Raw genomic sequence first — 114,197 nt, forward strand, 5'->3', positions numbered from 1 at the left:
GAAGTGCAGCTCGCGGCGCTCGAGGCACTGAGCAGGCACATCGCGATCCGCAAGACTGAGAAGAGCTTCATCGTCGACGTCGAGGTCTGGTCGACAGACCCCGCGAAAGCCGCGATGCTGGCCAACACGCTGACCAATGCTTACCTCGCCGAATCCCGCAACTCGCAGGCTTCGGCCGCGCGGCGCGCCACCAACGATCTATCCAGCCGCCTGAAGGAGCTGCGCGATCGGCTGCGCAACGCCGAGACCGCGCTCGCCACCTACAAGGCCCAGAATAATTTCGTCGGCACCCAGGATGCGCTGATCAGCGACCAACAGCTTTCCGCCAGCAACCAGCGGCTTTCCGCGGCCCGGGCGGCCACGATGGATGCGCAGGCGCGGCTCGACCAGATCGAGGCGAGTCGCCGTACCGCTGCCGATGCCGGCGCTATTCCGGAGGCGCTGCAATCGCCGACGATCGCGAATCTGCGCGCGCAATATGCCGATGCCCGCAAGAAATATGCGGAGCAAGCCGGCGAGCTCGGGCCGCGCCATCCGGCACTGCGTCAGACCGAGAAGCAGGTCGAGGACCTCAAGCGCACCATCAACGAAGAGATCGACCGCTTCGCGCAGTCCGCCAAGAACGATTTGACGCGCGCCCGCGATTTCGAGGCTTCGCTCAACCGGGCGCTGGAAGCGCAGAAGCGACAGAGCGTCCAGCTCAGCCAGGCCGCCGTGCGCCTGCGCGAGCTCGAACGCGAAGCCGATGCCAGCCGCGACGTCTATCAATCCTTTCTCAAGCGCTCCCGCGAGACCGAGGAGCAGGAGAGTCTGAACACTTCGGCGGCCCGTGTCATAGGTGAAGCGACAGTGCCGCAGCGGCGCTCGTTCCCGCCAGCTATGAGCCTGTTCGCCATGATCGGCTTCGTGTTCGGCGCCATCGCTGCATCGGGCTGGTTCGTCGCGGCTGAGTTGCTGTTCGCCGGCGCGATCGCAACGGCGCCCACGTCAGCCCGCCCACAGCGCACATCGGCGCCGGATACAACACGGGTTCCGCAGCGCGCGCGCCCTTCGGAGGCTTCGCCGCCTCAGCCGGCCTCTCCGGATGTTGAACGGATTCCGCTGGAGCTTGCCGCTCCCCCGCTCCAGCCCGCGATGGTCGAAAAGCCCCTGATCGAAAAGCCGCTGATCGCACGCTTCCAGGAGGCCGACGTCATCCACACGCTCGGCGCCATCCTCGCTACCGGCGGAGGCGTCGATCTCACACGGCTGGGCTGGCCGACGCTCCGTCCCGGTTTTCCCCTGACGACGCTGCTCAACGCCTGGCGCGACATGCGCGCCGCAGTGGCGCGGCGCTCCGGCGGCAGGGCGATGCCGGTCGTCGCGCTCGTCGGGGCCGGCAAGACGAGCGGGCGTAGCGTAACCGCGCTGAATTTCGCACTGGCGGCTGCACGCGACGGCGCCCGCGTGCTGATGATCGATGCCGACCATCAGGCCCGCGTGCTCTCGAACAAGGTGATCCGTCCCGGCAAGAGCGAGCCGAGCCGGCTCGGCTGGCTCTCGATCGGCAGCAAGGACGCACGCGAGATCAAGACGGTCAACGGCATCTCGGTGCTGCCGGCCGCGGAGGGCGACGCCGGGAAGGCTGCCGACGCCATCCGCAAGGCCATTGCGCAGGCGCGCGCCGCGAGCGGCTATGACCTCGTGATCCTCGACGGCCCGGCGATGCCGCTCGCGGCCGGCGGCCGCAAGCTGCTCGACGACATCGATTCGCTGGTGGCCGTGCTGCCGACCTGCCTCGACGTCAACGACAGCCTGGAAGAGATCCTGACTGCGCTCGGCCCCGCCGAGCGCAAGCTCGTCGGCGTCGTGCTCGACGAGCTCACCCCTGCAATCCAAACGCGCCAGCGAGGCAAACAATATGCTTGAGCGTCGCGTCAACCTCGAGGGACGGGCGGCGACTGCCGACGTGCCGCGGATCACCGTCGGCGGGCTTCGCATGGCCGCGCTCGATCTGGAAGCCACCGCCGATTTCATGATCGAGGCGACCGATCCTGACAATCGCATCGGCCGCCCGCTGTTCCTGACCTCGGCCAATGGCGAGGTGCTGGCGCGCTGCTCGACCGAGCCGCAGACCGAGCGCCTGTTCCGCGCCGCCGACCTGATCAACGCCGATGGTCAGCCGCTGGTCGCGGCCTCGAAGCTGCAATCCTGGTTCCCGCTGCCGGAGCGCGTTGCGACCACGGACCTGTTCCACGTCGTCGCGCGCAAGGCGGAAGCAGTCGGCCGCACTTTCTACATGTTTGGGGCAAGCGAGGCCGAGAACGCCGCTGCGGTCGCAAACGTCCTGAAGATGTATCCACGCCTCAAGATCGTCGGGCGCAGCCATGGCTATCTGCGCGGCGAGGCGCTACGTGCCAAAATCGAGGAGATCAACGCGCTGGCGCCGGACTATCTGTGGGTCGCGCTCGGCGTGCCCAACGAGCAGGCATTCGTGAAGGAATTCACGCCGCATCTGACCAATGTTGGCGTTATCAAGACGTCCGGCGGCCTGTTCAACTTTTTGTCGGGGAGCCGTTCCCGCGCGCCGCAATGGATGCAAAAAATCGGCCTCGAATGGGCCTGGCGCACCTTGCTGGAGCCACGCCGTCTGTTCTGGCGCTATTTGACCACCAACCCCCGCGCGCTTTATCTTCTCTTCAGCCGCAACCGCCCCCTCCGCTAAGAGAAGAGCAGAAGACGACATGACCGACCGACCGACCGTCCTCGTCACCGGGGGCGCGGGCTATATTGGCTCGCATGCCTGCCGCGCACTGACCGCCGCCGGCTATCAGCCCGTCGTTTATGACAATCTCTCGACAGGTCATCGCAGCTTCGTCGCCGGCCCCCTGGTGACGGGCGATCTGCTCGATGGCGCATCGCTGGCGCGCGCCTTCGCCGAGCACAAGATCACGGCGGTCATGCATTTCGCGGCGGCGAGCCTCGTCGGGGAGTCCATGGCCGACCCGCAGAAATACTACATCAACAACGTCCAGGGCACGCTGTCGCTGTTGCAGGCGATGCGCAACGCGGGCTGCCATCGCATCGTGTTCTCCTCGACCGGCGCCGTCTATGGCAACGCCGATTCCAAGGCGCTGCCGGAAGACTTTCCCTGTGCGCCGATCAATCCCTACGGCGCATCGAAGTTGATGATCGAGCGCATGCTCGCCGATTACCGCACGGCCTATGGCTTCGGTGCGTTCTGCCTGCGCTATTTCAACGCCAGCGGCGCGGACCCCGCTGGTGGCATCGGCGAGCTGCGCGACAACGAAACTCACCTCATTCCGCGCGCGATGATGGCGCTTCAGGGGCATGTCGACTTCGCGGTGTTCGGCGACGACTACGACACGCCCGACGGCACCGCGATCCGCGACTACATCCACGTCACCGACCTCGCGGCCGCCCATGTCGCGGCCTTGAGGCTTCTGGAACAAGGGCATGCCGGCGGCAGCTTCAACCTCGGCACAGGCTCCGGCTTTTCCGTGCGCGAGATCCTCGACGCCATCAGGCAGGAGACCGGACGCGAGGTACCGCATACCATCAAGCCGCGCCGCGCCGGCGATCCCACCTATCTGGTCGCGGACCCCTCTGCTGCGAGAAAGGTGCTGAACTTCGTGCCGCGTCACTCCGACCTGCCGACGGTCATCCGCACGGCCTGGGCCTGGCACCAGAAGGCGCATCCGTTCAGGTCGCGTTAGGCACCCGTAACTCCGATAGCTTGCCTGCCGTGCCCTTGAGCGGCTAGTATGCATATGCGCAGCTGCTCAGGCGCATCGCCGACAGCTGCGTATTTCCGCATTGCCGACGACGATGTCGACTTGCATGGTTCGGCCCATATGCGCGAGCCGATTTTCCGAGCGAAGTGACGATCACATCGGCGTGTCGTCGGGCACGGATTCTGGGAGCATCGACCACATGCATCAGGCTGCGCGCCTGGAATTCGAGCGCGTAATGGAGGAGTTCGTCGGCTGGCATGTCGTGCCAGAGGGCGAGCGCTCGCCTGCACCTGCCTGGTGGTGGGGCCCCGCCATGGCCATGGTCGACGACCAGGAGCCGATGAGCAAAACCTGTTGCTGCGCGTTGAATGTGAGCGAAGGGACGAGTTTCGCCGAAGGCGCGCGCAGCATTCTCGCGCTGTTCATCGAGCAGACGTCACTGACGGGGCCTCAGGACTTTCCGAGCAAGGCCGAAGGGCGAGAACACGAGGTCCGCGAGCTGCACCCGCAGCCCTCAGACGACGGCGCGTTTCAGCCGTGACGCTGTGCCTTCGTCGGCCGGTTCCGGCTGGAGCGGCGGCGCGACAGGCAGCGCAATCGGCCGCAGCAACTCGATCATCTGCCGCGCCGCCAGCGGCTTGGAGATGAGGAAGCCCTGCATCTCGTCGCAGCCATGGGTCCGCAGGAACGCCTCCTGTTCGGCATTCTCGACTCCTTCGGCGACGACAGTCATGCCGAGTGCCTTGCCCATGCTGATGATCGCCTGTGCGATCGCCTGGTCTTCCGAGTCCTGGGGCAGGTCGCGCACGAAGGAGCGGTCGATCTTGATGGTGTCGATCGGGAAGTGCTTCATCAGCGACATCGACGAATAGCCGGTGCCGAAATCGTCAATGGCGAGACGGATGCCGCGGCTCTGGATGGAGTCGAGCACCTTGAGCGCGCGGCCGACATTGCGCATCATCATGCTCTCGGTGACCTCGAGCTGGAGCAGCACCGGAGACATGCCGGAGGCCGCGAGCGCCTCGTCGATGTCCTGCAACAGATGTTCGTCTGCGAACTGCCGCGGCGACAGGTTGACCGCCATCGATAGCGGCAGCAGGCCGCGGCGCTGCCAGGCCATGGCCTGCGCGCAGGCCTCATTCAGCACCCAGCGGCCGATCGGCACGATCAACCCGGTTTCCTCCGCAAGTGGAATGAACTGTGCCGGCGAGACGCTGCCGAGATCGGGATGCGTCCAGCGCAGCAGCGCTTCGACGCCCGTGATCTGACCGGTCTCCATATCCACCTTGGGCTGATAGTTCAGCGAGAACTGCTCGCGCTCCAGCGCTCGGCGCAGCGCGCTCTCGAGCGACAGCCGCTCGATCGACTGCGTCTTCACCTCCTTGGAGAAGAAGCGATAGCCGTTCTTGCCGTCCTCCTTGGCGAGGTACATCGCCATGTCGGCGTTCTTTGTCAGCGTCTGCGCGTCGGAGCCGTTGGCCGGATACATCGCGATGCCGATCGAAGCCGTGGTATGGCACTCGTGGCCGGCCAGCTCCATGGGCTCGGCAAGCGCCGCGAGCAGCTCGGTCGCGATCCGCTGGACGTCCTCGATCTCGCCGCACTGGTCGAGGATCACCACGAACTCGTCGCCGCCGAGGCGCGCGACCACGTCGCTCGCTCGCAATGCGCCGCGCAAACGATTGGCCACTTCGAGCAGGAGCAGGTCGCCGGCCTCGTGCCCCAGTGAATCGTTGATGACCTTGAAGCGGTCGAGATCGATGAAGAGTACCGCAAAACGGTGATCGCGGCGCTGCGCCGTGTCGATCGCCGCGCGCAGCAGCCCGTTGAAAGTCTCGCGGTTCGGCAGGTCGGTCAGGCTGTCATGCGAGGCGAGGTATTCGATCCGCTCGTCGGCCTTGCTCTTCTCGTCGGCGCGATCGAAATTCTCCATGGCGAAGGAGACGTTGTCGGCCAGACGTTGCAACAACTCGACGAATTCGGGCGTGAAGGTGTCCTTTTCGGTCGACATGTAGATCATGACGCCGACAGGTTGATCGTGCACGATCAGCGGCAACGCCGCCCCGGACCGCGCGCCGTCGCCGCGAACGATGGCATGGAAGGCGCTCACGCGCCGGTCGTTGAGATAGTCATTGCTGATGCAAGGCTGCCGGGTTCGGAACGCCGTGCCGGCCATCCCCCGGCCCTCGGGGCGCTCGGGGTCGACCGAGAGGCGGACATTACGCGTGGTGCCGGACGACGGTCCGGCGCTGGCGACGATCTCGATCTGATCGCTGTCGGCCTTCGCGAGCGCGATGGTGGTCGAGGTGAACTTGGCGCCGTTCGATGCGGCAAGACAGACGAGGTCGAACAGTTCGGCGCGCGACTTCGCCCGCATGATTGCCTCGTTGGTGGCGCTCAGTGCCGCGAACATGCGCGTCAAGCGCTCCTTTTGCGCCTCGGTGCGGACCTTCTCCTCGGCGCGATCGAAATTATCGAGCGCGAAGGAGACGTTCTCGGCGAGGCGCCCGAGCAATTCGACCAGATCGGACGTGAACGTGTTCTCTTCGGGCGCGAGAAAAAGCAGGATGCCGACCGGCTCCTGGCCTGCTTTCAGAAGCGGGAAGCTGGCCGCCGCCCGCGTTCCGTCCTCGATCGCCTTCGTCCGCCAGTAGGCCGAACGCGGCTCGTGCAGATAGTCGTTCATGACGCTGGGCCGGCGGGTCAGGAGCGAGGTGCCGATGATGCCCTGGCCCTCGGGATGGCCGGCGGAAATATTGCAGCTCCGTCCGACCATCTGCTCCTGCAGGCGTCCCTTCACCGCGACGACACGAACGAGCTCCTTTTCCTTGTCGATGATGCCGATCGTCGCCGAGGCGAACACATCGCCGAGGACGGCCGCCTGGCATGCAGCCTCGAACAATTCCTCGCGGGTCTTGGCGCGCATGATGGCTTCATTGGTTGCGCTTAGCGCCTCGAACATTCCGCTGAGGCGATTGCGCTGCTTGTCCGCTAGTGCTTTCTCCTCGGCCCGATCGAAGCTTTCCAGCGCAAAGGAGACGTTGGCCTGGAGCTTGCACAGCAGCTCGACGAGTTCGGGCGTGAAGGTGCCGCGCTCCGGGGAGTTGAACAGGAAAACGCCCTCGAGCCGGTCGCCGTTGAACAGCGGCAGCGCCGCGGAGGACGCGATGCCGCTGCGGCGGGCGCTGGCCAGCCAGGGCGCAATGCGGTCGTCGGCGAGCACGTCGTTACTGACGGCAGGCCGGCGCGTGCGGAACGCGGTGCCGGTCAGGCCGTGTCCTTCCGCCACCTCATCGGAGATCGAAAACTTGAAGTTGCGAACTTGGTCGGCATTCGGTCCGTAGCTGGCGACCACGCGCAGCAGCTCGCCGCGCTGGTCGAGCAACGCAATGCTGGCCGAGGTGAACTTGGCGCCTTTGGCCGTCGCCTCGCAGACGAGGTCGAACAGCTCCGAGCGTGACCGTGCGCGCAGGATCGCCTCGTTGGTGGCGCTGAGCGCCGCATACATGCGCGCCAGACGTTCCTCTTCCGCCGCGATCCTGGCCTTCTCGGCCTCGCGGCGGAAATTTTCGATCGCGAACGAGACGTTCTCCGCCATGCGCAGCAGCAGCGCGACGATCTCCTCGTCCTTGGCCCAGGAACGGCTGATGAAGAACAGGAGCACGCCGACGCTTTCGCCGCGCTTGATCAGCGGAGCGACCACGCAGGCGGCAACGCCCGTGTCGATGTTGGCCTGCCCCCAAGGCGAGCCCTTGGTGCGGCTGGCGAGATCATCCTCGACGATCGCCTTTTGCGTCCGGAACACCTCGCCGGAGATGCCCTTGCCGCACGGATTCTCCGGGTCGACCGAATAGCGCGCCTGGGTGACGAGCTCGAGATTCTGCCCAGTGGCGGCGACAGGCTTCATCCAGTGCGAATCCGGCTCGCGGAGCAGCACGATGGTCGCCAGCGACTTGCCGCTGTGGACGGAGGCATCGCAGACGAGCTGGTACAGTTCCTGCTCGGTCTTGGCGCGCAGGATCGCCTCGTTGGTGGCGCTGATGGCGCCGAACATGCGGTTGAGCCGCCGTGTCGCCCGTTCGCTGGTCTGCCGCGCGGTCTCGCGGGCGAAATTGTCCAGCGCGTAGGAAATGTTCGCAGACATGCGCTCGAACAGCGACACCATCTGCTCGTTCAACGAGTTGGCCTCTCTGCGCGTCACGTACAATACGCCGACGCTCTTGCCGTTGCAGAGCAGCGGCAACGCCGCCGCCGCACCGATGTGCGCCTTGGCGGCGCCCTCTCGCCACGCCAGCGAGCGCGGATCGTTCAGATAGTCGTTGCTGACACACAGCTTCTGATCGCGGAATGCCTCGCCGCCGACGCCAGATCCTTCAGGCGTACCGGCGTCCGTCGTGATCAGAATCGAGCGCAGCCGCGGAATGTCATCGCCGCAGCCGGCGGCGAATCGCAGGCGCCGGCCGTCCGGCTCGACCAGGAAGACGGCAACGGCCAGAAAGTCCCCGCTCGAGAATCCGGCGTCGCAGACCTTCTGGTACAGCTCGTCCGACGATCTCGCGTAGAGGATCGCTTCATTGATTGCGCTCAGCGCCGCAAAGGTGCGCGCGAGTGTGGTCGGCACGATCTCAGCTCCCGCGGCAATTCTGCCTATTTCTCCCGGTGCCTTTATGAACGGCGATCGCCTAAGTGGTCGTTATTGCGCACTGCAAACCGTCGATCAAAGTGAACGAGCAGCGAACGAGCAGCACAAAATTGCCGGAAATGCCGCTGCGCGGGACGTCCCTTCGACCAAAGGCGCGTCCTCTTTACGAATTTGCAGCCCTGTGTTGGTTTATGCGAGATTGATATCGCTGCTGCGCTTTGAGACGATGGCACCCAACAAGCAGCCTGTGATGGGCACCAAGCCGAGGGAACGCCATGCCGATCGTCAAGGCCGATCGCCTCACGCGCGTCAGCGCCTTCCTGCTGCGCGCCGCCGGGGCGTCCGAGGAGGAGGCCGATGCTGTCGCAATCGGATGCGTCAACGCCAATCTCGCCGGCCATGATTCCCACGGCGTGATCGCCGTTCCCACCTACATCGACCGCATCAAGGCCGGTCATATCGTTCCCGGCGCCAAGTGGACGATCGTCCAGGAATCGCCGACCACGACCGTGATCGACGGTCATTGGGGCTTTGGCTTTCACGTCAACGCAAAGGCCATGGCGCTGACGATCGAGAAGGCGAAGACCGCGAACGTTGCCGCCTGCACCGTGTTCCGGCAGAGCCATGTCGGCCGCCTCGCCGCCTATCCCTTGATGGCGATGCGCGAAGGCATGATCGGGATTGCAACGGCGGACTCCGGCCGCTCGCCGAAACACGTCGCTCCGTTCGGCGGCAAGGAGGCGCGGCTCGGCACCAACCCGATCTCGATCGCGGTACCGTCCGATCTCGATGCACCCTTCTGTCTGGACATGGCGACTTCGGCGGTGGCGGCCGGCAAGATCCAGCTCGCGGTCGCGCGTGGCGAGGAGATCCCGACGGGATGGATCATCGATGCCGAGGGGCGTCACACCACCGACCCCACCCAATATCGCAAGGGCGGCGCGCTGCTGCCGCTCGGCGGCCGCGAAGGCTACAAGGGCAGCGGCCTCGCCGCCATGGTCGAGGTGCTTTGCGGCCTGCTCACCGGTCTCGGTTTTGGCGTCGAGCCCACGGGGCGTCATAATGACGGCTGCTTCATGGCGGTCTTCAATGTCGCTGCGTTCCGCCCGCTGCAGGAGTTCAAGCGCGAGGTCGCGGAATTCGCGCGCTATCTGAAATCGACGCCGCCGTCCGAGGGCAGCGCGGGCGTCTGCTATCCCGGCGAGATCGAGGGTTTGCGCGAGCAGCAGCGCCTGCGCGACGGCATCGAGATCGAGGATGCCACGTGGGAGAAGCTGCGCACGCTGGCCCGTGAGTACAGGCTCGACACGGTGCTCGATCTGGCCTGACGGCATCAGGAGAACAGCGGCATGAATCGGCAGATGGTACTGGTCGGCTTCCTTCAGGCACAGAACTGCACGAACTTGCCGAGCTCCTGGCGGCATCCGGACTCGCGCGCCGATTCGATGTCGGCAGACTATTATCAGGAGATCGCCAGAATCCTCGAAGCCGGCAAGTTCCACATGGCCTTCTTCGACGACCGCCTGGCGATGCCGGACCGCTATGGCAACGACCACGCCCACACCGTCGAATACGGCATCCGCTGCGTGAAGATGGATCCGCTGATCGTGCTGACCACGATGGGCGTCGTCACCGAGAAGCTCGGCCTTGGCGCGACCTGCTCGACCACCTATTACGAACCGTTCGACGTCGCCCGCCGCTTCGCAACGCTCGACCTGATGTCCGGCGGCCGCGCCGGCTGGAACGTCGTCACCTCGTTGAACGACGGCGAAGCGCTTAACATGGGCCGCGACTCCCATCCCGAACACGATTCCCGCTACGACCGCGCCGATGAGTTCATGGAGGTCGTGCTCGGCCACTGGGACACCTGGGAAGACGGCGCGCTCATCATGGACAAGACCAGCGGCCGCTTTGCCGACCCGACCAAGGTGAAGCGGCTCGACCACCAGGGGCCGGCCTTCAAGTCTCGAGGTCCGTTCACCGTGCCGCGCTCGCAACAAGGCCATCCCGTCATCATCCAGGCCGGTGCATCCGGCCGCGGTCAGCGCTTTGCCGGCCGCTGGGGCGAGGTGATCTTCACCGCCGCGCGCAACCTCGCTGCCGCCAAGGAAGGCTATGCTTCCGTGCGCAACGAGGCCGCAAAAGCCGGCCGCGGTCCCGACCAGATGTTCCTCTGCAACCTGACGACGCCGGTCTGCGCCGCGACCAAGGCGGAGGCCGAGGACAAGATGGCGTTGATCAACAAACTGCCGCTCGAAATCGACGCGCTCTCGCTGCTCGCCGAAGCGCTCAATTATGACTTCGCCTCCAAGGATATCGACGAGCCGTTGACCACGGAAGAGCTGAAGAGCATGCAAGGCATCCTGGGCATCCGCGACGGCGTACTGAAGACGTCAGGCAAGAGCAACCCGAGCGCACGCGACTTCGTCACTTTCTCCGGCCGCGGCCAGGTGCAGGACGCGATGGTCGGCGGTCCCAGGGAGATCGCCGACAGACTTGAAGAGATGTTCGTGGAGCGCGGCTGCGACGGCTTTGTCGTTGCGGCGACTTACGTGCCCGGCTCCTACGCCGATTTCGTGCAACACGTGGTACCGGAATTGCAGCGGCGCGGCCTGTTCCAGAAAGACTATCGCGGCAAGACGTTGCGCGAAAATCTCGGACTGAAACGGCCGGCCGCCGGTGCCTGGAAGATGCAACCGCGCGATGCCGCGGAATAACAACGAGGACGCATCATGCGCTGGTTGAAATTCACCGCCTCGGGCGTGACCTCCTGGGGTCTCGTCGAGAACGACGAAGTCGTCGCGATCGACGGCGATCCGCTCTGTGAATGGCAACGCACCTCGCGCACGTATCCGCTTGGCGACGTCAAGATCGAGCTGCCGCTGATCCCGCGCACCTTCTATTGCGTCGGCCTGAACTATCTGAAGCACCTGAAGGAGGCCGCCGACAAGCGCGGCGAGATTCCGGCGGTCCCCGACCGGCCCGAGATCGGCTACCGCGCGCAGAACGCGCTGATCGCCCACGACGAAGACGTCGTGATCCCTTCCTTTGCAACGGACAAGATCCACTACGAGGGCGAGCTCGTCGTGGTCATCGGCAAGAAGGTGAAGCATCTCACCGAAGCGAACGCGATGGATTGCGTGTTCGGCTACACCATCGGCAACGACGTCAGCGAACGCAGCTGGCAGAAGGCCGACCGCAGCCTGTGGCGCTCGAAGAACGCCGATACGTTCAAGCCGATGGGCCCGTGGATCGAGACCGAAGCCGATCTCGACAAGATGGAGACGATCGTCCGGGTCAACGGCACGGAGACCAATCGCTTCTTGACCGGCGACATGATCTTCGGCGTGGTGCCGTTCCTGGTCGAACTGACGAAGTATTTCACGCTATGGCCCGGTGATGTGATCTGGATGGGCACGGACGGCGCCTCGCCTGACATCAAGCACGGCGATGTCGTCGAGATCGAGATCACCGGCATCGGCACGCTGCGGAACAGGTTCGTGCGGGAGGGGCAATAGCGCAGCGCTCAGCGCGCGGCCCGGGATCGGCCCTTCACGTGATCGATGAAGGCTCTGAGCTTCGGCATGATCTGTCGATGGCTGGGATAGTAGAGAAACACCCCCGGCGTCATCGGCGCGAACTTCTCCAGCACGGCGACGAGTTTTCCCGTTCTGACGGCGTCGGTCGCCAGCGGCCCTGGCACTTGCGCAAGGCCGACGCCTTCGACGGCGGCACCTAGCATCGTCGGGAAGTCATTGGCGATGAAGGGACCTGCAACCGCAATCTCGATCGAACGACCGCCGTCGTTGAGCGACCACGGCGCGAGAGCACCGTTTGATCGCCGCAATCTCAGGCATGCGTGCTCGCGCAGATCGTCCGGCCGCCGCGGCCGGCCGCGGCGTTCAAGGTAGCCCGGGCTGCCCACGATCAGGAAAGGCAACGGTTTCGTCAGGCGGACCGCAACCATGTCCGGGGAGATGAACTGCCCCATCCTGATGCCGGCATCGAAACCACCGGCGGCGAGGTCGACCAGTTCTTCGCTTGCAGCGAGCTCCACCTCGATCTCCGGAAATGCCTGACAGAACGAGGCGACCAGGGGCTCCAGCAGAATCGGCACGACCGACCGCGGGACAGTGAGGCGCAGGAGCCCAGCCGGCCGCTGTCCAAGGTCGCGCGCGGCCCCGCTTGCCGCGACGAGCTCCTCGAAGGCGGGCCTCGCGCGCGCAAAGAACCGCTCGCCGGCCTCGGTCAGACTGACGCTGCGAGTCGTGCGCAGGAACAGCACGGCGCCGACGCGGGCTTCGAGTGCGCGCACCGCCTGGCTGATCGCCGACGGCGTCACCCCGAGCTCGGCAGCCGCCCGGCGGAAACTGCGGTGCTGGGCGACGCTCAGGAACGCCTCCACACCGTCGAGCGCACCCTGCCTGACTGTGAAGTTCTGCTTCATGGCCTATCAATATTATCGCGAATAGTCGCTCTCGCAAAGACGGCCTTACATCAGGATCGCAAATGCGCCGCTGGGTGCGTCCGACATTTGCGACATCGCGGCCATGGCCGCGATCGGAGAGATGAAACCGATGAAGGCAATCCGCAACATCGTCCTGGCACTCACCCTCACACTGACAGGTGTTACCTCCATGGCAGAGCCATCCCTTGCCCAAGCGCAAACCACCTCACCGACAACCGGCGTGATGGTCATTGTGACTGTCAGGCCCGGCATCACACGCGAACAGGTCATGGCGGTGATGCCCGATGAAATCAGGCAAACCACCCAGCTCTATCTCAACGGGATGGTTCGCGAATGGTATTCGCGGTCCGATGGGCGCGGAGCCGTCTTCCTGCTGAGCGTCAAGGATGTCGCCGAAGGGCACGCGATCATGGAAGGCCTGCCGCTGGCCAAGCAGAATCTCATCGACCACGAGTACATCGCGGTCGGTCCGCTCATGCCGCTCCGCCTGCTCATGGCCAAACCCTGAGCGTCGCCACGTCGAGCCGGATCGATAGGCATCGTCCGGGCTCGACAGCAGGGTCAAACATAGGGACTCAGAACGTGCCGCCGAACTTCAATCTTCCATTCGTTCTCAGCGTCGCCGGCGCTTTCCTGACCAGCTCGGTGGTCGCCGCCATCTACGTTTGGCCGGCGATCCGCGTGATGCCGCGCTATGACGCCCTGAGACTCATCGCAGCTTTCCATGCGTTCAGGTTCTTGGGAATGAACTTCATGGTGACCGGATTCGTCTCTGCGGAGTTGAGTTCGCGCTTTGCCGCCGAGGTGGGATGGGGCGATCTTATCGCCGCCGTCCTCGCGCTTCTGTCGATGGCGGCTCTCTCATGGCGATGGTCTATCGCTATCCCTGTGGTCTGGATCTTCAACGTTTGGGGGACGCTCGACCTCCTGAACGCGTACTACATGGGCGCGACGAAGATCCCGGATCCCGGCCTGTTCGGCGCGGGCATTTATATTCCGACCCTCTACGTACCACTGCTGCTCGTCAGCCACGTCCTGGCCTTCATGATTCTGCTCAGGGCCGGAGGAGAGGCAAAAAGTTCGTGAGCTCAGAGAGGATCGCGATCGGTCACATGCCGGCCGCGAGCCTGACATGCGTCCGCAACCACGACGTTCCAGGTATGGTGAGCACATCAGCACCGATGCTGGTTCCGCCAGACGGCGTGAGCCGCGGATCCCTGACCTTGCCTCAAAACGGCAGCGCCACACTCGTCTTGATCTCCTTCAGCACCACATTGCTGCGGACGTAGCGGATGCCGGGAATACGGAACATGAACTCGTCGAGGAAGCGGTTGTAGGCCGCCATATCCTGCACGACGACGCGCAAGTGATAGTCGGCATCGCCCGTGGTCGCGAAGCATTCCAGCACCTCGCGGCGCTTCGTCACCCGCGTAACGAACTCGTCCACGAACTTCGCATCGTGCCGCTCCAGCGAGACGTGAAGGATGGCGGACATCGCAAAGCCCGCCTGCTCGCGCGCGACCAGCGCCGCATAGCCCTGGATGACGCCGCTCTCTTCGAGCGCCCGCACCCGCCGCCAGCAGGCCGAGGTGGACATGCCGACTTCATCCGCGAGCTGCTGGTTGGTCGCACGGCCATCCTTCTGGAGGTGGGCGAGAATGCGCGTGTCCTGCTCTTCGATCATGAACGCCTCACCAATTCGATCAAACCTACCAAATTCGCCATCACAATGCAAAATTCTACCGAATGCGGCCTTGGTACCGGATAAATAGGTAGGACCTACCAACGACCAAGGCATAACCTTCCATCGTTGGGCAGGATGCCCCGCGAGGTCCGCCATGGACGCCATTCCGTCACTCGATACTTACGAACTCGCTGATCGCTACGATCGCGAGGAGGGCCGCGTCTTCCTCACGGGCACGCAGGCCATCGTCCGCATCGCACTCGATCAGGCGCGTCGCGACCGGGCGAGCGGTCTCAACACCGCGGGCTTAATCTCGGGCTATCGCGGCTCACCACTCGGCGGCATCGATCTCGAGCTGTGGCGCATTCAGGAACGGCTGAAACGGGATCGCATCGAATTCCTGCCGGCCGTCAACGAAGACCTCGCGGCGACCGCGGTGCTTGGCTCGCAGCAGGTCGAGACGCAAGGGGACCGCGAGGTCGATGGCGTGTTCGGGCTCTGGTACGGCAAGGGCCCCGGCGTCGATCGCTCCGGCGATGCGCTCAAGCACGGCAACGCCTATGGCTCCTCGCCGCATGGCGGCGTGCTGGTGGTCGCCGGTGACGATCATGGCTGCGTCTCCTCCTCGATGCCGCACCAGTCAGATGTCGCCTTCATGAGCTGGTTCATGCCGACGCTGCACCCGGCCGATGTCGGCGAATATTTGGCTTTCGGCGAGTATGGCTATGCACTGAGCCGCTTCTCCGGCATGTGGGTCGGCTTCAAGGCGATTTCGGAGATCGTGGAATCAGGCGCATCCGTCGCGCTGCGCCCGCCGCGCGCCTTCCGAATGCCCGACTTCACGCCACCGCCGGGCGGCCTGCACTATCGCTGGCCCGACTTGCCGGGTCCGCAGATCGAGGAACGGCTGGAGGCGAAGAAGCACGCGGTCTATGCCTTCGCCAAGGCCAACCCGATCGATCGCCACATCTACGACATTCCGGACGCGACATACGGCATCGTGACCACAGGCAAGGCGCATCTCGACTTGATGGAGGCGCTGCGGTTGATGGGCCTGGATGAAGCTGCCTGCCGCAGCATCGGCATCGACGTCTACAAGGTCGGCATGGTTTGGCCGCTGGCGCTGCATGACGCCATGGACTTCGTGAAAGGCAAGCGCGAGATCCTCGTGGTCGAGGAGAAGCGCGGCATCATCGAGAGCCAATTCAAGGAATACTTTTACGACTATCCCGGCAGCAAGCCGGAGCGCATGGTGGGCAAGCATGACGAAACCGGCGCAAGGCTGATTTCCTGGATTGGCGAATTGTCGCCGCGGGCCCTCGCTTCCGTGCTGGCGCGCCGGCTCGATCCGATGTTTCCCGGCCTCAATCTCGCGGCCCGCGCAGCCGCCTTAATGCCGGAAGCGGCGCGCACGATCAACGTCAGCGGCGCAACACGCACGCCGTATTTCTGCTCCGGTTGCCCGCACAACACTTCGACAAAAGTGCCTCAGGGATCGAAGGCACTCGCCGGCATCGGCTGCCATTTCATGGCGAGCTGGATGGACCGCGAGACCTCCTCGCTGATCCAGATGGGCGGCGAGGGCGTGAACTGGGCAGCATCGTCGCGATTCACCGGCCACAAGCACATCTTCCAGAACCTCGGCGAAGGCACCTATTATCACTCCGGCTCGATGGCGATCCGGCAGGCGATCGCGGCTGGCGCCAACATCACCTACAAGATCCTGTTCAACGATGCCGTCGCGATGACCGGCGGCCAGCCGGTCGACGGCCCCGTCAGCGTGCATGCCATCGCACACAGCGTCCGCGCCGAAGGCGTGGCACGCATCGCATTGGTGTCGGACGATCCCGCGCAGTTCAGCCCGGCGGACCTGCCCAGCGGCGTGACCATTCACCCCCGCGAGGACATGGACGCCGTGCAGCGCGAACTGCGCGAGATCCCCGGCGTCTCGGTGCTGATCTATCAGCAGACCTGCGCTACCGAGAAGCGGCGCCGGCGCAAGCGCGGACAGATGGTCGATCCCAAGCGCTTCGCCTACATCAACGATCTCGTCTGCGAGGGCTGCGGCGACTGCTCGGTCGAATCCAACTGTCTCAGCGTCGAGCCGAAGGAGACGCCGTTCGGCCGCAAACGCCAGATCAACCTGTCGGCCTGCAACAAGGATTTTTCTTGCCTGAACGGCTTCTGCCCCAGCTTTGTTACCATCGAGGGGGCGACGCGTCGGAAGAAGAGCGCGAGCCAGATCGACGTAGCCGGCCGCGCAGCCACGCTACCCCTACCCGCGCCCGCAACACTCGACCGCCCCTATGACTTGCTTGTCACCGGCGTCGGTGGCACCGGCGTGATCACGGTCGGCGCGCTGATCGGCATGGCCGCGCATCTCGAGCGTCGCGGCGTCTCGGTGCTGGACTTTACCGGTTTTGCGCAAAAATTCGGGCCCGTACTGAGTTACATCCGCATTGCGTCAAGTCCCGACGCGCTGCACCAGGTGCGCATCGACCAGGGTGCGGCCGATGCGCTGATCGGCTGCGACCTCGTCGTCAGCTCTTCGCCGAAGGCGTCCGGCACCTATCGTCGCGGCACGCGCGCCGCGGTCAACACGGCGGAAATGCCGACCGGCGACGTTGTCCGCTTCCGCGATGCCGATCTCGCTTCGCCAGCTCGCCTGCGCGCAATCCGTCAGGTCGTCGGCAATGACAATCTCGACACGATCAATGCCAATGCGCTGGCCGAGCGCCTGCTCGGCGATGCTGTCTATTCCAACATCATCATGCTGGGCTTTGCCTGGCAACGCGGTCTGGTTCCGGTCTCGCTGCAGGCGTTGCTTCGTGCGATCGAGCTCAACGGCGTCGCCGTCGAGCGTAACAAGCAGGCCTTGGCCTGGGGTCGGATCGCCGCGGCCGATCCGGACTTTGTGCCGAAAGCAAACGGTGCGCCCGAAGCCGAGACGCTCGAGCAGCTCATCGCCCGGCGTGCTGAGTTCCTCACGGCCTACCAGAATGCGGCCTATGCGACGCGCTACCAGACGATCGTCGCAAAAGTGCGTAATGCCGAAGCGAACCTGAACAGCGAGGCGCTGACCGAGGCGGTCGCTCGCGCGCTGTTCAAGCTGATGGCCTACAAGGACGAGTACGAGGTGGCGCGACTGCACATGCGAATCGGCTTCCTCGACGAGTTGAAGGGCGAATTCGAGGACGGCTTCACAATCCAGTATCACCTCGCCCCGCCGTTCCTGCCGTCGCGGCGCGATGCACGTGGACGTCCGCGCAAACGTGTCTTCGGCCAATGGATCCAGATGCCTCTGGCCATGCTCGCGCGCTTGAAAGGGTTGCGCGGCACGCCGTTCGATCCGTTCGGCTATACCGCAGAACGGCGCGCTGAGCGCGAACTGATCGCCTGGTATGAGGGCCTGATCGAGCGGATGCTGGGCGAGCTCGACACGGCGCGTCTTCCGGATCTCGTTGCCGTAGCGAAGGCCCCCATGGACATTCGCGGCTATGGGCCCGTGAAAGAGGCTGCGATCGTGTCGGTCAAGACCGAGGTCGAATCCCTGCTCGCGCGGCCGAGAGCGGCGCGAGCGGCCTGAGCGCAGCGTCGCTCATGAATACGGGTTGATCAGCTTCTGCTGCTCGGCGCTGTGGTGCACGAGCAGGTCGATGAAGGTCCTGACTTTCGCCGACAGATGATGACGATGCGGATAGACCGCATTCATGGAGAGCTCGACCGTTCGATATTCCGGCAAGAGGCGGACGAGACGGCCGGCTTCGAGATCGTCCTGAATGAGAAACCCTGCCATCAGGCAGACGGCCGCACCCTCCAGGGCGACCTTGCGCAGTGCTTCGCCGCTATTGGTGACGAAGCTGCCCGAGATACGCACGGCGGCTGGTGTGCCTTTGCGATCAAGGAAACGCCATTCGTCGCCGAACGGATAGTTCAAATGCCGACCACAATTATGCCCGGTGAGCTCGTCGAGCTTCTGCACCCGGCCGTGCTTTTCGATGTAATCGTGGGAGCAGCACAGCACGTGACGCCAGGTGGCTAGGCTCCGCACGATCAGGCTCGAATCGGGCGGCGGGATCATGCGCAGCGCAACGTCGTAGCCTTCCTCGATGAGATCGACATCGGCCTCGCCCATGCGCAGATCGATCTTGAGCTCCGGATAGGTCGACAGCAGTTTCGCCACGACCGGGGCGACGAACGGCACCATATGGGTGGCGACGTGAATGCGCAGCGTGCCGCGAGGCACCGACTGCAATTCGCTCGCGATGTCGTCGGCCTGTTCGATGTCGGCGAGGATCTGGACGCAGCGGTCGTAATAGGCCTTGCCGATCTCGGTCAGATTGACCTTGCGCGTGGTGCGGTGAAGCAGCCTCACCCCGAGCCGGTCTTCCAATGCCTGAATGTGATTGCTCACCATGGTGGTCGACATGTTGAGCTTGCGGGCTGCTGCGGAGAAGCCACCGGTCTCGACCACCCGGCTGAATACTTCGAGGCTGGTCAATCGATCCATGCTTCCCTGCACCAGGATGTACGCATCAGCAGCAATCGCGCGACAGAGGCAGCAATCACTCTGGCGCAGTCGCGAGCCTGACCCGCTAGACATTGCGAACCAAGCCGATGGCTCCGATTATCCACTTGCAACGGATAATCCTTTCAGAATTTTGCCAATTATCATCCGGGCCGGCAAGACCGATAGTCTCAGCGAGCCGACAGGAGACCGCAATGTCCGAGATGCCCCGCACCGAGATCTTCCAGCAAGCGACTGAAATCACTCGCGATTGCTCCAAGGTGCCGCCAGCTATCCCGGCCCGGAACATGGTCCGGCGCGCGGCCTTGGTGCTCGCGCTCCTCGCGGGGACGACAGCCGTGGCCTACTACGGACACGATTACTGGACCAGCGGCCGCTACCTCGAGACCACCGACGACGCCTACGTGAAGGCGGACTCCACGATCATCGCGCCGAAGGTCTCCGGGTACATCGCAAAGGTGCTGGTCGGCGACAACGAGAAGGTCAAGGCAGGCCAGCTGCTGGCCAAGATCGACGACCGCGATTTCAAGGCGGCACTCGACCAAGCCCGCGCCGATGTCGCGGCTGCCGAAGCATCCGTACGCAACATCGATGCCCAGCTCGAACTGCAACAGCCGATCATCGAGCAAAGCACGGCTGATGTCGCTGCTGCGGATGCCAATCTGAAATTCGCGCAGGAGGAGCGCGCCCGCTACGACGACCTGATGAAGTCGGGCTCCGGCACGATCCAGCGTGCGCAGCAGACCGATGCGGCGCTACGCGCCAGCAATGCGCAATTGCAGCACGCCAAATCCGGCCTTCTGGCTGCACAGCGCAAGATCGACGTGCTCACCACGCAGCGCGCCCAGGCCGCGGCCCAGCTCGAGCGTGCCCGTGCGGTCGCGCAGCAGGCGGCGTTGAACCTGTCCTATACCGAGATTACCGCGCCGGTGGACGGCACGATCGGCGCCCGCAGCTTGCGCGTCGGCCAATACGTGCAAGCCGGCACGCAATTGATGGCGGTGGTGCCGCTCGATGCGGTCTATGTCGTTGCCAACTTCAAGGAGACCCAGCTCACGCATGTGCGGCCCGGCCAGCCGGTCGAGCTGCACGTCGACAGTTTCCGCAGTCGGACCCTGCACGGCCGTGTCGATAGCTTGTCGCCGGCGAGCGGGCTCGAATTCGCGCTGCTGCCGCCCGACAACGCGACCGGCAACTTCACCAAGATCGTGCAGCGCGTTCCGGTGAAGATCGTGCTCGACGACCACAGTCTCACCGGCCTGCTGCGCCCCGGCATGTCCGCGGTGCCGACCATCGACACCAAGGCGACGGTGCTGGCCGATCGCGAGACGGCCAAACGTCTCGCCAACAACGACTCCCGCCCCGACGGGAGCTGACGCCGGAAGGCTCCGGCAGGATTGTCAAATCCTGCCGGATGATCCTTCCAGGACTTCCTCGATTATCGAAATCGTCCGCCTATCGCATCCTGTCTCCGTACCCGAGACGAGGCTTCCATGAGCACGCTCCAACCCGCCCTCAACGTCGCATCCGCCGCCACCATTCCCACCCCCGCCGCTCGGGCGGTGCCCGCGAAAACCTGGATCGCTGTGATCGGCGCGACGCTCGGCGCCTTCATGGCGGTGCTGAACATCCAGATCGTCAACGCCTCGCTCGCCGACATCCAGGGCGCGATCGGCGCCGGCATCGACGACGGCGGCTGGATCTCGACCTCGTATCTGATCGCCGAGATCGTGGTGATCCCGCTGTCGGGCTGGCTCGCGCAGGTGTTCTCGATCCGAATCTATCTGCTCACCAATGCGATCCTGTTCCTGGCTCTGTCCGCAGCCTGCGCGCTGGCGCAGGATCTGTCTCAGATGATCGTGCTGCGTGCGATCCAGGGCTTCACCGGCGGCGTGCTGATCCCGATGGCTTTCACGCTGATCATCATGCTGTTACCGCGCGGCAAGCAGCCGGTCGGCCTCGCGCTGTTCGCACTGTCGGCGACGTTCGCACCGGCGATCGGGCCGACCATCGGCGGCTATCTCACCGAGAATTTCGGCTGGCAGTACATCTTCTACGTCAATTTGGTGCCCGGCGCGATCATGGTTGGCATGCTCTGGTACGCGCTCGAGGCCAAGCCGATGAAGCTGTCCCTCCTGCGCGAGGGCGACTGGGCCGGCATCATCACCATGGCGATCGGCCTTTCCGCGCTCCAGACCGTGCTGGAGGAGGGCAACAAGGACGACTGGTTCGGCTCGCCCTTCATCGTCAAGCTGTCGATCATCGCCGCCGTGGCGCTGACCGCCTTCCTCATCATCGAGCTCACGGTGAAGAAGCCACTGTTGAACGTGCGCCTGCTGGTGCGACGCAATTTCGGCTTCGGCATGCTCGCGAACTTCCTGCTCGGCATCGCGCTCTACGGCTCTGTGTTCATCCTGCCGCAATATCTGTCGCGCATCCAGGGCTACAATGCCGAGCAGATCGGCATGGTGCTGGCCTGGACCGGACTGCCGCAGTTGGTGCTGATCCCGCTGGTGCCGCGCCTGATGCAGCGCTTCGATGCGCGGATCATCATCGGCATCGGCTTCGCGCTGTTTGCGGCATCCAATTTCATGAACATCTACATGAGCAACGACTACGCCGCCGACCAGCTGCTGTGGCCCAATGTCGTTCGCGCGGTCGGACAGGCCCTGGTCATGGCGCCGCTGTCGGCGGTGGCGACCGCCGGCATGGAGGCCGAGAATGCCGGTTCGGCTTCCGGCCTGTTCAACATGATGCGCAATCTCGGCGGCGCGGTCGGCATCGCGCTGCTCCAGACCGTGCTGACCAAGCGCGAGCAGTATCACTCCAACGTGCTGATGCAGTCGGTCTCGGTATTCGGGCAGGCGACGCGCACGCGGCTGGAGCAACTCACCCAGTATTTCATCAACCACGGTGTCCTCGACCATGCGGACGCTGCGCATCGCGCCTATGTCGCGGTCGGCCGTATCGTGCAGAAGCAGGCCTATGTCCTCGCCTTCAGCGACACCTTCTATCTGCTCGGCATGGCGCTGATCGTGGCGCTGCTCGCCGTCCTCTTCCTGAAGAAGCCCCGGCAGACCTCGGCCGGTGGTGCCCACTGATTTCACCCCAGCAAGCAAGGAGAACGACCATGAAGCCCCGTATGAACTTCTACCAGGCCGCACCCGACACGATGAAGGCGCTGATGGCGCTGGAAGAGCAGATCCAGTCGACAGGCCTGGAGAAATCGCTGATCGAGCTGGTCAAGATCCGGGCATCGCAGATCAACGGCTGCGCCTTCTGCATCAACATGCATACTGAGGACGCCCGCAAGCGCGGCGAGACGGAGCAGCGCATCTACCTGCTGAATGCCTGGCGCGAATCCCCGCTCTATTCCGACCGCGAGCGCGCCGCGCTGGCCTGGACGGAGGCGGTGACGCTGATCTCAGAGACGCACGCGCCGGACGACGTCTACGAACAGGTTCGCGCGCAATTCTCCGACGCGGAGACAGTGAACCTGACCATGCTGATCGGGGCGATCAACGCCTGGAACAGGATCGCGATCGCGTTCCGTGCGGTACATCCGGTAAAGGTGAAGGCGTCGGTGGCGTAGGGGCGTGCGCCTCAGCGCAGGTTTCGTACGGTGGGCAAAGGCGCACTTGCGCCGTGCCCACCATTTCTCCATGAATCCAACAGAAGACGTGGGCACGCCTCGCTTTGCCCACCGATAGCGGAGTGCGGCTCAGACCGCCGTCGCCTTGGCGAACTCCACGTAGATCTCGCGCAGCCGCGTTGCCATCGGGCCGGGCTCACCATTACCGATCTTCTTGCCGTCGATCGCGACCACCGGCTGCACGAAGGAGGATGCGCTGGTGATGAAGGCTTCCTTGGCGGCGAGCGCCTCGGCGACGGTGAAGGACCGCTCCTCGACACGGAGCTGGCGCTCCTCGGCAAGCGCGATCACGGCTTTGCGGGTGCAGCCCGGCAGGATCGCGTTGGAGTTCTTGCGGGTGACGATGACATCGTCCTTGGTGAGAATGAACGCCGAGGACGAGCCGCCTTCGGTGACATAGCCGTCTTGCAGCATCCAGGCTTCGCCGGCGCCGGCTTCGGCCGCAGCCTGCTTCGCCAGCACCTGCGCCAGCAGCGCGACGCTCTTGATGTCGCGGCGCTCCCAGCGGATGTCGGGCACCGTGATCACATTGATGCCGGTCTTTGCCACCGGAGCGTTGATGATGTCCTTCTCGGAGGTGAACATCACCAGGCTCGACTTGACGTCGCCCTTGGGGAACGGGAAGTCGCGGCCCTTGTCGGCGCCACGCGTGACCTGGAGGTAGACGAGGCCGCTTTCGAGCTTGTTGCGCGCGATCAGCTCCTTCTGCAGCTCGGTGATGCGCTCGACCGTCTCGGGCAGCTTCAGCTTGATCTCGCCGACAGACCGCTCCAGCCGCGCGAGATGCGAGGCATTGTCGACCAGCTTGCCATCCAGCACCGCCGAGACCTCGTAGATGCCGTCGGCGAACAGGAAGCCGCGATCAAGGATCGAGATTTTGGCTTCCGAGAGCGGGACGAATGAGCCGTTGACATAGGCGAGCGGGTCCAAGGCAAGTCTCCTGGCGGGAAAGGGAATTTAGCCATCGGTATAGGAGATTTGCCGGGCCCGATAAACCCTCGATCCGTCATTCCGGGGCATTCGCAAAGCGAATGAGCCCGGAATCCATCTCACATCGCGTACGGCCGCCAAATGGATTCCGGGCTCGCGACTGCGTCGCGCCCCGGACTGGCAACGTCTAATGCGACAGAATCTTCGACAAGAACTTCTGCGCGCGGTCACTGCGGGGCTTGCCGAAGAAGTCTTCCTTCGGAGCGTCCTCGACGATTTCACCGCGGTCCATGAAGATGACGCGGTTGGCGACCTTGCGGGCGAAGCCCATCTCATGGGTCACGACCATCATGGTCATGCCTTCGCGGGCAAGATCGACCATGACGTCGAGCACTTCGCTGACCATTTCGGGGTCGAGCGCCGAGGTCGGCTCGTCGAACAGCATCACGATCGGATCCATCGCGAGCGCGCGGGCAATCGCAACACGCTGCTGCTGGCCGCCGGAGAGTTGCGCGGGAAACTTCTGCGCCTGCTCTTTAAGCCCGACGCGCTCCAGCAGTTGCATGCCCTTGGTGACCGACTTGTCGTGGCCACGGCCAAGCACCTTCTCCTGGGCGAGGCAGAGATTGTCGATGATCTTGAGGTGCGGAAACAGCTCGAAATGCTGAAACACCATTCCGACGCGCGAGCGCAGTTTCGGCAGATTGGTCTTGGGATCATTGACCTTGGTGCCATCGACCAGGATGTCGCCGCTCTGGAACGGCTCCAGCGCATTGACGCATTTGATCAGGGTCGACTTGCCCGAGCCGGAGGGACCGCAGACCACGACCACCTCGCCCTTGGTGACGCTGGTGGTGCAGTCGGTCAGCACCTGGAAACTCGGGCTGTACCATTTGTTGACGTGGCTGATTTCGATCATGTGTTTCTCAAGCGCCTCAGCAGTCTCGATTCACCTCTCCCACGGGGAGAGGTCGGCGCGAAGCGCCGGGTGAGGGGTACAGGTCCATCGTCGGGGCGAAACCCCTCACGCGGATCGCTCGCGCGATCCGACCTCTCCCTGTGGGAGAAGTGAAGGGCACCTCATTTCGGAATCTGGAGTTCACGATCCACCTAGCGAATGATGGCGATGCGCGCCTGGAGACGGCGGACTCCAAAGGACGCGATACAGGAAATGGTGAAGTAGACGACTGCTGCGAACAGGTACATTTCGACGAGGCGCCCGTCGCGCTGGGCGACCTTGCTCGCCGCGCCGAGGAAGTCGGTGATCGACAGCACGTAGACCAGCGAGGTGTCCTGGAACAGCACGATGGTCTGCGTGATCAGCACCGGCAGCATGTTGCGGAAGGCCTGCGGCAGCACGACGTAGCGCATGGTCTGGGCGTAGGTCAGGCCCAGCGCACTCGCCGCGGCCGGCTGGCCGCGCGAGATCGACTGGATGCCGGCGCGCATGATCTCGGAGAAGTACGCCGCCTCGAACATGATGAAGGTGATGAGCGAGGAGGCGAACGCGCCGACGCTGATCGGGCGCGAGGCGCCGGTCAGCCATTGCCCGATATAGGGCACCAGGAAGTAGAACCAGAAGATGACCAGCACCAGCGGAAGCGAGCGCATGAAGTCGACATAGATGCCGGCGATCCGGCCGAGCAGCTTGAGGCCGGAGAGGCGCATCAGGGCAAGCGCCGTGCCGAAGATCAGGCCGCCGAGAGCTGCGAGCCCCGTCAGCGTCAGCGTGAACGTCATGCCCTCATAAAACAGGTAGGGCAGCGCGCGGCGGATGACGTCGAAATCGAAGTTGCCGAGCATGGCGCTATTTCCCCGTGATGTAGCCGGGGATCGCGACCCAGCGCTCGAGGAAGCGCATCGCGGTCACGACGACGGCGTTGACGAGGAGATAGAGGATGGTCGCGGCGGTGAAGGCCTCGAACACCTGGAACGAGAATTCCTGCATCGAGCGCGCCTGTCCGGTCAGCTCGAGCAGGCCGATGGTGATTGCGACCGCGGTGTTCTTGATGGTGTTGAGGAACTCGGAGGTCAACGGCGGCAAGATAATGCGGAAGGCCATCGGCAGCAGCACGTAGCGATAGCCCTGCACCGTGGTGAGGCCGAGCGCGGTCGCCGCCATCCTCTGCCCACGCGGCAGCGAGGAGATGCCCGCCTGCAACTGCACGGCCACGCGTGCCGACATGAAGAAACCGACGCCGATCGCAGCCGTCCAGAACGGCGCGTTCGGCAGCTGCTTCAGCCAAGTGCCCGCACCTTTTGGCAGCAGTTCCGGCAGCACGAAGAACCACAGGAACAGCTGCACGAGCAGCGGCATGTTGCGGAAGAACTCGACATAAAGGAAGCCGAACCAGTTGGCGCCCTTCGACGGCATCGTGCGCATGACGCCGACGATCGAGCCGGTGATCAACGCGATGATCCAGGCCAGCGCCGCCGTCTTGAGAGTCAGCGCCAAACCCGACAACAGCATGTCGAGATAGGTGCCGGTCCCCATCGGGTTCGGCTGGAAAAAGATTCCCCAGTTCCAGTTGTAGTTCACGTGTCCCCCGCGCGAACGCGCCAGCCATGGATGTCCTGAGCGCCTATGCAAATGTCCGGCCACCCTGGTGTCAAGAGTGGCCGGACATGATCCCGATCGAAAGATCGAGGCTTTATCTTACTTGTAGTCGTCCGGGTTCGGCGAGTCCGTCGGCTTGGCGAACTCGTTCTTCAGCTCGGCCGAGATCGGGGTGTTGAGGTTCAGGCCCTTCGGCGGGATCTTCTGGGTGAACCACTTGTCGTAGATCTTCTGAGCCTCGCCCGAGGTGTAGAGCGCGGCGGTCGCAGCATCCACCACCTTCTTGAAGGCGGGATCGTCCTTGCGCAGCATGATGCCGTAGGGCTCGGGCTTGGAGAACGCGTCCTTGGAGACGGCGTAGTCGTCCGGGTTCTTCGAGCCGGCGACGAGGCTCGCGAGCAGGATGTCGTCCATCACGAAGGCGACCGCACGGTCGGTCTCGACCATCAGGAAGGCCTCGGCGTGATCCTTGGCCGGGATGATGTTTGCGCCGAGTCCCTTCGCGACGTTGGCTTCGGTGAGCTGCTTGATGTTGGTGGTGCCGGCGGTCGAGACCACGGTCTTGCCCTTGAGGTCGTCGATCGACTTCAAGCCGCTCGACTTCTTGAAGACGTAGCGGCTGGCGGTCAGGAAGTGGGTATTGGTGAAGGCGACCTGCTTCTGGCGCTCGGCATTGTTGGTGGTCGAGCCGCATTCGAGGTCGATGGTGCCGTTGGCCATCAGCGGGATGCGCGTCGCCGAGGTCACCGGGTTGAGCTTGACCTCGAGCTTGTCGAGCTTGAGCTCCTTCTTCACGGCCTCGACGATCTTGTAGCAGATGTCCATCGCGAACCCGACGGGCTTCTGGTTGTCGTCCAGATAGGAGAACGGGATCGAGGAATCGCGGAAGCCGAGCGTGATCGCGCCGGTGTCCTTGATGTTCTTCAGCGTGCCGGTCAGCTCCTGCGCCCCGGCCTGGCTGACGACGAAGGTTGCGGCGAGCGCGAGCCCGATGTGACGGAAATGTTTCACGTTTTTCTTCCCCTTTCGGATGATGCGGCCCGGATGCAAGCACAAATCGAGCCGGATTAGAATGTAACTTTCGGCTGGATTATCGGCTCAGGTTAACGGCGCCGGCAACTCGCCGAGATCCCAGAACAGCCCGGCCATCACCGTCAAGGCCTCTTCGGTCAACGGCAGCAGGATGTGCTCATTGGGCGCATGCTGGGAGCAGCCGGGATAGGAGTGCGGGACCCAGATCGTCGGCAGGCCCAGGACCTCGGAGAACACGTCATTGGGCAGCGAGCCGCCAAAGTTCGGCAGCACGGCCGGCGCCTTGCCGGTGGTCTCCTGCACCGAATCCGCCGCCCATTTTATCCACGGGCTGTCGAAATCGGTGCGCGATGCAGCAAAACTCTGCGCCGCGCGCACCTCGACCATTGGAAACCCCTTCTGGACCAGATGCGCGCGGATCGCCTCGATCAGCCCGTCAATTTTGGTGCCGACGACGAAACGCAGTTGCAGCACGGCACTGGCGCGGCCGGGAATGGCGTTCGCCGGCTTCTCGATATTGCCCGACGACATCGCCAGCACCTCGAGCGTATTCCAGGCATAGAGCCGTTCGGCCGCCGACAACCCCTCCTCGCCCCAGTTCTCGGCCAGCGCCGGCTCGTCCGCTGTCGGCACCACCTCAACGTCGGCGAGATAGCTGCGGATTTGGTTGGTGAGCCGCGGCGGCTTCAGGGCCTCGAGCTGGAGGCGGCCATGACCGTCGACCAGGGTCGAGATCGCGTTGACCAGGATGGTCGCGGGGTTGGCGAGCACGCCGCCCCAATTGCCGGAATGATGCCCGCCATCGCGCAAATTCACGTCGAGATGAATGCGGATGCCGCCGCGGCAGCCTAGAAACAGCGTCGGCCGATCGGCCGACAGGCGTGGGCCGTCGGAGGCCATGAACAGGTCGGCCTTGAGCGCATCGCGATTGAGATCGCAGACCTTGCCGAGATCGGGCGAGCCGATCTCCTCGCCCATCTCGATGATGAACTTGGCGTTGAACCCGAGCTTGCCGCCGCGCGCGTCGCGCACCGCACGGAGCGCGGCCATGTTGATGCTGTGCTGGCCCTTGTTGTCGGCGGTGCCGCGGCCATAGAGGCGCGTACCCGCAATTGTCGTGCGCCAGGGATCGCGCCCCTCGCGCCACTCGCCTTCCATGCCGTCGACGACATCGCCATGGCCGTAGACCAGCACGGTCGGCGCGGACGCACTCTCGTGATGCTCGGCGAACAGGAACGGCGCCTTGCCGCTTGGGGATTCGACGATGCGGCTGGTGAAGTCGAGCGCGGCGAAGGCCGGCTGCATCTCCTGCTCCAGATAGGCTCGCAGCTCGGGGCCGCGCGACGGATTCTGGCTTTCGGTCCGATACGCGACGCGGCGGTCGAGTTCAGCGAGGAACGCACCGGATTTGAAATCGTCGCGGGCGCGGGCGATGGCGTCGGCTCTGGTCATTGCTTTCGTTTTCAAGGTTTCGATGCCGGCGAACGTAGCGAGGTACATAGGCCGTCGAAAGTGGCGGGGCGTTGGATCGTTCTTGGGCGGTTCTTGGGCGGTTCTTGGGATTTCGTTCTTGCTCGCTTGAGATTGGCTCGCCAAGCGCGGCGCACCGCTGATTTTGACCTTGCCAATCCCCAAACATATGCAAGAACTTCGCCAAGTTGGGGCGCACAAATCTATCATTCGAAGAGCGCTCAGTACAGGGCGCCGAGGGGACCAGCATGGCCAAAGAGATCAGGCTCAACGCCTTTGCGATGAATTGCGTCGCACACCAGTCACCGGGCCTTTGGACCCATCCGCGCGACCGCACCGCCGAGTATAACCGCCTGCCCTACTGGATCGATCTCGCCAAGACGCTGGAGCGCGGCCGTTTCGACGGGCTGTTCCTGGCGGACGTGCTCGGGGTCTACGATGTCTATGGCAACAGCCCTGACGCAGCCTTGCGCAATGCAGCACAGACGCCGTCGAACGAGCCGCTGCTGCTGCTCTCGGCGATGGCCGCGGTGACGCAAAATCTCGGTTTCGGCGTCACCAGCAATCTGTCGTTCGAGCCGCCCTACCCGTTCGCGCGGCGGATGTCGACGCTGGATCATCTCACCGAGGGACGCATCGGCTGGAACGTCGTCACCGGCTATCTCGACAGCGCCGCGCGCGGTGCCGGCAAGGACAAGCAGACCGGACATGACGACCGCTACGACATCGCCGACGAATATATGGAGGTGGTGTACAAGCTCTGGGAAGGAAGCTGGGAGGACGATGCCGTGCTGCGCGACCGGACGCGCGGCATCTTTACCGATCCCGCAAAAGTTCATCGCGTCAATCACGAGGGCGCGAACTACCGCATCAACAACACCATTCACCTCAGCGAGCCATCGCCGCAGCGCACGCCCGTGCTGTACCAGGCCGGCACCTCGCCGCGCGGCCGCCAGTTCGCCGCACGCCATGCCGAGTGCGTCTTCATGTCGGGACCGTCGGCCAAGGTGATCGCGCCGCGCGTCTCAGCGATCCGGCAAGAGGCCGCTGCGCTCGGCCGCAACCCGGCGGAGATCCTGATGTTCTCGATGATGACGATCATCCTTGGACGGACGGAAGCCGAAGCCAGGGAGAAATACGCCGACTACCGCCGTCACATCAGCCCCGAGGGAGCGCTGGCGCTGATGTCGGGATGGACCGGCGTCGACTTCTCCGGCTACGACCTCGACCAGCAGGTGCGCCATGTCCAGAACGACGCCGGCCGCAGCGCGATGGACAACGTCACCCGCGCTGATCCTGATCGCATCTGGACGGTGCGCGATGTGATCGAGCATGTCGGCATCGGCGGCGCCGGTCCGGTCGTGGTCGGCACGCCCGAGATGGTCGCTGATAAAATCGAGGACTGGTTCGAGAAGACCGACGTTGACGGTCTCAACGTCGCGTTCGCGATCTCACCCGGCGATTTCGAGGACATCGCCGATATGCTGGTGCCGGAGCTGACCCGGCGCGGGCGGTACAAGAGCGATTATGCCAAGGGTACGCTGCGGGAGAAGCTGTTCGGTGAGGGGCGCGCGAGGCTCGACGGGCCGCATCCGGCCGCAGGGTATCGGGTGGGGAGGAAAAGATAGCCACCACGTGCCCCCGGGCTGAACATCAAGTCGGGCGCTGAGAACGTGGCGCCAGGCCGCCCTACACCTTCCCGTCCACCATCACCTCGATCAGCTTCGTCCCCGGCCGGCCGAACGCCGACGCCAGCGTCGCCCTCAGCTCGCAGGGGTCGCTGATCTTGATCGCCTCGCAGCCGAGCGCCTTCGCGATGCCGGCAAAATCCACGGGCGGATCGACGAAGTCCATGCCGACGTAATTGTCATCGCCATGGAAGGCGAGCAGCCGCTGCTTGATGATGCGATAGCCACCATTGTTGACGATGACGATGTTGAGCGGCAGCTTGTGATGCGCGGCCGTCCACAGCGACTGGATCGAATACATCGCGCTGCCATCGCCCGAGAAGCACACCACGGGGCGATCCGGATTGGCGATGCTGGCGCCGACTGACGCCGGCAGGCCCCAGCCGATGCCGCCGGAGGCAAGTCCGTGGTAGCCATAGCGATCGCGATGCGGCCGCAGCGCCGTGATCTGGCGGCTGGAGGTGAGCCCTTCATCGACGAGAATGGCATTATCAGGCATCGCCTCGACCATCTGCAGCACCAGAAAATCCGGATCGATTGGCGTGCGGGCGGCGCTCCTGCCGATCTGCTCGACGAGCGCGGCGCGGCGTGCGGTCCAGTTCTTCGGCGCGAGTTCGGCGAGACGTTGCTTCGCGCGGCCCGCGAGTGTCGCGCCGCCCATCTCCTTCAGCACGGGAATCAGCGCGCGCAGCGTTTCCTTCAAATCCGCCTTCAGCGCGATCTCGGCACCGTAGTTCTTGGCGATCTCCCAATCGACGAGACCGACCTGCACGATGCCAAGGCCATCCGGCAGCGCGTCCACTTCGCTGTAAACCGACATCCGCAGGGGATCGCCGCCCAGCGCGATCAGGAGATCGTACGGCGCAAGCGTATCGCGTGCGGCCTTCTGCACGCGCGCCAACGTGCCGATGAAGCTCGGACTCTCCGAGAGAAAGTGCGAGCCATAGGGCGTCGAGGATTGGTAGGCGGCCGCGCCGAGCAGCTCGGCCAACTCAGCCGCCTCGTTCAGAGCATCGCTCTTGACCACCTCGTCCATGGTGACGATCACAGGCCGTTCGGCTTTCAGCAGCCGTGCGGCAAAGGTCTTCAACGCTTCATCCGACGGCCTTGCACGCGCGTCGATGCGGGTGGAGCGGCCGAGATCGATGCCGGCTTCGCTGTTGAGGATGTCGCCGGGCAGCGAAATGAACACCGGCCCGGTCGGCGGCGTCATCGCCACCTTGGCGGCACGGCGCACGATGCGCGGCAGATCCTCCAGCCGCGTCACCTCGACCGCCCATTTCACCAGCGGCTCGGCCATACGCACCAGAGGACCATAGAGCACCGGCTCCATCAGGCCGTGGCCCTGCTCCTGCTGGCCTGCAGTCAAAATCATCGGCGTGCCCGTGAACTGGGCGTTGTAGAGCGAGCCCATGGCGTTGCCGAGGCCGGGCGCGACGTGAACGTTGCAGGCGACGAGCTTGCCGGAGGCGCGGCTGTAGCCGTCGGCGATCGCCACCACCAGGCTCTCCTGCATCGCCATCACATAGGTGAGATCGGGATGGTCCTTCAGCGCATGCATGATCGGCAGCTCCGTGGTGCCGGGATTGCCGAACAGATGCGAGACGCCCTCGTCCTTGAGCAGCGCGAGAAAGGCGGAGCGGCCGGTGATCTTGTTCTTCATGTTTCCTCCAGGAGCGGACGTTGCCGCAAGGACGGAGGCATGATGGCCGAAGTTTTGGGATGCGCGCAAGGAAGCGCGCTCATGGCTGCGTTGCGTGGAAGCCCCACTCTCGTGTCCCGGACGCGACGCAACGTGCAACGTTGCGGCGCAGGGCCGGGACACAGATATTCGCGCCGAGTTCGCTGAGGCATGGGCACCGGCTCAGCAGCCACCGCCGCACCGGACCATGCTTCGCATCGCAGGGGAGGCGCTGCGCCGCGTCCTGGGCACGAGAGCGGAGGTGCGGCTCGCACTATATCTCCTCGCGGCCCAGCTCGAACGGATCCTCGCCGCCCGCGCGCTTCTTCTTTTTCGAGCGCTGCCAGACCACGCCCGGAAAGCCCTTCAGCGGCACCAGCGGCTCGCCAGTATAGGCCCATTCCTGCAGCTCCTCGATCGCGATGTGATAGAGCGGTTGGCGGCCGGTGCGTTCGTTGAACAGGGCACGGGGAATGTTGACCATGTGCGGTCCGCGCGGACGTTCGTACATGATCGGCGTCCCGCAATGTGAGCAGAAGCTGCGCGCGGTCTTGGTTACCTTGTCCTCGTAGCGGGTGAGCACGGTCTTGCCGGACGTGATGCGAAAGCGCTTCTTCCAGCTACCGATATAGGTCGCGTAAGCTGCGCCGTGGGCGCGGCGACTGGCGGCGGAGTGATCATGCCATGCCCAGCGCGCGGGAACGTCGATCTCGAAGGTGACCTTGCCGCAGAGGCATTGGCCGGTGGCTATTCCTGCGGCGGCTGCGGCTTTGGCCATGGAAGTCTCCCCGTCGTCATTGCGAGCGCAGCGAAACAATCCAGGCTGCCTCAACGGAGAGATGCTGGATTTGCTTCGCTGCGCTCGCAATGACGGAATTTGTGGTGGTGGTCGGAGCAACACAAAAGTCCCGTACCCCGGATGGAGCGAAGCGCAATCCGGGGATCTTGACGCGGGGACGATCCCGGATTGCGCTGCGCTCCATCCAGGCTACGGCAGCGTCAGGCGGGCGTCAGCTCGTCATACACCGGATAATCCGTATACCCCTTCTCCTCGCCGCCATAGAACGTCGCGCGGTTGTACGGCGTGATCGGATAGTCGTGCTCCAGCCGCCGCGGCAGATCCGGATTGGAGATGAAGATGCGGCCGAAGGCAATGATATCGGCGTGTCCCTCGGCGATCGCCGCGTTTGCGGTCTCGCCGGTAAAGCCGCCGGCGGTCATCAGCACGCCACTGTAGAGTGGGCGGAACAGCACCATCGCCGACGGCACATTCTCCCAGTGCACGTCGGCGCGGCCGGCGCCGCTCGAGCGCGGCTCGATGAAGTGCAGGTAGGCCAGGCCGAGCTTGTCGAGCGCCTTCACGACATGGGTGTAAAGCGGCATCGGATCGGGCTCGCCGGAATCATTGGCGATGCCATGTGGCGACAGCCGGACGGCGACGCGGTTCGCGCCCCAGACGTCGATCGCGGCCTGCGTGACTTCGAGCAGAAGGCGCGCGCGGTTCTCGATCGAGCCGCCATATTGATCGGTGCGCTGGTTGCTGCGCGACTGCAGGAACTGCTCGAGCAGATAGCCGTTGGCACCGTGGATCTCGACGCCGTCGAAGCCCGCGGCAAGCGCGTTCTTGGCACCCTGCCGGAACGCCTCGATGATGTCCTTGACCTCCTCGGTCTCCAGCGCGCGCGGCGTCTCGTAGTCGGCGATCTTGCCGTCGGCCGTCATCGCCTTCATGCCTTCGGCCTTGATCGGGATGGCCGAGGCCGAAACCGGCAGCGCACCGCCGTGGAAAGAAGAGTGAGAGACGCGGCCGACATGCCAGAGCTGGAGGAAGATGATGCCGCCCTTGGCATGCACGGCATCGACCACCTTGCGCCAGCCCGCCACTTGCGCCTGCGAATAGATGCCGGGTGTCGCCGGGTTGCCGCGGCCATGCGAGAGCACCGGCGAGGCTTCGGCAATGATCAGGCCGCCTTTCGTCGCGCGCTGGCGGTAATATTCAGCATTGAGCGGACGCGGGGAAAAGCTGTCGCGCTCGGCGCGCATCCGGGTGAGCGGTGCCATCGCCACGCGGTGTGCAAGTTTGTACGGACCAACCTGCAACGGTTGAAACAACGCTTCGAATTTCATGTGGGCCCCGAACGACTAGGAAAGGACGCGGATCATATAGCGAGGGGCAGCGACCGGAAAAGGTGCTGCCCCGCGAAGGCAGATATTCCCTTCCGCGGAACACGGGAGGGATATGGATCTTACGCCGTCTTGATCCAGACAGCCTTCACGTTGAGATATTCCTCGACATGCTGCTTGCCGGACTCGCGGCCGTAGCCACTCATCTTGTAGCCTCCGAACGGCACGGCTGGATCCATCGCCTGGTAGCAGTTCACCCACACCGAGCCAGCACGCAGGCGCTTCGCCACTGCATGGGCCTTGCTGACGTCGCGCGTCCACAGACCGGAGCCGAGGCCGAAGGTGGTGTTGTTGGCGCGCTTGACCAGCTCGTCCATGTCCTTGAACGCGATCGCGGAGATGACCGGACCAAAAATCTCCTCCTGCGCGATGCGCATGTCGTCCTCAACGCCCGCGAACACCGTCGGTGAGACGAAGAAGCCCTTCGACAATGCGCCCTCGGTGACGCGACCCCCGCCGGCGAGCGCCTTGGCGCCTTCCTTCTGACCGATGTCGAGATAGCCGGTGACGCGCTCGAGCTGCTGCTCGGAGACGAGCGGACCGATCTGCACGTTGGGATCGAGGCCGTTGCCGACCTGCAGCTTCTTGCCGAACTCGGCGACGCGACCGACGAATTCGTCATAGATCGATTGCTCGACGAACAGGCGCGTGCCGGCGCTGCAGATCTGACCCGAATTGGCGAATACCGCCATCGCCGCGCCCGGCACCGCCGCGTCGAGATCGGCATCCGCGAACACGATGTCCGGCGACTTGCCGCCGAGCTCGAGCGAGACGCGCTTCAAGTTGCCGGCCGAGGCGCGGATGATCGACTGGCCTGTCACATGCGAGCCCGTGAAGGCGACCTTGTCGACATCATGATGCGAGGCCAGCGCCGCGCCCGCGGTCTCGCCGTAGCCGGGAACGACGTTGACAACGCCCGGCGGAATGCCCGCTTCCATCGCGAGCTCGGCGATGCGCAGCGAGGTCAGCGGCGCCTCTTCGGCGGGCTTGAGCACCACGGTGCAGCCGGTCGCGATCGCCGGGCCGATCTTCCAGATCGTCGCGGTCAGCGGGCCGTTCCACGGGATGATGGCGCCGACGACACCGACCGGCTCCTTCAGAGTGTAGGAGAAGATCTCGCCGGGCAGCGAGTTCTCGATGGTCTCGCCGTGGATTGCCGTGGTCTGGCCGGCGTAATAGCGCAGCATGCCGATGGCGCGCAGGCGATAGGCGCGGGTGCGGCTGAGAGGCGCGCCCATGTCGAGCGTGTCGAGCTGCGACAATTCGTCGAAGTTCTTCTCGACGAGGTCGGCGAGCCTCAAGAGCAGGTTCTGCCGCTCGAACGGCTTGACGTTGCTCCACGGACCTTCGAACGCGCGGCGAGCGGCGGCAACGGCACGATCGATGTCTTCCTTGTCGCCTTCGGCGACCGTTGCAAGCAGCTCGCCGGTTGCGGGATTGCGGGTCTCGAAGCGCTTGCCTGAGGCGGCGTCGACCCACCTGCCGTCGATCAGCATCTGCTTGTAGGACCCATTTGCGAACGGATGGCGCGTGATCGGAATAGCCTGCGACACAGCCATGGCTGCACTCCCTGTCAGGTTATTGATTGGCTCGATCTGGGCGGGATCGTTCGATCGAGGATACAGCCGTGGCAGATAGGCGTAAAGGCAGCACGGACCGAAGACCTCCCATGCCGACTTGTGCAGGGTCGCACTGCTGTCATGTTATAGCTCGACGAGAGCGTTCCACGGAGACCATCCATGCCACATCCCGCCATCACCAAAGACAATGTTGCCGTGATCACGGGTGGCGCATCCGGCATCGGATTTGCCGCTGCCATCGCCTTTGCGCGCGCTGGAATGAAGGTGTGTATCGCCGATGTCGACGAGACACGGTTGGCAGAAGCTGCAACAAGACTGTCATCCGTCACGGCTGCCACGAACGTGATGACTCTCGCCGTCGATGTCAGCGAGATCGAAAGCGTGACGGAACTGGAGCGCGCAGTACGCGAGCGGTTTGGCGGGACCGACATCCTCATGAACAATGCCGGAATCCAGCCGGGCAGCACGCTGTTCGGCGAGCCCGATCATTGGCAGCGCATCATCGGCGTCAACATGTGGGGCATCATCAACGGCTCGCGGATCTTCGCGCCGAGCATGATCGCACGCGGCAGGTGTGGCCTCATCATCAATACCGGCTCCAAGCAGGGCATCACCACGCCGCCGGGCGATCCCGCCTACAATGTCTCGAAGGCCGGCGTGAAAGCGTTCACCGAGGCGCTCCAACACGAGCTGCGCAACAGCAAGGACTGCCACATCACGGCTCATCTGTTGATCCCGGGCTTCGTCTTCACCGGCCTCACCGCCAAGGGACGCACCGAGAAACCGGCCGGCGCCTGGACGCCGGAGCAGACGGTCGATTTCATGCTGGCGCGGCTGGAGGCCGGCGATTTCTACATTCTTTGTCCGGACAACGACGTGCCGCGCGCTCTCGATGAGAAGCGTATGCTCTGGGCCGCCGGCGACATCATCGAGAACCGCCCGCCATTGTCGCGCTGGCACCCGGATTACGCGGATGCGTTCAAGAAGTTCGTGGAGGCGGAATAGCAATCAGACCCTCATGGTGAGGAGCGCGCCCTTGCGCGCGTCTCGAACCATGCAGGCCCGGCTGGGGCCTCTATCCTTCGAGACGCCCGCTTTCAGCGGGCTCATCAGGATGAGGGTCGGAGTGTTCGCGCCCGGCAAGTTTCGCGCAAACGCCCTACAGCGTCTCCTGCTTGTGCCCGCAATTCTTGCAGGCGAACTTGACGCGGGTCTGCCCCTTCTCCGCCTGCACCCGGTTCGGCGCGCCGCACTTGCCGCAGACGGCCTCGATTCGGGTGGTGCCCTGCTTGACGACGATGGTCTTCTTTTCCATCGATTCGCGGATCAGGCGTTCGGCCTCCTCGCGCAGGGATTGTTTCGACAAAGCTCGTCTCCGCCTCTGGAAAGCGCGAGAGCCATATCGCACCCGCGGTCGAAGCACAATGCGTGATGGAGATCGCAGCCGGTCAAGACGTCATTCGGATAGTTGCCGAGCGCAGGCGAAGACGCGGTAGAACTGCGCGCCGTCGTAGGCGACCAGCAGCAGATCGACGCCGGCGTTGATCGCTTCCGCCACGGCCTTGCAGACACTAACGCAAGGCAGTCTCCTGATCGATCCCGACCAGCACGTGGCGTCCTTCGCTGGCGCACCGCTCAAACTGACGGCGATCGAGCTCGGCATTTTGTGCGCGTTCCTGACCCGTCCGACCTCGGTGTTCAACCGCGAGCAGCTGATGCGGGCGGCCTATCAGCTCAACATCCAGGTCTCCGACCGCACCATCGACAGCCGCATCCGCAACATCCGCGCCAAGCTCGCGGCACTTTCCTGCGACAACGTGATCGAGAAGGCGCTGATCGTGCTGTCGCATCTCGCCGACAATGCGATGCGGCACAAGGCGCAGACGATCAGGCTCGAGGCGGCGGACGAGCGTACGACCTTGCGGCTGACCGTGAGCAATGACGGCGAACCGATCTCGGCCCCGAACCGCGACCGGATCTTTGACGCGTTCTTCACCACCCGCCGGGACCAGGGCAGCACCGGGATGGGGCTGGCGATCGCGCGTGCGGTGATGGCGAGCCATGGCGGCTCGATCAGGCTGAAGCCGACCGACGGGGGCGCGGCCTTCGAGCTCCAACTCCCTCTGGCCTAGATCGCGAACACCCAGGCGGCAACAATGGCGCCGATGGTGACGAGACCGGCGATGGTCCAGCCGGCGGCGTATTCCAGCTCAGGATGACCGGTCGCGCGCATGATCTCAACCGGATCGGCGGTATGCTTCTCTGCCATGACAGCCTCGCACGTTTCTTCCCGCGTCTTATGTAAGTCGCACCAGCCGTCTTTAGGTTCCATCACGGAAATGCGAGAAATGACGCAGCTTGGTTTGTTCGCCGATGCGCAGGCAGGCCCAACCGGTCTTCGCTATACGAACAATTTTATCGGTGCCGCCGCCGAGCAGGATCTGATTGGCCGCATCGCAGCATTGCCGCTCCGGCGCTTCCAGTTCGGCGCCTTCGAGGGCAACCGCCGCGTGGCATCGTTCGGCTATCGCTACGACTACGCGCTGCAGCGGCTCATCGAGGCCGAGCCGATCCCGGACTGGGTGCGGCCGGTCGCGCGCCAGGTCGAGGCATGGGCGGGGCTCACAGAGGGCAGCGTCCGGCAGGTGCTGTGCACCGAATATGAAGTTGGCGTCGGCATCGGCTGGCATCGCGACAAGCCGCATTTCGACAAGGTCCTCGGCCTATCGCTGGGCGCTCGTTGCAAATTCCGCTTCCGCCGCCGCAACGGCGACAAGTGGGAGCGCCACGCGCTCGAAGCCCTGCCGCGTTCGCTCTACATGATGGACGGTGAGGCGCGGTCGCAATGGGAGCACAGCATCCCGCCGGTCGAGGCGCGTCGCTACTCCATCACTTTCCGGACGATGAAGCCGCGATAAGCAGGCGGTCCAAAACAAAAACTGCGAAAACAACCCCATGCACAGTAGAAAGCCGTTGCCGGCTCGAGACCGGGCGACGCCGGACAACGGCCTGATGAATCGAGACAAAACGGCTGCTCCGCGCAATCCTCCCGGGCCCCGCGAAGCTGCCTTCCAAATGCGGCGACATGCCAAGCGCCTGGTCCGTGCTGGCCGAAGGTGCCGCGAATTCGCCTCAAGCCCAGCCGACTAATGAGGCGAATTGAAAAGACAGGCCAGATCAGCGAGCCAATATGAGCCCCGCAAGGCCGGCATCATCATGAAGAATTGTCTGACATTTTTCCTGCTTCTGACCATGACCACGGCCTCCGCGCACGGACCTGTGCCGGGCCGGCTGCCGCCGCCCTCCGGTCTCGTGCAAGTGGGCCTGACCGATTCCGACACCACCGCCGGCGGCACCGCGCGGCTATGCGAGCAGGTCACCTTCTCGCGCGGTCTGCGCTATGGCGAGACCGAGGCCAATGCGCTGGATGTCGCGACCAGCGCCACCAAGGCGGACACACCGCGGCCGGTGCTGCTGTTCGTGGCGGGGGATACCTTCACCGGCGACCGCGCCGCGCCGGAGCTGTCGCGCCAGATCCAGGACCAAGCCATGTGCTTTGCGGCGCGCAACGACATGATCGGGGTCCGCGTCAACTATCGCCTGGCGCCCTCGGCGACCTGGCCGGCCGGCGCGTCCGATGTGGCGGCGGCGCTGTCCTGGGTCCACGGCAATATCGATCTCTTCAACGGCGATGCTCGCGAAATCGTCGCGGTCGGCTACGGCGCCGGCGCCTTCCATGTCGCCACCCTGCTGGCGCATCCCGAGCTGCAGACCGACGGCGCCGACGTCGCCGGCGTCGTGCTGGTGTCCGGGATCTACCGCGTCGGCAAGGACGCGAGCGACAGCGAGAAGGCCTATCTCGGCCCAGATGCCACCCAATACGACAAGCGATCGGTCTTCCCCGGCATCCTCAATGTCGACGTGCCGATCGTGCTGGCCTGGGCCGCGGACGATTCCGCCGGCCTCGTCGCGCAAGGCGAGACCCTGAAGAAGACGCTGTGCGGCGCGGGCCATTGCCCGCGCAGCGCATTGCTGCGCAGCCGCGACGGCATCGCGGCCGCGTTTGGCCTCGATGGCTCGGGCGATAGTCTTGCGGAGCCGACGCTGCTGCTGGTGCACCAGCTCGAGGCGCGGGGTTTGCCGTAGCAGGCGTGTCAACACGCCTGCCATTTCGTTCGGCCCTGCGCCGGGTTGAAGCGGACTCGCCCAGCCATACGATCGCCAAACGCTCGACCTACACCAACCCGCCTTGCTGCGGATTGAGCCGACCTCGTTGGGGGCCAACGACAAGGTGTCGAGCATGCGCGTCACCGGCAGACTGCTGTTCGTTCTGATCGTTGCTTCGGCCTCGCTTGGGGCGATGTCGCTGCAACACACCGAGCAACCCGCAACCGACAAGGAAATCCGAATCGGCAATGTCATGCCTTATTCGGGACCGCTGTCGGAGTTCGGCGCGATCGGCCAGGCTGAGGCCGCCTATTTCGACATGGTCAACGCGCGTGGCGGGATCAACGGCCGCAAGATCCGCTTCATCACCCGCGACGACAATTCCGATCCGGGAAGCGCGCTGGAGCTGACGCGCAGTCTGGTCGAGAGCGAGGACGTCCATCTGATGTTCGGCTCGTTCGGCACGCCCGGAAACCTCGCGACTCGCCGGTATCTGAACGAGAAGAAGATCCCGCAGCTGTTCGTCGCCTCCGGCGATGAGGAGCTGAGCCAGCCAAGCGCGTTTCCCTGGACCATGGGCTGGCAGCCGTCGTTCAGGTCGGAGGGGCGGATCTATGCCAACTACATCCAGGCCTACTACCCCCAAAAGAAGATCGTGGTGCTCTGGCAGAACGACCAGTTCGGGCGCATGCTCTACAAGGGCATCCAGGAAGGCCTTGGCGATCTCAACCGTCACGTCCTCGTCGACATCGCCTTCGACATTGGCGATGAGCATCTCGACGGGCACGTCTCGATTCTCAAACGCGCCGGCGCCGACATCTTCGTCTTTCTCGGCGTGCCGTCGACGGCGTCCAAGGTGATCAAGCTGGCGGCGTCGCTCAACTGGCATCCGGTCTTCATCGTCAACGATGCCTCCGCCTCGATCGCCAACGCGATGGCGCCCGCGGGCCTCGAGAACTCCGCCGGCGTGATCTCGGCGGCCTTTCTGAAGGACCCGAGCGATCCCGCCTGGAAAAACGATTCCGCCATGAAGGACTGGTTCGCCTTCATGGACAAATACCATCAGGTCGAAAGCACCAACAACAGCGCCGCACTCTATGGCTACGCCGCGGCCGAGGCGCTGACGCAGGTGCTGACGCAATGCGGCGATGATTTCTCGCGCGACAATATCATGCGTCAGGCGGCTTCGCTCAGGGACTACCAGCCCTCGGTCGCCTTGCCCAACATCAGGATGAACACCTCGCCGGACCGCTATCTGCCGATCAGGCAGATGCGGCTGGTCCAGTTCGACGGACGCTCGTGGCAGCCCTTTGGTGAGGTGATCGAGACGGCGTTCACGGAAGGCGCGGCGCGGTGAATCACAAACCCGCGCAACCCCCATTTTGTGGTGGCCGGGCCAGGCGCCTTTTCGTTTCCTCACGGATGTTTAAGATCGGTCGCAACCTGCATCTGCTCCGCCGGGAGACTCCATGACCGAGACCATCCGCATCAAACGCTTCCACGCGCGGCCCGTGATCGTGCCGATGAATCTGCCGCTCCAGACCTCGACCGGCGCAGTCGCCAAGGCGCCGCTGGTGCTGATCGACTGCGAGACCGATCAGGGCGAGACCGGCCATGCCTATCTGTTCTCGATCACGCCCTCGGCCTTGAAGCCGCTGACGGCGATGGTCACCGAAATGTCGGACTTGCTCGCCGGCGACGAGCTGCTGCCGTTCGAGATCGAACGCAAGCTGACCCAGCGCTTCACCCTGCTGGGCCTCGCCGGTCTGCAACGGCTGGCCCAATCCGGCATCGACATGGCCGCCTGGGACGCGCTGGCGCGCAGCAACGCCCTGCCGCTGGTGCGCCTGCTTGGCGGCACGCCGAAGCCGGTGAGGGCCTACAATTCGAAAGGCCTCGGCATCATGCCGGCCGGCGCCGCGGTCGAGGAAGCCCACAAGCTGCTCGCTGAAGGATTTCAGGCCGCCAAAATCCGCGTCGGCCGGCATGATGCGCGGGAGGACCTCGCCGTGGTGCGCGCGGTACGCAAGGCCGTCGGCGACCACGTGACGCTGATGTGCGACTACAACCAGGCGCTGACGGTGACCGAGGCCATCCGCCGCGGTGAGATGCTCGACGACGAGGGCCTCACCTGGATCGAGGAGCCGATCCGCCACGACGACTATGCCGGCTGCGCCCGCGTCGCGGACGCGCTGCATACGCCGCTGCAGATCGGTGAGAATTTTGACAGCGCGTTTTCGATGCAGTCCGCGCTCGCGGCGGAAGCCTGCGATTACGTGATGCCGGACGTGCAGCGCATCGGTGGCGTCACCGGCTGGCTTCGCGCCGCCGCGCTGGCGCATGCCGCCGGCATCGAGATGTCGACGCATCTGTTCTCGGAGGTGAGCGCGCATTTGCTCTGCGTGACGCCGACCGCACATTGGCTGGAATATGTCGACTGGGCCGATGCGGTGCTGGCAACGCGGCTGCAGATCAAGGACGGCTTTGCACTGCCGAGCGAAGAGCCCGGCAACGGGATCGCATGGGATGAGGCGGCGGTCGCCAAATATCTCGTTACATGAGGCCGCCTGTCGGCGCGTCGATCACCGATCGTCGGGTCTACGACCGAACGGCGGCAATCATGCTCAGCTCGACGGGAGCCCGACGAGGCTCGCCTGAGCGTATTGCGCAGCGGCGGTGCGCGCGATAACGCTTCCCCATGAGCACATGGCGGCACATCCCCGCATCCGCGTCGTCGCAATCGGCCTGCACTGGCGCGACGGGCGGCTGCTGGCCGCCGAGGTGCGCGACGATGCGGGCCGGATCAAGGCCGTGCGCCCGCTCGGCGGCGAGATCGAGTTCGGCGAGAGCTGGCACGCGGCGCTCGTGCGGGAATTCAACGAAGAACTCGGCATCGACGTCACCATCGCCAGCGAGCCCTTGCTGCTGGAGAACATTTTTGTGCATGAGGGATCGACCGGCCACGAGGTGATGTTCGTCGCGGAGGTCGCGTTTCCAGAGGGCGCCTTCGCCGGCCAGGACCGCATCGACTTCCGCGAGGACAACGGAGAAGAGATCGTCGCCCGCTGGTTCGACCTTGCCGATCTCGACCTGGATGGCGGACCGAGCCTCTATCCGACGGGCCTGAAGGACGTGCTGCGCGGCAACAGGTACAAGACGAATTGAACACGATGCTGCCTCGCATGAGCGCGCTGGCGAGGATTGGCTAATTCTCAGCCGGGTAGGCCAGGCGGCCGTCAGCCACGAGCCGCGCCGCCGGATTCATTTCTGCCTGTTCGACCTGCCCGGGTCCGAGAATGTGAAACACGGTCTCGCCGGCTGCGAGCAAGTAGTCCGTGATGATCCGCCGGTGGCATCGCCACCACAATGTTTCCGCGCACATGATGGCGCAGCGCCGGGTACGCCCGAGCTCGCGCAAATGAGCGAGGCCGTCGCGAAAGGCCGCGCTCATGGCGTGGTCAGCGTAATTGTGAAAGCTGCCGTTCTGCCAGAACGCATTGGTCTCGCGCGGCACCTCGCGCGTGCGGCTGCGCAGGCCGCCGAGAGCGGCGATGTGCTCATAGCCGATCGAAACAGCCGCCAACGATTGCGGCAGCGTCTCGCGATTATACTGCGGGTTGGTCCGCGAGCGGGGCACGGTGCGAACGTCGGCGACGAAGCTGATCGAGGTGCCCTGCAACAATTCGACGAATTCCTCGATCGAGCGTCTGGCATGGCCGATGGTGAAGAAGGGATGGGCCATGGGCAGCTCGTCGACTCCCGCTGTGCCGCTCAGCTTCGCAGCAACCGCAACGCCCGGCCCTTGTGCAGGGCGACGTGGTCGGTCGTGTCGCTCTTGATCTCGTATTGCGGATCGTCCGGGCTCGCATGGTGAGTGTGTCCCTTGTAGTCGACATCCCCGGTGTGGACGCGCAGGATATGGCCGCGTACCCGGCCGGCCTCGGAATTCCAGCTGACGTGATCCCCGCGCTTGAAGGATTTTGTGGAGGGCTTCGGCATGGCGGTACAATGCCGGGGGTCTCGGGGCGTTCCAGGAAACCAAGCTGGCGGCACCAGTCCGTCTTCGCTCTGCGAGCGACGCCGGACACGCTTACGTCGAGATTTGGGTGGCTTGCCGAGCCGAAGCTCGCGGCGGCAGCCCGCCTGCGCCCTTTGGGCTTCGGCGTGGCATCCTTCTCTCGCTTCGCGAGCGAAGGATGGTGGGCACGACAGGGATCGAACCTGTGACCCCTACCATGTCAAGGTAGTGCTCTCCCGCTGAGCTACGTGCCCTAGAAGTCATTTCATCGGTGGGGTCCCTATAACGGCTCAGGGGACCCGGCGCAAGGACGGAAGGGGGCCGGTTTAGGCCGCCAGCATCTTGTTCACTTCACTGACCAATTCGCGCAGGTGCACGGGCTTGGACAGCACCTTGGCGTTCTTGGGGGCGTCCGAATCCGAGTTCAGGGCGACCGCCGCGAAGCCGGTGATGAACATGATCTTGATGTCGGGGTCGAGTTCCGAGGCGCGGCGGGCGAGCTCGATCCCGTCCATCTCCGGCATCACGATGTCGGTGAGCAGCATCTCGAACGGCTCTTCCCGCAACCGCTGATAGGCGGCCATGCCGTTGTCGTGGGACGAGACCTGAAAACCGGCGTTTTCCAGCGCCTTGACCAGGAAACGGCGCATGTCGTTGTCGTCTTCGGCGAGCAGGATCTTTGGCATGGCAGGAAACGTCGAATCCCCAGAGGATATCAGCAGAGGTCACTAAGCCCGACAGAGGGTAAATTTGGGGTGAAAATCTTTACCTTGGGCCGGCTGCGCTGCCGGCTCTTTGTGAACCGGAATGGGCTCCGAATCAATCGAGCCGAATCGACTGATCGCCGCCGCGATAGCTGCACGGTTAAGACGTGTTCCAGCGCTCTTCGCATCTTTTCGCTTGGCAGAATGGTTGCGATTCCGGACAATGACGACACATAAGAGCCGCTCGACCGGCCGAATCGATGCGATCTGGTCCCTGCCAGATCCCGGCGCGAAGGGACGAAGCCTGAGAAGATGACCCGGTTTGACGGCGACATGTGTCCAGCCTTCGAGATCTTCGAGCCCGCCGAATGGCGCGCGCCTATCATCTTCAACTCGCCCCATTCCGGCTCGACCTATCCGGACGAATTCCTGGCGGCGTCACGGATCGACCTGCCGACGCTGCGGCGCTCGGAAGACTCGTTCATGGACGAGCTGATCGGCCATTTGAGCGAGCGCGGCTTTCCGACGGTGCGGGTCAACTTTCCGCGCTCCTATGTCGACGTCAACCGCGAGCCCTATGAGCTCGATCCCCGCATGTTCGCCGGACGGCTGCCGAGCTTCGCCAACACCCGGTCGATGCGGGTCGCGGGCGGCCTCGGCACCATTCCGCGCGTGGTCGGCGATGGCCAGGAGATCTATCGCGACCGCATCCTGGTCGACGACGCGCTGGGGCGGATCGAGATGCTCTACAAGCCCTATCATCGTGCGCTGCGCCGGCTCATCAACAAGGTGCACCAGATGTTCGGCACCGTGGTGCTGGTCGACTGCCACTCGATGCCTTCGGTCGGCGTCAGCAGGGACGAGCCGCGCCGGCCCGACATCGTGATCGGCGATCGCTACGGCACGAGCTGTACGCCGCTGCTTCCCGATCGCGTCGAGGAGACCTTGTCAGGGCTCGGCTATTCGATCGGCCGCAACAAGCCCTATGCCGGCGGTTTCATCACCGAACATTACGGCAATCCCGCAAGCGGCCTGCACGCCGTACAGCTCGAGCTCAATCGCGCGATCTACATGGACGAGCGGCGGCGCGAGCGGAGCGCGCGCTTTGCACAAGTGGCCTCCGACTTCGGCGTTCTCGCCGACGTACTGGCAACCACGATTCCGTTCGCCGATCTCGGCCCGTTCCAGGCCGCGGCGGAATAGGTCCCGGCTCTTCTCCGTCCAATGATATTGTCTGCGAATGGCGCGATGGCGTCTTCGCTTTGCAAGCTTGCGCGCCTTGAAATGAAAGCAGAGGCGCCAAGAAAAAAGGGCCGCTTCTGATGAAGAAGCGGCCCAAGTCTAGGGAGGAAACGCCCAAGGAGGGCAGCGGTAACGCCAAGCGCTACCGCACCGCAACAATATGCGACCGCGCCGCACAAAGTGCAAGGGCTTTTGAGCGGTTTCCCATGCAATTCTCACATGGCTCAGTTGCTTCCAGAGAAACCCAGATTCAGTTTCTTTGATAAGGAAATTCAATGGGTTGATAGTCATTTGCATACAAACAAGGCAAGTGCGGAACTAAGTTTTCAACTCTGTGATCGATATTTGGCCAGGAGATGACTGGGATGAGGCAGCGTGCTCGGCATCCAAAATACCAGGGAGCAAAATCAAGACAGCGCTGCACGCGGCAGGCGAATTGAGCTAGGCAGGAGGCGCGTTCATCCAACCTTCGCTTCGAGGATTCGGCCTGTGACGGTGATCGACTTCTCCGCCTTCATCGGACGGCTCGCCACCGTCTCCGGCGAAACCATCCTGCCGTTCTTCCGCACCTCGCTGTCGATCGACGACAAGAGCAAGACCAAGGATTTCGACCCGGTGACGGAGGCCGACCGCGCCGCCGAGGCCGTGATGCGGCGGCTGATCAAGGCCGACTTTCCCCAGCACGGCATCGTCGGCGAGGAATTCGGCAACGAGCGCGAGGACGCCGACTACGTCTGGGTGCTCGACCCCATCGACGGCACCAAATCCTTCATCGGCGGTTTTCCGATCTGGGGCACGCTGATCGCGCTCTTGCACAAGGGCACGCCGGTATTCGGCATGATGCACCAGCCCTTCATCGGCGAGCGTTTTTCCGGCGACAATGGCTCGGCCCATTACAAAGGGCCCTCCGGCGAGCGCCGGCTCCAGGTCCGCCGCTGCGCTTCGCTGTCGGAAGCCACGACCTACACCACCAGCCCGCTGCTCATGAACGAGAGCGACCGCGCCATCTTCGGCCGCATCGAGCGCGGCGCGCGGCTGTCGCGCTATGGCGGCGATTGCTACTCCTATTGCATGCTCGCGGCCGGGCACGTCGACCTCGTGGTCGAGACCGAGCTGAAGTCCTATGACATCGCAGCGCTGATTCCGATCGTGACCGGCGCCGGCGGCGTCGTCACCACCTGGGAAGGCAAGCCGGCCCAGGCCGGCGGCCGCATCATCGCGGCCGGCGACGCGCGGGTTCACGAAGAAGCCTTGAGGCTTTTGAACCAATAACAAGCGCGCGGAGGGCTTGCATGACCGTCTCACGCAGGCTGCTCGTTGAATGGCTTCTATTGTTCTTGGGATTGTTCCTGCTGCCGCCGTCATTGGCATCGGCACAGAATTTTCCGGCCAAACCGATCAAGCTGATCGTGCCCTTCCCGGCCGGCGGCCCCAACGACATCATCGCGCGGGTGATCGGGCAGCGCATGTCGGAACTCTCAGGACAGCCGGTACTGATCGACAATCGCGGCGGCCAGGGCGGCGTGCTCGGCACCGATGCGGTTTCGAAGGCCCCGCCTGACGGCTACACCATCGCGATCTCCTCAGCCGGCGCACTCGCAATCAGCCCGAGCATGGAGAAGGTCGCCTATGACACGCAGGCGGATCTCACACCGGTGACGCTGGTTGCGACCGTGCCGGAAATGCTTGTGGTGGCCACCAACGTGCCCGCAAAGGACATCGGCGAATTGATCGCGCTCGCCAAGGCGCAGCCGGGCAAGCTCAACTTCGCCTCCTCCGGCCCCGGCAGCCTGCCGCACCTCGCCGGCGAATTGTTCAAACTGACGGCAAAGATCGACGTCGTGCACGTGCCCTATCGCGGCGCCGCTCCGGCCGTGAACGATCTCCTGGGCCAGCAGGTGCAGATGACCTTCCTCGACCTGCCGGTGCTGCTGCCACAGGTCAAGGCCGGCGCGCTGAAGCCGATCGCGGTCGGCTCCGCCGAACGCGCACCGACCGCGCCTGACGTGCCGACTCTTTCGGAAGCCGGTTTTCCCGATCTGCGCGTCGAGAACTGGTATGGCATGGTGGCGCCCAAGGGCACGCCGAGGGAGATCGTCGCGGCGCTGCATGCTCTCGCGACCAAGGCCATGGCGGATCCCGCGGTGAAGGAGAAGCTTGCCGCACAGGGCGCGACGCTGATCGGCGACGAGCCGGAGCATTTTCGCGGCTTCATCGCCGACGAGACCAGCAAGTGGGCAAAAGTGATCAAGGACGCGGGCGTGGAGACGGCGAAGTAGTCGTGCTTACCCTCCCCTGGAGTGGCCTGGAGGGGGTAAGCGAAGAGCTCACATCGCCTCCGCCCGCAAATGCTCCACCAGCATCTTGGCCGGCCTTGCCAGCGCCTTGAAGTTTCGCGCGCAGATCACGAGGCGACGGTTGGCCCAATTGTCACGCAGGCGGACCATGGCGAGCGGCATGGTCTTGGCGCAGCGGCGTGCGGCGGCTTCAGGCACGAGGGCTACGCCGACATCGGCGGCGACCATCTGGCAGATCGCGTCGAAATCGCGCAGGCGCGCGCGGAAATGCGGGCGCATGCCGAGCCGCGCGGCGTGCTTCGAAATGTGCATCTGCAGCGCGGTGGCGCTGGTGAGCCCGACGAACTCGCAAGCCCCCGCCTCCTGGAAATCGATCTGGCGGCGGCCGGCGAACGGGCCACGGCGCGAGGTCACCAGCGTCAGGCGATCCTCGCTGAAGGGGAAGCGTTCGATATGCTCCGGCAGCGCGTGCTCGGCGGCAAAGCCGAGATCGGCGGCACCGGCGGTGATCGCCGCCGCGATATCGGTGCTCTCGCGCTCCTCGATGTCGATGGCGACATCGCGATGCTCACGCAGAAAACCGGCGAGCGCCTTCGGCAGATGCTCCGACAGGCCCGACGTGTTGGCGAGGAAATGCACGCTGGCGCGCACGCCGCTCGCATAGCTGGCGAGATCGCCGCGCATGGCGTCGATCTGGTGGATGACCAGCCGCGCATGATCGAGCAGGCTCTCACCGGCCGCGGTCAACTCCACGCCGCGGCGCCCGCGCTTGAGCAGCGCGACGCCGAGCGCGTCCTCGAGCCCCTTGATGCGCGCGCTGGCCGAGGCCAGCGCCAGGTGCGAGCGCTCCGCGCCGCGGGTGATGCTGCGCTGGTCGGCGACCGCGATGAAGAGCTGGAGGTCGACGAGGTCGAAGCGCATGGCGGTTCTCCTAAGCCTTCGTCTAAAGCGAAGGCTCTCTCCGTAACCTCCAGATTGTGCCTGATCGCGGCTTCGGTCAATGTGCAGATATGACCGACCCGCTGCTCATCCTCATCGCCGCCGTCTTCCTGCTCGCCGGATTCGTCAAGGGCGTGGTCGGACTCGGCCTGCCGACGGTGTCCATGGGCCTGCTCGCCGTGAGCATGGCCCCGAGCCGCGCCATCGCCATCGTGATCGTGCCGGCCATCATCACCAACATCTGGCAGACCTTCGTCGGCCCGTATTTGCGCGACATCCTGCGGCGGCTGTGGCCGCTGATGATCGGCACCGTGGTCGGCTGCTGGCTCAATGCCGGCGCGCTGACCGGCCCCCATGCGCGCTACGGCACGATCGTGCTCGGCATCCTGCTCGTTGTTTACGCCATCATCGGTCTGAGCAAATTCCACTTCCGCGTCGCGCCGCAGAACGAGAAATGGGTGGGCGGCGTAGTCGGCCTCGTCACCGGGGTGATCTCGGCCTCGACCGGCGTGCAGGTCATCCCCTCGATGCCATTCATGCAGGCGATCGGCATGGAGAAGGACGAATTGGTGCAGGCACTAGGCGTGTTCTTCACCACCGCGACGCTCGCGCTCGCGTTCAACCTGACCGCCGGCGGATTGCTGACCCCCGCCAATGCCGTGCCTGGAGCCATCGCCATGGCGATGGCCTTCGCCGGCATGTATATCGGCCAGTCAGTGCGTGCACGGATGCCGGCCGAAGCGTTTCGGCGCTGGTTCCTGATCGCGATGATCCTGCTCGGCCTGTATCTCGCCGGCAGCGCGCTGGCGAAGGAGTTCGCTTGAAGGAAGTTACCGCGTCTCCAGCATGGCAACGCGGATGCCGAGATAGATGAAGAGACCGCCGAGCGCGCGGTTGATCCAGGCGATCGCGCCCTCGGACCGACGCAGCCGGTTGGCGGCCTTGGCCGCGAACGCGGCGAGCACGAGGCACCACAGCGTGCCCGTAAAGATGAAGATCAGGCCGAGCGTCAGGAAGGCGAGCGGCTTGTGCGGCGCATCGGCTGCGACGAATTGCGGCAGGAAGGCCAGGAAGAACAGCGCGACCTTGGGGTTGAGCGCGTTGGTGAAGACGCCCTGGAGGAAGACGCGCCGCAATGAACTCCGCACCGGCTCGTCGACGCTTGAGGCCAGTATCGGGCGCGACCACAGCATCTGAAGCCCGGTCACGACGAGATAGGCCGCGCCGACCAGCTTCAGGATCGAGAACGCGGTGGACGATGCCATCAGCAGGGCCGAAAGCCCGATCGCCGCGCCCGCGACATGGACAAAGCAGCCGCAACTGATGCCGAAGGCGGCAGCGGCGCCGCCCCGCCAGCCCATCTGCATGCTGCGGCCGATCACATAGACCGAATCCGGCCCCGGCGTGATGTTGAGCAGCACGCCAGACAGGATGAAAAGCCCGATTTCGTGAATACCCAGCATGCAAGCTGCCTCCCGCCGCCCCGTCCAGGTTCCGCTTAGTCGGTTCTCCCGTCCCCGTCCATCGCCGGGATTGCCGAGGATTTACCTCGAATTTGCAATGCGGATCATACTTCCGCTCGGCCACATCTGCTTTATAAGGGCAGGGTTCTTGAAATGCGGGATTCGAGGCGACTGCCACGTCGTGGCCGGTCCCCTATCCCCTGGAGCTTTGCGGATATGGAAAGACGTCTGGCTGCCATCGTCTGCGCCGATGTCGCCGGCTATTCGCGCATGATGGGCAGCGACGAGGCCGGCACCCATGCCGCCTTCAAGGCCCATCGCGCCGCGATTCACCCCATCATCCTCAATCACGGCGGCCGCGTCGTGAAGAACACCGGCGATGGCTTCCTGCTGGAGTTCGCCTCCATCGTCGGCGCGACTGAAGCTGCGATCGCGATGCAGACGCTGATGGCGGAGCGCAACCACCATCTCCCTGCCGACCGCGCCATGCAATTCCGGCTCGGCATCCATATGGGCGACGTCATCGCCGACGAGGACGAGGTCTTCGGCGACGATGTCAATATTGCCGTCCGCCTCGAATCCGTGGCGAGCCCCGGCGGCTTCGCGATCTCGGCCAAGGCCTATCGGGAGGCGAGCAAGCATCTCGCCGTGCCGTTGACTGACGCCGGCGACCACCGCTTCAAGAACATCAAGGATGCGGTCGGGGTCTTTACCTGGATGCCCGAGGGCGCGCCGGCGCTCGCGCCCGAGCTGCGGGAAGCATCCGCCCTTTCGCAGCAGTACCGCACCGCGATCGTCGGCGTGCTTCCCTTCACCAATCTCAGCGACGCTCAGGATGAATATTTCTCCGACGGTCTCACCGAGGATCTGATCCACGCGCTGTCGCTGCAATCCTTCTATCGCGTGCTGAGCCGCAACTCGACCTTCGCCTTCAAGGGCAAGAATGTGAGCACGCGCCTGATCGCGCGCGAGATCGACGCCTCCTATCTGATCCAGGGCTCGGTGCGGCGCGCCGGCGCCAAGATCCGCGTCACCGCCGAGCTGATCGCACCGGAAACCGGCGAGCAGCTCTGGACCGGCCGCTACGACCGCGACATCGGCGACCTCTTCGCGATGCAGGACGAGATCACGACCAACCTGTCCGCCGCCATCGCCACCGAGATCGTTCGTGCCGAAGCCTCGGCGCCTGCGCGGCTCTCGACCGACGTGAGCGCCTGGGATCGCTTCCTCAAGGGACTGTCCCATTACTACCGGCAGACCAAGGAAGATCTCGCCGCCGCCATCGACCTGTTCCGGGAGGCCATCCGGCTCGATCCCAAGCTGTCGATCGCGCATGCCTATCTCGCCACGATCCAGATCCAGAGCATCCAGTTCGGCTGGGTCAAGGGCACGCGGGAGATGTGGGCCGAGGCGATGCATCTCGCCGAAACCAGCGTCCGGCTCGACCCGCGGTCCTCGTTCGCGTTCTCGATCCTGTCCTGGGCCCACGGCATGGAAGGCCATTATGAGGCCGCGATGGACGCCGCCAAGCGCGCGGTCGCCCTCAACCCCTACGACAACGGCGCGCGCGGGGTGCTCGGCATCTGCCATTTCATCATCGGCGAGCACCGCGAAGCGATCGAGCTGTTCTCGATGGCCTCGCAGCGCGACAACAGCGATCCGCGCTACCAATGGGCCGCGCTGAACGCCTTCAGTCATTACCTTCTGCGCCAATATGATGCGACGCTGTCATGGGCCCGCGAGCAGCTCTACATCAACCCGAACCACATGCAGGCGCTGGCGATCCGCGCCGCGGCGCTGGCGCAACTGGGCCGGAGCAGCGAGGCGGCCGAGGCTACCTCCGTGCTCATGGGCAACTACCCAACCCTGAACGTCGATCGTCACCTGCGCAATTTCCACTGGAAGCGGCCCGAGGACATCGCCCATTACCGCGAGGGGCTGCTGAAGGCGGGCGTGCCGCTCGGCAAGCTGACCCTGGTCCAGGGCCAGCTCAAACGCGCCGCCGAATCCTGACGGGCGGGTCGCGATCCCGCACTTCGCGGCAAGCTGCGCGCACCCGCGGTGTTGACACGACAGTGAAATCAGCCACACTTCATTGCACGCTGAAGTAGAATAGCTTGCTGTCGGTTTGTTAGGACTTTCCGCGCTTGATCGGCGCGTCTTTTTTGCGATTCGCCGTTTTCAGGATTTGGGCCATGCATGACCGCGCTTCGAAGCCGCCCTTCGATCCCTCGATCCAGGTCTCCCCGAACAATCCCTGTCCGTTCCTGCGCGGCCTCGTCGGCGAAGGCTTCGTCGATGGCGGCACCGTCCCGCTCCGGACGCTGTCACGGACCATCGCCAATGCAAGCGGCGAGGCGGGGCTGAAGAAGGTTTCGGCCCGCATCCAGGTGCGGGGCGTCGCGCTGATCGCCAACGGCGCCTGTCACATCCTGCAGAGCATCTTCTGGGGCGCGCAGCTCGATATGCTGCGCGGCGGTCCGCTCGATAAGCTCGGTGCCGGCTCGCGCATCCTCGGCGTCGACGGGCGCGTCAACGAGGACGAGATTGCGCGTCTCGCCAGCTTCGGCGGCACCTATACCGATCCCGATGGCGGCGGCACCGAGACCGGCCTCAACGCCTCGCAAATCCAGACCTTCATGAAGGACAATCTCAAGCGCGCCGGCAAGCAAGCGCGCTGGTACTACCCGATCCTGATGAAGTTCGAATGGCCGATCCTGCTCAAGATCATGGGCAAGGGTCAGGGTGATGACCGCTATCTCTGCGTGGCCGACGTGAGGACATTGTTCAACGAGCGCAAATTCCCTGACAGGATCACCCAGCGAGTCGTCAGCCAGCCGGTCACCCCGCCCTCGCTGATCTTGCGCGCTGCCGGCGGACTCGTTGCTGCTCTTCTCCTCTTTGGTGTCGTGGCGCTGCGCTTTCCGGATCAATTCCAGCCGATGCTGCCAGGCATCTTCGGCGACCTGGTGGCGCCGCCATTGCCAGAGCACGTCGAGCCCCGGGCCGCATACTGGCTCGAGCAGAACTGGGCGCTGGAGGACCGGCACTGGTTTCATCACGCCAGCCAGGGCACCGCGACCTTCCCGGTGCCCTACCGCTGGTTCATGGCGCTCGAGCAGCCGCGGCTTCATTTCTTCGCAAAGCCCGGCATGCTGCACGACAGCGACCATCTGCAGCGCTTCGGCTTCATCCCGAGCCCGCAGACGATCGACACCGACGATGCCACGCTGCGCCGGTTCGGCTATGCCAACGTCTATGACAAGACCAAGCCGGCGCCGGCGCGGCTCTGGGATCCGCCGGTGAACTGGGGTCGCCAGGCCGAAAACGTCGACGGCCTGCCCGTCGGCTTCGCGCGGATGACGGGCGTCCCCGATCCTGCGACCGGCCAGATCGGCGAGGACCGGATCGGCCTGACCTGCGCCGCCTGCCACACCGGCCAGATCCACTACAAGGGCATCGACATCCGCTTCGACGGCGGCCCGGCAATGACCGACCTCAGGAAGCTCGAGGTCACGACCGGCCTGTCGATCGCCTACACGCTCTACGTCCCGGGTCGGTTCACGCGCTTCGCCGATTGCGTGCTCGGCGCCTCGGCCAGCGATGCGGACCGCGATGCGCTGAAGCAGAAGCTGCGTGCGATCAGCACGTTCCTGATCGACTGGGAGAAGACCTACGCGAAAACCATCGAGGGCAAGACGAGGTTCAACGAGAAGACGAAGCGGCAAGAGCCACAGCAGGACACGGAGGAAGGATACGGCCGTCTCGACGCGCTCAACCGCATCGGCAATCAGGTGTTCGCCCAGGACATGGCGCTCAGCGGCCTCAGCGGCTTCGAGAAGAATCTGCACGCCAAGGACGCGCCGGTCAGTTTCCCGCCGATCTGGACCGTACCCTGGCTCAAATACGCGCAATATGACGCGTCCATCGAGCAACCGCTGATCCGCAATGCCGGCGAAGCGCTGGGCGTGACCGCGCTGCTCAATCTGTCCGACACTACGCCCAAGGACAGGCTGTTCCGCTCGTCGATGGATGTCAAGAATCTGAACTGGATCGAGGATCTGCTGAAGGGGTCGCCGCCCTATCCGAAAAAGCAGCTCTCCGGGCTGACATCGCCGAAATGGCCGTCGGACATCTTCGGTGATGACGCCTGGAAGATCGATGGTGAGCGCGTCAAGAACGGCCGCAAGCTGTACGCGCAACTCTGTGCCGAATGCCATCTCGGGCCGGTCAACGATCCCGTGTTCGACGCCGAGTTTCCGGATCAAAGCATCTGGTCCTCGTCGCGCTGGGAGACCATCGGCGCCGACAAATTCCTGAACGAGGTCCAGAAAAGCGTCAAAGGCATGGGGACCGATCCCGCTCAGGCCAGCGTGCTGGAGACGCGGACGATTCAGGTACCGGGCTTTCTCAAGCTCGATCCCTCGCAGAAGCTCAATGCCTGGTGGAACTGTAATCTGCCGGATGTTTCTTCGACCGACATGCCGTACTCGCTTGGGCTGATGGTGCTCGTCGACATCGTCGCCCGCAAGGCGATGGACGATGCGAAGATCGACCCGAAGGTTCAGCAGGCCTGGTGGGGTGAGCGCAAGAACTGCCCCAATCCCGGTCCGCAACCGCCCGACAAGAAGGAGCCGCGGCCCTGGTATCGTGCGCGCCCGCTCAACGGCGTCTGGGCCACCGCGCCTTATCTGCACAACGGATCGGTGCCCTCGCTCTACTGGATGCTGAGCCCTGCGGCCGAGCGTCCCAAATCGTTCTGCATGGGCGGTGATCGCGACTATGATCCGAAGCAGGTCGGCTTCGCGGTCTCTGACGGTGAGAGCTGCAAGACCGGGCAGTCGCGTTTCTCGACGCGGGCGTCTGATGGCACCGAGTTGTTCGGCAACAGCAATGCCGGCCACTCGTTCGACGGCACACCGGGCCCCGGAAAGGACGGCACCATCGGCCGCGTGCTCAAGGAGCAGGAGCGCTACGACCTGATCGAGTATCTGAAGACGCTGTGAATGACCTCGTCGTCATGGCCGGGCTTGTCCCGGCGATCCACGATCTTTGCTGCGGCACCAGGAACGTGGATGCCCGGGACAAGCCCGGCATGACGAAGATCCTCACTTGAACAGCGGCGTGCCCGGCACGAAGGCGTCGAAGGCGGCCCAGAACTGGGAGCGGTAGCGGTCTTGCTCCTGGAGGATCTCGTGCTTGGAGCCGGCGATCACGAGATGAGAGCCGGCGCGCAAGTGATAGGCGAACTCCTCGATCGCCGCGGTCGAAACCACGGTGTCGTTGGACGCCGCCAGCATCAGGATCGGTTGGCGGATCTGAGAAGGGTAGTTCACGCGCTTGAAAATGTGCATCGCGCGGAAGGCGGTATCGGCCCAGGCGACCGTCGGTGACGCCAGTCCGAGCGTCGGGTCTTCCTCCAGGATCGCGGCATTGCGCGCATAGCGCACCGGGTCGCTGGTCAGGGGATTGTTGATGAAGGGATCGAGCCCGGTGAGGCGGTCGCTGCCGCCGGGAACGTAACGGCCGCCCTGCCCGAGCAGGCGCATCGTCTTGAGCAGCGCACGCACCGGAAACGAGGTGGTGCGCCCGGGCAGGTCGATCATCGGCGCCGACAGCACCATGCGGTCGAACCAGCGCTTGCCGGCATGCGCCACCCGCAGCAGCACAGTGCCGCCCATGGAGTGGGCCAGCGCGAAGAAGGGCGGCGGGCAATCCGGCAGCACCACCTGCTGCACGAAGGTCTCGACGTCGATCTCGAAATCGGAGAAGTCGCGCACATAGCCCTTGCGCGGATCGCGCAGACGGCGCGACGAGTGGCCCTGCCCGCGCCAGTCGATCATCGCCACCGCAAAGCCGCGATCGCGCAAGTCACGCACCGTCTCGAAATATTTCTCGATCTGCTCGCTGCGCCCGGTGAAGACGCAGACGGTGCCCTTGCGGTTCGCCGGCGGCGCCCACCGGGCAAAGCGCAGCTCGGCGCCATCGGGTGTCTTGATGGTGCCGCTGACGACGTTTTCGGGGACGGGATTGGACGGGATCGAGACCAGCGTCATGATTGGAAGTGCTAGAAATCAAGGGGCGGGAGCGCCGAAAAGGCGCCTATCCCGCCCTCTTGAACGCCGTCTCGTTCCACCCATATCACCTTCGTGCAGGCCGCTACCAGTGTTTCGGAACCGGAACATCAGGCTGCACACAGACGAAAGCCCGGCCCGATGGCGGGCGGGTCACCTAAACAGTCGCTCAATGGAGGACTTGACCATGCGTACCTACGATCTCACCCCGTTTTATCGTTCCACCGTCGGCTTCGACCGTCTCTTCAACCTGCTCGACCAGGCCAGCTCGGACGGCAGCCCCGGCTACCCCCCTTACAACATCGAGCGTACCGGCGAGAACGCCTACCGCATCACCGTTGCGGTCTCGGGCTTTGCCAAGGATGAGCTCTCCATCGTCGCGAAGGAAAACACGCTGACGATCAAGGGCGAGAAAGTCGCAGGCGAGAACTCGAAATCCGAAGTGCTTTACCGCGGCATCGCCGCGCGTGCGTTCGAGCGCGCCTTCCAGCTTGCCGACTTCGTGCAGGTGAAGGACGCCTCGCTCGAGAATGGGCTGCTTCACGTCGACCTCGTCCGCGAGATTCCCGAGGCCAAGAAGCCGCGCCAGATCGCGATCAATGCCGGCGCGAAGGCGCAGGTGATCGAGAACTCGGCCGCGCAAGCCGCCTAAGCCAGGCGACCAATCCAAACGACTTCCAGGTTGCGAAAACGCCCCGGTGCCCCGGGGCGTTTTTTGCACTGCATCACAGAACGGTGAAGGTGTAACGCTGCGGCCTCGCGCGCCGTCCTTTGGGCATCGACCCCAAACAAGACGGAGAAACATCATGTCACTCTGGCGCAGCCTTTTCGTCGCCGCGAGCCTCTTGGCGGCTCCCCTCAACCTTGCTCATGCCCAGACACCGCAGACGGTGAAGGCGAAGAACGTCGTGCTGGTGCACGGCGCCTGGGCCGACGGCTCGAGCTGGTCTGAGGTGATCCCGATCCTGCAGGCTGCAGGCCTGCATGTCACGGCCGTGCAGAATCCGCTGTCCTCGCTTGCCGATTCCGTCGAGGCGACCAAGCGGGCGCTGTCCGCGCAGGACGGCCCGACCGTGCTGGTCGCGCATTCCTGGGGCGGCACCGTGATCAGCCAGGTCGGCACCGACCCGAAGGTCACCGGCCTCGTCTATGTCGCCGCACGCGCGCCCGACGCGAACGAGGATTTCGTCGCGCTGTCGAAGCAGTTTCCGACCGGGCCGGCGCGTGCCGGCATCGTCGAGCGCGACGGCGCCACCAAGCTCTCGGAAGAGGCCTTCCTGAAGTACTTCGCCAATGGCGTGAAGCCGGAGCAGGCCAAGGAGCTCTATGCCGTGCAATGGCCAACCGCGGCCTCGATCTTCGCCGGCCGCACCACGGAAGCGGCGTGGCGCTCCAAGCCGAGTTGGTACGCGGTGTCGAAGAACGACTACACCATCAACCCCGATTTCGAGCGCTTCCTCGCCAAGCGCATGAACGCCACCACGATCGAGCTCGATGCCGGCCACCTCTCGCTGGTGTCACATCCGAAGGAGGTGGCGAACTTGATCCTGGACGCGGCGGGGTATCCGCGGAGCTAAGGTGATTGCGTGAATGCAAAAGGCGCCTGAGTTATTCGGGCGCCTTTTGTTTTGCTCCAATGTCGTCCTGGCCTAGTGCGCCATTGCGCACGGGAGCCAGGACCCATTACCCCAACGCACCACCTCGTTAATCCAGCCCTTGCGCAGCCGGCATCTCCTGTGTCGGCAGGATCGTCGGACCCGGCTTGGCCTGAGCGACTGTCGGCGCTGCGGCCTCGGCGGCCTTTGCCTGTACGGCCGCGGTCTGCTGGGCAGATTGCGCCTGAGCGGGTTGAGCCTCCGGCGCCCGCGCCTGCTGTGCCGTGGGCTCGACCGGCTTCGCCGCCGCGACCGGCGCCTCGCCACGCGGCGCAGCCGCCTTGGGCAGCGGCACGGCGCGCTTGGCAACATGCGGGATCGAGGCCGGCGGGCGCGGCGGGCCGCTGCGGATCATGGTCGGCGGCGGCAGCGCGGTTTGCGGGCCGTAAGAGCCGACCGCCCGCTCCTCATAGGGCGGCGCCATGCCGTAAGCATCGGAAGCCGGCATGAAGCGGATGATCCGGCCGTCGCGGGCGTCGATCACCAGCCGGCCGTCGTCGCCGCGGCGGTCGATCACCGCGATGGTATAGACGCTGCCGTGCAGGCGCGGAATGCCGAGCGGCGAGAAGCCGTTTTCACGCAGCACCGCGTAAACCTCCGTTGACGGCAACAATACCGGCGCCGGACCGCGTTCCTCGTAATCGTAGCCGTAACCGTAACGCGGCGGCGGGGTGGCCTCCGGCGATGCCAAGGGTCCATCGAAATCCGACACCGCGATCACCGCCCCTCCAACCGTACCGCTCGCGGGAACCTGGGCGTGTCCCGCACTTGCAGCCAGCACCAGCGCGGCGGCCGCCACACATCCTGTGAAAAACTTCATGATCGAGACGCTCCTGTCAGACCCTCCGGTAGCCGCCCTCTTTCGCTTCTTGCGGCGGGGCGCGCCTTCCGAAGGGTTGATCCGAAGCTTCATTCGGGATTCCGGCGTCCACAGGGCCGGATCAGGGCGCGTTTGCTCCAAAACCGGGGCTGCGCAACTTTCGGAAAGCGATTGATTGACATATCGGGAATCGCGACTTCCGCACGCTTGTGTGCTAGACAAAAATTTGGCAAGGTGATGGTTAGGACAGGAAGACTGTCTCAATTTTGCTGGCGGTTCCGGCACAGGGATTGCAGCGAAAACCGGTGCTCTCGAGCGTCGGCAAGCTACCAGGCAAAGCCGTTCTCGGGGACGAAGAGCGCCTAGGCCTGAATTTAAGAAAATGCGGCTCGCAGCGGACGAGCGGTGACCCAGAGGCGGGTGCCGCGGAACGCCCAAGGTGCGCCGAAGATGGCGGTGAGGCAGCTTGCCGCATGGAGAGGACAGAACAATGAACGGGTCGCAATTCGAGCGCGCAAACATCGTGGCAGAAGAGCTGTCGGCGACGGTCGCCTCGAAAACGACCGACCCGATTCAGGAGCACAATTCGCGCCCAAAAGCCGAGGGTCTCTACGATCCCGCCCTCGAGAAGGATTCCTGCGGCGTCGGCTTCATCGCCAACATCAAGGGCAAGAAGTCGCACGAGATCGTCTCGGATGCGCTGAGCATCCTCTGCAACCTCGAGCACCGTGGTGCGGTCGGCGCCGACCCCCGCGCCGGTGACGGCGCGGGCATCCTGGTGCAGATCCCGCACGCCTTCTTCAGCCGCAAGGCCAAGGAACTCGGCTTTACGCTGCCGGCGCCCGGCGAATACGCCATCGGTGCGCTGTTCATGCCGCGCGACACCGCCTGGCGCAACGTCATCAAGAGCATCATCGCGGACCAGATCAAGGAAGAGGGCCTGACCCTGCTCGGCTGGCGCGACGTGCCGACCGACAATTCCTCGCTCGGCGTCACCGTGAAGCCGACCGAGCCCGCCTGCATGCAGGTGTTCATCGGCCGCAACGGCACGGCCAAGACGGAGGACGAGTTCGAGCGTCGGCTCTACATCCTGCGCAAGTCGATCTCGCAGGCGATCTACCAGCGCCGCGACCGCGGCCTCGCCGGCTATTACCCTTGCTCGATGTCCTGCCGCACCGTGATCTACAAGGGCATGTTCCTCGCCGACCAGCTCGGCAAGTACTACCCCGATCTGCACGAGAAGGACTTCGAGAGCGCGCTCGCGCTGGTGCATCAGCGCTTCTCGACCAATACCTTCCCGGCGTGGTCGCTGGCGCATCCCTACCGCATGATCGCGCATAATGGCGAGATCAACACGCTGCGCGGCAACACCAACTGGATGGCGGCACGCCAGGCCTCCGTGAGCTCCGAGCTGTACGGCAAGGACATCAACCGGCTGTGGCCGATCTCCTATGAAGGCCAGTCGGACACCGCCTGCTTCGATAACGCGCTCGAGTTCCTGGTGCAGGGCGGCTACTCGCTGCCGCACGCCGTCATGATGATGATTCCGGAGGCGTGGGCCGGTAATCCCTTGATGGATGAGAAGCGCCGCGCCTTCTACGAATATCATGCCGCGCTGATGGAGCCGTGGGACGGCCCCGCCGCGATCGCCTTCACCGACGGCCGCCAGATCGGCGCCACGCTCGACCGCAACGGGTTGCGGCCGGCGCGCTATCTCGTGACCAAGGACGACCGCATCGTGATGGCGTCCGAGATGGGCGTGCTGACGATCCCCGAGGACCAGATCATCACCAAGTGGCGCCTGCAGCCCGGCAAGATGCTGCTGGTCGATCTCGAGCAGGGCCGCCTGATCCCCGACGACGAGATCAAAGCCACGCTAGCCGCGAGCCATCCCTACAAGGAGTGGCTGGAGCGGACCCAGATCGTGCTCGAAGACCTGCCGAAGGTACCGACCACCGGCGTGCGCTCCAACCTGTCGCTGCTCGATCGTCAGCAGGCGTTCGGCTACAGCCAGGAAGACATCGCCATCCTGATGACGCCGATGGCCGCCACCGGCGAGGAAGCCGCGGGCTCGATGGGCAACGACACGCCGATCTCGGCGCTGTCGGACAAGGCCAAGCCGCTGTTCACCTATTTCAAGCAGAACTTCGCGCAGGTCACCAATCCGCCGATCGACCCGATCCGCGAGGAGCTGGTGATGAGCCTCGTCTCCATCATCGGACCGCGGCCGAACCTGTTCGACCTGCAGGGCATGGCCACGACCAAGCGCCTCGAAGCGCGGCAGCCGATCCTGACCGACGCGGACCTGGAAAAGATCCGCTCGATCTCGGAGGTCGCCGACACGCATTTCAAGTCGCGCACGCTGGACACGACCTTCCACGCCGGTCTCGGCGCAGCCGGCATGGACCAGGTGCTGGACGAGCTCTGCGCGCGCGCTGAAAGCGCGGTGCGCGAGGGCGTCAACATCATCATCCTGTCGGACCGCATGGTCGGCACCGACCGCGTGCCGATCCCGGCGCTGCTGGCCTGCGCCGCCGTGCATCATCATCTGATCCGCGTCGGACTGCGCACCTCGGTCGGTCTCGTCGTCGAATCCGGCGAGCCGCGCGAAGTGCATCACTTCGCATGCCTCGCCGGCTACGGCGCCGAAGCGATCAATCCATATCTCGCGTTCGAAACCATCATCGCGATGAAGGACCGCCTGCCCGGCTCGCTCGACGACTACGAGATCGTCAAGCGCTACATCAAGTCGATCGGCAAGGGCCTGCTCAAGGTGATGTCCAAGATGGGCATCTCGACCTACCAGTCCTATTGCGGCGCGCAGATTTTTGACGCCGTCGGTCTGAAGGCCGATTTCGTCGCCAAGTTCTTCGCCGGCACGCACACCCGCGTCGAAGGCGTCGGCCTTGCCGAGATCGCGGAAGAAGCCGTGCGCCGCCATGCCGACGCGTTCGGCGACGCACAGGTCTACAAGAGCGCGCTCGATGTCGGCGGCGAATATGCCTATCGGAGCCGCGGCGAGGACCATGCCTGGACCGCCGAGTCGGTGTCCCTGCTCCAGCACGCGGCGCGCGGCAATTCGCAGGAGCGCTACCGCGCCTTCGCAAAAATCCTCAACGAGCAGTCGGAGCGTCTTTTGACGCTGCGCGGCCTGTTCCGGATCAAGAACGCCGAGGAAGAGAAGCGCAAGCCGATCCCGCTCGACCAGGTCGAGCCGGCCAAGGACATCGTCAAGCGTTTCGCCACCGGCGCGATGAGCTTCGGTTCGATCTCGCGCGAGGCGCACACCACGCTCGCGATCGCCATGAACCGGATCGGCGGCAAGTCGAACACCGGCGAAGGCGGCGAGGAGGCCGACCGCTTCAAGCCGATGCCGAACGGCGATTCGATGCGCTCGGCGATCAAGCAGGTCGCCTCGGGCCGCTTCGGCGTCACCACGGAGTATCTCGTCAACTCCGACATGATGCAGATCAAGATGGCGCAGGGCGCCAAGCCCGGCGAAGGCGGCCAGCTGCCCGGCCACAAGGTCGACGCGACCATCGCCAGGGTCCGGCACTCGACGCCGGGCGTCGGCCTGATCTCGCCGCCGCCGCACCACGACATCTACTCGATCGAGGACCTGGCGCAGCTCATCTACGACCTCAAGAACGTCAACCCGACGGGCGACGTCTCGGTCAAGCTCGTCTCCGAGATCGGCGTCGGCACGGTCGCCGCGGGCGTCGCCAAGGCGCGCGCCGACCACGTCACCATCGCGGGCTTCGAGGGCGGCACTGGCGCCTCGCCGCTGACCTCGATCAAGCATGCCGGTTCGCCGTGGGAGATCGGCCTTGCCGAAACCCACCAGACCCTGGTGCGCGAGCGGCTGCGCAGCCGTATCGTGGTCCAGGTCGACGGCGGCTTCCGCACCGGCCGTGACGTCGTGATCGGCGCGCTGCTCGGGGCCGACGAATTCGGCTTCGCCACTGCGCCGCTGATCGCGGCCGGCTGCATCATGATGCGCAAGTGCCATCTCAACACCTGCCCCGTCGGCGTCGCGACGCAGGATCCGGTGCTGCGCAAGCGCTTCACGGGCCAGCCCGAGCACGTGATCAACTACTTCTTCTTCGTCGCCGAGGAAGTCCGCGAGATCATGGCCTCGCTCGGCTTCCGCACCTTCAACGAGATGATCGGCCAGGTTCAGCTGCTCGATCAGACCAAGCTGGTCGCGCACTGGAAGGCCAAGGGCCTCGATTTCTCAAAACTGTTCGTCAAGCAGAAGGAAGAGAAGGGCCAGAAGATCTATCACTCCGAGCGCCAGAACCATCATCTGGAGGCGGTGCTCGACCGCACGCTGATCGAGCAGGCGACGCCTGCGCTCGACCGCGGCGCGCCGGTGAAGATCGAGGCCACGATCAACAGCACCAACCGCTCCGCCGGTGCGATGCTGTCGGGCGCGGTCGCCAAGATCTACGGCCATGCCGGCCTGCCGCATGACACGATCCATGTCAGCCTGAAGGGTACCGCGGGCCAGGCCTTCGGTGCGTGGCTCGCCCATGGCGTCACCTTCGAGCTCGAGGGTGAAGGCAACGACTATGTCGGCAAGGGCCTCTCGGGCGGCAAGATCATCGTGAAGCCGCCGCGGAACTCGGCGATCGTGCCGGAAGAGAGCATCATCGTCGGCAACACCGTGATGTACGGGGCGATCGATGGCGAATGCTACTTCCGCGGCATCGCCGGCGAACGCTTTGCCGTTCGTAACTCGGGCGCGGTCGCTGTCGTCGAGGGCGCGGGCGATCATTGCTGCGAATACATGACCGGCGGCATCGTGGTCGTGCTCGGCAAGACCGGGCGCAACTTCGCGGCCGGCATGTCCGGCGGCATCGCCTATGTGCTGGACGAGGCCGGCGACTTCGACAAGCTGTGCAACCTCAGCATGGTCGAGCTCGAACCGGTGCTGTCGGAGGAGATGATCAACGCCGACACCTATCACGCCTGCGGCGATCTCGAGGCGCACGGCCGGGTCGACGTGTTCAAGAACCTGCTCGCCTCCGACGTCGAGCGGCTGCACGTGCTGATCACGCGCCATGCCAAGGCAACCGGCTCCAAGCGTGCCGCCGAGATCCTCGCCAATTGGAAGGAATGGCTGCCCAAGTTCCGCAAGGTGATGCCGGTCGAGTACCGGCGCGCGCTGCGCGAACTGGCCGCCAATGCGGACGCCGAGCCGAAAATCGCGATCGGGGCGTAACTCTCAACTGGCGTCATTCCGGGGCGCAAAGCGCGAACCCGGAATCTCGCAAAGATAACCTCCAGGTTCCGGGTGTGCGCGCAGCGCGCGCATCCCGGAACGACGGAAAAGAAAACTTAGCGGCAGGGACTTCGGGTTTAATGGGCAAGATCACGGGTTTTCTGGAAATCGAACGGCACGATCGCAAGTACACCCCGGTCGCCGAGCGCTTGAAGCATTTCAAGGAATTCGTCGTTCCGCTCTCCGAGAAGGAGGTGCGCGAGCAGGCGGCGCGCTGCATGAACTGCGGCATTCCCTATTGCCACGGGACCGGCTCGGTTGCGCCCGGCACGCCCGGCTGCCCAGTCAACAACCAGATCCCCGACTGGAACGACCTCGTCTACCAGGGCAACTGGGAAGAGGCCTCGCGCAACCTGCATTCGACCAACAACTTTCCTGAGTTCACGGGCCGCATCTGTCCGGCGCCGTGCGAAGCGTCCTGCACGCTCAACATCGACGACAACCCCGTCACCATCAAGACCATCGAATGCGCGATCGTCGACCGCGCCTGGGACAATGGCTGGCTGAAGCCGGAAGTGGCAGCGGTCAAGACCGGCAAGAAGGTCGCGGTGATCGGCTCGGGTCCGGCGGGCATGGCCTGCGCGCAGCAGCTCGCGCGCGCCGGCCACGACGTGCATGTCTATGAGAAGTACGCCAAGGCCGGCGGCCTGCTGCGTTACGGCATCCCCGACTTCAAGATGGAGAAGCGCATCATCGACCGCCGTGTGGCGCAGATGGAAGCCGAAGGCGTCACCTTCCACTACAACAGCCATGTCGGCGCAGCCGGCAATGTCGATCCGCGCGAGCTGCTCAACCAGTACGACGCGGTCGCGCTGACCGGCGGCGCGGAAGCCCCGCGCGACCTGTCGATCCCCGGCCGCGATCTCGAAGGCATCCACTACGCCATGGACTTCCTGCCGCAGCAGAACCGCCGCGTCTCCGGGGAGCCGCTCGGCGGAGTCCAGGAGATCCTGGCCGGCGGCAAGCACGTCGTCGTCATCGGCGGCGGCGACACCGGCTCGGACTGCATAGGCACCTCGCTGCGTCAGGGCGCGCTGTCGGTGACCCAGCTCGAGATCATGCCCGCTCCCCCCGAGCGCGAGAACAAGGGCCTGACCTGGCCGAACTGGCCGCTGAAGATGCGCACCTCCTCCAGCCAGGCCGAAGGCGCGATCCGCGAATATGCCGTGCTGACCCAGAAGTTCTCCGGCGAGAACGGCAAGGTCAGGAAGCTGCACTGCGTGCGCGTCGACGACAAGTTCAAGCCGATTGCCGACACCGAGTTCGAGATCGACGCCGAGCTCGTCCTGCTCGCCATGGGCTTCGTCCATCCCGTGCACGAGGGCCTGCTCAAGCTGCTCGCGGTCGAGTTCGACCCGCGCGGCAACGTCAAGGCCAACACGCTGGACTACCAGACCTCGCGCCCCAACGTGTTCTCCGCCGGCGACATGCGCCGCGGGCAATCGCTGGTGGTGTGGGCGATCCGTGAAGGGCGGCTGTGCGCCCGGTCGATCGATACGTTCCTGATGGGGAAGACGGATCTGCCGCGCTGAGTGAGGCTCGCTCCGCTGCCAATTCAACAAACGGTGTCATCGCCCGGCTTGACCGGGCGATTCAGTATTCCAGAGACAGTTGTAATCGAATCGATAAGCCGCGGCGTACTGGATGCCCCGGTCCCGGCTCCGCCAAGCTACGCCGGGCCTACACGCGCTCGGCCGGCGAAGCTTCAGCGAAGAGGGCAAGCCGGGGCATGACAGTGGGTGGCGGGCGCGGAGCCAACTATTCCGCATTCGCTCAAGCGCCTCGCCGCCCCTCTAGTTCTGCAGCCTCACGCCCAACATCACCACCGTCCCCTGCGAGCTCGAGCCCGCCTGGTTCGAATCCAGGATGTCGTGCCGCAGCGTGCCCTTGATCCAGACGTTGCGGTTGAGCTTGTAGATCAGGTTGCTTTCGAGCGAGTAGGTCTTGTCGTTGCGGTTCTGGCCCTGGTAGTCGAGCGTGCCGTAGGTGAACTTGCCGACCGCGGTGAGCCAGCGGCGGAAGTCGTGATCGACTTCGGCAGAGTAAGTGCGCACCAGCACGCCGGAGGAGCCGGCGACCGTGGTCTCCGCGATCTGCGTGTCGGTGAAGAATTTCACCGTGGTGAGGCCGCTGGCGTTCCAGATCAAGGAGCCCGTGGTGAGGAAGCCGGAGAGCTGGCTGAGGCGCGGATCGGTGTAGCTGCGCGCGGAATAGCCGACCGAGATCTCGCCGGTGAGAATGCGCGAGAACTCGAAGGACGAGCCGACCTTGGCATAGCCGCCGTTCGAATCGCGGAAGTAGCCGTTGCGGTCGGCGGCCTGATCGTGGACGCGGGTGTCGCCCTGGATCTCGACGAAGGGCTTCAAACCCGGCTTCAGATCGTAGGAGAAGCGTCCGACGCCGCCGTATTGGTTGAAGTCGCGATCACCGTTGCTGAACACAGAGCCATCGGTGAGTCTCGAATCCGTGTAGGCGGTGCGATCGACCGTGGCGCCCGCGGCGACCTGGAAGCGATTGAAGGTCTGGTCGAAGCCGACGGTCGTCCCATAGGCGGCGTAGACAGGATATTTCTGCAGGCCGGCCTGCACGTTCGGGCTGCCGGGATTGTCGGTGGCGAGCCGCAGGCGAAGCTGCGATGTCAGCTTGAGATCGCGGTCGACGTCGATGCGGCCGTCGATGTGGCCGGTGAAGTCGGGGCGGTCGATCTCGACCGGCGAGGGCGACGCGAAGCCGTTGATCGTCGCCGGCATGTTGTTGGTGTAGCCCGAGAACGAGCCGCGCAGATCGGCGACCAGCGCGTGGCGCTCCCAGTCGGACATCACGAGAAGGTCGGGCGCGACGACATAGACGGGCGAGCCGACCGGCTTGTTCAGGCGCGCCGGGTTGGTGTCATAGCCGGTGGAGAGCTCGAGGCCGCCCTTGATCAGGAAGCTGCCGGCATAATCGCCGACCGCACCGAACGGATCCTCATCGAGCTTGAGGCGGCGGCGCAGCGGCTGGCCGGGCACACTGCCCGCCATCGCCGGAGCTACCGGCGTCTTGTGCGCGGTCTCGGACGGCGGCGGCGCGATGCGCGGCGCGCCCAGCGTCGTGACTGGCGTTGTGGGCGGCGGCGGTGAACCGGGGCCGGCGGGACGCTTCGGCTTCGGCTGGCCCGGATAGAGCTTTGGCTGCTGCCGTTTGCGGTTAAGCGAGTCGTAGCCCGAGCTGCTCGCCCCGTTGGCGGCAGGCAGGCCGTAGGTCGGGACCTGACCGACGCGCGAGGTCGCCGGCGTCTGCTGACGCTTGCGCAGATCTGCGTTGGGATCGGGCAGCGCCGGCAATGCATCCGACGGCGCCTGCGGCACGCCCGCCGTGCGGCGGGTCGGCAGCGTGTCGGTCGAGACAAAGCCGCCGCGGTTGGGATTGAACAGGTCGGGCGTGAGACCCTGGGCGGCCGCGGGGCCGCTTCCGAGGGCCGTCAGCGCCAGACATGGCAAAGCCGCGCGCAGGAAATGCGCGCGTTTGCTCCGGCCCCTGCCTGGAGACGACCCCACGATGGAATAACCTCAACGAAATCAAATACTTTCACGATCGCCCTGCCGGCTGGCGGGAACCATCGTTAATGGAGTTAAAACAATTATGGTTAATGACCCGTTGAGGGTGTCCGGGCGCTCGTCGCCTCGCTGGCCGGGGCGTGCTAAGCAGGCGCCAACGGGCGAACGCCCCTCCTCCCTGGACCAGACCATGCCGAGCTCGAAACCGCTGATGACCGCATCATCCGGCCCCATTCCGACAAGCGTCGAATCCGCGCTCCGCACCCTGGAGACGGAGAGCGGCGGCATCAACGCGCTCGCCGCTGCCCTACGCGGCCCGCTGGGTGCGACCTTCGCCAAGGCCGTCGAGCTGATCCGGCAGGCCAAGGGCCGCGTCATCGTCACCGGGCTCGGCAAATCCGGCCATATGGGGCGCAAGATCGCGGCGACGCTGGCCTCGACCGGCACGCCCGCTTTCTTCGTGCACGCCGCCGAAGCCGGCCATGGCGACCTCGGCATGATCACCACCGACGACGTCATCATGGCGCTGTCCTGGTCCGGCGAGCAGCCGGAGATGAAGAACCTCGTGAACTATTCGGCGCGCTTTGCGATCCCCATGATCGCGGTGACGTCGAACGCTTCGTCCTCGCTGGGACAAGCCGCCGACCTCGTGATCGAGCTGCCGAAGGCGCGCGAGGCCTGCCCGCACAATCTGGCACCGACCACCTCGACCCTGATGCAGGCCGCGATCGGCGACGCGCTCGCGATCGCGCTGCTGGAAGGGCGCGGGTTCACTGCGCTGGAGTTCGCGCATTTCCATCCCGGCGGCAAGCTGGGCGCAATGCTGAAATTCGTCCGCGACTACATGCGCACCGGCGCGGAGATTCCGGTCAAGCCCGAAGGCACAAAGATGTCGGAGGCCGTGGTCGAGATGTCGGCCAAAGGGCTCGGCTGCGTCTGCATCGTCAACGATGCAGGCGAGGCCATCGGCATCATCACGGACGGCGACCTGCGCCGTCACATGCGGCCCGACCTTTTGACGGTGACCGTCGATGAGATCATGACGAAGCAGCCCAAGACCGTACCGCCCTCGATGCTCGCGAGCGAGATGATCGAGGTGCTGAACACCCGCAAGATCACGACACTGCTGGTGACCGATGCGGGCAAGGTGGTCGGGATCGTGCACCTGCACGATCTGCTGCGCGCGGGCGTGGCGTAAGGCACGCTCTCTCCACTCGTCATTGCGAGCGCAGCGAAGCAATCCAGGCTGCCTCTGCGGAGACAGCCTGGATTGGTTCGTCGCAAGGGCTCCTCGCAAATGACGGTGGAGAGACCTACGCCGGAAACCGCTCCGCGTTCTCCTCCAGCGGCAGCCGCAGCCCGTTCGCCAGGCAGGACACCGTGCGGTAGTAGCCGCACAGCAGCATGATCTCCAGGATTTGCGCCTCGTCGTAATGCGCCGACAGCGCTGCGAACTCCTCGTCCGTGAATGTCGCGCGATGATGCAACGCGTCGACGGCTGCGATCAGCGCCTGCTCGGCCGGCGACCAGCATGTTGATGCTGCATCGCCCTGCACCGTCGCCCGCACTTCGTCCTGGGTGAGCTTTGCCGGCCCGGCAAAGATCGCGACGTGCACGCCCCATTCATATTCGCATCTGTTCAGCGCGCAGGTGCGGTCGATGACGATCTCGCGGTCGCGGAGCGACAGCGGCCCGGGGTCGAGCAGGCCGCCGGCGCGGAACTTGTCCCAGGCGCGGCCGTGCCCCGCCATCACCCGGAACAGCACCAGCGGCGGCGCGCCGCGCATGATGCGGTCGAACTGCGCCTGGATCTCCGGGGGATAAGGCGGAGTGAGCGGTGCGATGCGCGGCGAGGCCCCGGACATGGGCGGTCTCCGTTGCTACAATTATCGTAGCGATACGCTACATTATCTGTAGCACAGCGCAAGAGGTGACGATGGCTAAACAGGCTGGCACGACGACACGCAGCGTCCGCGGCTCGCGCACGGGCCGGCCGATCATGGTGCTGCTCGACCTGCTCGGCCGACGCTGGAGCCTGCGGATTCTCTGGGAGCTGCGCGGAGAGCCCCTCACCTCGCGCGCCCTGCGCACGGCCTGTGATGAAGCCTCGCCCACGGTGCTGCAAGCGAGGCTGACCGAACTGCGCGAGGCAGGATTCGTGGAGTTGGGCGACGGCGGAGGTTACGGACTGACGACGCTGGGGCGCGAGCTGTGCGAGACGTTCATGCCGCTGCATAGGTTTGCGGAGAGGTGGAAGAGGTAGAATCTGAAGGCGTGCCGCATGCTCCTTTCTTCCTTCTCCCGTTGTGGGAGAGGGAAAGAATCACGCCGCGGCGACCGTGAGGTTCGCACCGTCCACCTGCACCACCTTCACCCGCGTCCCCGCCGGTGTATCAGGGCCCGCAACACGCCATACCGTGTCGCCGATGCGCATTGTGCCTGAACCGTCGATGATCGGCTTCTCCAGCGTGAACTCACGGCCGAGCAAGGCCTCGGCGCGCTTGTTGAGAAATGAGCTCGTGCTCGCGTCCGGCTTCGGCTTGGCGAGGCGGCGCCACACCGGCACAGCTGCGGCGGCGAAGATCGCGAACATGACGAGCTGGATCTGCCAGGACATGGCAACAGCGAACGAGATCAGGCCCACCAGCAATGCCGCAAGCCCGAGCCAGAACAGGAAGATGCCGGGCGCCAGCACTTCCAGCGCCATCAGGATGAAGCCGAAGATCAGCCAGTTCCAGTTGCCCAGCGATGCGAATATGTCGGTCATGACACGACCTCTGTAAAATAGCCCCGTTTACTGCGGCGGCACCGCGGGCGGCGTCGGGCCCGACGACGGGACCGATCCGCTTCGGCGCGCCGCAGCGGCTGCGGATGCGGCACTTTCGCCGAACGTTGCCTTGGCGATCTCGCCGATGCCGGCGAGCGAGCCAAGCATGCTCACGGCTTCCACCGGCAACATGATGATCTTCTGGTTCGGCGCATCCGCGAACTGGCCGAAAGCCTTGATATATTTATCGGCGATGAAATAGTTCAACGCGGCGACGTCGCCCTTGGAAATGGCCTCCGATACCGCCTGGGTCGCTTTCGCCTCGGCCTCGGCCAGACGCTCGCGCGCCTCGGCGTCGCGGAAGGCGGCTTCGCGCCGGCCCTCCGCCTGGAGGATCTGACCCTGCTTGGCGCCCTCGGCGCGCAGGATCTCGGACTGGCGCTGGCCTTCGGCGGCGAGGATGTCGGCGCGCTTGACGCGCTCGGCCTTCATCTGCCGGCCCATGGCTTCGACGAGGTCGGCGGGCGGCACGATGTCCTTGATCTCGATGCGATTGACCTTGACGCCCCAGGGCGAGACCGCAGCGTCGACCACGCGCAAGAGGCGCTCGTTGATCTCGTCGCGGTGCGACAGCACCTGGTCGAGATCCATGGAGCCCATCACCGAGCGGATGTTGGTCATGGTGAGAACCGTGATGGCCTGGTTCAGGTTGGCGACCTCGTAGCTCGCCTTCGCCGCATCGAACACCTGATAAAAAGCAACGCCGTCCACCGTGACGGTCGCGTTGTCCTTGGTGATCACCTCCTGCTCGGGGATGTCGATCACCTGCTCCATCATGTTGATCTTGCGTCCGACGCGATCGAAATAGGGCACGATCAGATTGAGCCCGGGGCTGAGCGTCTGGGTGTATTTGCCGAACCGCTCGATGGTCCAGTCATAGCCCTGCGGGACCGTCTTCACGCCGGCCACCAGCGTGACGATGACGAGCAACACCAGAACAATCGCGAAAATGTCGAAGCCGCTCATATCTCCTCCAAGCCGGGAAAAATCGGGAAAAAGCCCTTTCCGGCGCTGTCATTGGTCGGGATCGATACCCTACCGGTTCAGCGGTCGCGAGTAACGTCGGCATGGGCGCAATGCCGCACAAGGCGTACCGAGAGGGAATGGCAACGATTATGTATTTGGGAGGAAGCTCTTGAAAGGATGCCGGAGCAGACCTAGCGCCAAAGGTTAACGTCAGATCCAGCCCTGAAGCTCGCGCAGCACCAGAGTGCGGATCACGTCCATGCCTGGTTCGCTGTCGTTGAGGCACGGGATCGCGGAAAACTGCTCGCCGCCATTGTGCTTGAAGATCTCGGCATTCTCCTGCGCGATCTCCTCCAGCGTCTCCAGGCAGTCGGCGGAGAAGCCCGGCGTCACCACCGCGATGCGGCGCACGGCTTCGCTGGCGAGCCGCTCCATGGTCTTGTCGGTATAGGGCTGGAGCCATTCGTCATTGCCGAAGCGCGACTGGAAGGTCAGCAGCAGCTTCGTCTCGTCCATGCCGAGCCGGCGGCGCAGTGCCTCGGTCGTGGCGATGCAGTGGGTCTGATAGGGATCGCCCTTGTCGACATAGGATTTCGGCATGCCGTGGAAGGACGCCACGATCAGCTCCGGCGCGAACGGCAGACTCGCCAGATGCGTCTCGATCGAGGTCGCGAGCGCCTCGATATAGGCCGCATCCTCATAATAGGGCGGCGTCACCCGCAGCGTCGGCTGGTTGCGCAGACGGGCGAGCACGCGGAACACTTCGTCGCAGACGGTTGCCGAGGTCGAGGCGGAGTATTGCGGATAGAGCGGGACGGCGAGAATGCGCTCGCAGCCTTTCGCGATCAGCGTATCGATGCCCGACTTGATCGAGGGATTGCCGTAGCGCATCGCCCAGTCCACCACGACATGGGCGTAGTCCGACAGTCCGGCGGCGAGCTTGCCGGCTTGCGACCGCGTGATGGTCTTCAGCGGCGACTCGTTCTGCTCATTGTTCCAGATCTTGCCGTAGTCGAGCGCCTTGGTGCGGGGACGGCTGCGCAGAATGATGCCGTTCAGCACCAGCTTCCAGATCAGGCCCTGGTTCTCGATGACGCGGACGTCACTGAGGAACTCCTTGAGATAGACCCGCACGCCCGGCGCATCGGCGGTGTCAGGCGTTCCGAGATTGATCAGGAGCACGCCGACGCGCGGCAGGACGGATCGGCCGGCCGGTTTCACAGTCTCGAGGGGGACGACGCTGTTCATGGCTGGTTGGGTCGCGCGTTGGTCCGAACTTGTCAAGACGAGGGCGGTTTCGCTAGGGTCGCACCCAAGCGGGGAAGGGAAGATGACGCTCGCGGAATGGTGCGTATTGGGAGCGCTGTTGCTGTATCTGTCCACGATCGGCTCGATCAAATGGATCAGGTTTCGCAGCTTCGACAATTCCCGGCCGCGCGATCCTGCCTTCTATGAGGACCCCATCGCGCAGCGCGCGCTGGGCGCTCACCAGAACGGCATCGAAACCTTCCCATTCTTCGCCTTCGCGGTGCTGCTCGCCGAATACAGGGACTCGCCGCAGCGGCTGATCGACGAGCTCGCCGCGCTGTTCCTGATCGTGCGGATCGCCTATGTGCTGACCTATCTCGGCAACCGCCCGACGCTGCGCTCGATCCTCTGGAGCATCGGCTTTGCGATCAATCTCGGGATCTTCTTCATGCCGGCCTTGAAGCGGTTTCTGCCGGTGTGAGTTTCTCGCTGCCGTGTCCCGGACGCGGTGCAGCGCTCTTGCGCTGCTCCGCAGATCCGGGCCCCAGAACGCCAGACACTACCACACGGAGAGATGGGCCCCGGCTCTGCAGCGCGTCGTCGAAGGGGACGCTGCGCTGCGTCCGGGACACGAGAGCTTGGGATCAGAAACACGTCGTCCGTTCGGCCGCGATATAGCCGAACAAGAGGCCGACGCCGAACAGCAGCACCACGCCCGCGGCACCGAATTCGATGCCGCGCATGAACAGCGCGCCGCCGCCGTCGCGGCCTGCGCTGAAGCGGGCGGCGATGTCCTTGGCGGAGACGGCGACGACCGCGATGGCCGCAACGGTGATCGCGGTGCCCAATCCCATCAGGAAGGTCGCGGCGATGCCGGCCCAGAACAGGCCCTGGGCCAGCGCGAACACCAGTACCAGGATCGCGCCCGAGCAGGGGCGGATGCCGACGGTCAGAATCGCTGCAAAGCCGCGCCGCCAGCCGCCGGGCCCCGCGAGCTCGCTCGGTGTGGGGCCGTGGGAATGGCCGCAATGCTCATCATGGACGTGGTCGTGCCCGTGGTGGTGATGGGCGTGCGCATGGTCGTGACCGTGATGATCGTGGTGATGATGATCATGGTCGTGATGATCATGAATTTCATGATGATGATGAACGTGCGGCACGCCCGCAATCGCCGGCACCGGCTGGGTCGTCTGGAGTGCGCGGATGAAGGCGCCGCCCTTGACCCAGACCAGGCGCAGGCCGAACGCTGCAATCAGGGCGTAGCTCGCGATCTCGACCGCGCCCTCCGCCCTGCACATGGTTTTCGCCGTCGCATTCAGCACCCAGGCCGAGATGCCGACGATGAGGATCGCGACCAGCGACTGCATTAGCGCCGAGGCAAAGGACAGCGCGATGCCGCGCCGGGCGGTCTCGCGGTTGGCGACGAGATAGGAGGCGATCACCGCCTTGCCATGGCCGGGGCCGGCGGCGTGGAAGATGCCGTAGGCGAACGAGATGAACAGCAGCGTCCACACCGCCGAGCCGTCGGACTTCGCGGCGCGGATGGTCGACGACATTTGCCGATAGAATTCCGACTGCTTTGCCAGCAGCCAGCCGACGATGCCACTGGCCTCGGGTTCGGCCGCCTGGGTCGGCCGCGGCGCGCCGAACGGATTTTGTGCGAGCAGATCATGAAGCGCGGCATCGGCCACGATCGCGACCAGCACAACTGTGGCGCAGGCGATCAGCCCGCGCGCAAGCGGGGAGAGGTGCTGCTTCAAGGGCAATCCACCGTGATCTTGTTGGCGAACATCATGCCGAAATTGCTGTTCTCGCCATTCAGGAAAGTCTGTTCGTTGAGCTTCTGGGCGGTGGCCGAGCCGTCGCTCGGACGGTCGAGCTTCATCTGGCAGCCCCCGGGCGCGCCGACCAGCTTGACCGGGTTGTCCTTGGCCATCTGGAAGTCGATGAAGAAGGAGCGGTCGAACACTTCGAGCACGAGCTGCCTCGGCTTGACCGGATTCTTCAGCGGCAGCGTGAAGTGCAGGGTCAGCACCGTATCCTTGTAGTCGAGGAAATAGTCGATCGGCTCCTGGAACCGCTCCTTCTTGCCGTCGGCCTTAGCGAAGGTGAAATAGGCATATTCCTTCAGCGACTCGACATTGGTCTGCGCCAGCGGCCCGAGCTCCTCGCGCGTATAGGCGCCCTTGGTCTTGCTCTCGAGCCCCTGCACCGCATAGGCCGAGAACATGTCGTCGAATGTCCAGGCGTGGCGCACACCGGTGACCGAACCGTCCGCCGCGTAGAGCAGCTCGCTGGTCGCGGTGATCCACACATGCGGATGCGCCTGCGCCGCGCCCGAGGCGAGCGTGAGGCCAACGGCGAGCAGCCATCCGAACAGAGCGCGCATGCCCATCAGGCGGCCTTTGCCGTTTCGAGCAGGCCGCGGCGGCGCAGCAGCGCCTCGGGCTCCGGCGGCCGGCCGCGGAAGGCCTCATAGGCAGCTTCCGGATCGACTGAGCCGCCCGAGGAATAGATGTCGTCGTGCAGGCGCTTGGCCACGGCCGGATCGAAAATGTCGCCGGCCTCCTCGAACGCGCCGAAGGCATCGGCGTCCATCACCTCCGACCACATGTAGCTGTAATAACCGGCGGCATAGTGGTCGCCGGTGAAGATGTGACCGAACTGCGTGGGCCGGTGACGCAGCGCGATCTCCTCGGGCATGCCGATCTTCTCCAGCTCGCGCCTCTCGAAGGCACGGACATCCTGCGCGGCGGCAGCCGGCTGGGTGTGGAATTCGAGATCGATCAGCGCGGAGGAGACGAACTCCACCGTGGCAAAGCCCTGGTTGAACTTTCGGGCGGCGAGGAAGCGTTGGAGCAGCTCGTCCGGCAGTGGTTCGCCGGTCTGGTAGTGGCGAGCGAACTTCTGCAGCACCTCGGGCCGCTCCTGCCAGTGCTCGTAGAGCTGCGACGGCAGCTCGACGAAGTCGGTGAACACTGACGTGCCCGACAGCGACGGATAGGTCACGTTGGAGAGCATGCCGTGCAGCCCATGGCCGAACTCGTGGAACAGGGTGCGGGCATCGTCGGGGGACAGCAGCGAAGGCTCGCCGCCGGCACCTTTGGCGAAATTGCAGATGTTGAGAACGAGCGGTGCGACGTCGCCGTCGAGCTTCTGCTGGTCGCGCAGCGAGGTCATCCAGGCGCCGGAGCGCTTCGACGGCCGGGCGAAGTAGTCGCCATAGAACAGCGCCTTGTGCTTGCCGTCCGGCCCCTTCACCTCCCAGACCCGGACGTCGGGGTGCCAGACCGGCACGTCGTTGCGCTCCTCGAAGGTGATCCCGAACAGGCGCGTGGCGCAGTCGAACGCGGCGGCGATCATATTGTCGAGCGAAAGATAGGGCTTGATCGCGGCGTCGTCGAAATTGGCGCGCTGAAGGCGCAGCTTCTCGGCGTAGAAGCGCCAGTCCCAGGGTGCGAGCTTGAAATTGCCGCCCTCGGCCGTGATCAGCGCCTGCATCTCGTCGCGGTCGGCGAGCGCGCGCGCCCTCGCCGGCTTCCAGACCCGCTCCAAGAGGCCCCGCACCGCCTCCGGCGTCTTGGCCATGGAGTCTTCGAGCCGGTAGGCGGCGAACGTCGGGTAGCCCAGGAGCTTGGCGCTCTCTTCGCGCAGCTTCAGGATCTCGACAATGGTTCCATTGTTGTCGTTGGCATTGCCGTTGTCGCCGCGGGCGACGAAGGCTTTATAGACCTTCTCGCGGAGGTCACGCCGGGCAGAGCTCTTCAGGAATTGTTCGACCGAGGAGCGCGACAACGTGACGATGGCCTTGCCTTCCATGCCGCGCTCTTCTGCCGCAGCCTTGGCGCCGGCGACAAAGCTCTCCGGCAGGCCCTGGCGGTCGGCCTCCCCGAGCTCCATGATCCAGTCCTGCTCGTCGCCGAGCAGATGGTGGCTGAAGCCGGTGCCGAGCTGGGCGAGCCGCTCGTTGATCTCGGCCATCCGTGCCTTGGCCTCCTCGGAGAGACCGGCGCCGGAACGGTGGAAGCGGGTATAGGTGCGCTCCAGCAGGCGGAGCTGCTCGGGCGTGAGCCCAAGATTGGCGCGCTTCTCGTGCAGCTGGGCGATGCGGCCGAACAGCACCGCGTTCATCATGATGGGATTCCAGTGCCGCGCCATCCGCAAGGAGACCTCCTTGTCGATCTCCAGAATGGCCGGGTTCGAATGCGCCGAGACGAGGTCATAGAAGACCGCCGCAACCTTGTTCAACAGCTTGCCCGAACGCTCCAGCGCCGTGATGGTGTTGGCGAAGTCGGGCGCGGCCGGATCATTGGTGATCGCCGCGATCTCGGCGGCATGGTCCGCAAAGGCCTGCTCGAACGCCGGCAGGAAGTGCTCCGGCTTGATCTCGTCGAAGGGTGGGGTCGCAAACGGCGTCACCCAGGCCTTCAGCAGCGGGTTGGTCTCGGCTTCCGTAATTTGGCGAGATTCTGACATCACAAGTCCGGTTTCGTGGCTCGATTGTTGCAGCCAGCTATAGCACGCGATGGGGCTTTTTTGGGCCATTTGCCCTTGCTCCCGGCCGCCTTTTCGGGGAGATTGCGGCCCTCGAAGTCAGGACCCCTGAGCCCCATGAACGCGCCTTCTTCCTCTTCCCGCCAGATCGTCTGGCCCAGCGTCATCACCGTCATCAGCGCCGCCATCCTGATCGGCGCTGAGGTGTTCGGCGCAGCCTTCGCCGGCGGCTGGGCGCTCGCGATCCTGCTCGGGCTCGGCGACCAAGGCGCGCACATCCTCCAGGCCGTGCTGTTCACACTCGGCGTGCTCGTGATGACCGCGTTCATCCGCGGCGCTCAACGCGTCGAGCCCTTCACGAAGCGCGGCTGACGCTTCTCGCGCGTGAGCAGCACACGCGCGCCGCAAAAAACTTAACGCCTGTTCATCTTCCGCGTCGCTCGCGCAACACTGCGCAAGCAGATGTTAGGCAATTCTGTTCTCAGCCTAAAAAAATTCTTGCGAAGCAGAGTCAAAACGCTTATGTGCGCTCTTGCCCAATTTCGCACGTGCCTGTGGTCGTGTGTCAGTCGGTAGGTATCCGGACAAGAGGCCGGACAGCCGCCAAGGGGTGAAGAAGCCGAGGGGCTCTTCGGAAGTGCAGAAGTCGAAGACCTGATGTCGCAAGACCGACGGTCATAGGACGAAGCAAACCCGGAGCGCCCAGCATCTCTCTCAAAGAGATGCCATGTCGAAGGTGACTTCGCTCTTTGCAACCGTGACTGGCAGCCGGAGGCGAACCGGCGCACCCCGCTCTCAACGGGGGACGCGACTTAAAGCAACGACGGATCGGGCTTTTTTGGTCTCTACCGGCAGTCCAACGCCGGCGCGGGCTACTGAAAAGGCTTGTCCTTCATTGCCAGGTGAGCGGGCGGGAATCTCTCCCAACCAATCCACGGCAGCACAGTCTGGTTTGAGTTTTTTGTCCTCAGCGCGCCTCCATCGCGCGGTGTGGCCGAAGCACTCTCATCAGACGTCACGTTGATACGGCTCCCGTCGCTGGGACCGTTGGAGAGTGCCATGACCGAACGTATCCAGGAATTCCTGCGCAACCGCCGCAAAGAAGGCCTCGACACCGAGCCGTGCCTCGTCGTCGACCTCGAGGTCGTGCGCGACAACTACCAGAGCTTCGCCAAGGCGCTGCCCGACAGCCGCGTGTTCTATGCCGTCAAGGCGAACCCGGCGCCGGAAGTGCTGGCCCTGCTCGCCTCCATGGGCTCCTGCTTCGACACCGCCACCGTCGCCGAGATCGAGATGGCGCTGGCCGCGGGTGCGACGCCCGACCGCATCTCCTTCGGCAACACGATCAAGAAGGAACGCGACATCGCGCGCGCCTTCGCGCTCGGCATCCGGCTCTTCGCGGTCGACTGCGCCGCCGAGGTCGAGAAGGTCGCCCGTGCCGCGCCGGCTGCGAAGGTGTTCTGCCGCATCCTCTATGACTGCGCCGGCGCCGAGTGGCCGCTGTCGCGCAAGTTCGGCTGCGACCCGGAGATGGCGGTCGAGGTGCTCGACCTCGCCAAGCGCCTGGGCCTGGAGCCGTGCGGCATCTCCTTCCATGTCGGCTCGCAGCAGCGTAAGGTGAAGGCGTGGGACCGTGCGCTGGCGATGGCCTCGCAGGTGTTCCGCGACTGCGCCGAGCGCGGCATCAACCTGTCCATGGTCAACATGGGCGGCGGCTTCCCGACCAAGTACCTGAAGGACGTGCCGCCGGTCGTGACCTACGGCCGCTCGATCTTCCGCGCGCTGCGCAAGCACTTCGGCAACCAGATCCCGGAGACCATCATCGAGCCGGGCCGCGGCATGGTGGGCAACGCCGGCATCATCGAATCCGAGGTCGTGCTCATCTCGAAGAAGAGCGACGAGGACGAGGTGCGCTGGGTGTACCTGGACATCGGCAAGTTCGGCGGTCTCGCCGAGACGATGGACGAGTCGATCCGCTACGCCATCCGCACCCGTCACGACGGCGCGGACATGACGCCGTGCGTGCTCGCAGGTCCGACCTGCGACAGCGCCGACGTGCTGTACGAGAAGAACCCGTATCCGCTCCCCGTCACGCTGGAGATCGGCGACAAGGTGCTGATCGAAGGGACCGGGGCCTATACGTCGACCTACTCGTCGGTGGCGTTCAACGGCATCCCGCCGCTGAAGACGTATCACATCTGATCCGCCTCTTGGTCTGAGGCCTGACGAACCCGGGAGCCGGTCCGCCGGCTCCTCCCCGACATTGCCATTCTGATGACGCTCGAATCCGCGTGCCGCCGGCGCACGGATTCGAGCGGGGACGACGTGCCATGACTGCTCCTCGGAAGCCACAGATCGCCCTCACCTCGAAAGCCGCTCCGTTCGCGATCCGCGGCGAGCGTGCTGGAGACGTCGCGATGCGTGAAGCGCTGCTCGATGCCTGCTTTGGCGAGAACCGCCACGGCCGCACCTGCCAGCGCCTGCGCGACGGACGCGCGCCTGCCGCCGGCCTCGCGCTGGCGGCCGTGCGCGAGGGAAAACTCGTGGGAACCGTGAGGCTCTGGCACGTCAGCGCCGGAGGCAGGCCCGCTCTGGTCCTCGGACCGCTGGCGGTCGACCCAGCCTGCCGCGAGCTCGGGATCGGCGCCGCGCTGATGCATCAAGCGCTGGCCGCCGCCCGGGCGCGCGGGCATGCCGCCGTGATCCTGCTCGGCGATGCCCCCTATTACGCCCGTTTCGGCTTCTCGGCCGAGAAGACCGGCGAACTGTCGCTGCCCGGCCCCTTCGAGCGCGATCGTCTGCTGGCGATCGAGTTCGCCGAAGGTGCGCTTGACGGTGTCGAAGGGATGATCGTCCCGACCGGTGCGGCCTTGCCCAAACGGAGGTCGGTTCGCGCCCTCCAGGCGCACGCGGCCTAACGGATCGCTCCGATAGCGAGGACCGAGAGCCGCATCGAGCGGCAACGCCCCGCTGCGCCTGCGCTAAGCTCTTTCCTTGGGGGTTGCGCAGGTGCGAGAAACGCCCTTTAACCCCGCAAAACACCCTTCAGTCGAGGCCCATGACCATGTCCCGTCGCCTGATCTCAACCGGCTCTCCCCTCGAGAAGACCGTCGGCTATAGCCGCGCCGTGATCGACGGCGAGTTCGCCTTCGTCGCGGGGACCACCGGATATGACTACACGACGATGACGATGCCGGCCGATGTCACGAGCCAGTCACGCAACTGCTTCAAGACCATCGAAGCCGCCCTGAAGGAGGGTGGATTCGAGATGGCCGATATCGTCCGTGCGACCTACTACGTCACCGACGCCAGCTACATCGATGCCCACTTTGCCGTCTGCGGCGAGGTTCTCGGTGACATCCGGCCGGCCGCGACGCTGCTGGTCGTCTCGGCCCTCGCCAAGCCCGAGATGAAGATCGAGATCGAAGTCACCGCCAAGCGCCGCAGCATCTGACAAGCGCCGCAGCGCCTGATCCACCCCTCACTGTTTATCCGCCAGCACTTTCTGGAGAAACCATCCCATGAGCCCCGCCTCGCAGATCTACGCGAAGATCACCGGCCCCATCGTCATGGTCGGCTTCGGCTCCATTGGCAAAGGCACGCTGCCGTTGATCGAGCGGCACCTCGACTACGACAAGTCGCGCATCACCGTGCTCGACCCCAAGGACGAGGGCCGCAAGGCGCTTTGCGAGAAGCACAACGTCCGCTTCATCCAGAAGGGCCTGACCAAGGACAATTATCGCGAGGTGCTGACCCCGCTGCTCACCGAGGGCGGCGGCCAGGGCTTTTGCGTCAATCTCTCGGTCGATACCGGCTCGACCGACATCATGGAGCTCTGCAACGAGCTCGGCGCTCTCTACATCGACACCGTCAACGAGCCCTGGCTCGGCTTCTATTTCGATCCCTCGAAGGGCCCGGAAGCGCGCTCCAACTACGCCCTGCGCGAAGTGACGCTCGCCGCCAAGAAAGCCCGCCCCGCCGGCTCGACGACGGCGGTCTCGTGCTGTGGCGCCAATCCCGGCATGGTCTCCTTTTTCGTCAAGCAGGCGCTGCTCAATGTCGCCGCCGATCTGAAGCTCAATGCGCCCAGGCCGAAGACCAAGGCCGAATGGGCGGATCTGATGCGGCAGGCCGGCATCAAGGGCATTCATATCGCCGAACGAGACACCCAGCGCTCCAAGAAGCCGAAGGAGCCCGATGTCTTCGTCAACACCTGGTCGGTCGAAGGTTTCCTGTCCGAGGGCATGCAGCCATCCGAACTCGGCTGGGGCACCCATGAGAAATGGATGCCCGAGAATGCACACACCCACGAAGCCGGCTGCGGCGCCGCCATCTATCTGATGCAGCCCGGGGCCAACACGCGCGTGCGCACCTGGTGCCCGACCCGCGGCGCGCAATATGGCTTCCTCGTCACGCACAACGAGTCGATCTCGATCGCCGATTACTTCACGGTGCGCGACGCGTCGGGCAAGGTGATCTATCGGCCGACCTGCCACTATGCCTACCATCCGGCTGACGATGCGGTGCTGTCGCTACATGAAATGTTCGGCCGCGCCGGAAAGATGCAGGAGAAGCATCACATCCTCGACGAGAACGAGATCGTCGACGGCATCGACGAGCTCGGCGTGCTGCTGTTCGGCCATGACAAGAATGCCTATTGGTACGGCTCGCAGCTCTCCATCGAAGAGACCCGCCAGCTCGCGCCCTATCAGAACGCCACCGGCCTGCAGGTGACCTCTGCCGTGCTCGGCGGCATGGTGTGGGCGCTGGAGAACCCGAACGAAGGCATCGTCGAAGCCGACGAGATGGACTTCGATCGCCTCTTGGAAATCCAGCTGCCCTATCTCGGCCCGGTGAAGGGTTTCTACACCGACTGGACGCCGCTGACCGATCGTCCGGGACTGTTTCCGGAAGATATCGATACGAGCGATCCCTGGCAGTTCCGGAATGTTCTGGTGCGGTAAGGCGGGCGAGGCGTTCCGCCTCACACACTCCTGTCATGCCCTGGCTTGACCTGGGCTCCAGTGGCTTCTCGGCTCCAGCACTGCAGCCTCTGGAATACTGGATTGCCCGCCTTCGCGGGCAATGACACCGAGTGTGGAGAGGGACGCTACTTCTTCTCAATCGGCGGCGCGACCTTCTCCGCGGGAGCCGGCGGCAGCACCGGCTTGGCGGCACCCGCCGCGCCCTGCGTCTCGGAGCCCGGCCGCGCCGGTTCGGGCGCCGGCGTGGTTGGCCGGTCGCCGCCGGGCTTGGACTCCGCAGGTGTCTTGCCTTGATCGTCGGACGGGGTGCCCTGGAGCGGTGGCGTCGCCTGTGCCAGTTCCGTCCGGCTTTCGGCCCGGATTTGCGCGAGCGATATCACCGACACCACGACGCCTGCTGCGAACAGCGCAGCGGCGATTGCCAGATCGAGCTTCAGTCTGCGCTTGTCATCGTGGCCGGGCATATCGATCACCGCCTTTGTCCACGGGATCAACGAAACTGGGGCGCGCCGGTTCCGGGACCGAACAAGGGGGAACCCAACCCGCCGCCCCTCACTCCGTCGTGCTGACCTCCCAGGTCGCATGCCGCACGCCCGGCAGATGCTGCAGATCGGTGGCCACCGCATTCAGCTCGTTCGGGTCGACCGCGCTCGCGACCAGCTTTGCCGCGATCTCCAGAATGTCGTCGCCGATTTCGACCACATCGATATCGGCCACCGAATATTTCGCCGCCTCGAGCTTCTCGACGAGCCGGTCGCGCATATCCGGAAGAGCGTCGGTCGCAACCGCGAGCTTGAAATAGTAGGTTGCCTCCAGCGCCTTCTCGTTCAGCGGGATGCGGTTGATGGCATTGACCAGCGGGCGCAGCATGGTGTTGCCGGCGATGACGAACACCGTCAGAGCGGCGGCCTGCGCGACCATGTCGGCGCCGGCGCAGGAGCCGACCGCGGCCGAGGCCCACAGTGTCGCCGCGGTGTTGAGCCCGCGCACGTCCATGCCCTGCTTCATGATGACACCGGCGCCGAGAAAGCCGATGCCGGAGACGACATAGGAAATCACGCGCACCGCGCCATCGGCGTCATCCAGATGCATGGCGAGATCGACGAACGCAGCGGCACCGACTGCAACGAGCACGTTGGTGCGCAGGCCCGCCGTGCGCTGGCGGTATTGGCGCTCGGCACCGATCAGCGTGCCCAGCACGAAAGCCGTGGTCAGGCTGATCAGCGTGTCGGCAAAATCGGCAAGCTGGAAGGTGGTCAGAAACCGCATGGTTCCCTATATGGCGGGAACCATGACAGATTAAAGCTCCAGCAGGCCGCCGTCCCCATTTTCATCGGCAAAAGCCAGCAGCGTGCCTTTGGCGTTCCAGGCAAGCGCGGCGACCGGCGGCGTGCCGTTGCGGCGCACCAGGATTTCCGCGCCATCCTCCAGCCGCACCATCAGCACGGTGCCGTCGCTGTAGCCGGCGGCGAGGATGTCGTTCTTCGGATGGCAGGCGACCACGGACACGCGCGCCTGTAGCGGGGCGAGCATCGCCGGCTCCTTGCCCATCGGACCGTCCTTGCTGCCGAACGGCCATATGATGACGGTGTCGGCGCCCGAAGTCGCGAGCCCCTTGCCACCCACGCTCCAGGACATCGAGCGGACACGACCGGGATAGCCGGTCATGCGCATGTGCCTGCTATCGGCGAGCCGCCAGCCGTGCAGCGCCGGTTCGTGCATCGCCGTGACGAGAAACTTGTTGTCGGGGCTGAAGGTGACGCCGTGATGCGAGCCGGCCCAGGGCAGGAATTCGGCCGATCCCGCCATGTTCGGAAACCACAGCGTCACGCCGTTGTAATGCGCGATCGCGAGCCGCAGGCCCTTCGGCGCGAAGGCAAGTCCGCCGACGGTCGATGGCACTTCGATCGACTTCTCCTCGGCCTTGCCGCTCTTGACCGTGGCCGTCTTGCCGGCCGACCAGGCGAAGGCGCCATCGGCGTGCAGCGCCACCGCGTCGATCCAGCGCCGCTTGGGATCGGTGGCGAGCAGCATCACCTCGCCCTCGGCATCGAGCGACACGACCTTGCCGTCGTCACCGCCCATTACGAGGCGCTTGCCGTCGGAGGCAGTCGAGAGAATGCCGCCGCTGTGCACTGCGACCCTGGTGATCTCACCCTTGGCGTCGACGAACGCGACGTTCTCCTCGCCGCCGACGAAGGCGGCACGAGGACCAAGGAAATGCGCCGAGGTCACGGCCATGCCGAGCGCAACAGGCTTGACGCGGTCGGTGACGGAGACGATCGAGGTGGAATCCGGGAGTGGCGCGAACTCTTTCATCACGAGACGATGCAGCTCTCGAAACCCTTGCGGATCGCCTCCTCAGGCAATTCGCGGCCGATGAAGACGAGGCGGCTCTCGCGCGGCTCGCCCTCCTTCCACTTCCGCTGGTGGTTGCCCTCCAGCATCATGTGGACGCCCTGGAAGACGTAGCGGTCGTCATCGTCGTGGAAGGCGAGGATACCCTTGGAGCGCAGGATCTTGCCGCCCTCGACCTGCACCAGGTTCTGCAGCCAGGGCATGAACACGTTGGGATCGAGCGGCTTGTCGGTCTTGAGCGAGAGCGACTGCATGTCCTCGTCGTGATAGTGCTTCAGGCCGTGACCGTGATCATGGTGGTGATGATGGTCGTGGCCGTCATGATGGTGATGATCATGGTCGTGATCGTCGGCCTCCAGGAAATCCGGCTCGATGTCGAGGATGCGGTCGAGATCGAAGGCGCCGCGGTCGAGCACGTCGTCCAGCGCCACCGAGCAGCGCTCGGTGCGGTGGAGTTTCGCATAGGGGTTGATGCCGCGGATGCGGGCCTCGACCTCGGCGAGCTCGCCCTTGTTGACGAGGTCGGTCTTGTTCAGCACGATCACGTCGGCAAAGGCGATCTGGTTCTTGGCCTCTGGCGCGTCCTTCAACCGGTCTGACAGCCACTTGGCGTCGGCCACCGTGACCACCGCATCGAGCCGCGCGTTCTTCTGCACATCCTCGTCGACGAAGAAGGTCTGGGCGACGGGCGCCGGATCGGCAAGACCGGTGGTCTCGACGATGATGGCGTCGAACTTGCCCTTGCGTTTCATCAGGCCGTCCATGATGCGGACGAGGTCGCCGCGCACGGTGCAGCAGATGCAACCATTGTTCATCTCGAACACTTCCTCATCGGCGCCGATGATGAGGTCGTTGTCGATGCCGATCTCGCCGAATTCGTTGACGATGACGGCGTATTTCTTGCCGTGGTTCTCGGACAGGATGCGGTTCAGGAGCGTGGTCTTGCCGGCACCGAGATAGCCGGTCAGGACGGTCACGGGAATCTTTTGGGACGTCGCTTCAGACATAACAACTCCGGACTTCAAGGCTTTTCGCGCGACGCGAGGCGGGGTGGCCCCTGCCCTAGTGGTCAAGCGCGCTGGTCAGGGCCTTTATATTGTGCCTGACCATGTCAATGTAAGTGGGTGCAGGCCCCTTTTCGCCGGTCAAACCGTCCGAAATCAGGGTCCCGCCGACCTTTGCCCCGGTCTCGGCCGCGATCCGCCGGATCAAGCGGTCATCGCTGATATTTTCCAGGAACACGGCCGGGATCCTCGCGGCCTTGATCTGGCCAACGATGGCCGCAATGTCGCGCGCGCTCGGTTCGGTCTCCGTTGAGACGCCGAGGGGGGCGATGAACTGGATACCGTATTCGGCGGAAAAATAGCCGAACGCATCGTGGGTGGAGATCACCTTGCGTCGTTCGGGTGAGATTTTTGCCACGGCCTCGCGGACCTCACGGTCGAGGACCTCGAGCCTTTCCAAATAGGTCTTGGCCTGGGCGCGGAAGAATTCCGCGTCATCCGGAGCAGCCGCGGCCAGCGCATTGGCGATGTCGGCGACGTAGATCTTGGCGTTGGGGATGGATTGCCAGGCGTGGGGATCTGCGGCCGAGCCTAATTTAAGCGGCGCGATGCCGGCGCTTGCCGTGACTACCTGAGCCTTGCTGCCCGCGGATTGAACGAGGCGCGGCAGCCAACCTTCCAGCCCAAGCCCGTTGACGATGACGAGCTTTGCATCCGCGACTCGCTTGGCATCGCTTGGTGCAGGCGTGTAGACGTGGACATCGCTGTCGGCGCCGACCAGCGTCGTCAGATTGATGCGGTCACCACCGACGTTGCGGACGAAATCACCGAGAATCGAGAAGCTCGCAACGACATTGAGCCGCTCCGCGGCATGCAGCGGCGAGGCGATCGACAACAGCGCACAGAACAGGATCAGTCGCATCGTCACGCTTCCAAATGCCGGCCGGGAAACAGCTGCCGCAAGATACCGCCGACGCGCCCGAACAGGACGGAGACCACGTAGAGCACGGTCGCCACGAGGATGATCGCGGGGCCTGACGGCACACGGGTCTGGAACGACAGCACGAGGCCCGCATAGCCCGAGACCGCGGCAGCGACGACGGCGATGCAGATCATTGCGGTGAGATCGCGGGACCAGAACCGCGCGATGCCGGCGGGCAATATCATGAGACCGACCGCAAGCAGCGTGCCGAGCGCCTGAAAGCCATTGACGAGATTGATGACGACGAGCGCGAGAAAGACGAGATGCGCAGGCCCCCCGGCGCGGCTGACGGTGCGCAGGAACAGGGGATCGACGCTCTCGATCACCAGCGGACGGTAGATCACGGCCAGCACCAGCAGCGTGATCGTGGCGTTGAAGGCCACCACCAGCAGCGTCTGATCATCCATTGCGAGGATGTTGCCGAACAGCACGTGCAAGAGGTCGATATTGGTGCCCTTGATCGAGACGATGGTGACACCCAGCGCGAGCGAGGCCAGATAGAAGGTTGCCAGCGACGCGTCCTCCTTCAGCCCGGTCGATCGCGCCACCACGCCGGCGAGGATCGCGACGGCAAAGCCGGCAATCAGGCCGCCGGCCGTCATCGCGAACAGATTGAGGCCCGACAGCAGGAATCCGACGGCCGCGCCGGGCAGGATTGCATGCGCCATGGCATCGCCGACGAGGCTCATCCGGCGCAGCATCAGGAACACGCCGATCGGTGCGCCCGCCAGCGCCAGCGCGATCACGGCGGCGAGCGCCCGCCGCATGAACTCGAATTCGGTGAACGGACCGATCAGCGCGTCATAGAGCATCTGCGATCATGCCGCCTGGAAGCGCCCATCTTCGCCGCAGGCCGCGGCGCTGTCGTCAAAGGCTTCGCACATCCGCATCGCGACCAGCAGGTTCTCCGGCGTCAGCACCTCTGCCGTCGGGCCCCACGCGACTGGGCCCCGTGCCAGCACCAGCGTCTCGCTGAAATGGTTGCGCACCATTTCCAGGTCGTGCAGCGCAGCGAGCACCGTGCGGCCCTCAGCGTGCCAGTGCTTGACCAGGGCGAGCAGATCGGCCGTGGTCTTGCTGTCGATGGCGTTGAAGGGCTCATCGAGCACGATCAGGCTCGCATCCTGGAGCAACACGCGCGCGAACAGCACGCGCTGCATCTGACCGCCCGAGAGCGTGCCGATCGGGCGGTTCTCGAATCCGTTGAGGCCAACGGACCCGATCGCCCGGAGTATCTTGTCGCGCGCGGCCTTGCCGATGCCGCCAAACAGGCCGGCCGCGCGCCACAGCCCGGTGCTGACGAAATCGAATACCGAGATCGGAAAGCTGCGGTCGATCTCCGCGCTTTGCGGCAGATAGGCGATATCTTTGCTGTCGAGCCCGCCGAGATGGATGCTGCCGTCGAGCGGCCTGAGGATGCCGACGACGCCGCGCAGCAGCGTCGACTTGCCGGCACCGTTCGGGCCGATCACGGCGACCAGCGACCCCAGAGCGATCTTGCCGCCGAGATGATGCACGGCCGGATGCCGGTCATAGCCGAGCGTGACGTTGTGAAAGTGGAGCGCCGCCATGGTCACCTCATCGCCAGGAAGACGATGCCCCAGAGCACGGCGCAGACGGCGAGCGCGGCCGCGAGACGGCCCGCCATGGTCATGCGCAGGATCGACCAAGGCGCCGCCTGGGCCGGATGCGGCGAGGCCGCATCGTGAACATGGGCGTGGGTGTGGTCGTGCCCATGCGAATGCGCGTGGTCATGGGAGTGGCCATGAGCATGGTCGTGCTGGTGGGCGTGGGACACGGCGGGAACCATCCCGGAACGTTATATTATAACATTACGCCTGTCCACGGCGGGTAACGTCATTCCGGGGCGATGCGCAGCACCGAATTATGGTGCGCAGTTGCGCACCTGAGAATCTCGAGATTCGCTCCCCGCCTCACGGCTTCCCGATCAACATCGCGATGGCGGCCGCCACGAACGGGAACGGCACCGAGACGGCGCAGCGGAACCAGACGAAGCGGGCCGGCATGAACGGTATTTCCCACAAGATCACCCGCTGGAAGGCGAACAGCGCCCAGGCGACGACATAGGCGACCACCTGGGGCACCCCGCCACCCGACTTCAGCGCCACGGTGCCGATGGAGAAGCCGATCACGGGACCGCCGGGCGTGGCCGCGCCAGCCAGCACGGCAGTCGCGACCCCGAGCCAGCTGCTGTCCGGACCGAGCCAGCCGGTGATCAACTCCTGCGGGATGATCGCGGCGATGTAGCCGGAGCCGATCACACCCAGCGCGATCCGCGGCACGATGTTGATGAAGTCCATCGAGCCTTCGCGTAGCGAGGCCTTGAACACCGGAGGGCCGCGGCGGAAGGCGATCAGCCCGACGCCGAGCACCGAGCCCCACAGCAAGATGTCGATCAGCAGCGCGGCGCTCAATTCTCGTCGTCCTTCGCGAGCGGCTTCGGGTAGAGCCTGACATAGACGAAGCGGCCGAGCGCGCCGGCGAGCACCGGCAGCGGCAACGAGATCACGATCCGCCACAGCGTGAAATCGGTGCCCATGATCGGGATTTCCCAGGCGACCGCCCTGCCGTAGCCGATCAGGGTCCAGCTCACGACCATGGCAATGGTGGCGCCGAAATCGGCGCCGACCGCCAGCAGCGCGCTTGCGACGGGATAGGCGGTGAAGGGCCCTCCCGGCAGGATTGCGCCGAAGGCGGTGCCGATCAGAAGGCCCATCAGACCGGATTTCGGCCCGAGCGAGCGCGAGACCTTTTCGTGCGGCAGGATCTCGGAGATGAAGGCGCCAAGCAGGCAGCCTGCCAGCACGCGCGGCAGGATGCCGCCGAACAACGAGAGATCGTGAGTGAGAATGTCGAGAACGCCGTCGGCGCCGTCACGCCGCCAGACCAGCACCGCGCTCACCGCCACCAGGATCGCGATGATGATGGTGGACCAGCCGATCGGCTTGCGCACACGCCCTGGCCGCGGCTCGGAGTCTGCGTCCTCGGCAGGCGCCGGTTCTTTCGGGGGAAGTTCTGACAACGGGTGTGGAGCGGCTCGAGGGTGATGCCCGTCCTGATTAAGGGCGGCGTGCCTCCGATGCAAACGGTGTGACGACAGACCCATGCGCGCGCCGCGCAGGGCAATTCCGCACAGCAAAAAGGCGACCGCGTAAGCGACCGCCTTTTTCTATCCTTCTTCTGTTCTGCCATTCCGGGGCAGCGAAGTCGAACCCGGAATCTCGAGATTCTCAGGTGCGCAACTGCGCAGCATAGTTCGATGCTGCGCATCGCCCCGGAATGACGAGGTGAGAACTCACGCCTTCTCGAACAGGGACTCCACGTATTCCCAGTTCACGAGGTTCTCGACGAATGCCTTGAGATAGTCGGGCCGGCGGTTGCGATAGTCGATGTAGTAGGAGTGCTCCCAGACGTCGCAACCGAGGATCGGCGTGGCGCCGTGCACCAGCGGATTCTCGCCGTTCGGGGTCTTGGAGATCTCGAGCTTGCCGTTCTTGACCTGGAGCCAGCACCAGCCGGAGCCGAACTGGCCGACGCCGGCCGCCTGGAAGTCGGCCTTGAACTTCTCGAAGCCGCCGAGGTCCTCGTTGATCTTCTTCTCGAGCTTGCCCGGCAGCTTGGTGCCGCCGCCATTGGGTTTCATCCAGCTCCAGAAGTGGATGTGGTTGTAGTGCTGGCCGGCATTGTTGAACACTGCGGGATTCTTGCCGAACGAGCCCTTGACGATCTCTTCAAGGGACTTGCCTTCCCATTCGGTCCCCTTGAGCGCGTTGTTGCCGTTGGTGACGTAGGCCTGATGATGCTTGTCGTGGTGATATTCCAGCGTCTCCTTCGACATGTACTGGCCGAGGGCGTCATAGGCGTAAGGGAGTGGGGGCAGCGTAAAGGTCATGGGTTCTTGTCCGCAACTGGTGGGGAACGAGTTATAACGGTCACCTCTTATAGAAGGTTCCGCGGCCATTAAATACCTCAGAATTTGCGAAAAGGCGTGATGGGGTGGCCTTCCCGGAATGCACAAATTCGTCGCAACGGGCCGCTGTCGATCAAACCTGCGGTTCGCCATAAAAATATCATTGCCTTTGAAGCGCTTAAGACAGAACAAACGCGCCGCGAAGCAGAGCTGTGAAGGACGACATGAGCATCGAGATCGACATTTTGAACGGCGACGCGTCGTGGCCGATCGCAAAGCCGCTGCTCAGCGCGGTCTGGGGTCAGGACGCAGCGGAGAAGCCGGCCTGGAGCCACGTCAAATGGGCCAATGCCGACCTTCGCGTGCTGATCGAGACGCCCGAGGATGGTCTCGTCTGCCATGTCGGCATCTACTTCCGCACCGTCACCTGGAACGGACAGAAGGTTCACATCGGCGGCATCGGCGGCGTCTGTACGCGGGAAGACCAGCGCGGCCGCGGCTATGCAACCACGGCTCTCGAGGCAGCGGTACATACGATCCGCGCCAACGAGGCGGTCCGTTTCGCCCTGCTGTTCTGCGAGCCGCACAACGCCGCCTTCTACGCGGCCCGGAGCTGGCTGCCCTTCAACGGCGAGGTCTATTGCGAGCAGCCGGAGGGGCGGATCCGGTTCACCTACATGGCTCCTTACGTCTTCCACATCGTCCGCGCGCCGACGCTGGGCACCATCGACCTATGCGGCCTGCCGTGGTGAGCCCTGCGTGAGCCAGGGCTGCGCCGGCGCCTCATTCTCTTATAATATGTTGATCATCATTTAATTTTCCGCGCGGTGAACATGACGATCGACGCCCCCGCAGATGCCGTCCCGCCGGTTGCGCCGGTCGTCTCACCCATTGCCGGCCTTCTGACCGCGCCGATCCTGCCGACGCTGCTGCGGCTCGCGATCCCCAACATGATCGCGATGGTCGGCAGCACGCTCGTTGCCGTTGCTGAGACCTCCTATATCGGCCGGCTCGGCACCATTCCGCTCGCCGCGATCGCGCTGGTGTTTCCGTTTGCGATGCTGACGCAGATGATGAGTGCGGGCGCGATGGGCGGCGGCGTATCGTCGGCGATCAGCCGCGCGCTCGGTGGGGGGAATCACGACCGCGCCGCGACGCTGGCGCTGCATGCCGCCATCATCGGCCTCTGTGGCGGGCTGTTCTTCACGGTGATGATGCTCGTCTTCGGCCGCTCCTTCTTCGCACTGCTCGGCGGCCGCGAGCGCGTGCTGGAGGAAGCCTGCGGCTATTCGCAGGTGTTGTTCTCCGGCGCGGTCGCGATCTGGCTCGTCAATACACTGGCCTCGGTGATCCGCGGCACCGGCGACATGCGCCTGCCCTCGATGACGCTGATCGGGGCGAGCGTGCTCCAGATCGCGCTTGGCGGTACGCTGGGGCTCGGCCTGTTCGGCGTGCCGCAATTCGGCATGCCGGGCGTGGCGAGCGGCCAGCTGATCGCGTTCAGCTGCGCCGCGATCTTCTTCCTCTGGTATCTCTTGTCCGGCCGCAGCCGATTGCAGCTCGATTTTCGCGCCTTCCATTTCGAACGCGCGATGTTCCTGGACATTCTCAAGGTCGGCGCGGTGGCCTGCCTGTCGCCGCTCCAGACCGTGCTCACCATTCTGATCTTCACGAAGATCCTCGCGACCTTCGGCACCGAGATGCTGGCAGGCTACGGCATCGGATCGCGGCTGGAGTTCTTGCTGATCCCGATCACCTTCGCCTTCGGCATCGCCTCGGTGCCGATGGTCGGTATGGCGATCGGCGCCGGACATATGACGCGCGCGCGGCATGTGGCCTGGACGGCCGCCGCGGCCTCCGGACTCACGGTCGGCCTGATCGGCCTCGCCGTCGCACTTGCTCCGTCGCTGTGGGTCGCGCTGTTCACGCGGGATCCCGGCGTCACCGCCGCCGCGCACAGCTATTTCCACTGGGCAGGTCCGGCGTTCGTGTTCTTCGGCATGGGCGTGTCGCTGTACTTCTCCTCGCAAGGCGCCGCACGCGTCGGCGGCCCCGTGCTCGCGTCCACCGCCCGGCTTCTCATCGTCGCGATCGGCGGCGCCGGCCTGATGACGGCGCAGGCGCCGGCCTGGACCCTGTTCGCGCTAGTCGGCGGCGCCATGGTCGTGTTCGGGCTGTCGACCGCAGCCTCGGTCGCCTTCGTGCGCTGGGGCAAATGATCGCAGGTAGATCAATGCGGGTATATAGACGCAGGAAAGTGATTCCATCCAGCGTTGCACTATCCTGCCGGGCTGCTATGGAGGCGCTCCATTCCGGGGCCTTTCCATGACGTCCAGATTCGCTGCATTCATCGTCCTCCTCGCCGCGCTGTTCTGCACGACTGCTGCCCACGCGCAGAGCGCCGACGGGACCTGGCTGACCCAGGCGGGTGATGCCCGCGTCAAGATCAGCAAATGCGGCAGCGGCATCTGCGGCCATATCGTGTGGCTGCGCGAGCCCTATGACACCTCAACCGGCCAGCCGGCCACCGACAGCAAGAATCCCAATCCCGGACTCGCCAAGCGTCCGATGATCGGCTTGCCGTTGTTCAGCGGCATGGAGCCCGCAGGACCGAACAAATGGGCGGGCCAGATCTACAATGCCGATGACGGCAGCACCTATGCGAGCAGTATCAGCCTGACTGGCGCGGATTCGCTGCGGGTCGAAGGCTGCGTCGGCGCGCTCTGCGGCGGTGAAACCTGGACCCGCGCGGGGCGCTAATTTGCTGCCGTCATCGCCTTCAACGCGGTCGCCGCCGAGGCATAGCCGCCCTGCGCGCCGTCGATGAAGTGCACATGGTCGCTGCGCAGCGCCGAGGGCGTGAAGCAGGTCATCATCGCGGCATCCTGCTGATGGATGCCGTAGCGCACGATGCCGTCGCGCGCGGCGGCCGCGAGGCGATCGCTCAGCGCGCGCTCGAGCTGCGGAGTGCAGTCGAGAATCATGCGCAGACCGTCGTCATATTTGCGGAAGTCCGAGTTCTCGACGACCTGGCGTTTGTAGAGGCTCGGCACGAAACCGCCGATCTTGATGTCGAAGCGCATGATCAAATAGGCGAACAGCGTATAGGCCAGCACACTGGCTCTGCGCGCGAGCAGCGGACCGCCGCGTTTGGTGCGGGCTTCGAGCTCGAGCCCCTGCGGCGGCCATTTCAGCGGCGGCCCCTGCGGAGGCACCGGGCGGCCGCCCTCCGGACTACGCTCGACGAGATGGATGATGTCCTCGATCACCTTGCGGAAGGCGTGCGGATCGACGCCGCGCACCGGCATCACCAGCACCGACAGGATCAGGCCGCGCGCAGCCGGCATCACCTCGAACCGGCACGATAGTCCGGAGAGGTCCGGTTGCGTGCCGGCGGGCGCCTCCGTGACCGCAAACTCGCCGCGCTTCATCGCGGCATCGGCCCAGGCAAGCCCGCCGCCTGAGAACATCGCATAGGACAGGTTTGCCGACGGCCCGAACCGGGCGACGCGCACGTCAAGGCCTTGAGCGCGAATGACGCCGACCGGCACCAGTGCGACGCGCATGGTCAGATCGAGATCTTCCCGCACCCAGGTCGCGGTCGCAGCCAGTGCCTCGCGAGCAAGTTCGATATCGTCCGGCGCGACCGCGAAGCTCGCGCCGTCGCCGCCGAACACGAAGGGGAATTCGCGCCCTCCCAGCGCGTTGGTCACCGCCGCGATCACCGCCGCGCCGGCCATATTCACCGCCTTGTACCGTTGCGCCGCGATCGCCTTGGTCGAATCGACGATGTCGGCAACACCGATGCTCCAGTCGTCCGGCAGCGGCGAATAGAGCGCAGGATCCATCAGGCTGGTGAAGCCCCGGAAGACGGGAATGCCGCCATAGAAGGATTCGCCTGAGGTCATCGGGAATGCCGGATGGTTGGGATGTAAAATAAATACGTGGGATGATCGATCCGGGTTCGCTGGGCGCCCCGTCTCAATCATTGGCCGAAACGGCCCCGGACAACAAGATGCGGCCGCGCTGCAATGCCGCGGCGGGATCATTGATCGGCATCAAACGGCCGGCGGAGGAGAGCGGCTATCGTTGGTCGGCTCGCACGGGATGATCGAGGTGTCCGATTTCGGCAACAAGGACTCACCGAAGCGCACCACCTGACCCGCTCGGATGCGATCTGCAAGCTGATCGAGCCAGGCCTGAGGATCGCGCCCCCGGTCCTCACGTCGGCACATCCGATCGCATCGGACGCCACCAGGATCGAAGAGATCGCAACGCACGAGATCGAATCGTGTCGTCCCGCATTGCCGGCGCACGAACGCGAGCGCCGCCTCCGCCGCCTTACCGAAGGACCGCCGGAATTTTCGCACGAACGAATTGACCTGCCGAAGGACTTGCCCAAGCGGCGGACGTGAGCGGGTTAGTGCAGCTTCTCGTCTTGACGCTTGCGCAAGGCGTCGAGAGACGCATCATGGCAGCCGATCAGGCGGACGAATTGCTGTGGGTACATTTCATGTCCATGGCCACCGGAATTCTGATGCGACATCGGCGTGCAGTGGACATCGTCGGGGTTCGCACGGGATTGCTCCGTGTGGCCCTGATTTGAAGCCGTCATGTTTGGCGTGGCCATGGACTGCTCCCTGTCGATTAGGGCAGATCGATTGACGTAACCCAATCGATTGCGGGGCATCTTACGACCAAATCCGGCTGAATGTCATTGCCGGATCAAATGCGATCATGACGGCAGAGTTCCGCTTACGCCGTGTTCCCCGCGTCGACGGTGAACACCGTCCCGGTGACATTGCGGCCGCCTTCGCCCAGCAGATATTCCACCATGCGCGCGACGTCGTCCGTCTCCGGGAGGCGGCGCAGCGCGCTGCGGCCGGCGATGCGCTTGCGGCCCTCGTCGGAGAGATTGTGGGTGAGCTCCGTGTCGATGAAGCCCGGAGCGATCGCATTCACGGTGATGCCGAGCTTGCCGACCTCGCGCGCGAGCGAGCGGGTGAAGCCGGTGGCGGCCGCCTTGGTCGCGCCGTAGACCGAGAGCCCGTTGTAGCCCGTGGTCGCGATGATCGAGGAGATGTTGACGATGCGGCCGGCGCCATCGGCCATCATCTGCCGCGCGACATATTTGGTGAGGATGATCGGCGACAGCACGTTGAGTTGCACCAGCGCCGCAATCTCGGAATTGCGCATGGTGGCGAGCAGGCCTTCGGTGCCGAGGCCGGCATTGTTGACGAGGCCGTAGATCGGGCCGAATTCGTCGCGCACCAGCTTTGCAAAGGCCGGGATCGCATCGATCACGGCAAGATCGCAGGCGCGGAAGTGCAGACGCTCCTCGGACCCGGCGATGGCCGCCTTGAGCTCGTCGCTCTCGCGCCGTGCGGCCGCGATCACGTTGAAGCCTGCACCAACGAGGCGCCTCGCAATCGCTAGCCCAATGCCGCGGCTGCCACCGGTGACGAGAACATTATACATCGGTGCGCGCCAGTTTTCCGGCCGGGGTGACGTCGAGTGCCTCGACGAAGCGGATCACCGCCGGCACCTTGTGGGACGCGAGCTGGGCGCGGCAATGCTCCAGGATCTGGTCGCGGATCTCCTTCGCGCGTGCCTGATCGGTGCCCTCAGTGAGGATTACGTCGGCGACGACGATGCCGCCGGTGATCGGGCTGCGGCGGGATTTGGCCCGCGACATCCGCACGTCGGGATGGCGGTTGATTACCGCCTCGATCTCCTCGGGGTGGACCTTCAGCCCGCCGATATTGATGATGCCGCCGCGACGGCCGACGAAATAATAGCGGTCGCCGCGCAGCTCGACGATGTCGCCGCTGTCGACGAAGCCGTCGGCATCGGTGAGCGCCGCCGCATTGCGGCCAACATAGGCATGCGCGGTGCGCGCCGAGCGGATTCGCAGCGAGGCGTCGGTGACCTTCATCTCGACGCCGTTGCGGTTGCCGAGATAATCGGCCGGAAAGCCTTCCAGCCCGTCATTCACGGCGAAGCCGACGCCGGCCTCGGTTGAGGCATAGGCATGGCCGACGGAGGCATTGGGGAACGCCGCCTTCAAACCGTCCAGCACCGCCTGGTCTGCGATTTCGCCGGAGAGACGGACGTAAGCCGGGGCGAATTGCGCCGCCGAACCGCTCATCAAGAGCTTGCGCCAATGCGAGGGCGTACCGGAGATGTGCGAGACGCCGCGCGCCTTCAGCCGCGCGACGTGATCGGCGAGCGATTCATGCGGATCGGACAGCACCATCGAGCCGCCGGAAAGAACGGCGCGGAGGAATATCTGCAGGCCGCCATAGCGGCGAATGTCGTAAAACGTCGCCCAGACCGGCGCCTGACCACGTGCAGGGCCTTCAGCGACGATCGCCCCGGTCAAGGCTTCCAGCGTATGGCCGACGATCTTTGGCACGCCTGAGGTGCCCGAGGTGAGCATCAGCCATTCGGTCGCGCGCTCGGACTTGGCCGGCGCGATGACTTGAAGCGGCAATCGCGCGACGACGACCAGCGGCACGCAGGTGTCCGCCCAGCGGTCGGGCTCATCGGTGACGACCGCATCGATCCCGGCATCCGCGATCAAGGCATCGAGATGCGCCGGATTGAGATCCGGCGGGCACAGCAGCATGCGGCGGGCGATGCCGTCGAGCTCGATCATGGCAAGGCCCGACCGGAGCTGGTCTGACAGCTTGAGCAGCACGGCACGGCCCGACAGCTCGCGCAGCCGGCCGCCCAGGACCGTGTGCGACAGGATGTCGGTCAGCGACACGACATCGTGCGCATCGGAGATCGTGCGGCCTTTCAGCTCCGCGCCGAGATGGTCGCGGAGCGCAAAGATCTCACGCGGGGACATTTGCGTAGGCTCGCACGAAATCGCCCACCGTGGCGGGAAACGCGGCGTCCTCGGAAATGGTGAAGGGGTCGACGCCGATCTCGTCCTCGAGCCGCGCCACGAGAATCGCGAAGGCGAGCGAATCGAAGCCCGTCTCGTGCAGCGACAGATCGTCCGACAGCTCCGGAAGCGTGACGTTCTGCTCCTTGGCGATCTGCTGGATCGCTTCAATGACCTTAGACCTTACCGACATGGCTGGCTCGCTTTTCGTTATCGTTCGTGTTGCGGCGGCTCTTGATGACCGCCTCCCATGGCCGTCTGTTTACCCGACACAAGTAAATGGCTTCTTGGACAATTCAGATAAAATTGGACCTATCTGCGGATTTCCGCGCGCTATACCCGAACCACCCCCTCAATAATCTTCGTAAATCCCTCTGAATCGAGCGTGACGTAGGCCCCCGACTTCGGATCGAGCATGAATAGCGGATCGCTTATCGCGCCGGGGTCGAATCCCTCCCGCGCGAGCTCGCCCTTCTTCTGCTTGAAGGTCTCGGTCGCATCGATTTCGCTGGAGATACGGATGAAGACGGGACGGGCATAGGCCGGCAGCCGCTGCGCGAGATGGACGGGCAGTGCGGAAATGTCAAAGCCGTCGTTCACGACGAGCGCGCTCATGCCGGCACGGCCATCCGCTCCGGGAATGCTGACGCCATAGGTGGTGGCGTCGATCACGCCGGCGAAGTCGCGCACGGCATCGTTGACTTCCGAGGTCGCGACATTTTCGCCCTTCCAGCGGAAGGTGTCGCCGATGCGATCGACGAAATGGAAAAAGCCCTTGTCATCGATCCGCATCAGATCGCCAGTGCGGAACCAGGCATCGCCCTTGGCGAAGACGTCGCGCAGAATCTTCTTCTCGGTCTCACCGGCATCAGTGTAGCCCTCGAAGCGGCCGCCGCCCTCGTCCGCGGTTCCGATGCGGCCGATGGCCTCGCCGGGCTCGCCGCGAGCGCAGGCGATGCAGAAGCCCTCGTCATTGCGTAGAGGCGCGCCGCTGTCGGGATCGAGCTTGACGAGACTGGCCGGGAAGCGGTGCGCGAGCAGCGGCGGGACGCGCCCGATCGCGCCAGGCTGTCCCTCGACGTTGAACAGCGAGAAATTGCCTTCCGTCGCCGCGTAGAATTCGAGGACGCGCGGAATGGAAAAGCGCGCCTGGAAATCCTCCCAGATGTCGCCGCGCAGGCCGTTGCCGCAGACGAGCCGCAGGCGGTGCTGATTCTCGTATTCCGACGGCGCCGCCTTCAGCAGGTAGCGGCAGAGCTCGCCGATATACTGGAACAGCGTGCAGTCATGCCGTACGACGTCAGGCCAGAAGTTCGAAGCCGAGAATTTTTCCGCAATCACCACCGAGCCGCCGGCGGCCAGCATGCTGCATGGCGCGACGATGCCGCCGACCGAATGGAATAGCGGCAGACAATCGTAGAGCCGATCCTGCGGCGTCGCGCCCGTGAGGCCGGCGAACCAGAAGCCCCAATTGAGGATGCGGCGATGGCTGATGCTGGCCGCTTTCGGCAGACCGGTGGTACCTGAGGTGTAGATCAGCAGCGCACGGTCGTTGATGCTGACCTTGCCGTGTTCCTCCGGCGAGAGCGGGCCATCGTCGAGGACAGCAAGCGCGGCATCGATCGCGCGTTCACCACGAGCATTGCCGTGGGTCCAAACCTTGGGCTGCGTCCTCATATACGGCGTTGCGCTCTCCAGCACCACCACGAGATCGTGCGCGACGACGATGTGCGCCGGCTTTGCGAGATTGAGGCAATGCGCGAGCGATTGGCCGACAAGCTTCGTGTTGATCAGCGCAACCACACCGCCGATCCGGCTGATGCCGAGCCAGGCGGCAACATAGTCGATGCCGTTCGCCATGATCAGCGCAACGGTATCGCCCTTGGCCACGCCGACAGAGCGCGCCCAGCGCGCATAGCGGTTGATGCGCTTCGACAAGCCTTCATAGTCGAGCGCCGCGTCATCGGTGACCAGCGCGATGCGATCAGGCTGGCGGACCGCCCAATCCTCGACGACATCGGCGAACAGCCGGCCTGGCAGCGTCTCGATCCGGGCTGTCAGCTCGATCGCCTTCAGCCAGATCTTAGAAGCCGAGGACGTGCGCGCCGCTTTCGGCTGCTCGATGACGCCGGTGGTCATGTTGTTCACTCTTGCGGACCGTCTGCTGGTTTCCGGCAACTTAGCCCGCCCGCCCTGCCCAGGTGTTAAGGGACAAGGTAAAACTCCGTTAGTGTGCGATTAACTCTAGCCATCCTTTACCAAGTCGATCGGATCGGCGTGCGCGGCTGCACAATTCTTGCGATAGCAGCGATGCCGAGCGGGCACTCTTACCCTCTCCCCTGGAAGAGAGTGGCGCGCGCAGCGCGACGGGTGAGGGTCTCTCTCCTCACGGGCCATCTCGCCATTGGCGACAACCCTCATCCGGCGCTTCGCGCCACCTTCTCCCGCAAGGAGCGAAGGAAGAAGAGCGCGTGGCTTCAGTTTCTTGTTGAGGCAAGACAGATGATCACCAGACGACATTTCCTTCAAACCGCCGCCTGCACCGCAGCCGCGCTCGCCGCGCCGCGTGCCTTTGCTCTCGACAATCCGTCCTATCCCGCGCGCAGTGTGAAATGGGTGGTGCCCTATGCGCCCGGTGGCGCGACCGACCTGCTGTCTCGGCTGCTCTGCCAGCGGCTGTCCGACCGGCTCGGCCAGACCTTCGTCGTCGAGAACAAGCCCGGCGCCGGCAGCAATATCGGGACGCAGGCGGTCATCTCTTCCGCACCCGACGGCTACACGCTGCTGCTGACCTCGACCGCGAACGCGATCAACGCCTCGTTCGATCCGGCGTTGCCCTATGATTTCGCCAAGGGCATCGCACCGGTCGCCGGCGTTGCGCGGATACCGCTGGTGCTGGTCGTCAACAACGACCTGCCGGTGAAGACCGTCGCCGACTTCATCGCCTACGCCAAGGCCAATCCCGGCAAGATATCGATCGCCTCCTCGGGCATCGGCACCTCGCTGCACCTCTCCGGCGAATTGTTCAAGTCGCTGGCCGGCGTGCAGTTCACCCACGTCCCCTATCGCGGCTCGGCGCCGGGCCTGACCGATGTGATGAGCGGGCAGATCCAGGGCATGTTCGACAATGTCTCCTCGTCCTTCGAGCTGGTGCGCGCCGGCAAGCTGCGCGCCCTCGGCATCACCACGCGCGAGCGCTCGGAAATCTTGCCCGACGTGCCGTCGATCGCCGACGCGCTGCCCGGCTACGAGACGTCATCGTTCTACGGCGTCGGCGCCCCGCGCGACACGCCGCGCGAGATCGTCGATCTGCTCAATCGCGAGATCGACGCCGCGCTGTCTGATTCCGGTATCAAGGCCCGTGTCGCCGAGCTCGGCGCGATCCCGCTGCACGGCAATGCCCATGAGTTCGGCAACATGCTGGCGACGGAAACCGATCGCTGGCGCAAGGTGGTCGAGCTGTCGGGAATCAGGAAGGATTGACCTTGCGAGGGTCTGCTCGCAAGGCGCGCCGATTACCCGTTGGGCCACTCGCCGCTACGCCGCAAGCGAGATCGCGGCGGCGCGTGGACCGGATAGTACGGATTGAGATCGCAGATCGCCGAACGGCCGGCGGCCGTGGCGCGACACTGCGGCAGCGAGGTGAAGGAGCAGTCGTACCACTCCCCACCACCGCCGTTCGCGCCGGAATAGACGTGCATGCAGACGGGATAACGCGGATCAAAGGTCTGCGCCTGGGATGGCGCGGCCGGAAGCAGCGCGCCGGCAATCATGATCAGGCCGAACGAGAAACGCATGGAAGGTAGTCTGCTATGCCGCATCGGAATCGCTAATGCACTTTCTTGTGACGCCGGCGCGGCGGCGGCGGTTCATCGAAGGCGTAATAAGGATTGAGATCGCAGCTGGCCGCGCGGCCCGATGCCGTGGCGCGACATTGCGGCAGCGACGTGAAGGAACAGTCGAAATAGTCACCACCGCCACCGGTGAAGCCCCCGGGCGTATAGACGTGCATACATACCGGGTAGCGCGGATCGTAGGTCTGGGCGCTGGCATCGGCGGCAACGAACAGCGTGGCAATCGCGATGAGGGTCAAAATCGGCAAGCGCATGGAGACATCCTCGACATCGACGGTGTCGGCTGATGCCGACGGCCTGCTATGGCATAACGGCAGGCCGGAGGCGACTGTTCCTAGGGACAGATGACGGCAAGGTGAGTACGCTGGGGCTGCGGCGCTACGCGCCGAGCCCCTGTAACACCAGCCGGTTCAGCCTTGCCGCGAACGCCGCCGGGTCTTCCGGCAATTCGCCGTCCAGGATCTGCGCCTGTTCGAGCAGGAGCAGGCTGAGATCGTCGACGACCTTCGAGCCAGCTTGCGCCTTGGTGACCGCGGTGACCAGCGGATGGCGCAGATTGATTTCGAGGATCGGCTTGGTCTTCATGCCGCGGTTCTGCTGCGACAGGATGCGCTCGAGCTCGCGGCTGGGGCCCTGGCTATCGGCGACGAGGCAGGAGGCCGAGCTGGTAAGCCGCGTCGAGGCCTTGACGTCGCTGACGCGCTCGCCGAGCGAGGCCTTGATGACCGCGATGGTGGCCGCTTCGTCCGCGGCGGGCTCGTCCTTCCTCGGCTCGTCCTTGTCGTCGATACGCGGGATCAGGTCGAGATTGAGATCGCCCTGGCTCAGCGACTTCAGCGGCTTGCCTTCGAACTCCGATGGCATCGAGGTCCAGAAGGCATCGACAGGATCGGACAGCAGCAGCACCTCGATGCCGCGCGCGGTCGCAGCTTCCAGCCGCGGGTTGGATTTCAGCCGCTCGATGCTGTCGCCGACCAGATAATAGATCTCGGTCTGGTTCGGCTTGAAGTCGGCGACGACCTGCTTCAGCGACCGCTTCTCGCCCGACGTGGTGGTGAAGCGCGACAGCGCGAGCAGCTTTTCGCGCCGCTCGAAATCCTCGTAGATGCCTTCCTTCAATACCGCGCCGAAGGCGTCCCATATCTTGGTAAAATTGTCCGGATCCTTCTCGGCAAGGCTTTCGAGCTCGGATACGACGCGGGTCGCCACCGCTTTGCGGATCTGCGCGAGCTGCGGATTGTTCTGGAGCATCTCGCGCGAAATATTGAGCGGGAGATCTTCGCTGTCGACCACGCCGCGGATGAAGCGCAAGTAGCCCGGCAACAGATCGGCATCATCGGTGATGAAGACACGCCGGACGTAGAGCTTCACTCGCCCCTTGCGGTTCGGCTCGAACAGGTCGAACGGCTTGGTCGAGGGCGCGAACAGCAGCACGGCGTAGGAGTAGCGCCCTTCCGCGCGGTAATGCAGCGTCATGGCGGGATCGTCGAAGGCGGAGGCGATCTGCTGATAGGCCTTCTTGTAATCGTCTGCCGTCAGCTCGGATTTCGCGCGCTGCCACAGCGCGCTCGCCGAATTGATCTGGCGCGGCTCACCTTCTTCCGGCACGAGCTCGATCGGAAACAGGATGTTGTCCGAATAGGCCGTGACGATGCGCTGGATCTCGTAGGTCTCGAGATACCTTTTCGCATCGTCCTTCAGATGCAGGACGATCTCGGTGCCGCGCGTCACGCGCGCCGCCTCCTCGTCGCTGGCACGGGCGATTTCGAAGCCGGAGCCGCCGGAGGAGGTCCACGTCCAGACGTCGCTCTCCCCGGCGCGGCGGCTGATCACGACGATCTTCTCGGCGACCATGAAGGCGGAATAGAAGCCAACGCCGAACTGGCCGATCAGGCCGAGCCCGTCCTTGGCCTCTTTCAGCTTGGACACGAACGCCTTGGTGCCGGAACGGGCGATGGTGCCGAGGTGGTCGATCAGCTCCTGCCGCTCCATGCCGATGCCATTGTCGGCGATCGTGAGCGTCTTGGCCGTCTTGTTCGGAATGATGCGGATCTTGAGCGTGTCGCCTTCACCCAGCAGGGCGGGACTTGCGATGGCCTCGTAGCGCAGCTTGTCGCAGGCATCGGAGGCATTGGAGATGAGTTCGCGGAGGAAGATGTCGGTTTCCGAATAAACGGAGTGCACCATCAGGTGCAGCAGTTCGGAAACTTCGGCCTGGAAAGGCTGCGTATGCACAGCCGTATCTGACGTCGTCATGCGCTTACCCGGTCAAAACAAAGGGAGGAACCCGGATATAGCGCGAGGCAACGGCGGATCAAGAGGATGTGAAGCATCCCCCCGGCGCAGCCACCATCACAAGGGGGCGCGGATCAGGTCACGCAACGGCCGGGCTGGAGCAGCCTTGCGACCTCGGTCAGGGAGCTGACCATCGGCTCACAGGCGATCGTCGGCTTGGTGCGAGGCTTCTTCTGGTTCTGGAGCAGCACGGGCGGCTTGGCGTTGCCGCTCTCGATCACCGCCGGGACCCGCAGCAGCACCGACGTATCGGGAAGGTCGTTCAACCGCATCGACACCGTGCGGGTGGAAACTGCTGCCGGCTGGACCTCCCCGAGCCGGTCCGCCTTCGCGGCGCGATTGACGTTGTGGCCCGGCTTGTCAGCCTTGGCGGCGACCGCTTGCCAGCGGTCAGCCAGATCGTGGCCGGAGGCTAATTGCACGGCGCCAAGCGAGGCGGCGATCGCGATGGCGCTCAAAAATACCTTTTGAATCTGTGACATGGCTGACGGTCCCTCGCCCCATGGCGATCGCGGGAACAACGCCGGCAGAGGATCGGGGGTTCTCGGCCGTTACGATCACTTAACCGTGTGCGAAAAATGCCGCAGGGCCGACAAAATATTTCGCAAGCCGTGGAACGACTCTGCCAGTCGGGAGTCGTCTCAGCAGCCGGCTATTCCCCCCTGCCCCATAAGCCGGCGACGTAGGGCGCGACTGTGGTGATGCCAGTCGCGCCTTACTTTTGTCTGGAGCTCACTTGGTGCGAGTTATTAGGCCTTCCCCGTCAGCCAGTCCCGCCCCTCGCCATAGAGCTTCTCGACCTCAGGCCCGATCAGGCCCGGCATGTCACGCTTGACCTTGTAGCCGATCAGCTCCTGCGCATAGGCGAGGTGGCGATAGCCTTCGGGCAGCGCAGCGAGCGCCTGCTGATCGAGGCGAAGCGTCGCGGCAGGATCGACCGGATCAATCCGGTCCTTCTCATAGATCGGCTGGCGGCGGACGATGCCCCATTTGCTAATACCTGATTGGTCCTGCCGCTTCTCCAGGAAATCGTAGAACCGCCCGGTGCAGACGACGTCGCAGAGCACGTCGTGCACCAGAGCGCGCTGCGAGATCGTCATCTTGGTCTGGGCGATGGCCCGCTCGCCGGCGAGATCGATGCTCGTGCCACCGAGGAAATGCAGGATGCGCACGCCCTTGGCAAACCCCTCCTGGCTGACGCGTATGAAATCCCGCGCCGGTCCCTGAAACCAGGTGGCGGACATCCAGCCCTCTTGGTGCCAGACGGTGGCAAACCGCTCCCAATCACCAGCATCGCGCCACACCACCCAGTTCTCGACGAGGTCGCGAATGGCAAGGCGATCGAGGAGTTGCTGATCCATGGTCGTGTCTCTCCCGGCGGCTTGAGCCTGCAATGGATGTCATCGGCCCGACGTATCAAGGGGGCAATTTGGTCGCCGTCAAGCGGCAGGGCATCGCGGTCGTTCCAGCTGCCCACAACGGAGTGAGCGCGATGCGTGCGACACGCCTTGCAATCAACCGGACGGCGATTAGTATCCGCGACGATGCAGATGAAATCCCCCTTGCTGGCCGCATTTCTCGGATTGCTTGCGGCTTTCCCTTCCGATGCGCAGACGTATACGCAGAGTGAGAATGCCCAGGCCTGGAAGGCGAGGCTGTCAGCACACATCGCCAAGAGCAGGTTATTTCCAGCCCAGGCACTGGGGCAAACCGGTGAGGCCAAGGTTGGCTTCGTCATCGACCGGTCGGGCAAATTGGTCTCGCGGGCACTGGCGGCGAGCACCGGCTCGCGACTGCTCGACGATGTGGCGCTGGAGATCGTCGCCCGCGCCCAACCGTTCCCCGAGCCGCCTTCGGAGCTGAAGGACGAGACGTTCTCCTTTACGGTGCCGATTGTCTTCAACGGCCGGAAATTCCAGGTGCCGACGAACGGGGTGATGCTGAGCACGCCGGCTTCCGGCCTCGCAGAGTCCGAGGCTATGGCCGCGTGGCGCAAAGCGGTCACCGAGCACGTCTGGCGCAACAGGGTATTTCCTCCGCAGGCGATCGGCCAAAGGGCCGATGCCGGCGTGACATTCGTGGTCGATCGCTCGGGCAAATTGATCTCAAGCGCTTTGGTGGAAAGCACGGGCTTCGCACCGCTGGACGCCGCGACGCTGGCCATGGTCGAGCGATCCGCGCCATTCCCGAAACCGCCCACCGAGGCGAAGGACGATTTACAGAGAATAACCGTCCTCATAGCTTTCGACGGGACGCAGCCAAACCTGGCGCCGTCACCGGAAGGAGAGAAATTGCTTCAAACCTGGATCGAGGGCCAGCCCAAGCTGAATGCGAAATCCCCTGGACCGGATGATACAAAGCTAAACTCGATGCTTCGCAGCATCTGCCGCGGCTGCTGAGGCAGAGCAGGACGACGCTCCGCCGCCATATAAGCCGCCATATAATAAGAACGGCGCGCCTTGCGACGCGCCGTCCCGTGTTCGATACAGGCCTTCTTAAGCCGCCGGCGCCTTCGGCGTGCGGTTGCGCGAGTTGCGCTGGAAGAACAGCGCCTGGCTCGCGACCGCCGATACCATCGCGGGCTGGAACGGCTTTGAGATCAGGAACGCCGGCTCGGGACGCTCGCCGGTGAGGAAGCGCTCGGGGTAGGCGGTGATGAACACCACCGGCACCTCGAAGGTGCGCAGCAGCTCGTTGACCGCGTCCAGGCCCGACGAGCCATCGGCGAGCTGAATGTCGGCGAGGATCAGACCGGGTCGCTTGTTCTTGGCGAGCGCCACCGCGTCGGCATGGGTGCGCGCGACGCCGACGACATTGTGACCGAGATTCTTCACAAGGCTCTCGAGGTCCATTGCAATGAAAGTCTCGTCCTCGATGATCAGCACGTCGGTGGCGATCTCGGCCGCCATCTCGCGCCCTGCGGCATCCGCAAGCCGCCGCGTCTCGGCAACGTCGGTGCTGAGGATGAAGGCGACCTCCTCTTCCGAAAATCCCTCCAGCGACAGCAGCAGGAAGGCCTGCCGCGGCAGCGGCGTGATGTTCGACAGCCGCCGCTCGGGCGGCATCGGCAGGGTCGTCACCTCGGCATCGTCGTTCACCGAAACCGAATTCCAGATCTGGGTGAACAGCCGGAACAGGCCCGCCCGCGGTCCGTGGCTCTCGTCGAGCACCGACGGATCTCCCAGCATGGCTTCCAACATGGCTGCGACATAAGCGTCGCCGGACGCCTGGCTGCCCGTCAGGGCGCGCGCGTACCGGCGCAACAACGGCAAGTGTTCAGCGACAAGCTGTGAACGGGACATCCCCACTCCATTCGTCTTCGGGCCAACCTTGAGATCCAATCCTGAGGTCAGGGCGTCACGCGGGGGGCCCGGGTTCCCCCTGCTGGGCTGATTACGCGTCAGCTCAAGAAAAGTTCCGTCGGGCTGGGAACTTTTTCGCACAGCTGGAATTGTGCCTATCCAGGGAACGGCTCCCGGTTGAGAAAACATCTCGATTTTACAGTCACTTAACTCGGGGAAACGTGGAACAGGTCATGAAAGATCTCAAGTCTCAAGCCAGCAGAAGCACGACCCCCGGCAAGGGAGGCCTCACTCCGGAGATTCAATCCCGGATTGGGCATCAGTTGCGCGCCATGTACGACGACGTCGTGCGACAGGGGGTTCCGGACCGGTTCGCAGAACTGATCAAGAAGCTTGATGCGCCGGGGGCGACACCCCACGTGGAAAATGAGGGCGGATCCAACGACAACAACAATGGGAGGGAGTAATGCCTCTCACGGACTCCCTGCGTAACGACATCTTGGCGGCCGTGCCCAGCCTGCGCGCCTTCGCCATCTCGCTCAGCGGCAACGCGGACCGGGCCGACGATCTGGTCCAGGAGACGCTGCTGCGGGCGCTCGCCAACATCGACTCGTTCCAGCCCGGCTCCAACCTGCCGGCGTGGCTGTTCACGATTCTGCGCAACCTGTTTCGCTCCGACTATCGCAAGCGACGGCGCGAGGTCGAGGATGCCGAAGGCAACTACGCCAAAACGTTGAAGACACAGCCTTCGCAGAACGCGCATCTCGAATTCGAGGAGTTTCGCACGGCTTTGGACAAGCTTCCGCAGGACCAGCGTGAGGCGTTGATCCTGGTCGGCGCGTCGGGCTTCTCCTATGAGGACGCGGCCTCGATCTGCGGCTGCGCGGTCGGCACGATCAAGAGCCGCGTGAACCGCGCCCGCTCAAAACTCGCCGCACTGCTCTACGTCGACGGCGCAGAGGATTTCGGACCCGACGAGACCGTGCGGGCCGTGATCGGCGGCAGCGGTGGATAGCGGCAGTCAGTCATCGAAGCCACACCCACGCGTGAAGGCGGCAGTTCGCGCGGCCGCCTTCGTGCACGTCATCACTCCTCAACGAACGTCACCGTATCAGGCACGCTCGCGCGCGAGGTGCGGTAGCCGTTGACCTTGTGGGCGTGGTCGGCATAGCCGAACGAGATGCCGCAGACGATCCGGCGGTCCTCGGGCAGGTTGAAGTGGCGACGGATCAGGCCGGAATGCCGCGCCAGCGCTGCCTGCGGAATCGTCCCTAGCCCGAGCGCCTGCGCCGCCAGCATGAAGTTGGAGACATAAGCGCCGCAATCGATCGCGCCGTAGATGCCGAGTGGCTCGTTGGTGTGGATGATGGCGACATGCGGCGCGCCGAAGAAATTGTAGTTCTCCAGCGCCTGCTTGGCGTAGGCGGCCCGGTCGCCGCGGGCGATTCCAAGCGTATTATAGAGCTGGAAGCCGCTCTCGCGGCGGCGATCGAGATAAACCCCTACATATTCGCGCGGCGGAGTGAAATCGTAATCGTCGCCGAGGCCCTTTGAGGCCTCGGCGTAGATCGCCTTGCGGAAACGTTCCTTGGCCTCGCCGCCGGCGATGATGACCTGCCATGGCTGGCTGTTGCACCAGGATGCGGTGCGCTGCGCGGTGGTCAGCACATGCTCGATGGTCGCCCGGTCGACCTCTCTGGGAAGAAACGCGCGGACGGAGTAGCGTTCGTTGAGGAGCTCTTCGAGCACGCCGATGCGGTCTTCGGTGGAGTAGCGCGTATTGGGCACTTTAGCATCCATGGCTGGTCTCGCTTTCGTGCCCCAGATGCGGCGCAGAGCCGGGGCCCATTGTGGGATTCTGGGTCCCGGCTCGCGGCGCGTTGCGCCGCGTCCGGGACCCGAGGATATTCACCGTCCCTTTGTCGGGATCTTGTTATACGGCACGTCCTTGTCAACGCGGATGTCGCCCGGCAAGCCCAGCACGCGTTCGGCGATGATATTGCGCAGGATCTCGTCGGTGCCGCCGGCGATGCGCATCGAGGGCGAGGACAGCAGCATCTGCTGGAACTGGCCTTGTACCGTCTCCTCGTCGCTGCCGGTGAGCACGCCCGCCGCGCCCTGCAGGTCCATGGCGTAGGTCGCGATGTCCTGGAGCATCATGCCCGAGACCAGCTTGCCGATCGAGTTCTCCGGGCCCGGCCGCTCGCCCTTCGAAAGCGCCGAGATCGTGCGGTAGCTGGTGTATTTCAGCCCGCTCGACTTCGCGGCCCAGCTCGCGAGCTTCGAGCGCACGGCGCGATCGTCGATGGCGACCCCGTCCTCCAGCATAAGATTGGAGCAGAACTCGAACATCTCAGGGACGCCGGTCGCAAGCCGCGCGCCGATCGACATGCGCTCGTTCATCAGCGTGGTCAGCGACACGCTCCAGCCGTCGCCGACGGCCCCTAACCGCTGGCTGTCGGGGATCACGACGTCGGTGAAATAAACCTCGTTGAACTCCTGCATGCCGTTGGCCTGCTTGATCGGCCGGACCTCGACGCCGGGGCTCTTCATGTTCAGGAAGAACATGGTGAGGCCCTTGTGCTTGGGCACGTTCGGGTCGGTGCGCGCGATCAGGAGGCCGTAGTCGGAGTAATGCGCGCCCGAGGTCCAGATCTTCTGGCCGTTGACGACCCAATTGTCGCCCTTCTTCTCCGCGCGCGTGCGCAGGCCCGCGACGTCCGAACCGGCCGCCGGTTCGGAGAACAGCTGGCACCAGATCTCCTCGCCCGATGCGAGCTTCGGCAGATAGCGGCGCTTGGCGTCCTCGCTGCCGAAGGCCATCACGGTCGGGCCGCACATGCCTTCGCCGATCTGGAACGGCTGCGTCAGCTTGCCGTAGACGCCCTCCTCCTGCTGCCAGATCACCTTTTCGATCGGCGTCGCGCCGCGGCCGCCATATTCCCTAGGCCAGTGCAGGCAGGCCCAATTGCCCTCGAACTTCTTCTTCTGCCAGGCCTTGCCGACATCGACGATGTCGTGGTTGGCAAGACGAATGCGGCCGAGCGAGGATTTCGACAGCTCGGCCTGCAATTCCTTCGGCGCATTGGCGTCGATCCATTTGCGCGCGGTCTCGCGGAATGCGGCTTCCTGCGGGGTATCGTCGAAATTCATGGCACTTCCCTTTTATTGTCATTCCGGGCGCGCAACGCGCGAAGAATCCGGAAGTTACTCACACACATCGAGATTCCGGGTTCGGCTCTTCGAGCCGCCCCGGAATGATGGCTAATTCCTTCCCTTGGTCGGGATCTTGTTGAACGGCACGTCCTTGTCGACACGGATATCACCGGGCAGGCCCAGCACCCGCTCGGCGATGATGTTGCGCATGATCTCGTCGGTGCCGCCTTCGACGCGGGTGCCCGGCGCACGCAGCAGCATGGCTTGGAAGCGGCCCGCGACTTCGGCGTCCTCGGGACCGCTGACGACGCCCGCCGCACCTTGCAGGTCCAGCGCGTAGGTCGCGACATCCTGGATCATCGAGCCCGCAACCAGCTTGCCGATGGAATTTTCCGGCCCCGGCCGCTCGCCCCTCGACAGCGCCGAGATCGCACGCATGCTGGTGTATTTCAGCCCGCTCGCCTTCACCGCCCAGTTCGCGAGCTTCGAGCGCACCGCGCGATCCTCGATCGCAGGCCCGTCGTCAAGCATCAGGCTGGAGCAATATTCGAAGAGCTCGGGGAAACCGGTCGAGACGGCCGCGCCGATCGCGCTGCGCTCGTTCATCAGCGTGGTCAGCGAGACGTTCCAGCCGTCACCGACCTCGCCGAGGCGCTGGTGGTCGGGGATGCGCACATTGGTGAAATAGACCTCGTTGAAATCGGAGGCGCCGCTTGCCTGCTTGATCGGCCTGACCTCGACGCCCGGGCTCTTCATGTCCAGGAAGAACATGGTGAGGCCCTTGTGCTTGGGCACGGTCGGATCGGTGCGGGTGAGCAAGATGCCGTAGTCCGAATAATGCGCGCCCGAGGTCCAGATCTTCTGGCCGTTGATGACCCACTCGTCACCATCCTTCTCGGCGCGCGTGCGCAGACCCGCGACGTCAGAGCCGCCGGCCGGCTCGGAGAACAGCTGACACCAGACGTTCTCGCCGGAGGCCAGCGGCGGCAGATAGGTGCGCTTATGCTCCTCGCGCGCAAACGCCATCATGGTCGGCCCACACATGCCGTGGCCGATGATGAACATGCGGGAGAGCTGGCCGAACGGCCCCTCCTCCTGCTGCCAGATCACGCGCTCGATTGGCGAGGCGCCGCGGCCACCATATTCCTTCGGCCAGTGCAGGCAGGCCCAGCCGGCGTCGGCTTTCTTCTTCTGCCAGGCCTTTGCGACCTCGAGGATGTTCGCGTTCTTCAGCTGCGTGCGACCAAGAGAGGATTGGCGCAGCTCTTCCTCGTACTGCTTCGGCGCGTTCGCGCTGATCCAGGCGCGCGCGGTCGCGCGGAACTCGGCTTCCTGTGGGGTGTCGTCGAAGTTCATGGTGTTTTCTCTCCGTCATTCCGGGTCGCGCGCAGCGCGAACCCGGAATCCCGACGTTATTCACTCATCTCCGGATTCTCAGATGTGCAATTGCACATCATAGTTCCGCCGCTTTGCCGCGCCCCGGAATGACGACATCCTCAAGCCGCATTCTTCTTTCGCATGCGGTCGATCAGCTGATCCTCCCAATAGGACAGGCTGCCGAGCCCCAGCGCCATCGCATTGGCGCGGCGGTAGTACATGTGGCAGTCGAACTCCCAGGTGAAACCCATACCGCCGTGAACCTGGATGTTGTTCTTGGCGCAGTGCTGGAACGCCTGCGTCGCGCTGATGCGCGCGGCGGCGGCGGCTTCCGGCAGTTCGGCCGCATTGGTCGAGAGCGCCCAGGCGCCGTAATAGCTGTTGGAGCGCGCCAGCGTCGCCGAGACGTACATGTCCGCGAGCATGTGCTTCACGGCCTGGAACGAGCCGATCTGCCGGCCGAAGGCAATGCGGTCGAGCGCGTAGTCGCGGCCCATCTCAAGTGCGCGGTCGGCGCCGCCGACTTGCTCGAACGCACACAGCACCGCGGCGCGGTCGAGCACCTGAGTGAGGATACTCCAGCCCTCGCCCGCCGCGCCGAGCAGCTCGGCCTTGCAGTTCGTGAAGGTAATTTCGGCCTGGCTGCGGGTCGGATCGAGATTGGTGAGGTTTTTCACCTCGACGCCACCGGCCTTGAGATCGACCAGGAACAGCGAGATATCGCTCTCGCGCCCGCTCGACCCGGTGCGCGCGGCAACGACCGCAAAATCGGCGATGGCGCCGTCGGCGACCGGCTTCTTGACACCATTGAGCGTGCCATTCGCAGCCATGAGCTTGATGTTCTTCGGCGACGGATTGCCCTTGCCCTCGAACAGTGCCAGCGTGCCGATCGCCTCGCCCGCGGCGATGGCAGGCAGCCATTTCTTCTTCTGCACGTCGCTGCCGGCGATCAACAGCGCCTCGGCAGCGAGGTAGACGGTCGAGGAGAACGGCACCGGCGCGTTGGCACGGCCCATCTCCTCCGCGATCACGCAGAGCTCGAGATGGCCGGCGCCGGCACCGCCGAATTCTTCCGGGATCGCAACGCCAAGAAAGCCCATCTCGGCAAGGCCCTTCCACAGCTCCTTGTCGTAAGGCGCCTTGCCATCAAGCACGACGCGCACCGCTTTGGGCGAGCATTTTTCCGCGAGGAATTTGCGCGCCTGGTCGCGGAGCTGCTTCTGGTCGTCGGAAAAATCGAAGTTCATGGCGGCTTACCTTTTCTTGCTGTCATTCCGGGGCGCGACGCAGTCGCGAACCCGGAATCTGGAGGTCACTCACTCATCTCGAGATTCCGGGTTCGCCGCTACGCGGCGCCCCGGAATGACGAATTCACTCGCACTCATCGCAGCACGATCACGTCTTCATCCGGCCTCTCGGCATAGAGCCGTTCCACCAGCGCGGCGCGGCGTTCGAGGCCGGCGCGCTGGTTGATGTAGCCCTTGTCGGTGAGCTCGTTGCCGTCGATCGAGGGCGGCTCGACCATCAGCATGGCGCGCGCGATGATGCGGCTGCTGGCGCCCTCGCACTCCCGGTTGTGCGCTTCCAGCCCGCGTCTGAAACAGGCGATCACCTCCGGATGCCTTACCGCATCCTCGAAGCTGAGATCGGTATTGCCCACGAGCTGTCGGCAGGCATGAAGGTTCGGCCAGGCCAAGAGGCCGATAAACGGGTGATCCTGCCCCGTGACTAGTGCGTCATGCACCACGGGAGTCGTGGCCGCGATCGCATCTGTGCGGAGCGAGCCGACATGCACGAAAGTGCCGGTGGTGAGCTTGAAGTCCTCCACGACACGGCCGGCGAAGATGATGCCTTGCACCGGATCGGAATCGTCGACGAAAATGCCGGCATCCCCTATGCAATAAAAGCCTTCCTCGTCGAACATCTTCTTCGTCAGCTCGGGCTGGCCGAAATAGCCGGGCGTGACGTTGACGCCGCGCAGGCGCAATTCGTATTTCGAGTCGCACGGCACCATCTTCAATTCGACCCCGGGGAACGGCAGGCCGATCAGACCGACGCGCTCGGTGTCCCAATAAGTGCCGGTCGAGGTCGGCGCAGTCTCGGTCGAGCCCCAGCCGGTGTAGAACACGATGCGCTCACCGGTGGTCTTCACTGCCAGGGCCTGCATACGCTCGTAGAGATCGTCAGGCAGCCGCGCGCCGCCATAGGCCATGATCGAGAGGTTCTTGAAAAAGGAGCGGCACAGCGCGTCGTCCTTCTCCATCGCCGCCGCAAGTGCGGCATAGCCGGCGGGCACGTTGGCGTAGTAGGTCGGCGAGATCTCGCGCAAGTTTCGCAGCGTCTCCTCGAACTGGCCCGGCGTCGGCCTTCCGTCGTCGATATAGAGCGTGCCGCCGTCGACCAGGATTGGATGAAACGCCGCGTTGCCGCCCATGGTGTGATTCCAGGGCATCCAGTCCAGCATGGTCGAGATCGGACCGCTGGGATCGCGCGGCCG

Annotated in this window: 104 protein-coding genes, 1 tRNA gene and 3 pseudogenes (2 of these 108 only partly in view); 48 read left to right on the forward strand and 60 right to left on the reverse strand. The window is 64.5% G+C overall.

Annotation, left to right across the window (positions count from 1 at the left end):
* From P6U28_RS28005 to P6U28_RS28020, 4 genes are all read left to right on the forward strand, one after another.
* Positions 1-1,908: the 3' portion of an exopolysaccharide transport family protein gene (locus P6U28_RS28005; RefSeq protein WP_129142623.1), read on the forward strand. 459 nt of this gene lie to the left of the window's left edge; 1,908 of the gene's 2,367 nt are visible here — the last part of the coding sequence; its start codon lies off the left edge, out of view; its stop codon occupies positions 1,906-1,908.
* Positions 1,901-2,704 (forward strand): WecB/TagA/CpsF family glycosyltransferase, encoded by an 804-nt coding sequence (locus tag P6U28_RS28010; RefSeq protein ID WP_122400909.1) that lies wholly within the window; start codon positions 1,901-1,903, stop codon positions 2,702-2,704. The genes P6U28_RS28005 and P6U28_RS28010 overlap by 8 nt, the downstream gene beginning before the upstream one ends.
* Before the next feature lie 19 nt (positions 2,705-2,723).
* Positions 2,724-3,716, forward strand: a complete 993-nt coding sequence (galE, locus tag P6U28_RS28015; protein ID WP_129142624.1) for a UDP-glucose 4-epimerase GalE — start codon at positions 2,724-2,726, stop codon at positions 3,714-3,716.
* A gap of 217 nt (positions 3,717-3,933) precedes the next feature.
* Positions 3,934-4,275 carry a hypothetical protein gene (locus P6U28_RS28020; RefSeq protein ID WP_122406376.1) on the forward strand — a complete coding sequence of 114 codons (342 nt, stop codon included), beginning with the start codon at positions 3,934-3,936 and terminating at the stop codon, positions 4,273-4,275.
* Here the strand turns inward: P6U28_RS28020 and P6U28_RS28025 are convergent.
* On the reverse strand, positions 4,249-8,355 hold the full coding sequence (locus P6U28_RS28025; RefSeq protein WP_407120283.1) for a GAF domain-containing protein: 4,107 nt from the start codon (positions 8,353-8,355) through the stop codon (positions 4,249-4,251). The two genes, P6U28_RS28020 and P6U28_RS28025, sit on opposite strands and share 27 nt — an antisense overlap.
* Positions 8,356-8,651: 296 nt before the next feature.
* On the opposite strand from P6U28_RS28025, the gene P6U28_RS28030 reads away from it, so the two are divergent.
* Genes P6U28_RS28030 through P6U28_RS28040 form a run of 3 tightly spaced genes read left to right on the forward strand, consistent with a single transcriptional unit; the run spans position 8,652 to position 11,894 of the window.
* Positions 8,652-9,704 (forward strand): Ldh family oxidoreductase, encoded by a 1,053-nt coding sequence (locus P6U28_RS28030; protein WP_129142626.1) that lies wholly within the window; start codon positions 8,652-8,654, stop codon positions 9,702-9,704.
* Positions 9,705-9,725: 21 nt separating this feature from the next.
* The gene (locus tag P6U28_RS28035; RefSeq protein WP_129142627.1) at positions 9,726-11,093 is read left to right on the forward strand and encodes an LLM class flavin-dependent oxidoreductase; all 1,368 of its coding nucleotides are present in this window, start codon (positions 9,726-9,728) and stop codon (positions 11,091-11,093) included.
* Positions 11,094-11,108: 15 nt separating this feature from the next.
* Positions 11,109-11,894 carry a fumarylacetoacetate hydrolase family protein gene (locus tag P6U28_RS28040; protein WP_129142628.1) on the forward strand — a complete coding sequence of 262 codons (786 nt, stop codon included), beginning with the start codon at positions 11,109-11,111 and terminating at the stop codon, positions 11,892-11,894.
* 8 nt (positions 11,895-11,902) lie between these two features.
* On the opposite strand, the gene P6U28_RS28045 is transcribed toward P6U28_RS28040, so the two are convergent.
* Positions 11,903-12,823 (reverse strand): LysR substrate-binding domain-containing protein, encoded by a 921-nt coding sequence (locus tag P6U28_RS28045; protein WP_129142629.1) that lies wholly within the window; start codon positions 12,821-12,823, stop codon positions 11,903-11,905.
* A 103-nt stretch (positions 12,824-12,926) separates the two neighbouring features.
* Between P6U28_RS28045 and P6U28_RS28050 the strand changes: the two genes are divergently transcribed.
* Positions 12,927-13,352: a hypothetical protein gene (locus P6U28_RS28050; protein ID WP_129142630.1), complete on the forward strand. Its 426-nt coding sequence runs from the start codon at positions 12,927-12,929 to the stop codon at positions 13,350-13,352.
* A gap of 74 nt (positions 13,353-13,426) precedes the next feature.
* Complete coding sequence (locus tag P6U28_RS28055) at positions 13,427-13,930, forward strand: hypothetical protein (RefSeq protein ID WP_122400901.1); 504 nt, start codon at positions 13,427-13,429, stop codon at positions 13,928-13,930.
* Positions 13,931-14,072: 142 nt separating this feature from the next.
* On the opposite strand, the gene P6U28_RS28060 is transcribed toward P6U28_RS28055, so the two are convergent.
* Positions 14,073-14,528, reverse strand: a complete 456-nt coding sequence (locus P6U28_RS28060; protein WP_122400900.1) for an Lrp/AsnC family transcriptional regulator — start codon at positions 14,526-14,528, stop codon at positions 14,073-14,075.
* A 154-nt stretch (positions 14,529-14,682) separates the two neighbouring features.
* On the opposite strand from P6U28_RS28060, the gene P6U28_RS28065 reads away from it, so the two are divergent.
* Entirely contained in the window at positions 14,683-18,114 is a 3,432-nt protein-coding gene (locus P6U28_RS28065) for an indolepyruvate ferredoxin oxidoreductase family protein (protein ID WP_129142631.1), read from the forward strand.
* A gap of 12 nt (positions 18,115-18,126) precedes the next feature.
* On the opposite strand, the gene P6U28_RS28070 is transcribed toward P6U28_RS28065, so the two are convergent.
* A complete protein-coding gene (locus P6U28_RS28070; protein WP_129142632.1) occupies positions 18,127-19,038 on the reverse strand; it encodes a LysR family transcriptional regulator in 912 nt (303 codons plus the stop codon).
* Positions 19,039-19,250: 212 nt separating this feature from the next.
* Here P6U28_RS28070 and P6U28_RS28075 point away from each other — a divergent pair, with 212 nt between their 5' ends.
* From P6U28_RS28075 to P6U28_RS28085, 3 genes are all read left to right on the forward strand, one after another.
* Positions 19,251-20,432, forward strand: a complete 1,182-nt coding sequence (locus tag P6U28_RS28075; RefSeq protein WP_129142633.1) for an HlyD family secretion protein — start codon at positions 19,251-19,253, stop codon at positions 20,430-20,432.
* A gap of 117 nt (positions 20,433-20,549) precedes the next feature.
* A complete protein-coding gene (locus P6U28_RS28080; RefSeq protein WP_407120284.1) occupies positions 20,550-22,157 on the forward strand; it encodes an MDR family MFS transporter in 1,608 nt (535 codons plus the stop codon).
* Between the two features lie 29 nt (positions 22,158-22,186).
* Positions 22,187-22,648: a carboxymuconolactone decarboxylase family protein gene (locus tag P6U28_RS28085; protein WP_122400895.1), complete on the forward strand. Its 462-nt coding sequence runs from the start codon at positions 22,187-22,189 to the stop codon at positions 22,646-22,648.
* Positions 22,649-22,777: 129 nt separating this feature from the next.
* On the opposite strand, the gene P6U28_RS28090 is transcribed toward P6U28_RS28085, so the two are convergent.
* The 6 genes from P6U28_RS28090 to P6U28_RS28115 all read right to left on the reverse strand — a co-directional run bounded on the left by P6U28_RS28090 (position 22,778) and on the right by P6U28_RS28115 (position 28,679).
* Complete coding sequence (locus P6U28_RS28090) at positions 22,778-23,638, reverse strand: D-amino-acid transaminase (protein ID WP_122400894.1); 861 nt, start codon at positions 23,636-23,638, stop codon at positions 22,778-22,780.
* A 187-nt stretch (positions 23,639-23,825) separates the two neighbouring features.
* Positions 23,826-24,557: an amino acid ABC transporter ATP-binding protein gene (locus P6U28_RS28095; RefSeq protein ID WP_122400893.1), complete on the reverse strand. Its 732-nt coding sequence runs from the start codon at positions 24,555-24,557 to the stop codon at positions 23,826-23,828.
* Positions 24,558-24,748: 191 nt separating this feature from the next.
* On the reverse strand, positions 24,749-25,441 hold the full coding sequence (locus P6U28_RS28100; protein WP_122400892.1) for an amino acid ABC transporter permease: 693 nt from the start codon (positions 25,439-25,441) through the stop codon (positions 24,749-24,751).
* A 4-nt stretch (positions 25,442-25,445) separates the two neighbouring features.
* The gene (locus P6U28_RS28105) at positions 25,446-26,177 is read right to left on the reverse strand and encodes an amino acid ABC transporter permease (RefSeq protein ID WP_407120285.1); all 732 of its coding nucleotides are present in this window, start codon (positions 26,175-26,177) and stop codon (positions 25,446-25,448) included.
* Between the two features lie 117 nt (positions 26,178-26,294).
* Entirely contained in the window at positions 26,295-27,206 is a 912-nt protein-coding gene (locus P6U28_RS28110) for an amino acid ABC transporter substrate-binding protein (protein ID WP_129142635.1), read from the reverse strand.
* 87 nt (positions 27,207-27,293) lie between these two features.
* Positions 27,294-28,679, reverse strand: coding sequence for a M20 family metallopeptidase (locus P6U28_RS28115; protein WP_129142636.1), 1,386 nt, complete (start codon positions 28,677-28,679; stop codon positions 27,294-27,296).
* A gap of 266 nt (positions 28,680-28,945) precedes the next feature.
* Here P6U28_RS28115 and P6U28_RS28120 point away from each other — a divergent pair, with 266 nt between their 5' ends.
* Positions 28,946-30,325, forward strand: a complete 1,380-nt coding sequence (locus P6U28_RS28120) for an LLM class flavin-dependent oxidoreductase (RefSeq protein WP_122400889.1) — start codon at positions 28,946-28,948, stop codon at positions 30,323-30,325.
* Positions 30,326-30,386: 61 nt separating this feature from the next.
* On the opposite strand, the gene P6U28_RS28125 is transcribed toward P6U28_RS28120, so the two are convergent.
* From P6U28_RS28125 to P6U28_RS28140, 4 genes are all read right to left on the reverse strand, one after another.
* Positions 30,387-32,048: a thiamine pyrophosphate-binding protein gene (locus tag P6U28_RS28125; protein WP_407120286.1), complete on the reverse strand. Its 1,662-nt coding sequence runs from the start codon at positions 32,046-32,048 to the stop codon at positions 30,387-30,389.
* A 292-nt stretch (positions 32,049-32,340) separates the two neighbouring features.
* Positions 32,341-32,844 carry a GFA family protein gene (locus P6U28_RS28130; RefSeq protein ID WP_122400887.1) on the reverse strand — a complete coding sequence of 168 codons (504 nt, stop codon included), beginning with the start codon at positions 32,842-32,844 and terminating at the stop codon, positions 32,341-32,343.
* Between the two features lie 221 nt (positions 32,845-33,065).
* Positions 33,066-34,193, reverse strand: a complete 1,128-nt coding sequence (locus P6U28_RS28135) for an alkene reductase (protein ID WP_407120287.1) — start codon at positions 34,191-34,193, stop codon at positions 33,066-33,068.
* 119 nt (positions 34,194-34,312) lie between these two features.
* Positions 34,313-35,809, reverse strand: a complete 1,497-nt coding sequence (locus tag P6U28_RS28140; protein WP_122400885.1) for an aldehyde dehydrogenase family protein — start codon at positions 35,807-35,809, stop codon at positions 34,313-34,315.
* A 180-nt stretch (positions 35,810-35,989) separates the two neighbouring features.
* Here P6U28_RS28140 and P6U28_RS28145 point away from each other — a divergent pair, with 180 nt between their 5' ends.
* Positions 35,990-36,835 carry an SDR family oxidoreductase gene (locus P6U28_RS28145; RefSeq protein ID WP_209294655.1) on the forward strand — a complete coding sequence of 282 codons (846 nt, stop codon included), beginning with the start codon at positions 35,990-35,992 and terminating at the stop codon, positions 36,833-36,835.
* A gap of 154 nt (positions 36,836-36,989) precedes the next feature.
* Here the strand turns inward: P6U28_RS28145 and P6U28_RS28150 are convergent, their stop codons facing one another.
* Positions 36,990-37,196 carry a hypothetical protein gene (locus P6U28_RS28150; protein WP_025033895.1) on the reverse strand — a complete coding sequence of 69 codons (207 nt, stop codon included), beginning with the start codon at positions 37,194-37,196 and terminating at the stop codon, positions 36,990-36,992.
* 205 nt (positions 37,197-37,401) lie between these two features.
* Between P6U28_RS28150 and P6U28_RS28155 the strand changes: the two are divergent.
* Both P6U28_RS28155 and P6U28_RS28160 read left to right on the forward strand, forming a co-directional pair.
* Positions 37,402-37,656, forward strand: a pseudogene (locus P6U28_RS28155) (winged helix-turn-helix domain-containing protein); the annotation flags it as partial.
* Positions 37,654-37,962: pseudogene (locus P6U28_RS28160) on the forward strand (sensor histidine kinase); the annotation flags it as partial. The pseudogenes P6U28_RS28155 and P6U28_RS28160, both read left to right, overlap by 3 nt.
* Here P6U28_RS28160 and P6U28_RS28165 read toward each other — a convergent pair.
* Positions 37,959-38,099: a hypothetical protein gene (locus tag P6U28_RS28165; protein WP_164936762.1), complete on the reverse strand. Its 141-nt coding sequence runs from the start codon at positions 38,097-38,099 to the stop codon at positions 37,959-37,961. The pseudogene P6U28_RS28160 and the gene P6U28_RS28165 overlap by 4 nt on opposite strands.
* Positions 38,100-38,178: 79 nt before the next feature.
* Between P6U28_RS28165 and P6U28_RS28170 the strand changes: the two genes are divergently transcribed.
* The 5 genes from P6U28_RS28170 (at position 38,179) to P6U28_RS28190 (ending at position 43,162) form a co-directional block, all read left to right on the forward strand.
* The gene (locus P6U28_RS28170) at positions 38,179-38,748 is read left to right on the forward strand and encodes an alpha-ketoglutarate-dependent dioxygenase AlkB (protein ID WP_122400883.1); all 570 of its coding nucleotides are present in this window, start codon (positions 38,179-38,181) and stop codon (positions 38,746-38,748) included.
* A gap of 298 nt (positions 38,749-39,046) precedes the next feature.
* Complete coding sequence (locus P6U28_RS28175) at positions 39,047-39,976, forward strand: alpha/beta hydrolase (protein WP_129142643.1); 930 nt, start codon at positions 39,047-39,049, stop codon at positions 39,974-39,976.
* A 154-nt stretch (positions 39,977-40,130) separates the two neighbouring features.
* Positions 40,131-41,354, forward strand: a complete 1,224-nt coding sequence (locus tag P6U28_RS28180) for an ABC transporter substrate-binding protein (protein WP_164936770.1) — start codon at positions 40,131-40,133, stop codon at positions 41,352-41,354.
* A 112-nt stretch (positions 41,355-41,466) separates the two neighbouring features.
* Positions 41,467-42,558: an enolase C-terminal domain-like protein gene (locus P6U28_RS28185; protein WP_122400881.1), complete on the forward strand. Its 1,092-nt coding sequence runs from the start codon at positions 41,467-41,469 to the stop codon at positions 42,556-42,558.
* Between the two features lie 145 nt (positions 42,559-42,703).
* Positions 42,704-43,162: an NUDIX hydrolase gene (locus tag P6U28_RS28190; protein ID WP_407120288.1), complete on the forward strand. Its 459-nt coding sequence runs from the start codon at positions 42,704-42,706 to the stop codon at positions 43,160-43,162.
* A 40-nt stretch (positions 43,163-43,202) separates the two neighbouring features.
* Here the strand turns inward: P6U28_RS28190 and P6U28_RS28195 are convergent, their stop codons facing one another.
* The 4 genes from P6U28_RS28195 to cpdR all read right to left on the reverse strand — a co-directional run bounded on the left by P6U28_RS28195 (position 43,203) and on the right by cpdR (position 44,701).
* Positions 43,203-43,739, reverse strand: coding sequence for a DUF488 family protein (locus tag P6U28_RS28195; protein WP_209294654.1), 537 nt, complete (start codon positions 43,737-43,739; stop codon positions 43,203-43,205).
* A gap of 29 nt (positions 43,740-43,768) precedes the next feature.
* Positions 43,769-43,996, reverse strand: coding sequence for a DUF2945 domain-containing protein (locus P6U28_RS28200; protein WP_122400878.1), 228 nt, complete (start codon positions 43,994-43,996; stop codon positions 43,769-43,771).
* Between the two features lie 198 nt (positions 43,997-44,194).
* A tRNA-Val gene (locus P6U28_RS28205) sits at positions 44,195-44,269 on the reverse strand.
* 72 nt (positions 44,270-44,341) lie between these two features.
* Positions 44,342-44,701: a cell cycle two-component system response regulator CpdR gene (gene cpdR / locus P6U28_RS28210; protein ID WP_007597092.1), complete on the reverse strand. Its 360-nt coding sequence runs from the start codon at positions 44,699-44,701 to the stop codon at positions 44,342-44,344.
* A 330-nt stretch (positions 44,702-45,031) separates the two neighbouring features.
* Between cpdR and P6U28_RS28215 the strand changes: the two genes are divergently transcribed.
* From P6U28_RS28215 to P6U28_RS28225, 3 genes are all read left to right on the forward strand, one after another.
* Entirely contained in the window at positions 45,032-45,922 is an 891-nt protein-coding gene (locus P6U28_RS28215; RefSeq protein WP_209294653.1) for an N-formylglutamate amidohydrolase, read from the forward strand.
* 528 nt (positions 45,923-46,450) lie between these two features.
* Complete coding sequence (gene hisN, locus P6U28_RS28220; RefSeq protein ID WP_407120289.1) at positions 46,451-47,233, forward strand: histidinol-phosphatase; 783 nt, start codon at positions 46,451-46,453, stop codon at positions 47,231-47,233.
* 20 nt (positions 47,234-47,253) lie between these two features.
* Entirely contained in the window at positions 47,254-48,240 is a 987-nt protein-coding gene (locus P6U28_RS28225; protein ID WP_209294652.1) for a tripartite tricarboxylate transporter substrate binding protein, read from the forward strand.
* Between the two features lie 48 nt (positions 48,241-48,288).
* Here the strand turns inward: P6U28_RS28225 and P6U28_RS28230 are convergent, their stop codons facing one another.
* Entirely contained in the window at positions 48,289-49,179 is an 891-nt protein-coding gene (locus P6U28_RS28230) for a LysR substrate-binding domain-containing protein (RefSeq protein WP_122400873.1), read from the reverse strand.
* A gap of 89 nt (positions 49,180-49,268) precedes the next feature.
* On the opposite strand from P6U28_RS28230, the gene P6U28_RS28235 reads away from it, so the two are divergent.
* Positions 49,269-50,021 (forward strand): sulfite exporter TauE/SafE family protein, encoded by a 753-nt coding sequence (locus tag P6U28_RS28235; protein WP_209294651.1) that lies wholly within the window; start codon positions 49,269-49,271, stop codon positions 50,019-50,021.
* A gap of 6 nt (positions 50,022-50,027) precedes the next feature.
* Here the strand turns inward: P6U28_RS28235 and P6U28_RS28240 are convergent, their stop codons facing one another.
* Complete coding sequence (locus P6U28_RS28240) at positions 50,028-50,660, reverse strand: LysE family translocator (RefSeq protein ID WP_209294650.1); 633 nt, start codon at positions 50,658-50,660, stop codon at positions 50,028-50,030.
* 216 nt (positions 50,661-50,876) lie between these two features.
* Here P6U28_RS28240 and P6U28_RS28245 point away from each other — a divergent pair, with 216 nt between their 5' ends.
* Together P6U28_RS28245 and P6U28_RS28250 are read left to right on the forward strand one after the other, a co-directional pair.
* Positions 50,877-52,673 carry an adenylate/guanylate cyclase domain-containing protein gene (locus tag P6U28_RS28245; protein WP_162500109.1) on the forward strand — a complete coding sequence of 599 codons (1,797 nt, stop codon included), beginning with the start codon at positions 50,877-50,879 and terminating at the stop codon, positions 52,671-52,673.
* Between the two features lie 182 nt (positions 52,674-52,855).
* The gene (locus tag P6U28_RS28250) at positions 52,856-55,666 is read left to right on the forward strand and encodes a di-heme-cytochrome C peroxidase (protein WP_209294649.1); all 2,811 of its coding nucleotides are present in this window, start codon (positions 52,856-52,858) and stop codon (positions 55,664-55,666) included.
* Between the two features lie 102 nt (positions 55,667-55,768).
* Here P6U28_RS28250 and P6U28_RS28255 read toward each other — a convergent pair whose 3' ends face one another.
* The gene (locus tag P6U28_RS28255; protein ID WP_122400868.1) at positions 55,769-56,716 is read right to left on the reverse strand and encodes an alpha/beta fold hydrolase; all 948 of its coding nucleotides are present in this window, start codon (positions 56,714-56,716) and stop codon (positions 55,769-55,771) included.
* Positions 56,717-56,921: 205 nt separating this feature from the next.
* Between P6U28_RS28255 and P6U28_RS28260 the strand changes: the two genes are divergently transcribed.
* Positions 56,922-57,386 carry an Hsp20 family protein gene (locus tag P6U28_RS28260; protein ID WP_162500108.1) on the forward strand — a complete coding sequence of 155 codons (465 nt, stop codon included), beginning with the start codon at positions 56,922-56,924 and terminating at the stop codon, positions 57,384-57,386.
* A gap of 154 nt (positions 57,387-57,540) precedes the next feature.
* Positions 57,541-58,311 (forward strand): alpha/beta fold hydrolase, encoded by a 771-nt coding sequence (locus tag P6U28_RS28265; protein ID WP_122400866.1) that lies wholly within the window; start codon positions 57,541-57,543, stop codon positions 58,309-58,311.
* A 127-nt stretch (positions 58,312-58,438) separates the two neighbouring features.
* Here the strand turns inward: P6U28_RS28265 and P6U28_RS28270 are convergent, their stop codons facing one another.
* Complete coding sequence (locus tag P6U28_RS28270) at positions 58,439-59,209, reverse strand: hypothetical protein (RefSeq protein WP_162500107.1); 771 nt, start codon at positions 59,207-59,209, stop codon at positions 58,439-58,441.
* A 490-nt stretch (positions 59,210-59,699) separates the two neighbouring features.
* On the opposite strand from P6U28_RS28270, the gene gltB reads away from it, so the two are divergent.
* The gene (gene gltB / locus P6U28_RS28275; protein WP_407120290.1) at positions 59,700-64,433 is read left to right on the forward strand and encodes a glutamate synthase large subunit; all 4,734 of its coding nucleotides are present in this window, start codon (positions 59,700-59,702) and stop codon (positions 64,431-64,433) included.
* A gap of 140 nt (positions 64,434-64,573) precedes the next feature.
* Entirely contained in the window at positions 64,574-66,025 is a 1,452-nt protein-coding gene (locus P6U28_RS28280) for a glutamate synthase subunit beta (protein WP_122400863.1), read from the forward strand.
* A 261-nt stretch (positions 66,026-66,286) separates the two neighbouring features.
* Here the strand turns inward: P6U28_RS28280 and P6U28_RS28285 are convergent, their stop codons facing one another.
* A complete protein-coding gene (locus tag P6U28_RS28285; protein ID WP_407120291.1) occupies positions 66,287-68,029 on the reverse strand; it encodes an outer membrane beta-barrel protein in 1,743 nt (580 codons plus the stop codon).
* Between the two features lie 190 nt (positions 68,030-68,219).
* Here P6U28_RS28285 and P6U28_RS28290 point away from each other — a divergent pair, with 190 nt between their 5' ends.
* A complete protein-coding gene (locus P6U28_RS28290; RefSeq protein WP_162500106.1) occupies positions 68,220-69,227 on the forward strand; it encodes an SIS domain-containing protein in 1,008 nt (335 codons plus the stop codon).
* Positions 69,228-69,342: 115 nt separating this feature from the next.
* On the opposite strand, the gene P6U28_RS28295 is transcribed toward P6U28_RS28290, so the two are convergent.
* Positions 69,343-69,894 (reverse strand): carboxymuconolactone decarboxylase family protein, encoded by a 552-nt coding sequence (locus P6U28_RS28295; protein WP_407120292.1) that lies wholly within the window; start codon positions 69,892-69,894, stop codon positions 69,343-69,345.
* Positions 69,895-69,965: 71 nt separating this feature from the next.
* On the opposite strand from P6U28_RS28295, the gene P6U28_RS28300 reads away from it, so the two are divergent.
* Positions 69,966-70,292 carry a helix-turn-helix domain-containing protein gene (locus P6U28_RS28300; protein WP_122400859.1) on the forward strand — a complete coding sequence of 109 codons (327 nt, stop codon included), beginning with the start codon at positions 69,966-69,968 and terminating at the stop codon, positions 70,290-70,292.
* A 60-nt stretch (positions 70,293-70,352) separates the two neighbouring features.
* On the opposite strand, the gene P6U28_RS28305 is transcribed toward P6U28_RS28300, so the two are convergent.
* The 3 genes from P6U28_RS28305 to hemH form a co-directional block, all read right to left on the reverse strand.
* A complete protein-coding gene (locus P6U28_RS28305; RefSeq protein WP_122400858.1) occupies positions 70,353-70,796 on the reverse strand; it encodes an NfeD family protein in 444 nt (147 codons plus the stop codon).
* Between the two features lie 27 nt (positions 70,797-70,823).
* Entirely contained in the window at positions 70,824-71,822 is a 999-nt protein-coding gene (locus P6U28_RS28310) for an SPFH domain-containing protein (protein WP_122400857.1), read from the reverse strand.
* Positions 71,823-72,032: 210 nt separating this feature from the next.
* Complete coding sequence (gene hemH, locus P6U28_RS28315; RefSeq protein WP_407120294.1) at positions 72,033-73,070, reverse strand: ferrochelatase; 1,038 nt, start codon at positions 73,068-73,070, stop codon at positions 72,033-72,035.
* Positions 73,071-73,152: 82 nt separating this feature from the next.
* On the opposite strand from hemH, the gene P6U28_RS28320 reads away from it, so the two are divergent.
* On the forward strand, positions 73,153-73,551 hold the full coding sequence (locus P6U28_RS28320) for an MAPEG family protein (RefSeq protein WP_122400855.1): 399 nt from the start codon (positions 73,153-73,155) through the stop codon (positions 73,549-73,551).
* Between the two features lie 163 nt (positions 73,552-73,714).
* Here P6U28_RS28320 and P6U28_RS28325 read toward each other — a convergent pair whose 3' ends face one another.
* The 3 genes from P6U28_RS28325 to P6U28_RS28335 are packed head-to-tail and all read right to left on the reverse strand — an operon-like array spanning position 73,715 to position 77,546.
* Entirely contained in the window at positions 73,715-74,830 is a 1,116-nt protein-coding gene (locus P6U28_RS28325) for a nickel/cobalt transporter (protein ID WP_174221547.1), read from the reverse strand.
* Entirely contained in the window at positions 74,827-75,465 is a 639-nt protein-coding gene (locus P6U28_RS28330; protein WP_209294643.1) for a DUF1007 family protein, read from the reverse strand. The genes P6U28_RS28325 and P6U28_RS28330 overlap by 4 nt, the downstream gene beginning before the upstream one ends.
* Entirely contained in the window at positions 75,465-77,546 is a 2,082-nt protein-coding gene (locus tag P6U28_RS28335) for a M3 family metallopeptidase (RefSeq protein WP_122400852.1), read from the reverse strand. Before P6U28_RS28335 ends, P6U28_RS28330 begins: the two co-directional genes overlap by 1 nt.
* A gap of 135 nt (positions 77,547-77,681) precedes the next feature.
* On the opposite strand from P6U28_RS28335, the gene P6U28_RS28340 reads away from it, so the two are divergent.
* The 5 genes from P6U28_RS28340 to P6U28_RS28360 all read left to right on the forward strand — a co-directional run bounded on the left by P6U28_RS28340 (position 77,682) and on the right by P6U28_RS28360 (position 82,528).
* Positions 77,682-77,936: a hypothetical protein gene (locus P6U28_RS28340; RefSeq protein ID WP_122400851.1), complete on the forward strand. Its 255-nt coding sequence runs from the start codon at positions 77,682-77,684 to the stop codon at positions 77,934-77,936.
* Positions 77,937-78,623: 687 nt separating this feature from the next.
* Entirely contained in the window at positions 78,624-79,766 is a 1,143-nt protein-coding gene (locus tag P6U28_RS28345) for a type III PLP-dependent enzyme (RefSeq protein WP_122400850.1), read from the forward strand.
* 128 nt (positions 79,767-79,894) lie between these two features.
* Positions 79,895-80,482: a GNAT family N-acetyltransferase gene (locus P6U28_RS28350; RefSeq protein WP_122400849.1), complete on the forward strand. Its 588-nt coding sequence runs from the start codon at positions 79,895-79,897 to the stop codon at positions 80,480-80,482.
* Positions 80,483-80,628: 146 nt separating this feature from the next.
* Positions 80,629-81,018, forward strand: coding sequence for a RidA family protein (locus P6U28_RS28355; protein ID WP_122406373.1), 390 nt, complete (start codon positions 80,629-80,631; stop codon positions 81,016-81,018).
* A gap of 67 nt (positions 81,019-81,085) precedes the next feature.
* The gene (locus P6U28_RS28360; RefSeq protein WP_407120295.1) at positions 81,086-82,528 is read left to right on the forward strand and encodes a homospermidine synthase; all 1,443 of its coding nucleotides are present in this window, start codon (positions 81,086-81,088) and stop codon (positions 82,526-82,528) included.
* Between the two features lie 146 nt (positions 82,529-82,674).
* Here the strand turns inward: P6U28_RS28360 and P6U28_RS28365 are convergent, their stop codons facing one another.
* From P6U28_RS28365 to P6U28_RS28415, 11 genes are all read right to left on the reverse strand, one after another.
* Positions 82,675-83,013: a hypothetical protein gene (locus P6U28_RS28365; RefSeq protein WP_162500540.1), complete on the reverse strand. Its 339-nt coding sequence runs from the start codon at positions 83,011-83,013 to the stop codon at positions 82,675-82,677.
* A gap of 88 nt (positions 83,014-83,101) precedes the next feature.
* Entirely contained in the window at positions 83,102-83,818 is a 717-nt protein-coding gene (locus P6U28_RS28370; RefSeq protein WP_122400847.1) for an MgtC/SapB family protein, read from the reverse strand.
* 30 nt (positions 83,819-83,848) lie between these two features.
* Positions 83,849-84,868, reverse strand: coding sequence for a WD40 repeat domain-containing protein (locus tag P6U28_RS28375; protein WP_162500105.1), 1,020 nt, complete (start codon positions 84,866-84,868; stop codon positions 83,849-83,851).
* Positions 84,868-85,914 (reverse strand): CobW family GTP-binding protein, encoded by a 1,047-nt coding sequence (locus P6U28_RS28380; RefSeq protein ID WP_407120296.1) that lies wholly within the window; start codon positions 85,912-85,914, stop codon positions 84,868-84,870. The genes P6U28_RS28375 and P6U28_RS28380 overlap by 1 nt, the downstream gene beginning before the upstream one ends.
* A 55-nt stretch (positions 85,915-85,969) precedes the next feature.
* Positions 85,970-86,833: a metal ABC transporter solute-binding protein, Zn/Mn family gene (locus tag P6U28_RS28385; RefSeq protein WP_122400844.1), complete on the reverse strand. Its 864-nt coding sequence runs from the start codon at positions 86,831-86,833 to the stop codon at positions 85,970-85,972.
* Positions 86,834-86,835: 2 nt separating this feature from the next.
* Positions 86,836-87,705, reverse strand: a complete 870-nt coding sequence (locus tag P6U28_RS28390; RefSeq protein WP_122400843.1) for a metal ABC transporter permease — start codon at positions 87,703-87,705, stop codon at positions 86,836-86,838.
* 6 nt (positions 87,706-87,711) lie between these two features.
* Positions 87,712-88,464 (reverse strand): metal ABC transporter ATP-binding protein, encoded by a 753-nt coding sequence (locus P6U28_RS28395; protein ID WP_407120297.1) that lies wholly within the window; start codon positions 88,462-88,464, stop codon positions 87,712-87,714.
* Between the two features lie 2 nt (positions 88,465-88,466).
* Positions 88,467-88,703 (reverse strand): hypothetical protein, encoded by a 237-nt coding sequence (locus tag P6U28_RS28400; RefSeq protein ID WP_122400841.1) that lies wholly within the window; start codon positions 88,701-88,703, stop codon positions 88,467-88,469.
* A 124-nt stretch (positions 88,704-88,827) separates the two neighbouring features.
* A complete protein-coding gene (locus P6U28_RS28405; protein ID WP_122400840.1) occupies positions 88,828-89,328 on the reverse strand; it encodes a hypothetical protein in 501 nt (166 codons plus the stop codon).
* The gene (locus tag P6U28_RS28410) at positions 89,325-89,936 is read right to left on the reverse strand and encodes a permease (protein ID WP_162500103.1); all 612 of its coding nucleotides are present in this window, start codon (positions 89,934-89,936) and stop codon (positions 89,325-89,327) included. The genes P6U28_RS28405 and P6U28_RS28410 overlap by 4 nt, the downstream gene beginning before the upstream one ends.
* 273 nt (positions 89,937-90,209) lie before the next feature.
* Positions 90,210-90,806, reverse strand: coding sequence for a superoxide dismutase (locus P6U28_RS28415; protein ID WP_061024641.1), 597 nt, complete (start codon positions 90,804-90,806; stop codon positions 90,210-90,212).
* A gap of 242 nt (positions 90,807-91,048) precedes the next feature.
* Here P6U28_RS28415 and P6U28_RS28420 point away from each other — a divergent pair, with 242 nt between their 5' ends.
* From P6U28_RS28420 to P6U28_RS28430, 3 genes are all read left to right on the forward strand, one after another.
* Positions 91,049-91,576: a GNAT family N-acetyltransferase gene (locus P6U28_RS28420; RefSeq protein WP_122406372.1), complete on the forward strand. Its 528-nt coding sequence runs from the start codon at positions 91,049-91,051 to the stop codon at positions 91,574-91,576.
* 81 nt (positions 91,577-91,657) lie between these two features.
* Positions 91,658-93,043 carry an MATE family efflux transporter gene (locus P6U28_RS28425; protein WP_162500102.1) on the forward strand — a complete coding sequence of 462 codons (1,386 nt, stop codon included), beginning with the start codon at positions 91,658-91,660 and terminating at the stop codon, positions 93,041-93,043.
* Between the two features lie 106 nt (positions 93,044-93,149).
* Positions 93,150-93,584, forward strand: coding sequence for a DUF2147 domain-containing protein (locus P6U28_RS28430; RefSeq protein WP_122400837.1), 435 nt, complete (start codon positions 93,150-93,152; stop codon positions 93,582-93,584).
* On the opposite strand, the gene P6U28_RS28435 is transcribed toward P6U28_RS28430, so the two are convergent.
* On the reverse strand, positions 93,581-94,732 hold the full coding sequence (locus tag P6U28_RS28435) for a DUF3095 domain-containing protein (RefSeq protein ID WP_122400836.1): 1,152 nt from the start codon (positions 94,730-94,732) through the stop codon (positions 93,581-93,583). The two genes, P6U28_RS28430 and P6U28_RS28435, sit on opposite strands and share 4 nt — an antisense overlap.
* Positions 94,733-94,969: 237 nt before the next feature.
* Here P6U28_RS28435 and P6U28_RS28440 point away from each other — a divergent pair.
* Positions 94,970-95,239 (forward strand): annotated as a pseudogene (locus P6U28_RS28440) (hypothetical protein); the annotation flags it as partial.
* Between the two features lie 5 nt (positions 95,240-95,244).
* Here P6U28_RS28440 and P6U28_RS28445 read toward each other — a convergent pair.
* From P6U28_RS28445 to P6U28_RS28465, 5 genes are all read right to left on the reverse strand, one after another.
* On the reverse strand, positions 95,245-95,454 hold the full coding sequence (locus P6U28_RS28445; protein WP_122406371.1) for a hypothetical protein: 210 nt from the start codon (positions 95,452-95,454) through the stop codon (positions 95,245-95,247).
* A 125-nt stretch (positions 95,455-95,579) separates the two neighbouring features.
* Positions 95,580-96,302, reverse strand: a complete 723-nt coding sequence (locus tag P6U28_RS28450) for an SDR family NAD(P)-dependent oxidoreductase (RefSeq protein WP_122400835.1) — start codon at positions 96,300-96,302, stop codon at positions 95,580-95,582.
* The gene (locus P6U28_RS28455; RefSeq protein WP_162500101.1) at positions 96,295-97,677 is read right to left on the reverse strand and encodes a class I adenylate-forming enzyme family protein; all 1,383 of its coding nucleotides are present in this window, start codon (positions 97,675-97,677) and stop codon (positions 96,295-96,297) included. The genes P6U28_RS28450 and P6U28_RS28455 overlap by 8 nt, the downstream gene beginning before the upstream one ends.
* The gene (locus P6U28_RS28460; RefSeq protein ID WP_122400834.1) at positions 97,664-97,909 is read right to left on the reverse strand and encodes an acyl carrier protein; all 246 of its coding nucleotides are present in this window, start codon (positions 97,907-97,909) and stop codon (positions 97,664-97,666) included. Before P6U28_RS28460 ends, P6U28_RS28455 begins: the two co-directional genes overlap by 14 nt.
* Positions 97,910-98,049: 140 nt before the next feature.
* Positions 98,050-99,864, reverse strand: a complete 1,815-nt coding sequence (locus tag P6U28_RS28465; RefSeq protein ID WP_122400833.1) for a long-chain-acyl-CoA synthetase — start codon at positions 99,862-99,864, stop codon at positions 98,050-98,052.
* Between the two features lie 354 nt (positions 99,865-100,218).
* On the opposite strand from P6U28_RS28465, the gene P6U28_RS28470 reads away from it, so the two are divergent.
* Positions 100,219-101,199: a tripartite tricarboxylate transporter substrate binding protein gene (locus P6U28_RS28470; RefSeq protein ID WP_122400832.1), complete on the forward strand. Its 981-nt coding sequence runs from the start codon at positions 100,219-100,221 to the stop codon at positions 101,197-101,199.
* A 32-nt stretch (positions 101,200-101,231) separates the two neighbouring features.
* Here P6U28_RS28470 and P6U28_RS28475 read toward each other — a convergent pair whose 3' ends face one another.
* The 5 genes from P6U28_RS28475 to P6U28_RS28495 form a co-directional block, all read right to left on the reverse strand.
* Positions 101,232-101,513 carry a DUF3551 domain-containing protein gene (locus P6U28_RS28475; protein ID WP_122400831.1) on the reverse strand — a complete coding sequence of 94 codons (282 nt, stop codon included), beginning with the start codon at positions 101,511-101,513 and terminating at the stop codon, positions 101,232-101,234.
* Between the two features lie 32 nt (positions 101,514-101,545).
* Positions 101,546-101,824, reverse strand: a complete 279-nt coding sequence (locus P6U28_RS28480; RefSeq protein WP_122400830.1) for a DUF3551 domain-containing protein — start codon at positions 101,822-101,824, stop codon at positions 101,546-101,548.
* A gap of 124 nt (positions 101,825-101,948) precedes the next feature.
* Positions 101,949-103,826: a molecular chaperone HtpG gene (gene htpG, locus P6U28_RS28485; protein WP_122400829.1), complete on the reverse strand. Its 1,878-nt coding sequence runs from the start codon at positions 103,824-103,826 to the stop codon at positions 101,949-101,951.
* Between the two features lie 113 nt (positions 103,827-103,939).
* Positions 103,940-104,347, reverse strand: coding sequence for a hypothetical protein (locus tag P6U28_RS28490; RefSeq protein WP_122400828.1), 408 nt, complete (start codon positions 104,345-104,347; stop codon positions 103,940-103,942).
* A gap of 267 nt (positions 104,348-104,614) precedes the next feature.
* Positions 104,615-105,226 carry a nuclear transport factor 2 family protein gene (locus P6U28_RS28495; RefSeq protein ID WP_122400827.1) on the reverse strand — a complete coding sequence of 204 codons (612 nt, stop codon included), beginning with the start codon at positions 105,224-105,226 and terminating at the stop codon, positions 104,615-104,617.
* Positions 105,227-105,415: 189 nt separating this feature from the next.
* On the opposite strand from P6U28_RS28495, the gene P6U28_RS28500 reads away from it, so the two are divergent.
* Entirely contained in the window at positions 105,416-106,264 is an 849-nt protein-coding gene (locus P6U28_RS28500; protein ID WP_245509447.1) for an energy transducer TonB, read from the forward strand.
* 96 nt (positions 106,265-106,360) lie between these two features.
* On the opposite strand, the gene P6U28_RS28505 is transcribed toward P6U28_RS28500, so the two are convergent.
* Positions 106,361-107,167, reverse strand: coding sequence for a response regulator (locus P6U28_RS28505; RefSeq protein ID WP_122400825.1), 807 nt, complete (start codon positions 107,165-107,167; stop codon positions 106,361-106,363).
* Positions 107,168-107,400: 233 nt separating this feature from the next.
* On the opposite strand from P6U28_RS28505, the gene P6U28_RS28510 reads away from it, so the two are divergent.
* Positions 107,401-107,634 (forward strand): NepR family anti-sigma factor, encoded by a 234-nt coding sequence (locus P6U28_RS28510; RefSeq protein ID WP_162500100.1) that lies wholly within the window; start codon positions 107,401-107,403, stop codon positions 107,632-107,634.
* A complete protein-coding gene (locus tag P6U28_RS28515) occupies positions 107,634-108,182 on the forward strand; it encodes a sigma-70 family RNA polymerase sigma factor (RefSeq protein WP_018316216.1) in 549 nt (182 codons plus the stop codon). The genes P6U28_RS28510 and P6U28_RS28515 overlap by 1 nt, the downstream gene beginning before the upstream one ends.
* 71 nt (positions 108,183-108,253) lie before the next feature.
* Here the strand turns inward: P6U28_RS28515 and P6U28_RS28520 are convergent, their stop codons facing one another.
* The 5 genes from P6U28_RS28520 to P6U28_RS28540 form a co-directional block, all read right to left on the reverse strand.
* Positions 108,254-108,967 carry a nitroreductase gene (locus tag P6U28_RS28520; RefSeq protein ID WP_122400823.1) on the reverse strand — a complete coding sequence of 238 codons (714 nt, stop codon included), beginning with the start codon at positions 108,965-108,967 and terminating at the stop codon, positions 108,254-108,256.
* Positions 108,968-109,075: 108 nt separating this feature from the next.
* Positions 109,076-110,320, reverse strand: coding sequence for an acyl-CoA dehydrogenase (locus tag P6U28_RS28525; RefSeq protein ID WP_122400822.1), 1,245 nt, complete (start codon positions 110,318-110,320; stop codon positions 109,076-109,078).
* A gap of 111 nt (positions 110,321-110,431) precedes the next feature.
* Positions 110,432-111,679: an acyl-CoA dehydrogenase gene (locus P6U28_RS28530; RefSeq protein ID WP_122400821.1), complete on the reverse strand. Its 1,248-nt coding sequence runs from the start codon at positions 111,677-111,679 to the stop codon at positions 110,432-110,434.
* 140 nt (positions 111,680-111,819) lie between these two features.
* Positions 111,820-112,947, reverse strand: a complete 1,128-nt coding sequence (locus P6U28_RS28535) for an acyl-CoA dehydrogenase family protein (protein WP_122400820.1) — start codon at positions 112,945-112,947, stop codon at positions 111,820-111,822.
* A gap of 134 nt (positions 112,948-113,081) precedes the next feature.
* Positions 113,082-114,197: the 3' portion of an AMP-binding protein gene (locus P6U28_RS28540; protein WP_129142666.1), read on the reverse strand. Its footprint extends 756 nt past the window's final position; only the last 1,116 of its 1,872 coding nucleotides appear in the window; its start codon lies beyond the right edge, outside the window; its stop codon occupies positions 113,082-113,084.

This window comes from Bradyrhizobium sp. STM 3561 (genome assembly GCF_045571455.1).
Classification (GTDB): Bacteria; Pseudomonadota; Alphaproteobacteria; order Rhizobiales; family Xanthobacteraceae; genus Bradyrhizobium; species Bradyrhizobium vignae.

Coding starts and splice junctions, on each gene's coding strand:
- P6U28_RS28010 (WP_122400909.1), top strand. CDS start 1,901: ATGCTTGAGCGTCGCGTCAACCTCGAGGGACGGGCGGCGACTGCCGAC.
- galE (WP_129142624.1), top strand. CDS start 2,724: ATGACCGACCGACCGACCGTCCTCGTCACCGGGGGCGCGGGCTATATT.
- P6U28_RS28020 (WP_122406376.1), top strand. CDS start 3,934: ATGCATCAGGCTGCGCGCCTGGAATTCGAGCGCGTAATGGAGGAGTTC.
- P6U28_RS28030 (WP_129142626.1), top strand. CDS start 8,652: ATGCCGATCGTCAAGGCCGATCGCCTCACGCGCGTCAGCGCCTTCCTG.
- P6U28_RS28035 (WP_129142627.1), top strand. CDS start 9,726: ATGAATCGGCAGATGGTACTGGTCGGCTTCCTTCAGGCACAGAACTGC.
- P6U28_RS28040 (WP_129142628.1), top strand. CDS start 11,109: ATGCGCTGGTTGAAATTCACCGCCTCGGGCGTGACCTCCTGGGGTCTC.
- P6U28_RS28045 (WP_129142629.1), bottom strand. CDS start 12,823: ATGAAGCAGAACTTCACAGTCAGGCAGGGTGCGCTCGACGGTGTGGAG.
- P6U28_RS28050 (WP_129142630.1), top strand. CDS start 12,927: ATGGCCGCGATCGGAGAGATGAAACCGATGAAGGCAATCCGCAACATC.
- P6U28_RS28060 (WP_122400900.1), bottom strand. CDS start 14,528: ATGATCGAAGAGCAGGACACGCGCATTCTCGCCCACCTCCAGAAGGAT.
- P6U28_RS28065 (WP_129142631.1), top strand. CDS start 14,683: ATGGACGCCATTCCGTCACTCGATACTTACGAACTCGCTGATCGCTAC.
- P6U28_RS28070 (WP_129142632.1), bottom strand. CDS start 19,038: ATGGATCGATTGACCAGCCTCGAAGTATTCAGCCGGGTGGTCGAGACC.
- P6U28_RS28075 (WP_129142633.1), top strand. CDS start 19,251: ATGTCCGAGATGCCCCGCACCGAGATCTTCCAGCAAGCGACTGAAATC.
- P6U28_RS28080 (WP_407120284.1), top strand. CDS start 20,550: ATGAGCACGCTCCAACCCGCCCTCAACGTCGCATCCGCCGCCACCATT.
- P6U28_RS28085 (WP_122400895.1), top strand. CDS start 22,187: ATGAAGCCCCGTATGAACTTCTACCAGGCCGCACCCGACACGATGAAG.
- P6U28_RS28095 (WP_122400893.1), bottom strand. CDS start 24,557: ATGATCGAAATCAGCCACGTCAACAAATGGTACAGCCCGAGTTTCCAG.
- P6U28_RS28100 (WP_122400892.1), bottom strand. CDS start 25,441: ATGCTCGGCAACTTCGATTTCGACGTCATCCGCCGCGCGCTGCCCTAC.
- P6U28_RS28115 (WP_129142636.1), bottom strand. CDS start 28,679: ATGACCAGAGCCGACGCCATCGCCCGCGCCCGCGACGATTTCAAATCC.
- P6U28_RS28120 (WP_122400889.1), top strand. CDS start 28,946: ATGGCCAAAGAGATCAGGCTCAACGCCTTTGCGATGAATTGCGTCGCA.
- P6U28_RS28125 (WP_407120286.1), bottom strand. CDS start 32,048: ATGAAGAACAAGATCACCGGCCGCTCCGCCTTTCTCGCGCTGCTCAAG.
- P6U28_RS28130 (WP_122400887.1), bottom strand. CDS start 32,844: ATGGCCAAAGCCGCAGCCGCCGCAGGAATAGCCACCGGCCAATGCCTC.
- P6U28_RS28135 (WP_407120287.1), bottom strand. CDS start 34,193: ATGAAATTCGAAGCGTTGTTTCAACCGTTGCAGGTTGGTCCGTACAAA.
- P6U28_RS28140 (WP_122400885.1), bottom strand. CDS start 35,809: ATGGCTGTGTCGCAGGCTATTCCGATCACGCGCCATCCGTTCGCAAAT.
- P6U28_RS28145 (WP_209294655.1), top strand. CDS start 35,990: ATGCCACATCCCGCCATCACCAAAGACAATGTTGCCGTGATCACGGGT.
- P6U28_RS28165 (WP_164936762.1), bottom strand. CDS start 38,099: ATGGCAGAGAAGCATACCGCCGATCCGGTTGAGATCATGCGCGCGACC.
- P6U28_RS28170 (WP_122400883.1), top strand. CDS start 38,179: ATGACGCAGCTTGGTTTGTTCGCCGATGCGCAGGCAGGCCCAACCGGT.
- P6U28_RS28175 (WP_129142643.1), top strand. CDS start 39,047: ATGAAGAATTGTCTGACATTTTTCCTGCTTCTGACCATGACCACGGCC.
- P6U28_RS28180 (WP_164936770.1), top strand. CDS start 40,131: ATGCGCGTCACCGGCAGACTGCTGTTCGTTCTGATCGTTGCTTCGGCC.
- P6U28_RS28185 (WP_122400881.1), top strand. CDS start 41,467: ATGACCGAGACCATCCGCATCAAACGCTTCCACGCGCGGCCCGTGATC.
- P6U28_RS28190 (WP_407120288.1), top strand. CDS start 42,704: ATGGCGGCACATCCCCGCATCCGCGTCGTCGCAATCGGCCTGCACTGG.
- P6U28_RS28195 (WP_209294654.1), bottom strand. CDS start 43,739: ATGGCCCATCCCTTCTTCACCATCGGCCATGCCAGACGCTCGATCGAG.
- P6U28_RS28200 (WP_122400878.1), bottom strand. CDS start 43,996: ATGCCGAAGCCCTCCACAAAATCCTTCAAGCGCGGGGATCACGTCAGC.
- cpdR (WP_007597092.1), bottom strand. CDS start 44,701: ATGCCAAAGATCCTGCTCGCCGAAGACGACAACGACATGCGCCGTTTC.
- P6U28_RS28215 (WP_209294653.1), top strand. CDS start 45,032: ATGACCCGGTTTGACGGCGACATGTGTCCAGCCTTCGAGATCTTCGAG.
- P6U28_RS28225 (WP_209294652.1), top strand. CDS start 47,254: ATGACCGTCTCACGCAGGCTGCTCGTTGAATGGCTTCTATTGTTCTTG.
- P6U28_RS28230 (WP_122400873.1), bottom strand. CDS start 49,179: ATGCGCTTCGACCTCGTCGACCTCCAGCTCTTCATCGCGGTCGCCGAC.
- P6U28_RS28235 (WP_209294651.1), top strand. CDS start 49,269: ATGACCGACCCGCTGCTCATCCTCATCGCCGCCGTCTTCCTGCTCGCC.
- P6U28_RS28240 (WP_209294650.1), bottom strand. CDS start 50,660: ATGCTGGGTATTCACGAAATCGGGCTTTTCATCCTGTCTGGCGTGCTG.
- P6U28_RS28245 (WP_162500109.1), top strand. CDS start 50,877: ATGGAAAGACGTCTGGCTGCCATCGTCTGCGCCGATGTCGCCGGCTAT.
- P6U28_RS28250 (WP_209294649.1), top strand. CDS start 52,856: ATGCATGACCGCGCTTCGAAGCCGCCCTTCGATCCCTCGATCCAGGTC.
- P6U28_RS28255 (WP_122400868.1), bottom strand. CDS start 56,716: ATGACGCTGGTCTCGATCCCGTCCAATCCCGTCCCCGAAAACGTCGTC.
- P6U28_RS28260 (WP_162500108.1), top strand. CDS start 56,922: ATGCGTACCTACGATCTCACCCCGTTTTATCGTTCCACCGTCGGCTTC.
- P6U28_RS28265 (WP_122400866.1), top strand. CDS start 57,541: ATGTCACTCTGGCGCAGCCTTTTCGTCGCCGCGAGCCTCTTGGCGGCT.
- P6U28_RS28270 (WP_162500107.1), bottom strand. CDS start 59,209: ATGAAGTTTTTCACAGGATGTGTGGCGGCCGCCGCGCTGGTGCTGGCT.
- gltB (WP_407120290.1), top strand. CDS start 59,700: ATGAACGGGTCGCAATTCGAGCGCGCAAACATCGTGGCAGAAGAGCTG.
- P6U28_RS28280 (WP_122400863.1), top strand. CDS start 64,574: ATGGGCAAGATCACGGGTTTTCTGGAAATCGAACGGCACGATCGCAAG.
- P6U28_RS28290 (WP_162500106.1), top strand. CDS start 68,220: ATGCCGAGCTCGAAACCGCTGATGACCGCATCATCCGGCCCCATTCCG.
- P6U28_RS28295 (WP_407120292.1), bottom strand. CDS start 69,894: ATGTCCGGGGCCTCGCCGCGCATCGCACCGCTCACTCCGCCTTATCCC.
- P6U28_RS28300 (WP_122400859.1), top strand. CDS start 69,966: ATGGCTAAACAGGCTGGCACGACGACACGCAGCGTCCGCGGCTCGCGC.
- P6U28_RS28305 (WP_122400858.1), bottom strand. CDS start 70,796: ATGACCGACATATTCGCATCGCTGGGCAACTGGAACTGGCTGATCTTC.
- P6U28_RS28310 (WP_122400857.1), bottom strand. CDS start 71,822: ATGAGCGGCTTCGACATTTTCGCGATTGTTCTGGTGTTGCTCGTCATC.
- hemH (WP_407120294.1), bottom strand. CDS start 73,070: ATGAACAGCGTCGTCCCCCTCGAGACTGTGAAACCGGCCGGCCGATCC.
- P6U28_RS28320 (WP_122400855.1), top strand. CDS start 73,153: ATGACGCTCGCGGAATGGTGCGTATTGGGAGCGCTGTTGCTGTATCTG.
- P6U28_RS28330 (WP_209294643.1), bottom strand. CDS start 75,465: ATGGGCATGCGCGCTCTGTTCGGATGGCTGCTCGCCGTTGGCCTCACG.
- P6U28_RS28335 (WP_122400852.1), bottom strand. CDS start 77,546: ATGTCAGAATCTCGCCAAATTACGGAAGCCGAGACCAACCCGCTGCTG.
- P6U28_RS28340 (WP_122400851.1), top strand. CDS start 77,682: ATGAACGCGCCTTCTTCCTCTTCCCGCCAGATCGTCTGGCCCAGCGTC.
- P6U28_RS28345 (WP_122400850.1), top strand. CDS start 78,624: ATGACCGAACGTATCCAGGAATTCCTGCGCAACCGCCGCAAAGAAGGC.
- P6U28_RS28350 (WP_122400849.1), top strand. CDS start 79,895: ATGACTGCTCCTCGGAAGCCACAGATCGCCCTCACCTCGAAAGCCGCT.
- P6U28_RS28355 (WP_122406373.1), top strand. CDS start 80,629: ATGTCCCGTCGCCTGATCTCAACCGGCTCTCCCCTCGAGAAGACCGTC.
- P6U28_RS28360 (WP_407120295.1), top strand. CDS start 81,086: ATGAGCCCCGCCTCGCAGATCTACGCGAAGATCACCGGCCCCATCGTC.
- P6U28_RS28365 (WP_162500540.1), bottom strand. CDS start 83,013: ATGCCCGGCCACGATGACAAGCGCAGACTGAAGCTCGATCTGGCAATC.
- P6U28_RS28370 (WP_122400847.1), bottom strand. CDS start 83,818: ATGCGGTTTCTGACCACCTTCCAGCTTGCCGATTTTGCCGACACGCTG.
- P6U28_RS28375 (WP_162500105.1), bottom strand. CDS start 84,868: ATGAAAGAGTTCGCGCCACTCCCGGATTCCACCTCGATCGTCTCCGTC.
- P6U28_RS28380 (WP_407120296.1), bottom strand. CDS start 85,914: ATGTCTGAAGCGACGTCCCAAAAGATTCCCGTGACCGTCCTGACCGGC.
- P6U28_RS28385 (WP_122400844.1), bottom strand. CDS start 86,833: ATGCGACTGATCCTGTTCTGTGCGCTGTTGTCGATCGCCTCGCCGCTG.
- P6U28_RS28390 (WP_122400843.1), bottom strand. CDS start 87,705: ATGCTCTATGACGCGCTGATCGGTCCGTTCACCGAATTCGAGTTCATG.
- P6U28_RS28395 (WP_407120297.1), bottom strand. CDS start 88,464: ATGGCGGCGCTCCACTTTCACAACGTCACGCTCGGCTATGACCGGCAT.
- P6U28_RS28400 (WP_122400841.1), bottom strand. CDS start 88,703: ATGGTTCCCGCCGTGTCCCACGCCCACCAGCACGACCATGCTCATGGC.
- P6U28_RS28415 (WP_061024641.1), bottom strand. CDS start 90,806: ATGACCTTTACGCTGCCCCCACTCCCTTACGCCTATGACGCCCTCGGC.
- P6U28_RS28420 (WP_122406372.1), top strand. CDS start 91,049: ATGAGCATCGAGATCGACATTTTGAACGGCGACGCGTCGTGGCCGATC.
- P6U28_RS28425 (WP_162500102.1), top strand. CDS start 91,658: ATGACGATCGACGCCCCCGCAGATGCCGTCCCGCCGGTTGCGCCGGTC.
- P6U28_RS28430 (WP_122400837.1), top strand. CDS start 93,150: ATGACGTCCAGATTCGCTGCATTCATCGTCCTCCTCGCCGCGCTGTTC.
- P6U28_RS28435 (WP_122400836.1), bottom strand. CDS start 94,732: ATGACCTCAGGCGAATCCTTCTATGGCGGCATTCCCGTCTTCCGGGGC.
- P6U28_RS28445 (WP_122406371.1), bottom strand. CDS start 95,454: ATGGCCACGCCAAACATGACGGCTTCAAATCAGGGCCACACGGAGCAA.
- P6U28_RS28450 (WP_122400835.1), bottom strand. CDS start 96,302: ATGTATAATGTTCTCGTCACCGGTGGCAGCCGCGGCATTGGGCTAGCG.
- P6U28_RS28455 (WP_162500101.1), bottom strand. CDS start 97,677: ATGTCCCCGCGTGAGATCTTTGCGCTCCGCGACCATCTCGGCGCGGAG.
- P6U28_RS28460 (WP_122400834.1), bottom strand. CDS start 97,909: ATGTCGGTAAGGTCTAAGGTCATTGAAGCGATCCAGCAGATCGCCAAG.
- P6U28_RS28470 (WP_122400832.1), top strand. CDS start 100,219: ATGATCACCAGACGACATTTCCTTCAAACCGCCGCCTGCACCGCAGCC.
- P6U28_RS28475 (WP_122400831.1), bottom strand. CDS start 101,513: ATGCGTTTCTCGTTCGGCCTGATCATGATTGCCGGCGCGCTGCTTCCG.
- P6U28_RS28480 (WP_122400830.1), bottom strand. CDS start 101,824: ATGCGCTTGCCGATTTTGACCCTCATCGCGATTGCCACGCTGTTCGTT.
- htpG (WP_122400829.1), bottom strand. CDS start 103,826: ATGACGACGTCAGATACGGCTGTGCATACGCAGCCTTTCCAGGCCGAA.
- P6U28_RS28490 (WP_122400828.1), bottom strand. CDS start 104,347: ATGTCACAGATTCAAAAGGTATTTTTGAGCGCCATCGCGATCGCCGCC.
- P6U28_RS28495 (WP_122400827.1), bottom strand. CDS start 105,226: ATGGATCAGCAACTCCTCGATCGCCTTGCCATTCGCGACCTCGTCGAG.
- P6U28_RS28500 (WP_245509447.1), top strand. CDS start 105,416: ATGAAATCCCCCTTGCTGGCCGCATTTCTCGGATTGCTTGCGGCTTTC.
- P6U28_RS28505 (WP_122400825.1), bottom strand. CDS start 107,167: ATGTCCCGTTCACAGCTTGTCGCTGAACACTTGCCGTTGTTGCGCCGG.
- P6U28_RS28510 (WP_162500100.1), top strand. CDS start 107,401: ATGAAAGATCTCAAGTCTCAAGCCAGCAGAAGCACGACCCCCGGCAAG.
- P6U28_RS28515 (WP_018316216.1), top strand. CDS start 107,634: ATGCCTCTCACGGACTCCCTGCGTAACGACATCTTGGCGGCCGTGCCC.
- P6U28_RS28520 (WP_122400823.1), bottom strand. CDS start 108,967: ATGGATGCTAAAGTGCCCAATACGCGCTACTCCACCGAAGACCGCATC.
- P6U28_RS28525 (WP_122400822.1), bottom strand. CDS start 110,320: ATGAATTTCGACGATACCCCGCAGGAAGCCGCATTCCGCGAGACCGCG.
- P6U28_RS28530 (WP_122400821.1), bottom strand. CDS start 111,679: ATGAACTTCGACGACACCCCACAGGAAGCCGAGTTCCGCGCGACCGCG.
- P6U28_RS28535 (WP_122400820.1), bottom strand. CDS start 112,947: ATGAACTTCGATTTTTCCGACGACCAGAAGCAGCTCCGCGACCAGGCG.